The 112,760-nt window shown below is 57.3% G+C and carries 114 protein-coding genes (2 of these 114 cut by a window edge); 41 read left to right on the forward strand and 73 right to left on the reverse strand.

From position 1 onward, the window contains the following. The 17 genes from atpD to rpmH form a co-directional block, all read right to left on the reverse strand. A protein-coding gene (gene atpD, locus ACODS3_RS09365) for a F0F1 ATP synthase subunit beta (RefSeq protein ID WP_201001367.1) crosses the window boundary here: on the reverse strand, positions 1 to 154 show its 5' portion. Its footprint begins 1,223 nt before the window's first position; the window shows 154 of its 1,377 coding nt (coding positions 1-154); the start codon lies at positions 152 to 154; the stop codon falls past the left edge of the window. A gap of 27 nt (positions 155 to 181) precedes the next feature. Then, the gene (gene atpG, locus ACODS3_RS09370) at positions 182 to 1,042 is read right to left on the reverse strand and encodes a F0F1 ATP synthase subunit gamma (protein WP_025262615.1); all 861 of its coding nucleotides are present in this window, start codon (positions 1,040 to 1,042) and stop codon (positions 182 to 184) included. Between the two features lie 50 nt (positions 1,043 to 1,092). Then, positions 1,093 to 2,637 (reverse strand): F0F1 ATP synthase subunit alpha, encoded by a 1,545-nt coding sequence (gene atpA, locus ACODS3_RS09375; protein ID WP_201001368.1) that lies wholly within the window; start codon positions 2,635 to 2,637, stop codon positions 1,093 to 1,095. A gap of 21 nt (positions 2,638 to 2,658) precedes the next feature. After that, entirely contained in the window at positions 2,659 to 3,195 is a 537-nt protein-coding gene (locus ACODS3_RS09380) for a F0F1 ATP synthase subunit delta (protein ID WP_025262617.1), read from the reverse strand. A 12-nt stretch (positions 3,196 to 3,207) separates the two neighbouring features. Continuing rightward, positions 3,208 to 3,678 carry a F0F1 ATP synthase subunit B gene (locus ACODS3_RS09385; RefSeq protein ID WP_025262618.1) on the reverse strand — a complete coding sequence of 157 codons (471 nt, stop codon included), beginning with the start codon at positions 3,676 to 3,678 and terminating at the stop codon, positions 3,208 to 3,210. Between the two features lie 57 nt (positions 3,679 to 3,735). Continuing rightward, complete coding sequence (gene atpE, locus ACODS3_RS09390; protein WP_002555987.1) at positions 3,736 to 3,993, reverse strand: F0F1 ATP synthase subunit C; 258 nt, start codon at positions 3,991 to 3,993, stop codon at positions 3,736 to 3,738. A gap of 153 nt (positions 3,994 to 4,146) precedes the next feature. Continuing rightward, positions 4,147 to 5,016, reverse strand: a complete 870-nt coding sequence (atpB, locus tag ACODS3_RS09395) for a F0F1 ATP synthase subunit A (protein ID WP_201001369.1) — start codon at positions 5,014 to 5,016, stop codon at positions 4,147 to 4,149. A gap of 16 nt (positions 5,017 to 5,032) precedes the next feature. Continuing rightward, positions 5,033 to 5,440 (reverse strand): F0F1 ATP synthase subunit I, encoded by a 408-nt coding sequence (locus tag ACODS3_RS09400; protein WP_201019765.1) that lies wholly within the window; start codon positions 5,438 to 5,440, stop codon positions 5,033 to 5,035. A gap of 146 nt (positions 5,441 to 5,586) precedes the next feature. Next, on the reverse strand, positions 5,587 to 6,459 hold the full coding sequence (locus tag ACODS3_RS09405; protein ID WP_201001371.1) for a ParB/RepB/Spo0J family partition protein: 873 nt from the start codon (positions 6,457 to 6,459) through the stop codon (positions 5,587 to 5,589). Between the two features lie 9 nt (positions 6,460 to 6,468). Continuing rightward, entirely contained in the window at positions 6,469 to 7,260 is a 792-nt protein-coding gene (locus ACODS3_RS09410) for a ParA family protein (RefSeq protein WP_201001373.1), read from the reverse strand. Between the two features lie 18 nt (positions 7,261 to 7,278). Continuing rightward, positions 7,279 to 7,923, reverse strand: coding sequence for a 16S rRNA (guanine(527)-N(7))-methyltransferase RsmG (rsmG, locus tag ACODS3_RS09415; RefSeq protein ID WP_201001374.1), 645 nt, complete (start codon positions 7,921 to 7,923; stop codon positions 7,279 to 7,281). A gap of 5 nt (positions 7,924 to 7,928) precedes the next feature. Next, positions 7,929 to 9,812 carry a tRNA uridine-5-carboxymethylaminomethyl(34) synthesis enzyme MnmG gene (gene mnmG / locus ACODS3_RS09420; protein WP_489034036.1) on the reverse strand — a complete coding sequence of 628 codons (1,884 nt, stop codon included), beginning with the start codon at positions 9,810 to 9,812 and terminating at the stop codon, positions 7,929 to 7,931. Between the two features lie 574 nt (positions 9,813 to 10,386). Beyond that, a complete protein-coding gene (gene mnmE, locus ACODS3_RS09425; RefSeq protein ID WP_304574205.1) occupies positions 10,387 to 11,757 on the reverse strand; it encodes a tRNA uridine-5-carboxymethylaminomethyl(34) synthesis GTPase MnmE in 1,371 nt (456 codons plus the stop codon). Positions 11,758 to 11,835: 78 nt separating this feature from the next. After that, positions 11,836 to 13,521, reverse strand: a complete 1,686-nt coding sequence (gene yidC / locus ACODS3_RS09430) for a membrane protein insertase YidC (RefSeq protein ID WP_201019768.1) — start codon at positions 13,519 to 13,521, stop codon at positions 11,836 to 11,838. Between the two features lie 2 nt (positions 13,522 to 13,523). Beyond that, positions 13,524 to 13,769, reverse strand: a complete 246-nt coding sequence (yidD, locus tag ACODS3_RS09435; RefSeq protein WP_201019769.1) for a membrane protein insertion efficiency factor YidD — start codon at positions 13,767 to 13,769, stop codon at positions 13,524 to 13,526. Next, the gene (rnpA, locus tag ACODS3_RS09440) at positions 13,762 to 14,163 is read right to left on the reverse strand and encodes a ribonuclease P protein component (RefSeq protein WP_201019775.1); all 402 of its coding nucleotides are present in this window, start codon (positions 14,161 to 14,163) and stop codon (positions 13,762 to 13,764) included. Before rnpA ends, yidD begins: the two co-directional genes overlap by 8 nt. A gap of 16 nt (positions 14,164 to 14,179) precedes the next feature. Next, complete coding sequence (gene rpmH, locus ACODS3_RS09445; protein WP_002551315.1) at positions 14,180 to 14,314, reverse strand: 50S ribosomal protein L34; 135 nt, start codon at positions 14,312 to 14,314, stop codon at positions 14,180 to 14,182. Between the two features lie 606 nt (positions 14,315 to 14,920). On the opposite strand from rpmH, the gene dnaA reads away from it, so the two are divergent. From dnaA to gyrB, 4 genes are read left to right on the forward strand one after another with little or no spacing between them, the layout of a single operon-like run. Further along, positions 14,921 to 16,444 carry a chromosomal replication initiator protein DnaA gene (gene dnaA, locus ACODS3_RS09450; RefSeq protein ID WP_201000818.1) on the forward strand — a complete coding sequence of 508 codons (1,524 nt, stop codon included), beginning with the start codon at positions 14,921 to 14,923 and terminating at the stop codon, positions 16,442 to 16,444. Between the two features lie 38 nt (positions 16,445 to 16,482). Next, positions 16,483 to 17,586, forward strand: a complete 1,104-nt coding sequence (gene dnaN / locus ACODS3_RS09455) for a DNA polymerase III subunit beta (protein ID WP_201000820.1) — start codon at positions 16,483 to 16,485, stop codon at positions 17,584 to 17,586. A 22-nt stretch (positions 17,587 to 17,608) separates the two neighbouring features. After that, complete coding sequence (recF, locus tag ACODS3_RS09460) at positions 17,609 to 18,712, forward strand: DNA replication/repair protein RecF (RefSeq protein WP_025257774.1); 1,104 nt, start codon at positions 17,609 to 17,611, stop codon at positions 18,710 to 18,712. Positions 18,713 to 18,716: 4 nt separating this feature from the next. Continuing rightward, positions 18,717 to 21,134: a DNA topoisomerase (ATP-hydrolyzing) subunit B gene (gyrB, locus tag ACODS3_RS09465; protein WP_489034037.1), complete on the forward strand. Its 2,418-nt coding sequence runs from the start codon at positions 18,717 to 18,719 to the stop codon at positions 21,132 to 21,134. A gap of 126 nt (positions 21,135 to 21,260) precedes the next feature. Here the strand turns inward: gyrB and ACODS3_RS09470 are convergent, their stop codons facing one another. Then, entirely contained in the window at positions 21,261 to 21,470 is a 210-nt protein-coding gene (locus ACODS3_RS09470) for a hypothetical protein (protein WP_201000827.1), read from the reverse strand. Positions 21,471 to 21,816: 346 nt separating this feature from the next. Here ACODS3_RS09470 and ACODS3_RS09475 point away from each other — a divergent pair, with 346 nt between their 5' ends. Further along, positions 21,817 to 22,110 (forward strand): GNAT family N-acetyltransferase, encoded by a 294-nt coding sequence (locus ACODS3_RS09475; RefSeq protein ID WP_489034095.1) that lies wholly within the window; start codon positions 21,817 to 21,819, stop codon positions 22,108 to 22,110. A 167-nt stretch (positions 22,111 to 22,277) separates the two neighbouring features. On the opposite strand, the gene ACODS3_RS09480 is transcribed toward ACODS3_RS09475, so the two are convergent. From ACODS3_RS09480 to glyQ, 5 genes are all read right to left on the reverse strand, one after another. Continuing rightward, on the reverse strand, positions 22,278 to 22,949 hold the full coding sequence (locus ACODS3_RS09480) for a hypothetical protein (protein WP_489034038.1): 672 nt from the start codon (positions 22,947 to 22,949) through the stop codon (positions 22,278 to 22,280). Positions 22,950 to 23,155: 206 nt separating this feature from the next. Beyond that, positions 23,156 to 23,926 carry a lysophospholipid acyltransferase family protein gene (locus ACODS3_RS09485; RefSeq protein ID WP_304574203.1) on the reverse strand — a complete coding sequence of 257 codons (771 nt, stop codon included), beginning with the start codon at positions 23,924 to 23,926 and terminating at the stop codon, positions 23,156 to 23,158. Positions 23,927 to 23,986: 60 nt separating this feature from the next. Then, the gene (gmhB, locus tag ACODS3_RS09490; RefSeq protein WP_201019665.1) at positions 23,987 to 24,532 is read right to left on the reverse strand and encodes a D-glycero-beta-D-manno-heptose 1,7-bisphosphate 7-phosphatase; all 546 of its coding nucleotides are present in this window, start codon (positions 24,530 to 24,532) and stop codon (positions 23,987 to 23,989) included. 10 nt (positions 24,533 to 24,542) lie between these two features. Then, positions 24,543 to 26,597, reverse strand: coding sequence for a glycine--tRNA ligase subunit beta (gene glyS / locus ACODS3_RS09495; RefSeq protein WP_489034039.1), 2,055 nt, complete (start codon positions 26,595 to 26,597; stop codon positions 24,543 to 24,545). Next, on the reverse strand, positions 26,594 to 27,541 hold the full coding sequence (glyQ, locus tag ACODS3_RS09500; RefSeq protein ID WP_122315186.1) for a glycine--tRNA ligase subunit alpha: 948 nt from the start codon (positions 27,539 to 27,541) through the stop codon (positions 26,594 to 26,596). The genes glyS and glyQ overlap by 4 nt, the downstream gene beginning before the upstream one ends. A 79-nt stretch (positions 27,542 to 27,620) precedes the next feature. Between glyQ and ACODS3_RS09505 the strand changes: the two genes are divergently transcribed. After that, on the forward strand, positions 27,621 to 28,190 hold the full coding sequence (locus ACODS3_RS09505) for a DNA-3-methyladenine glycosylase I (protein ID WP_201019667.1): 570 nt from the start codon (positions 27,621 to 27,623) through the stop codon (positions 28,188 to 28,190). A gap of 22 nt (positions 28,191 to 28,212) precedes the next feature. Here the strand turns inward: ACODS3_RS09505 and ACODS3_RS09510 are convergent, their stop codons facing one another. Genes ACODS3_RS09510 through ACODS3_RS09525 form a run of 4 tightly spaced genes read right to left on the reverse strand, consistent with a single transcriptional unit; the run spans position 28,213 to position 31,356 of the window. Then, positions 28,213 to 28,884 (reverse strand): DUF2931 family protein, encoded by a 672-nt coding sequence (locus tag ACODS3_RS09510; protein WP_489034040.1) that lies wholly within the window; start codon positions 28,882 to 28,884, stop codon positions 28,213 to 28,215. After that, positions 28,871 to 29,530 carry a DUF2931 family protein gene (locus ACODS3_RS09515; RefSeq protein ID WP_489034041.1) on the reverse strand — a complete coding sequence of 220 codons (660 nt, stop codon included), beginning with the start codon at positions 29,528 to 29,530 and terminating at the stop codon, positions 28,871 to 28,873. Before ACODS3_RS09515 ends, ACODS3_RS09510 begins: the two co-directional genes overlap by 14 nt. Then, on the reverse strand, positions 29,523 to 29,876 hold the full coding sequence (locus tag ACODS3_RS09520; RefSeq protein WP_489034042.1) for a hypothetical protein: 354 nt from the start codon (positions 29,874 to 29,876) through the stop codon (positions 29,523 to 29,525). Before ACODS3_RS09520 ends, ACODS3_RS09515 begins: the two co-directional genes overlap by 8 nt. A 34-nt stretch (positions 29,877 to 29,910) precedes the next feature. Continuing rightward, positions 29,911 to 31,356 carry a type VI secretion system family protein gene (locus ACODS3_RS09525; protein ID WP_489034043.1) on the reverse strand — a complete coding sequence of 482 codons (1,446 nt, stop codon included), beginning with the start codon at positions 31,354 to 31,356 and terminating at the stop codon, positions 29,911 to 29,913. A 285-nt stretch (positions 31,357 to 31,641) separates the two neighbouring features. On the opposite strand from ACODS3_RS09525, the gene ACODS3_RS09530 reads away from it, so the two are divergent. Beyond that, positions 31,642 to 32,529 carry a lysophospholipid acyltransferase gene (locus ACODS3_RS09530; protein WP_201019671.1) on the forward strand — a complete coding sequence of 296 codons (888 nt, stop codon included), beginning with the start codon at positions 31,642 to 31,644 and terminating at the stop codon, positions 32,527 to 32,529. 150 nt (positions 32,530 to 32,679) lie between these two features. Here ACODS3_RS09530 and trkA read toward each other — a convergent pair whose 3' ends face one another. From trkA to def, 4 genes are read right to left on the reverse strand one after another with little or no spacing between them, the layout of a single operon-like run. Further along, the gene (gene trkA, locus ACODS3_RS09535) at positions 32,680 to 34,053 is read right to left on the reverse strand and encodes a Trk system potassium transporter TrkA (RefSeq protein WP_201000847.1); all 1,374 of its coding nucleotides are present in this window, start codon (positions 34,051 to 34,053) and stop codon (positions 32,680 to 32,682) included. A 14-nt stretch (positions 34,054 to 34,067) separates the two neighbouring features. After that, a complete protein-coding gene (gene rsmB, locus ACODS3_RS09540) occupies positions 34,068 to 35,390 on the reverse strand; it encodes a 16S rRNA (cytosine(967)-C(5))-methyltransferase RsmB (RefSeq protein ID WP_304574201.1) in 1,323 nt (440 codons plus the stop codon). Beyond that, positions 35,387 to 36,331 carry a methionyl-tRNA formyltransferase gene (gene fmt / locus ACODS3_RS09545; RefSeq protein WP_201019673.1) on the reverse strand — a complete coding sequence of 315 codons (945 nt, stop codon included), beginning with the start codon at positions 36,329 to 36,331 and terminating at the stop codon, positions 35,387 to 35,389. Before fmt ends, rsmB begins: the two co-directional genes overlap by 4 nt. Before the next feature lie 56 nt (positions 36,332 to 36,387). Beyond that, entirely contained in the window at positions 36,388 to 36,894 is a 507-nt protein-coding gene (gene def, locus ACODS3_RS09550; protein ID WP_201000852.1) for a peptide deformylase, read from the reverse strand. Between the two features lie 127 nt (positions 36,895 to 37,021). On the opposite strand from def, the gene ACODS3_RS09555 reads away from it, so the two are divergent. The 3 genes from ACODS3_RS09555 to tsaC all read left to right on the forward strand — a co-directional run bounded on the left by ACODS3_RS09555 (position 37,022) and on the right by tsaC (position 39,882). Further along, entirely contained in the window at positions 37,022 to 38,047 is a 1,026-nt protein-coding gene (locus tag ACODS3_RS09555; protein WP_201019674.1) for a LysM peptidoglycan-binding domain-containing protein, read from the forward strand. Positions 38,048 to 38,170: 123 nt separating this feature from the next. Continuing rightward, entirely contained in the window at positions 38,171 to 39,286 is a 1,116-nt protein-coding gene (gene dprA / locus ACODS3_RS09560) for a DNA-processing protein DprA (RefSeq protein WP_304574199.1), read from the forward strand. Positions 39,287 to 39,324: 38 nt separating this feature from the next. Further along, on the forward strand, positions 39,325 to 39,882 hold the full coding sequence (gene tsaC / locus ACODS3_RS09565) for an L-threonylcarbamoyladenylate synthase type 1 TsaC (protein WP_117180589.1): 558 nt from the start codon (positions 39,325 to 39,327) through the stop codon (positions 39,880 to 39,882). Here tsaC and ACODS3_RS09570 read toward each other — a convergent pair. Beyond that, positions 39,879 to 40,856 carry an NADPH:quinone reductase gene (locus tag ACODS3_RS09570; RefSeq protein ID WP_201019676.1) on the reverse strand — a complete coding sequence of 326 codons (978 nt, stop codon included), beginning with the start codon at positions 40,854 to 40,856 and terminating at the stop codon, positions 39,879 to 39,881. The genes tsaC and ACODS3_RS09570 overlap by 4 nt on opposite strands. A gap of 172 nt (positions 40,857 to 41,028) precedes the next feature. On the opposite strand from ACODS3_RS09570, the gene hemF reads away from it, so the two are divergent. Together hemF and aroE are read left to right on the forward strand one after the other, a co-directional pair. Continuing rightward, entirely contained in the window at positions 41,029 to 41,940 is a 912-nt protein-coding gene (gene hemF, locus ACODS3_RS09575; protein ID WP_201000859.1) for an oxygen-dependent coproporphyrinogen oxidase, read from the forward strand. Between the two features lie 107 nt (positions 41,941 to 42,047). Then, positions 42,048 to 42,872, forward strand: coding sequence for a shikimate dehydrogenase (gene aroE, locus ACODS3_RS09580; RefSeq protein WP_201019677.1), 825 nt, complete (start codon positions 42,048 to 42,050; stop codon positions 42,870 to 42,872). On the opposite strand, the gene ACODS3_RS09585 is transcribed toward aroE, so the two are convergent. From ACODS3_RS09585 to ACODS3_RS09600, 4 genes are all read right to left on the reverse strand, one after another. Then, a complete protein-coding gene (locus ACODS3_RS09585; RefSeq protein WP_201019678.1) occupies positions 42,869 to 44,437 on the reverse strand; it encodes a SulP family inorganic anion transporter in 1,569 nt (522 codons plus the stop codon). The genes aroE and ACODS3_RS09585 overlap by 4 nt on opposite strands. Positions 44,438 to 44,616: 179 nt before the next feature. Continuing rightward, positions 44,617 to 45,081, reverse strand: coding sequence for an inhibitor of vertebrate lysozyme family protein (locus ACODS3_RS09590; RefSeq protein ID WP_201000865.1), 465 nt, complete (start codon positions 45,079 to 45,081; stop codon positions 44,617 to 44,619). 3 nt (positions 45,082 to 45,084) lie between these two features. Further along, a complete protein-coding gene (locus ACODS3_RS09595) occupies positions 45,085 to 45,249 on the reverse strand; it encodes a DUF1328 domain-containing protein (protein ID WP_025257796.1) in 165 nt (54 codons plus the stop codon). 57 nt (positions 45,250 to 45,306) lie between these two features. Beyond that, positions 45,307 to 45,588 carry a hypothetical protein gene (locus ACODS3_RS09600; RefSeq protein WP_201019679.1) on the reverse strand — a complete coding sequence of 94 codons (282 nt, stop codon included), beginning with the start codon at positions 45,586 to 45,588 and terminating at the stop codon, positions 45,307 to 45,309. A 423-nt stretch (positions 45,589 to 46,011) separates the two neighbouring features. On the opposite strand from ACODS3_RS09600, the gene algB reads away from it, so the two are divergent. Both algB and ACODS3_RS09610 read left to right on the forward strand, forming a co-directional pair. After that, complete coding sequence (gene algB / locus ACODS3_RS09605; RefSeq protein WP_201000867.1) at positions 46,012 to 47,358, forward strand: sigma-54-dependent response regulator transcription factor AlgB; 1,347 nt, start codon at positions 46,012 to 46,014, stop codon at positions 47,356 to 47,358. Positions 47,359 to 47,368: 10 nt separating this feature from the next. Next, a complete protein-coding gene (locus tag ACODS3_RS09610; RefSeq protein WP_201019680.1) occupies positions 47,369 to 49,156 on the forward strand; it encodes a KinB sensor domain-containing domain in 1,788 nt (595 codons plus the stop codon). 217 nt (positions 49,157 to 49,373) lie between these two features. Here ACODS3_RS09610 and ACODS3_RS09615 read toward each other — a convergent pair whose 3' ends face one another. From ACODS3_RS09615 to ACODS3_RS09645, 7 genes are all read right to left on the reverse strand, one after another. Next, positions 49,374 to 49,859, reverse strand: coding sequence for a hypothetical protein (locus tag ACODS3_RS09615; protein WP_304574196.1), 486 nt, complete (start codon positions 49,857 to 49,859; stop codon positions 49,374 to 49,376). A gap of 127 nt (positions 49,860 to 49,986) precedes the next feature. Continuing rightward, a complete protein-coding gene (locus ACODS3_RS09620) occupies positions 49,987 to 51,606 on the reverse strand; it encodes an EAL domain-containing protein (protein ID WP_489034044.1) in 1,620 nt (539 codons plus the stop codon). Positions 51,607 to 51,691: 85 nt separating this feature from the next. After that, positions 51,692 to 52,471: an N-acetylmuramoyl-L-alanine amidase gene (locus ACODS3_RS09625; RefSeq protein WP_201000870.1), complete on the reverse strand. Its 780-nt coding sequence runs from the start codon at positions 52,469 to 52,471 to the stop codon at positions 51,692 to 51,694. Positions 52,472 to 52,567: 96 nt separating this feature from the next. Beyond that, the gene (locus ACODS3_RS09630) at positions 52,568 to 54,649 is read right to left on the reverse strand and encodes a GGDEF domain-containing protein (protein WP_489034045.1); all 2,082 of its coding nucleotides are present in this window, start codon (positions 54,647 to 54,649) and stop codon (positions 52,568 to 52,570) included. After that, positions 54,646 to 55,521: an endonuclease/exonuclease/phosphatase family protein gene (locus ACODS3_RS09635; RefSeq protein ID WP_201000874.1), complete on the reverse strand. Its 876-nt coding sequence runs from the start codon at positions 55,519 to 55,521 to the stop codon at positions 54,646 to 54,648. The genes ACODS3_RS09630 and ACODS3_RS09635 overlap by 4 nt, the downstream gene beginning before the upstream one ends. A gap of 12 nt (positions 55,522 to 55,533) precedes the next feature. Then, entirely contained in the window at positions 55,534 to 56,178 is a 645-nt protein-coding gene (locus tag ACODS3_RS09640) for a thiol:disulfide interchange protein DsbA/DsbL (RefSeq protein ID WP_304574194.1), read from the reverse strand. Between the two features lie 186 nt (positions 56,179 to 56,364). Then, the gene (locus ACODS3_RS09645; protein ID WP_304574193.1) at positions 56,365 to 56,979 is read right to left on the reverse strand and encodes a c-type cytochrome; all 615 of its coding nucleotides are present in this window, start codon (positions 56,977 to 56,979) and stop codon (positions 56,365 to 56,367) included. 348 nt (positions 56,980 to 57,327) lie between these two features. Between ACODS3_RS09645 and yihA the strand changes: the two genes are divergently transcribed. Further along, on the forward strand, positions 57,328 to 57,966 hold the full coding sequence (gene yihA / locus ACODS3_RS09650; protein ID WP_201000880.1) for a ribosome biogenesis GTP-binding protein YihA/YsxC: 639 nt from the start codon (positions 57,328 to 57,330) through the stop codon (positions 57,964 to 57,966). Positions 57,967 to 58,172: 206 nt separating this feature from the next. Here yihA and polA read toward each other — a convergent pair whose 3' ends face one another. Beyond that, on the reverse strand, positions 58,173 to 60,935 hold the full coding sequence (gene polA / locus ACODS3_RS09655; protein ID WP_304574192.1) for a DNA polymerase I: 2,763 nt from the start codon (positions 60,933 to 60,935) through the stop codon (positions 58,173 to 58,175). Positions 60,936 to 61,009: 74 nt separating this feature from the next. Here polA and ACODS3_RS09660 point away from each other — a divergent pair, with 74 nt between their 5' ends. Further along, the gene (locus tag ACODS3_RS09660) at positions 61,010 to 61,294 is read left to right on the forward strand and encodes a DUF2782 domain-containing protein (RefSeq protein ID WP_201000884.1); all 285 of its coding nucleotides are present in this window, start codon (positions 61,010 to 61,012) and stop codon (positions 61,292 to 61,294) included. A gap of 37 nt (positions 61,295 to 61,331) precedes the next feature. Further along, the gene (locus ACODS3_RS09665; protein WP_489034046.1) at positions 61,332 to 62,282 is read left to right on the forward strand and encodes a homoserine kinase; all 951 of its coding nucleotides are present in this window, start codon (positions 61,332 to 61,334) and stop codon (positions 62,280 to 62,282) included. Between the two features lie 187 nt (positions 62,283 to 62,469). On the opposite strand, the gene znuA is transcribed toward ACODS3_RS09665, so the two are convergent. Beyond that, positions 62,470 to 63,411, reverse strand: coding sequence for a zinc ABC transporter substrate-binding protein ZnuA (znuA, locus tag ACODS3_RS09670; RefSeq protein WP_304574190.1), 942 nt, complete (start codon positions 63,409 to 63,411; stop codon positions 62,470 to 62,472). A 67-nt stretch (positions 63,412 to 63,478) separates the two neighbouring features. Between znuA and ACODS3_RS09675 the strand changes: the two genes are divergently transcribed. The 4 genes from ACODS3_RS09675 to ACODS3_RS09690 are packed head-to-tail and all read left to right on the forward strand — an operon-like array spanning position 63,479 to position 66,303. Further along, entirely contained in the window at positions 63,479 to 63,961 is a 483-nt protein-coding gene (locus ACODS3_RS09675; protein ID WP_025257811.1) for a Fur family transcriptional regulator, read from the forward strand. Further along, the gene (gene znuC / locus ACODS3_RS09680) at positions 63,961 to 64,758 is read left to right on the forward strand and encodes a zinc ABC transporter ATP-binding protein ZnuC (RefSeq protein WP_489034047.1); all 798 of its coding nucleotides are present in this window, start codon (positions 63,961 to 63,963) and stop codon (positions 64,756 to 64,758) included. Before ACODS3_RS09675 ends, znuC begins: the two co-directional genes overlap by 1 nt. Continuing rightward, positions 64,751 to 65,539, forward strand: coding sequence for a zinc ABC transporter permease subunit ZnuB (gene znuB, locus ACODS3_RS09685; protein WP_201019688.1), 789 nt, complete (start codon positions 64,751 to 64,753; stop codon positions 65,537 to 65,539). Before znuC ends, znuB begins: the two co-directional genes overlap by 8 nt. Positions 65,540 to 65,577: 38 nt before the next feature. Next, a complete protein-coding gene (locus ACODS3_RS09690; protein ID WP_201019689.1) occupies positions 65,578 to 66,303 on the forward strand; it encodes a PA5502 family lipoprotein in 726 nt (241 codons plus the stop codon). A 53-nt stretch (positions 66,304 to 66,356) separates the two neighbouring features. Here the strand turns inward: ACODS3_RS09690 and katE are convergent, their stop codons facing one another. Next, a complete protein-coding gene (gene katE / locus ACODS3_RS09695; RefSeq protein WP_201019690.1) occupies positions 66,357 to 68,504 on the reverse strand; it encodes a catalase HPII in 2,148 nt (715 codons plus the stop codon). Between the two features lie 312 nt (positions 68,505 to 68,816). Between katE and ACODS3_RS09700 the strand changes: the two genes are divergently transcribed. From ACODS3_RS09700 to ACODS3_RS09710, 3 genes are read left to right on the forward strand one after another with little or no spacing between them, the layout of a single operon-like run. Next, the gene (locus tag ACODS3_RS09700) at positions 68,817 to 69,824 is read left to right on the forward strand and encodes a methionine ABC transporter ATP-binding protein (RefSeq protein WP_201019691.1); all 1,008 of its coding nucleotides are present in this window, start codon (positions 68,817 to 68,819) and stop codon (positions 69,822 to 69,824) included. Continuing rightward, positions 69,824 to 70,498, forward strand: coding sequence for a methionine ABC transporter permease (locus ACODS3_RS09705; RefSeq protein WP_201019692.1), 675 nt, complete (start codon positions 69,824 to 69,826; stop codon positions 70,496 to 70,498). The genes ACODS3_RS09700 and ACODS3_RS09705 overlap by 1 nt, the downstream gene beginning before the upstream one ends. A gap of 55 nt (positions 70,499 to 70,553) precedes the next feature. Next, positions 70,554 to 71,327, forward strand: coding sequence for a MetQ/NlpA family ABC transporter substrate-binding protein (locus tag ACODS3_RS09710; protein WP_201000896.1), 774 nt, complete (start codon positions 70,554 to 70,556; stop codon positions 71,325 to 71,327). A 47-nt stretch (positions 71,328 to 71,374) separates the two neighbouring features. On the opposite strand, the gene ACODS3_RS09715 is transcribed toward ACODS3_RS09710, so the two are convergent. From ACODS3_RS09715 to ACODS3_RS09735, 5 genes are read right to left on the reverse strand one after another with little or no spacing between them, the layout of a single operon-like run. Then, complete coding sequence (locus tag ACODS3_RS09715) at positions 71,375 to 72,010, reverse strand: SCO family protein (protein WP_201019693.1); 636 nt, start codon at positions 72,008 to 72,010, stop codon at positions 71,375 to 71,377. Further along, positions 72,007 to 72,900, reverse strand: a complete 894-nt coding sequence (gene cyoE / locus ACODS3_RS09720) for a heme o synthase (RefSeq protein WP_201019694.1) — start codon at positions 72,898 to 72,900, stop codon at positions 72,007 to 72,009. The genes ACODS3_RS09715 and cyoE overlap by 4 nt, the downstream gene beginning before the upstream one ends. Then, positions 72,897 to 73,943 (reverse strand): COX15/CtaA family protein, encoded by a 1,047-nt coding sequence (locus ACODS3_RS09725; RefSeq protein ID WP_489034048.1) that lies wholly within the window; start codon positions 73,941 to 73,943, stop codon positions 72,897 to 72,899. The genes cyoE and ACODS3_RS09725 overlap by 4 nt, the downstream gene beginning before the upstream one ends. A gap of 12 nt (positions 73,944 to 73,955) precedes the next feature. Further along, positions 73,956 to 74,528, reverse strand: a complete 573-nt coding sequence (locus ACODS3_RS09730; RefSeq protein WP_201019696.1) for a hypothetical protein — start codon at positions 74,526 to 74,528, stop codon at positions 73,956 to 73,958. Next, entirely contained in the window at positions 74,506 to 75,240 is a 735-nt protein-coding gene (locus tag ACODS3_RS09735) for an SURF1 family protein (protein ID WP_489034049.1), read from the reverse strand. The genes ACODS3_RS09730 and ACODS3_RS09735 overlap by 23 nt, the downstream gene beginning before the upstream one ends. 74 nt (positions 75,241 to 75,314) lie before the next feature. On the opposite strand from ACODS3_RS09735, the gene ACODS3_RS09740 reads away from it, so the two are divergent. Next, positions 75,315 to 75,518 (forward strand): twin transmembrane helix small protein, encoded by a 204-nt coding sequence (locus ACODS3_RS09740; protein WP_489034050.1) that lies wholly within the window; start codon positions 75,315 to 75,317, stop codon positions 75,516 to 75,518. Positions 75,519 to 75,523: 5 nt separating this feature from the next. Here the strand turns inward: ACODS3_RS09740 and ACODS3_RS09745 are convergent, their stop codons facing one another. The 4 genes from ACODS3_RS09745 to coxB are packed head-to-tail and all read right to left on the reverse strand — an operon-like array spanning position 75,524 to position 79,730. Continuing rightward, on the reverse strand, positions 75,524 to 76,414 hold the full coding sequence (locus tag ACODS3_RS09745) for a cytochrome c oxidase subunit 3 (RefSeq protein WP_201019699.1): 891 nt from the start codon (positions 76,412 to 76,414) through the stop codon (positions 75,524 to 75,526). Between the two features lie 13 nt (positions 76,415 to 76,427). Next, entirely contained in the window at positions 76,428 to 76,985 is a 558-nt protein-coding gene (locus tag ACODS3_RS09750) for a cytochrome c oxidase assembly protein (protein WP_201019700.1), read from the reverse strand. A gap of 8 nt (positions 76,986 to 76,993) precedes the next feature. Beyond that, positions 76,994 to 78,586, reverse strand: coding sequence for a cytochrome c oxidase subunit I (ctaD, locus tag ACODS3_RS09755; RefSeq protein WP_201019701.1), 1,593 nt, complete (start codon positions 78,584 to 78,586; stop codon positions 76,994 to 76,996). Positions 78,587 to 78,605: 19 nt separating this feature from the next. Continuing rightward, positions 78,606 to 79,730, reverse strand: coding sequence for a cytochrome c oxidase subunit II (gene coxB / locus ACODS3_RS09760; protein ID WP_489034051.1), 1,125 nt, complete (start codon positions 79,728 to 79,730; stop codon positions 78,606 to 78,608). A gap of 358 nt (positions 79,731 to 80,088) precedes the next feature. Here coxB and ACODS3_RS09765 point away from each other — a divergent pair, with 358 nt between their 5' ends. Further along, positions 80,089 to 80,739 carry a hypothetical protein gene (locus ACODS3_RS09765; RefSeq protein WP_201019703.1) on the forward strand — a complete coding sequence of 217 codons (651 nt, stop codon included), beginning with the start codon at positions 80,089 to 80,091 and terminating at the stop codon, positions 80,737 to 80,739. 95 nt (positions 80,740 to 80,834) lie between these two features. Here the strand turns inward: ACODS3_RS09765 and ACODS3_RS09770 are convergent, their stop codons facing one another. From ACODS3_RS09770 to ACODS3_RS09780, 3 genes are all read right to left on the reverse strand, one after another. Beyond that, the gene (locus ACODS3_RS09770) at positions 80,835 to 82,367 is read right to left on the reverse strand and encodes a SulP family inorganic anion transporter (RefSeq protein ID WP_201019704.1); all 1,533 of its coding nucleotides are present in this window, start codon (positions 82,365 to 82,367) and stop codon (positions 80,835 to 80,837) included. A 112-nt stretch (positions 82,368 to 82,479) separates the two neighbouring features. Then, positions 82,480 to 83,211 (reverse strand): carbonic anhydrase, encoded by a 732-nt coding sequence (locus ACODS3_RS09775; RefSeq protein WP_201019705.1) that lies wholly within the window; start codon positions 83,209 to 83,211, stop codon positions 82,480 to 82,482. Between the two features lie 193 nt (positions 83,212 to 83,404). Beyond that, entirely contained in the window at positions 83,405 to 84,463 is a 1,059-nt protein-coding gene (locus tag ACODS3_RS09780; protein WP_201019706.1) for a PA0069 family radical SAM protein, read from the reverse strand. Positions 84,464 to 84,706: 243 nt separating this feature from the next. Between ACODS3_RS09780 and ACODS3_RS09785 the strand changes: the two genes are divergently transcribed. Beyond that, a complete protein-coding gene (locus ACODS3_RS09785) occupies positions 84,707 to 86,344 on the forward strand; it encodes a phosphoinositide-specific phospholipase C-related protein (protein WP_236250244.1) in 1,638 nt (545 codons plus the stop codon). Between the two features lie 65 nt (positions 86,345 to 86,409). Here ACODS3_RS09785 and ACODS3_RS09790 read toward each other — a convergent pair whose 3' ends face one another. Beyond that, a complete protein-coding gene (locus ACODS3_RS09790; protein ID WP_200986376.1) occupies positions 86,410 to 86,697 on the reverse strand; it encodes a YheV family putative zinc ribbon protein in 288 nt (95 codons plus the stop codon). Next, positions 86,694 to 88,745: an oligopeptidase A gene (prlC, locus tag ACODS3_RS09795; protein ID WP_489034052.1), complete on the reverse strand. Its 2,052-nt coding sequence runs from the start codon at positions 88,743 to 88,745 to the stop codon at positions 86,694 to 86,696. Before prlC ends, ACODS3_RS09790 begins: the two co-directional genes overlap by 4 nt. 112 nt (positions 88,746 to 88,857) lie before the next feature. On the opposite strand from prlC, the gene ACODS3_RS09800 reads away from it, so the two are divergent. Together ACODS3_RS09800 and ACODS3_RS09805 are read left to right on the forward strand one after the other, a co-directional pair. Continuing rightward, positions 88,858 to 89,403 (forward strand): gamma carbonic anhydrase family protein, encoded by a 546-nt coding sequence (locus tag ACODS3_RS09800; protein WP_489034053.1) that lies wholly within the window; start codon positions 88,858 to 88,860, stop codon positions 89,401 to 89,403. Between the two features lie 41 nt (positions 89,404 to 89,444). Next, on the forward strand, positions 89,445 to 90,092 hold the full coding sequence (locus tag ACODS3_RS09805) for an HAD family hydrolase (RefSeq protein ID WP_489034054.1): 648 nt from the start codon (positions 89,445 to 89,447) through the stop codon (positions 90,090 to 90,092). A 59-nt stretch (positions 90,093 to 90,151) separates the two neighbouring features. Here ACODS3_RS09805 and ACODS3_RS09810 read toward each other — a convergent pair whose 3' ends face one another. Next, the gene (locus ACODS3_RS09810) at positions 90,152 to 91,216 is read right to left on the reverse strand and encodes an aminopeptidase (protein ID WP_489034055.1); all 1,065 of its coding nucleotides are present in this window, start codon (positions 91,214 to 91,216) and stop codon (positions 90,152 to 90,154) included. A 94-nt stretch (positions 91,217 to 91,310) separates the two neighbouring features. On the opposite strand from ACODS3_RS09810, the gene ACODS3_RS09815 reads away from it, so the two are divergent. Next, entirely contained in the window at positions 91,311 to 91,724 is a 414-nt protein-coding gene (locus ACODS3_RS09815; RefSeq protein WP_489034056.1) for a PA0061/PA0062 family lipoprotein, read from the forward strand. On the opposite strand, the gene ACODS3_RS09820 is transcribed toward ACODS3_RS09815, so the two are convergent. Further along, positions 91,725 to 91,958, reverse strand: coding sequence for a DUF1161 domain-containing protein (locus ACODS3_RS09820; RefSeq protein WP_201019522.1), 234 nt, complete (start codon positions 91,956 to 91,958; stop codon positions 91,725 to 91,727). A gap of 144 nt (positions 91,959 to 92,102) precedes the next feature. After that, positions 92,103 to 92,534, reverse strand: coding sequence for an OsmC family protein (locus ACODS3_RS09825; RefSeq protein ID WP_201019521.1), 432 nt, complete (start codon positions 92,532 to 92,534; stop codon positions 92,103 to 92,105). Between the two features lie 198 nt (positions 92,535 to 92,732). On the opposite strand from ACODS3_RS09825, the gene ACODS3_RS09830 reads away from it, so the two are divergent. Further along, entirely contained in the window at positions 92,733 to 93,734 is a 1,002-nt protein-coding gene (locus ACODS3_RS09830; RefSeq protein ID WP_489034057.1) for an LLM class flavin-dependent oxidoreductase, read from the forward strand. A 109-nt stretch (positions 93,735 to 93,843) separates the two neighbouring features. On the opposite strand, the gene ACODS3_RS09835 is transcribed toward ACODS3_RS09830, so the two are convergent. Together ACODS3_RS09835 and ACODS3_RS09840 are read right to left on the reverse strand one after the other, a co-directional pair. After that, on the reverse strand, positions 93,844 to 94,068 hold the full coding sequence (locus ACODS3_RS09835; RefSeq protein WP_201019519.1) for a DUF1161 domain-containing protein: 225 nt from the start codon (positions 94,066 to 94,068) through the stop codon (positions 93,844 to 93,846). Positions 94,069 to 94,210: 142 nt separating this feature from the next. After that, a complete protein-coding gene (locus tag ACODS3_RS09840; RefSeq protein ID WP_201000936.1) occupies positions 94,211 to 94,426 on the reverse strand; it encodes a dodecin in 216 nt (71 codons plus the stop codon). 166 nt (positions 94,427 to 94,592) lie between these two features. On the opposite strand from ACODS3_RS09840, the gene ACODS3_RS09845 reads away from it, so the two are divergent. After that, a complete protein-coding gene (locus ACODS3_RS09845; RefSeq protein WP_304574180.1) occupies positions 94,593 to 94,919 on the forward strand; it encodes an ElaB/YgaM/YqjD family protein in 327 nt (108 codons plus the stop codon). On the opposite strand, the gene ACODS3_RS09850 is transcribed toward ACODS3_RS09845, so the two are convergent. Continuing rightward, positions 94,920 to 95,828 carry a LysR family transcriptional regulator gene (locus tag ACODS3_RS09850; RefSeq protein WP_489034058.1) on the reverse strand — a complete coding sequence of 303 codons (909 nt, stop codon included), beginning with the start codon at positions 95,826 to 95,828 and terminating at the stop codon, positions 94,920 to 94,922. It lies immediately after the preceding gene. Between the two features lie 128 nt (positions 95,829 to 95,956). On the opposite strand from ACODS3_RS09850, the gene trpB reads away from it, so the two are divergent. The 7 genes from trpB to ACODS3_RS09885 all read left to right on the forward strand — a co-directional run bounded on the left by trpB (position 95,957) and on the right by ACODS3_RS09885 (position 100,946). Next, positions 95,957 to 97,186 carry a tryptophan synthase subunit beta gene (trpB, locus tag ACODS3_RS09855; RefSeq protein WP_489034059.1) on the forward strand — a complete coding sequence of 410 codons (1,230 nt, stop codon included), beginning with the start codon at positions 95,957 to 95,959 and terminating at the stop codon, positions 97,184 to 97,186. Continuing rightward, the gene (gene trpA / locus ACODS3_RS09860; protein WP_201019516.1) at positions 97,183 to 97,995 is read left to right on the forward strand and encodes a tryptophan synthase subunit alpha; all 813 of its coding nucleotides are present in this window, start codon (positions 97,183 to 97,185) and stop codon (positions 97,993 to 97,995) included. The genes trpB and trpA overlap by 4 nt, the downstream gene beginning before the upstream one ends. Positions 97,996 to 98,119: 124 nt before the next feature. Continuing rightward, on the forward strand, positions 98,120 to 98,602 hold the full coding sequence (locus ACODS3_RS09865) for an anti-virulence regulator CigR family protein (protein ID WP_201019515.1): 483 nt from the start codon (positions 98,120 to 98,122) through the stop codon (positions 98,600 to 98,602). A gap of 149 nt (positions 98,603 to 98,751) precedes the next feature. Further along, on the forward strand, positions 98,752 to 99,498 hold the full coding sequence (locus ACODS3_RS09870) for a 2OG-Fe dioxygenase family protein (protein WP_201000946.1): 747 nt from the start codon (positions 98,752 to 98,754) through the stop codon (positions 99,496 to 99,498). 61 nt (positions 99,499 to 99,559) lie between these two features. Next, a complete protein-coding gene (locus ACODS3_RS09875; protein WP_201001381.1) occupies positions 99,560 to 99,937 on the forward strand; it encodes a GNAT family N-acetyltransferase in 378 nt (125 codons plus the stop codon). Continuing rightward, positions 99,934 to 100,650: an AzlC family ABC transporter permease gene (locus ACODS3_RS09880; protein WP_201019514.1), complete on the forward strand. Its 717-nt coding sequence runs from the start codon at positions 99,934 to 99,936 to the stop codon at positions 100,648 to 100,650. Before ACODS3_RS09875 ends, ACODS3_RS09880 begins: the two co-directional genes overlap by 4 nt. Next, positions 100,629 to 100,946: an AzlD domain-containing protein gene (locus ACODS3_RS09885; protein ID WP_201019513.1), complete on the forward strand. Its 318-nt coding sequence runs from the start codon at positions 100,629 to 100,631 to the stop codon at positions 100,944 to 100,946. Before ACODS3_RS09880 ends, ACODS3_RS09885 begins: the two co-directional genes overlap by 22 nt. Here the strand turns inward: ACODS3_RS09885 and ACODS3_RS09890 are convergent. The 3 genes from ACODS3_RS09890 to ACODS3_RS09900 all read right to left on the reverse strand — a co-directional run bounded on the left by ACODS3_RS09890 (position 100,863) and on the right by ACODS3_RS09900 (position 103,288). Further along, positions 100,863 to 101,786 (reverse strand): LysR family transcriptional regulator, encoded by a 924-nt coding sequence (locus ACODS3_RS09890; protein ID WP_201000949.1) that lies wholly within the window; start codon positions 101,784 to 101,786, stop codon positions 100,863 to 100,865. The genes ACODS3_RS09885 and ACODS3_RS09890 overlap by 84 nt on opposite strands. A 167-nt stretch (positions 101,787 to 101,953) precedes the next feature. Beyond that, positions 101,954 to 102,286, reverse strand: coding sequence for a DOPA 4,5-dioxygenase family protein (locus ACODS3_RS09895; protein ID WP_201000950.1), 333 nt, complete (start codon positions 102,284 to 102,286; stop codon positions 101,954 to 101,956). Between the two features lie 51 nt (positions 102,287 to 102,337). Beyond that, on the reverse strand, positions 102,338 to 103,288 hold the full coding sequence (locus tag ACODS3_RS09900) for a choline sulfate utilization transcriptional regulator (RefSeq protein WP_201019512.1): 951 nt from the start codon (positions 103,286 to 103,288) through the stop codon (positions 102,338 to 102,340). A 113-nt stretch (positions 103,289 to 103,401) separates the two neighbouring features. Between ACODS3_RS09900 and betC the strand changes: the two genes are divergently transcribed. Further along, positions 103,402 to 104,907, forward strand: a complete 1,506-nt coding sequence (betC, locus tag ACODS3_RS09905; RefSeq protein WP_489034060.1) for a choline-sulfatase — start codon at positions 103,402 to 103,404, stop codon at positions 104,905 to 104,907. A 38-nt stretch (positions 104,908 to 104,945) separates the two neighbouring features. Next, positions 104,946 to 105,872 carry a choline ABC transporter substrate-binding protein gene (gene choX, locus ACODS3_RS09910; protein WP_489034061.1) on the forward strand — a complete coding sequence of 309 codons (927 nt, stop codon included), beginning with the start codon at positions 104,946 to 104,948 and terminating at the stop codon, positions 105,870 to 105,872. A 127-nt stretch (positions 105,873 to 105,999) separates the two neighbouring features. Here choX and ACODS3_RS09915 read toward each other — a convergent pair whose 3' ends face one another. The 4 genes from ACODS3_RS09915 to ACODS3_RS09930 form a co-directional block, all read right to left on the reverse strand. Continuing rightward, the gene (locus tag ACODS3_RS09915; RefSeq protein WP_489034062.1) at positions 106,000 to 106,263 is read right to left on the reverse strand and encodes a PAAR domain-containing protein; all 264 of its coding nucleotides are present in this window, start codon (positions 106,261 to 106,263) and stop codon (positions 106,000 to 106,002) included. Positions 106,264 to 106,361: 98 nt separating this feature from the next. Further along, positions 106,362 to 106,877, reverse strand: a complete 516-nt coding sequence (locus tag ACODS3_RS09920) for a hypothetical protein (RefSeq protein WP_304574174.1) — start codon at positions 106,875 to 106,877, stop codon at positions 106,362 to 106,364. A gap of 12 nt (positions 106,878 to 106,889) precedes the next feature. After that, the gene (locus ACODS3_RS09925; protein WP_489034063.1) at positions 106,890 to 111,632 is read right to left on the reverse strand and encodes an RHS repeat-associated core domain-containing protein; all 4,743 of its coding nucleotides are present in this window, start codon (positions 111,630 to 111,632) and stop codon (positions 106,890 to 106,892) included. Continuing rightward, positions 111,629 to 112,760, reverse strand: partial view of a type VI secretion system Vgr family protein gene (locus ACODS3_RS09930; RefSeq protein ID WP_489034064.1) — the 3' portion only. The gene runs 1,853 nt beyond the window's last position; only the last 1,132 of its 2,985 coding nucleotides appear in the window; its start codon lies off the right edge, out of view; it ends in the stop codon at positions 111,629 to 111,631. Before ACODS3_RS09930 ends, ACODS3_RS09925 begins: the two co-directional genes overlap by 4 nt.

Consider the following 112,760-nt stretch of genomic DNA (forward strand, 5'->3'; position numbering starts at 1 on the left):
TACGAACCACGCCGTCGCCCAGCTGCTGCTGAACTTCGAGAGTGGTTTGCGCGCCTTCTACACTCAGCGCGTTATAGATACTCGGTACGCTATCGCGTGGGAATTCCACGTCGATCACGGCGCCGATGATTTGAACGATACGTCCGCTACTCATTAGCTGGTTCCTCTAATATTTGAACCGTTAAACCGCGGCAGCGCCGCCGACGATTTCCGAGATCTCTTGGGTGATCGCTGCCTGACGCGCCTTGTTGTAGATCAGCTGCAAATCGCTGATCAAATCACCGGCGTTGTCTGTGGCGTTCTTCATCGCGATCATCCGCGCAGCTTGTTCAGCAGCGTTGTTCTCGACCACCGCCTGGTACACCTGCGACTCAACGTAGCGAACCATCAAGCCGTCAAGCAGCTCTTTGGCATCGGGTTCGTAGAGATAGTCCCAGTGGTGCTTGAGTTTCTGATCCGGGGTTGCCACCAGCGGAATCAATTGCTCCACCGTTGGCTGCTGGGTCATGGTGTTGATGAACTTGTTGGATACCACGGACAGGCGATCAATTCGACCATCCAGGTAGGCATCCAGCATCACCTTGACGCTGCCGATCAGATCATTGATCGACGGCTCTTCGCCCAGGTGGCTGATCGCAGCGACGACGTTACCGCCGAAGTTGCGGAAAAATGCCGCACCTTTGCTGCCGACCACGCACAGATCGATCTCTACGCCGTTTTCACGGTTTACCGCCATGTCCTTGACCAAAGCCTTGAACAGGTTGGTGTTCAAGCCACCGCACAAACCACGGTCACTGCTCACTACGACATAACCGACACGCTTTACTTCGCGCTCGATCATGAACGGGTGGCGATACTCCGGGTTGGCGTTGGCAAGATGACCAATCACCTGACGGATGCGCTCCGCGTAAGGACGGCTAGCAGCCATGCGCGACTGAGCCTTGCGCATTTTGCTGACCGCCACTTTTTCCATGGCGCTGGTGATCTTTTGCGTGCTTTTGATGCTCGCAATCTTGCTGCGAATCTCTTTTGCGCCTGCCATGTAACACCTATCAGGTTAGCAAGCGGGAACCTTTCGGCTCCCGCTGCGGCTTACCAGGTTTGGGTGGCTTTGAACTTCTCGATACCGGCTTTGAGGCCAGCGTCGATTTCGTCATTGAAGTCACCCTTCACGTTGATCTTCGCCATCAAGTCGGCGTGATCGCGGTTGAAGTAAGCAATCAGAGCCTGCTCGAAGCTGCCGATTTTTGGAATCTCGATATCCACCAGGAAGCCACGTTCAGCGGCATACAGGGACAGCGACATATCAGCGATAGACATCGGCGCGTATTGCTTCTGCTTCATCAGCTCGGTAACGCGCTGACCATGCTCAAGCTGCTTGCGAGTGGCTTCATCCAAGTCAGAAGCGAACTGGGCGAATGCTGCCAGTTCACGGTACTGAGCCAGAGCGGTACGGATACCACCGGAAAGCTTCTTGATGATCTTGGTCTGTGCGGCACCACCTACACGGGATACCGAAACACCGGCGTTCACTGCCGGACGGATGCCGGAGTTGAACATGGCCGATTCCAGGAAGATCTGACCGTCAGTGATGGAAATCACGTTGGTCGGAACGAACGCGGAAACGTCGCCAGCCTGGGTTTCGATGATCGGTAGTGCAGTCAGGGAACCGGTTTTGCCGGTCACTGCGCCGTTGGTGAACTTCTCTACGTACTCTTCGGAAACACGCGATGCGCGCTCCAGCAGACGGGAGTGGAGATAGAACACGTCACCCGGGTAGGCTTCACGGCCTGGTGGACGGCGCAGCAGCAGGGAAATCTGGCGGTAAGCCACTGCTTGCTTGGACAGATCGTCATAAACGATCAGCGCGTCTTCACCGCGGTCGCGGAAGTACTCGCCCATGGTGCAACCCGAGTACGGTGCAAGGAATTGCAGCGCAGCGGATTCGGAAGCACTTGCAGCAACGATGATGGTGTTAGCCAGTGCACCGTTTTCTTCGAGCTTGCGAACAACGTTGGCGATGGTCGATTGTTTCTGACCAACTGCAACGTAGACGCAGAAGATGCCGCTGTTTTTCTGGTTGATGATCGCGTCGATCGCCATAGCGGTTTTACCGATCTGGCGGTCACCGATGATCAGCTCACGCTGGCCACGGCCGACTGGAATCATTGCGTCGACGGCCTTGTAACCAGTTTGCACTGGCTGGTCGACCGACTTACGCCAGATCACGCCTGGAGCAACTTTCTCGACCGCATCGGTCTCGGTGTTGTTCAGCGGACCTTTACCGTCAACAGGGTTGCCCAGTGCGTCGACTACGCGACCCAGCAGTTCCTTACCAACCGGAACTTCGAGGATGCGGCCAGTACACTTGGCGCTCATGCCTTCAGCCAGAGTCGTGTAGGCGCCCAGTACAACGGCACCGACAGAGTCTTGCTCAAGGTTCAGCGCCATACCGTAGACGCCGCCCGGAAACTCGATCATTTCGCCGTACATTACGTCGGCCAGACCGTGAATCCGCACGATACCGTCAGACACGCTGACGACGGTGCCTTCGTTACGGGCTTGGGAGGTTACATCGAGCTTCTCGATGCGACCCTTGATGATTTCACTTATTTCGGAAGGATTGAGTTGCTGCATTGCTCTGCTGCCCCTTCAAACTCAAGATTTCAATGCTTCGGCTAGTTGCGCGATCTTGCCGCGAACTGAGCCATCGATAACCAGGTCGCCGGCGCGGATAACGACACCACCGATAAGGGTGGCATCCTCCGCAGCATGCAGGCGCACTTCCCGGCCGAGCCGTGCACTGAGAACCTTGGCGAGTTTGTCTTGCTGTTCTTGGTTCAATGCAAAAGCACTGGTGACATCCACATCGACCGATTTTTCCTGCTCGGCCTTGTACAGGTCGAACAGTTCGGCGATCTCCGGCAGAAGCGGGAGACGGTCGTTTTCAGCAACGACATGGATGAAATTCTGTGCCTTGGCATCGAACTTGTCGCCACACACTTCAATAAAAGTGGTGGCCTTCTGTGCGCTCGTCAGTCGCGGGGCCTTGAGCAGGCTCTGCATGGTGTCGTCTTGCGACACCGCAGCAGCCAGGCCGAGCATGGCTGACCAATTGGCCAGTTGCTGGTGGGCCTGCGCGTGCTCGAAGGCCGCCTTAGCGTAAGGTCGGGCCAACGTGGTCAGTTCTGCCATGATCGCCCTCGCTTAAATTTCAGCAGCCAGTTTGTTAACCAGCTCCGCGTGCGCGTTTTGATCGATTGTGGCACCCAGGATCTTCTCGGCGCCATTGACTGCCAGGCTACCCAACTGGGCGCGCAGAGCGTCTTTGACACTGTTCAGTTCCTGCTCGATCTCGGCCTGAGCCTGAGCCTTCACACGGTCAGCTTCAACGCGAGCCTGTTCACGGGCTTCGTCGACAATCTGAGTACCGCGTTTCTTGGCCTGCTCAATGATTTCAGCTGCTTGAGCTTTAGCTTCGCGCAGTTGTTGACCCACTTTGTCTTGGGCCAGCTCCAGGTCGCGAGCTGCTCGTGTAGCAGCGTCCAGTCCATCCGCGATCTTCTTCTGACGTTCGTGCAAAGCCGCGATGACCGGAGGCCACACGAACTTCATGCAGAACAGCACAAAGATGAAGAACGCAACGGACTGGCCAATCAGGGTTGCATTAATATTCACGCCAACACCTCGCTCGTTCGTTGTCCATCACACCAATCAACTCGAAAAATCGAGCGATTAGCCAGCGAGTTGACCAACGAAGGGGTTCGCGAAGGTGAAGAACAGAGCGATACCAACACCGATCATGGTAACGGCGTCGAGCAGGCCCGCAACGATGAACATTTTAACTTGCAGCATTGGAACCATTTCTGGTTGACGCGCAGCGCCTTCCAGGAACTTACCGCCCAACAGGCCGAAACCGATTGCAGTACCCAGTGCGCCCAGGCCGATCAACAGTGCAACAGCGATAGCGGTTAGACCAACTACAGTTTCCATCTTTCCTCCCGACTTTTACGTCGTATTGGTTAGGTTTTCTTAGATTAAAGCGGTAAAACAAAATCGTTTGTTACATCAGCCCTTGCGGTCTCCCGCTTGCGGCTCCCTCTCACCAATGGCAAGAGGGTCATCAGATGCACCGAATGGCGAATCTTAATGGTTATCTTCGTGAGCCATCGACAGGTAAACGATGGTCAGCATCATGAAGATGAACGCTTGCAGGGTGATGATCAGGATGTGGAATACAGCCCACGCCCATTGCAGCACCACACCCAGGCCACTGAGCCAGAGCAGGCCACTGCCGAACATGACCGCGATCAGGATGAATACCAGCTCGCCAGCGTACATGTTGCCGAACAGACGCAGTGCCAGCGAAATCGGCTTGGCTACCAGGGTCACGAATTCAAGCAGGAAGTTCACCGGAATCAGCAGCGCCTGAACGAAGATGTTCTTGCTGCCGAACGGGTGAAGGGTCAGTTCGCCGATGAAACCACCGATGCCCTTGACCTTGATGCTGTAGAAAATGATCAGTGCGAAGACCGACAGAGCCATGCCCAGAGTGGCATTTGGGTCAGTGGTCGGAACAGCACGGAAAGGAATGTGCTCATCGCCCGAGATCAGCATCGCCAGCTGAGGAATCCAGTCGACAGGAACCAGGTCGACGGCGTTCATCAGGAACACCCAGACGAAAATGGTCAGAGCCAGTGGAGCGATCACGGCGCTACGGCCGTGGAAGCTGTCACGCACGCTGCCATCGACGAACTCGACCAGCACTTCGACGAAGTTCTGCAGAGCGCCAGGCTGACCGGAAGTTACCTTCTTGGCCGCCATGCGGAAAATAAGAACGAAAATAAGGCCCAGTGCGACCGACCAGCCGAGGGTATCGACGTGGAAAGCCCAAAAGCCCATTTCTTTTGCTTCTGCTGCGGTGTGGGCAAAGCCCCAGCTGCCGTTGGGTAGCTGACCGAAAGTCAGGTTCTGCAAGTGGTGCTGGATATAGCCCGAAGCTGTTTGCTCTGCCATTTTTGCCTCAAACGCCCTAAGGTCTCGAAAGTCTTGTTCTCATTAGCAGGGGAGCGAACCAGTTGACCACCTGGATCAACATGAACACGCCGAATACAGCTAGCGGCGCCAATGGCTTCACACCTGCGAACGTCAGTGCAAAAAGCACTGCCGTAAAAATCAGTTTGCCTGCCTCGCCGGCATAAAATGACCGGACGATGGCTTGCGCTGCTCTAGCCCCGGAAAACCGGAAAGCCTTGTGAGCAAAGTACAAATTGGGCAGCCAGGCTATCAGGCCACCGCACAGCCCAGAATATCCCGCTACGACTCCTTTCAACTGCCAAAGCGCAAAAGCGGCCAGCAGCAGGACAATCAATTGAGCCAGCAATACCGGAAAAACCGCTAGTCGATGGAACGGCAAGCGGTCTGGCATGCGTGATTCCATCGCAACTGCTCCTTGAATGTCGGTCGCCATAAGCAATAACTTGGCATAATTTGTGCCGACAAAATGCGCGCAGAGTATAGGGGCGGTTAAGCCCCTATTCAACCGTAAGGTAGTGATTTCCGACTACACGCTACAGAGCAATTGTTTCAGCGAATGTGGGCAAGCACACCTTGCAACTCATCCAGCGAGTTATAACGGATGACTAACTGCCCTTTTCCCTTCTGTCCGTGACGGATCTGGACCGCAGAGCCCAGCCGCTCGGCAAGGCGCTGTTCCAGCCGACTGATGTCCGGATCTGTTTTTACCGCCTCCACTGGAGCCGGTTTGCCACTGAGCCACTGCCTGACAAGCGCTTCGGTCTGACGCACAGTCAGGCCACGTGCGACAACATGTCGCGCACCCTCGATCTGCCTTTCTTCAGGTAAACCGAGCAATGCACGGGCATGGCCCATTTCCAGATCACCATGCGACAGCATGGTCTTGATGACCTCAGGCAATGCAATCAGACGCAGCAGGTTGGCCACACTGACTCGTGACTTGCCGACTGCATCGGCGACCTGCTGCTGAGTCAGTTGAAACTCTTGCTGCAACCGCTGCAGGGCCATCGCTTCTTCGATGGGGTTGAGGTCTTCGCGCTGGATGTTCTCGATCAACGCCATGGCGATGGCGTTTTCATCCGAGACTTCGCGGACCATTGCCGGAATCGTCTCTACGCCTGCCTGCTGGCTGGCACGCCAGCGACGCTCACCTGCAATGATCTCGTAGCGATTGTCACCAATGGGACGAATCACGATCGGCTGCATGACGCCCTGGGACTTGATCGACAGGGCAAGCTCTTCAAGCGCCTGGGGATCCATATCGCGACGCGGCTGGTACTTGCCACGCTGGATCAGATCCAGAGGCACATGCTGCAGCTCGCGCTGATCGATCTTGACGGCCTGTTCTTCCAGAGAACTGACGGTTGGACTGCTCAGAAGTGCGTCCAACCCACGTCCGAGACCTCGTTTCTTGACGGCCATGGGAATTCCTTAGGTTGGCTGCGCGGCTTTCGAGCTGCGACGTTGACGACGTACCAGTTCACCCGCCAGGGCCAGGTAAGCCAGCGCACCGCGGGAAGCCTTGTCATAGGCCAGAACCGGCATGCCAAAACTCGGCGCTTCGGCGAGCCTGATGTTGCGCGGGATCACGGTGTCGTAGAGCTGTTCGCCAAAGTGTTCCTTGAGCTGCGCGGAAACATCGTTGATCAGGCTCAGGCGCGGGTCGTACATCGTGCGCAGCAACCCTTCTATTTTCAGTTGAGGGTTGAGCAGTTCTGCGATGCGCTTGATGTTATCCACAAGGTCGCTGAGACCTTCGAGCGCAAAATACTCGCACTGCATGGGGATAATGACCCCATCGGATGCCACCAGGGCATTGAGGGTCAGCATCGACAGCGACGGTGGGCAGTCAATGAGGATGTAATCGTAGTTTTCCCGGATAGGCGCCAGCGCATTGCGCAAGCGGCTTTCCTTCATCTGCATTTCCAGCAACACCACTTCGGCCGCCGTAAGGTCACGGTTGGCCGGCAGCAGTTGATAACCGCCATGTTCGGAAAACTGTATCGCCTCGGCCAGATCGCATTCACCGATCAGCAAGTCGTATACCGAGTTTTCCAGGGTGTGTTTATCCACACCGCTACCCATGGTCGCGTTGCCCTGAGGGTCGAGATCGATCAACAGCACGCGGCGCTTGGTTGCAACCAGTGACGCTGCGAGGTTGATACAAGTGGTGGTTTTACCCACACCACCTTTCTGGTTCGCTATCGCGAATACCTTAGCCATTCTTGCTTGTGTTCCCAGTCATGCCGTGCGGCGCAGTATCAGCAGATGGCGTTGGCCTTGGCAACCTGGAACGGTCAAGGCTTGTGCGCTATCGAGATGAAAATCTGGCGGCAATGCTACCAGTTCATCGGTCGGATGCAGCCCTTTCATCGCCAGCCAACGTGTATCGGTGTCGCCCATGTGGCGCGTCCACCCAGTAAAGTCTTCCAGACTGCTGAACGCCCGGGAAACAATTCCCGTGAACGGCGCATCTGGCTGATAAGCCTCTGCACGGCTGTGGATAACTTCGAGGTTGTCGAGTTTCAGCTCAAGTTTGACCTGAGTCTGGAACCGGGTTTTCTTGCCATTGCTGTCCAGAAGCGAAACTTTCATCTCCGGGAACATGATAGCCAACGGAATACCGGGCATCCCGCCACCACTACCAACGTCCAGCCAGCGTGGGCCTTCGATGAAAGGAACGACACTCAGGCTGTCGAGCAAATGACGCGAAACCATCTCGTCCGGATTGCGCACAGCCGTCAGGTTGTAGGCTTTGTTCCACTTTATCAACAGCTCAAGGTAAGCCAGTAACTGGCCATGCTGCTTTTCGCTCAGATCCACGCCCAGTTCCCGGGCACCTGTGGATAATTCCTGAGCATGCTGCGGGGTAACCATAGAACTCAAGCGCTTTACTCCAACTGACGGCCCGCGCCGCGTTTTTTCAAATGAATCATCAACAGGGAAATCGCCGCCGGCGTAACGCCAGGAATCCGCGATGCCTGTCCCAGGGTCTCGGGACGAGTTATCCCCAGCTTGCCTTGAATCTCTTTCGACAGACCGGAAATCGTCGTGTAGTCGATGTCTTCCGGCAGTTTTGTATCTTCACTGGCCCGCAGACGGGCAATTTCGTCCTGCTGACGTTCGATGTAACCGGCGTATTTGGTCTTGATCTCGACCTGCTCGGTGACTTGAGGGTCGCTACAGCCCTCGCCGGTAAGGGAAATCAGGCTCGCATAATCGACTTCCGGACGAGTCAGCAGGTTGAGCAGATTGTATTCGTGAGTCAGCGGCGTGCCGAAGTGTGCGGCAATCGCATCGCCCTGCTCTGTACCAGGTCGAACCCAGGTACTTTTCAGACGCTGTTCTTCAAGCGCGATATTTTCACGCTTGGTGCAGAACGCTGCCCAGTGGGCGTCGTCGATTAGCCCCAGCTCACGACCTTTTTCGGTCAGACGCAGGTCGGCGTTGTCTTCACGCAGGATCAGACGATATTCGGCACGGGATGTGAACATCCGGTAAGGCTCTTGTGTGCCGAGTGTAATCAGGTCGTCAACCAGTACGCCGATGTACGCTTCATCACGACGCGGGCACCAGCTTTCCTTGCCCTGGGCGCGAAGCGCAGCGTTGGTCCCGGCCAGCAGACCTTGCGCACCGGCTTCTTCGTAGCCAGTGGTGCCGTTGATCTGGCCAGCGAAAAACAGGCCGCCGATGACTTTGGTTTCCAGGCTGTATTTCAGGTCCCGAGGATCGAAGTAGTCATACTCGATGGCGTAACCAGGACGGACGATGTGCGCATTCTCCATGCCGCGAATCGAACGAACGATCTGCAACTGCACATCGAATGGCAGCGAAGTGGAAATTCCGTTCGGATACAGCTCGTGAGTGGTCAAGCCTTCAGGTTCGATGAAGACCTGATGGCTTTCCTTGTCGGCAAAGCGATGGATCTTGTCTTCGATCGAAGGGCAGTAGCGCGGGCCGATACCTTCGATCACACCGGAATACATGGGTGAACGATCAAGGTTGGAGGCAATGATTTCGTGGGTCCGGGCATTGGTATGCGTGATCCAGCAACTGACTTGCTCTGGATGCTGCTCCTTGGAACCCAGGAACGACATGACCGGTATAGGCGTATCGCCAGGTTGTTCTGTCATCACCGAAAAATCGACCGAACGGCCATCGATACGCGGTGGCGTACCGGTTTTCAGGCGACCAACGCGCAGCGGCAGTTCACGTAACCGTTTTGCAAGGGCAATCGACGGCGGATCTCCTGCACGGCCACCGGAATAGTTCTGCATACCGATGTGGATAAGTCCGCCCAGGAACGTACCAGTGGTCAAGACCACGGAATCGGCCATGAAACGCAGACCCATTTGGGTAACAACGCCACGGACCTGATCCTGCTCGACGATCAGGTCATCGCAGGCCTGTTGAAATATCCACAGGTTCGGCTGGTTTTCCAGGATTTCGCGAATGGCGGCCTTGTACAGGACACGGTCTGCCTGAGCACGAGTGGCTCGTACTGCTGGCCCTTTGCGGCTGTTCAATACACGGAACTGGATGCCGCCTTTATCGGTGGCCGTTGCCATCGCACCACCAAGGGCGTCGATTTCCTTGACCAGATGACTTTTGCCAATGCCGCCAATGGCCGGGTTACAGCTCATCTGACCGAGCGTTTCCACGTTGTGCGTCAGCAATAGGGTTTTGACACCCATGCGTGCCGACGCAAGTGCGGCCTCGGTACCGGCATGACCGCCACCGATGACGATCACTTCAAAACGGGAAGGGAAATCCACCACGCACCTCGTGCCTGTTGTCGATGGGAAATTGGGATAGCTGACAAGTATAGGGAATACACCCACCTGAAAGAAACCCGTTGCACAAAATTTAACCAGCTGTGGAAAACTGATGAATAAAGAAATTAAAAAGGAAAGAAATCTTATAAAACCTTGTTTTTATGTTTATTCTTACTGAGCATCCTTTCTGTGGATAAGGTTCTACAGGCCATATAAATCAATATGTACAGCGATTCAAAAGTCTGTGTTCATGTGCCATTGAGGCCTTTGGATAACCGTCTTGAGCCTGTGGATTAAATGACCACTTGTCCACAGAGGGGTTTATCTTCAGCTTTCGACCCCAGTTATCAACTGAGCTCAGAAGCAGTTATTCACAGGGCTTAATTCTGCTGAAAAGCACTTTGAATGGACAATTCACAGGCCCGTAAGCCCACAGAATTGTGTTTTGGTGCGACCAGTGGCAATGAGCAGGCAGGGCAAAGCCTTTCTCTGTGAATAAGAGAGGCTTGCTGGGGGACTAGAAAGGGAGTTCAGAAAGGCAAGCCCGACATTGCGTCGGGCTGTATTGCCGAGATTACTTGCCGATGCAGAAGCTTGAGAAGATCCTGCCGAGCAGGTCGTCGGAGCTGAAAGCCCCGGTAATTTCACCCAACGCCTGCTGAGCCTGGCGCAGGTCTTCCGCCAATAGCTCGCCTGCGCCGGCCAATGTCAGTTGTGCGCGGCCATGCTCCAGAAAGTCACTGGCATGACGCAGAGCTTCGAGATGGCGTCGACGTGCGCTGAAGCTGCTTTCCGAGGTCTGCTCGTATCCCATGCAGGCTTTGAGGTGCTCGCGCAGCAGTTCCAGACCTTCACCTCCGGCCTTGGCACTGAGACTGATCGTGACATGGCCATCAGCGCTGGTTTCCAGAGCGATGAGGTCGCCACTGAGATCGGCCTTGTTACGGATTAGCGTAACTTTGGATGCATCAGGGCGTTGTTCCAGGAACTCTGGCCATAGTGCGAAAGGATCGGTCGCTTCAGGCGCCGTAGCGTCTACCACCAGCAAGATGCGATCTGCCTCGCCAATGGCCTTGAGGGCACGTTGTACGCCGATGATTTCCACCTGATCGTCGGTATCGCGCAGGCCTGCCGTATCCACAACATGCAGTGGCATGCCGTCTATGTGGATATGTTCGCGCAGCACATCACGTGTCGTGCCGGCTATCTCGGTGACAATCGCAGCCTCTCGACCTGCCAGGGCATTGAGCAGGCTGGATTTGCCGGCATTGGGACGACCAGCAATCACTACAGTCATGCCGTCCCGCAGCAGCGCACCCTGGCCTGCTTCGCGCAGCACTGTGGATAACTCGTTACGCACCTCATCAAGCATGCTCAGTACATGGCCATCAGCAAGAAAGTCGATTTCTTCCTCAGGAAAGTCGATGGCCGCTTCGACATAGATCCGCAGGCTGATCAACTTCTCGGTCAAGTTATCCACACGCTGCGAAAAAACACCCTGCAAGGAGCGTAATGCGTTGCGCGCAGCCTGTGCAGAACTGGCTTCGATCAGATCCGCGATGGCCTCTGCTTGAGCGAGATCGAGCTTATCGTTGAGGAACGCCCGTTCGCTGAATTCACCTGGCCTTGCCAGACGGCTGCCAAGTTGCAGGCAACGTTGCAGCAGCATATCCAGAACGATAGGGCCGCCGTGGCCTTGCAGCTCCAGGACGTCCTCGCCGGTAAAGGAGTTTGGGCCAGGAAAATACAGCGCAATCCCTTCATCGATGACCTGGCCAGTTTCATCCTCGAAAGGCCCGTAGTGAGCAAATCGTGGTTTTGGCGTGCGGCCAATGATCGCTTGAGCAGCCTTGCTCGCCAAAGGCCCGGATATACGCACGATGCCAACACCCCCGCGACCTTGGGCGGTTGCGATGGCTGCGATGGTTTCACGAGGGACGTTCATGGTCCGGCTCCTGGACAACTGACAGATAGCAAAACGCCCCACGAGGGGGCGTCTTGTAAAACTTGTTCACAGGTTAGATCAAGCAGCAGCCTTGTTGGTAGCGGCTTCGATCTTGCGAGTGATGTAGGCCTGCTGTGCGATCGACAGGGTGTTGTTCACAACCCAGTACAGAACCAGACCGGCAGGGAACCACAGGAAGAAGAACGTGAAGATGATTGGCATCATTTTCATGACCTTGGCCTGCATCGGATCCGGCGGAGTCGGGTTCAGACGCTGCTGGATGAACATGGTTGCGCCCATGATGATCGGCAGGATAAAGAACGGGTCTTTGATCGACAGGTCGGTTATCCACAGGATCCACGGAGCCTGACGCATTTCCACGCTTTCCAGGAGTACCCAGTACAGCGAGAGGAAAACCGGCATCTGGACAAGAATCGGCAAGCATCCACCCAGCGGGTTGATCTTTTCTTTCTTGTACAGCTCCATCATTGCCTGGGACATCTTCTGACGATCGTCACCAAACTGCTCTTTCAGGGCGGTCAGCTTTGGACCTACGGCACGCATGCGCGCCATGGATTTGTAGCTGGCAGCAGAGAGAGGGAAGAACAAGCCTTTGATCAGCATGGTCAGGAAGATGATCGACCAGCCCCAGTTACCCACAATGGCGTGGATATGTTGCAGCAACCAGAAAATTGGTTGGGCAATGAACCACAGAATGCCGTAGTCGACAGTCAGTTCCAGACCTGGGGATAACTCTTTGAGTACTGCCTGGCTTTTCGGGCCGGCATACAGCGTCGCGCTGGTTTCGCCTTTGGCACCGGCTGCAACAGCCAGTGTCGGGCCAGTGAAACCGATGATGTAGTTGCCTTGGTTGTCTTTACGAGTCTGAACAGCATTGCTGTCGCTGTGGCTTGGAATCCAGGCCGTCACGAAGTAATGCTGAAGCCACGCAACCCAGCCACCTTGTACTGTTTCTTTCAGCGGAGCCTTGTCGATATCTTTCATCGACACTTTTTTGTACGGCTCTGCAGCTGTCCACAAGGCAGCACCCAGGTAGGTTGCAGTGCCAGTGGCAGTGGTCGAAGACGGATCGGAGCTGGCATCGCGCTTCAATTGTGCAAACAGATTGCCCGCCCAAGGCTGAGCGCTCTGGTTATCCACAACGTAGGTGACCACTACATCGTACAAACCGCGCTTGAATGTGAAGCGCTTGATGTAATTGACGCCGTTATCAGCGAATTTCAGCTCGACGACCAGATCATTCTGGCCATCGTTCAGTTGATAAGTCTTTTGTGCAGACGAATAAACCGGACGGCCGGTAGCACGGGCATCAGGTCCGTTGGTACCGGTCAGGCCGCTTTGTGCCAGAAAGGTACGTTCACTGCCGTTGTCGAACAGCTGGAAAGGAACATCCGGGCGGTCCTGGCGACGTGGATACAGCGGCAAACGAAGTTGGACTACGTCACCACCTACCGGATCGATCGCCAGATCGAGCACGTCAGTCTTGACCTGAATCAGGTCTTTGCTGGGCGCTACCGGAGTTTCCAGAGGCGCTGCGACATTATTCGCGGTCGGGCTTGGAACATCGGCATTTGCAGAACCATTAGTACCAGCAGCCGTATCCGGTATAGCCGGTGCGGTTGTGCTGGCTGCAACATTCTGGGTCGGCATGGCAGCCTGGCCGTAGTCTTGGTTCCATTTCAGAACCCCGACGTAGGTCACGATTGCCAGGGCGACGATCAGGATCGTGCGTTTAATATCCATGATTACTCGGCCATCGAAGAAGAACGGGAGGTGGGGATAGGTGGAACCGGGTCATAACCACCGGGATTCCACGGATGACAGCGGCCCAAACGACGAAGTGTCAGCCAGCCGCCGCGTAAAAGGCCATGATTATCGATGGCTTCATACGCATAGCAGGAACAACTGGGGTAGAAACGACAGTGACTGGCCATCAGCGGGCTAATGGCGTAGCGGTAAAACTGGATCGGAACGAGTGCCAGTTTACGCATCTGGACTGTCTACCCCTGCAGTTTCGGTTTTTGCTTCTGGAGTGGGTCGGCTACGCGCCAGACGTTTCCAGAGCTTGCCGAAATGCTGAATCAGTTCAGGGTTTTCTACATCACCCAAACCTTTACGCGCGACGATCACGATATCCCAACCGACCAGATTATCCTGGTGCTGGCGGAATGATTCGCGCATGAGGCGTTTCAAGCGGTTTCGCTCAACGGAGAGCTTTACGCTCTTTTTACCTATCACCAGCCCCAGACGAGGATGATCAAGGTCGTTGTTGCGTGCAAGGAGCAGGAGATTTTTACCCGGAACCTTGCCGGTAGGGGAGTCAAAGACTGCCTTGAAATGCCGGGGAGTCAGCAAACGCTTTTCCCGACTGAAGTCTCGACTCACCACCAGTGCCGATTTATCAAACTGCCAGACGCTTACGGCCTTTGGCGCGACGACGCGACAGGACTGCACGGCCGTTCTTGGTGGCCATACGGGCACGGAAACCGTGGGTGCGGGCGCGCTTGATAGTGCTGGGTTGGAAAGTACGTTTCATGGCGTGTTACCTGGTTCGTCCACTACGGGCCGGAATGGCCCCCGTTTTAAGAGACCGGGGATTCTAGAGAAAGCAGGCGTGCAGGTCAATTTCCAACCAGCTTTTCCTTTATTTACTTCCTTACGAGTCATTACGCATTCCTTACGAGTCATTACGCATTCCTCATCCGCATCCGGGGTGACCTGAGAGAAATCAGTTATAGAAATAAAAAGAGGGAATATTTAAAGCTTCTTTGTAGAGCTTATAAAGACTAGGGACGCACCTGTCTGTGGATAACCAATCGAAGTCCTTTAAAATCAATGTGTACAGAAGATCATAAGGCTGTCGAGAAACCGTGCTCTCCCTGTGCTGTGACCTCGGAAAAGCTGTGTATGGAATGGCATGTTATCCACAGGTGCGTTATCCACAGAGTTTCGACCCGACTTATGCAATGAGCTGAAGCCGGTTTATCCACAGAGCTTATCCACCTACCGTCTGTCGACTTTTCAAGTAATAAAAGCCGGCTTTCTCCTTGTTTGTGAGCAACCTACATGTGGATAAGTCGGCGTCTGATCGTTACAATGGCGGATGTTTTTGCCTCACCGGCTTTCGACTTAGGGGATATCCGTGTCAGTGGAACTTTGGCAGCAGTGCGTGGAGCTTTTGCGCGATGAGCTGCCTGCCCAGCAATTCAACACTTGGATCCGTCCGCTACAGGTCGAAGCCGAAGGCGACGAGTTGCGTGTGTATGCACCAAACCGTTTCGTTCTCGATTGGGTAAACGAAAAGTACCTGAGTCGTCTGCTTGAGCTGTTGGGCGAGCACGGCCAGGGAATGGCGCCTGCTCTTTCCTTATTAATAGGAAGCAAGCGCAGCTCGGCACCGCGTGCGGCACCCAATGCACCGTTGGCCGCTGCTGCTTCGCAGGCGCTGTCGGCCAACAACGTCAGCAGCGTTTCAACACCTGTTGCTGCGCCTGTGGTGGCTGCTGCTCCAGCTCCGGTCCAGAGCCCCGAGACTCACGACGAACCTTCGCGTGACAGTTTCGATCCGATGGCGGGTGCCAGTTCGCAGCAGGCTCCAGCGCGTGCCGAGCAGCGCACTGTCCAGGTCGAAGGTGCGCTCAAGCACACCAGCTACCTGAACCGCACGTTCACTTTTGAAAACTTTGTCGAAGGTAAGTCCAACCAGTTGGCCCGTGCTGCGGCCTGGCAGGTTGCTGATAACCCCAAGCATGGTTACAACCCGCTGTTCCTTTATGGTGGCGTCGGTCTGGGTAAGACTCACTTGATGCATGCGGTGGGCAACCATCTGCTCAAGAAGAACCCGAACGCGAAGGTTGTCTATCTGCACTCGGAGCGCTTCGTGGCCGATATGGTCAAGGCGCTGCAACTGAACGCGATCAATGAGTTCAAGCGCTTCTACCGCTCGGTCGATGCGTTGCTGATCGATGACATTCAGTTCTTCGCCCGCAAGGAGCGTTCCCAGGAAGAGTTTTTCCACACCTTCAACGCATTGCTCGAAGGTGGGCAGCAGGTCATTCTCACCAGTGACCGTTACCCTAAAGAGATCGAAGGCCTGGAAGAACGACTGAAATCCAGGTTTGGCTGGGGGCTTACGGTGGCCGTCGAGCCGCCAGAGCTGGAAACCCGCGTTGCGATCCTGATGAAGAAAGCTGATCAGGCCAAGGTCGAATTACCCCATGACGCTGCATTCTTCATTGCGCAGCGCATTCGCTCCAACGTCCGTGAACTCGAAGGTGCGCTCAAGCGTGTCATCGCTCACTCGCACTTCATGGGCCGTGATATCACGATCGAACTGATTCGTGAGTCGCTTAAAGATTTGTTGGCGTTGCAGGACAAGCTGGTGAGTGTGGATAACATTCAACGCACTGTCGCCGAGTACTACAAGATCAAGATCTCCGACCTGTTGTCCAAGCGTCGTTCCCGATCTGTCGCACGTCCACGTCAGGTGGCGATGGCGCTTTCCAAGGAACTGACCAACCACAGTCTTCCGGAAATCGGTGATGTATTCGGTGGCCGCGACCACACGACTGTTCTGCATGCATGTCGCAAGATCAACGAACTCAAGGAATCCGACGCGGATATCCGCGAGGACTACAAGAACCTGCTGCGGACTCTGACTACATGATGACGCCAGTGCAGCTTATTAAGGCAAGGGACTAGACCATGCATTTCACCATTCAACGCGAAGCCCTGTTGAAACCCCTGCAATTGGTCGCCGGCGTGGTTGAACGCCGTCAGACCTTGCCGGTGCTATCCAATGTGCTCATGGTCGTCGAAGGCCAGCAACTTTCCCTGACAGGTACTGACCTGGAAGTGGAGCTGGTGGGTCGTGTCCAACTCGAAGAGCCTGCTGAGCCAGGGGAAATCACTGTCCCTGCGCGCAAGCTGATGGATATCTGCAAGAGCCTGCCGAACGACGTGCTGATCGACATCAAGGTCGATGACTCCAAAGTGGTGGTCAAGGCAGGTCGTAGCCGCTTCACCTTGTCCACGCTACCTGCCAACGATTTCCCTACCGTTGAGGAAGGCCCGGGCTCACTGACTTTCGACCTGGTGCAAAGCAAGCTGCGTCGTTTGATCGAGCGCACCAGTTTTGCCATGGCTCAACAGGATGTCCGTTACTACCTCAACGGCATGCTGCTTGAAGTTAGCGCTGGCATCTTGCGTGCTGTCGCCACTGACGGCCACCGCCTGGCCATGTGCTCGATGTCTGCACAGATCGAGCAAGCCGACCGTCATCAAGTGATCGTGCCACGTAAAGGCATTCTGGAAATGGCGCGTCTGCTCACCGAGCAGGACGGCATCGTCAGCATCGTATTGGGTCAGCACCACATTCGTGCCACGACCGGTGAGTTCACCTTTACCTCCAAACTGGTAGACGGCAAATTCCCGGACTACGAGCGTGTTCTGCCTAAAGGTGGTGACAAGCTGGTATTGGGTGATCGTCAGGCATTGCGTGAAGCTTTCAGCCGTACCGCCATTCTGTCGAACGAAAAATACCGTGGTATCCGCCTGCAACTGGCAAGTGGTCAGTTGAAGATTCAGGCGAACAACCCTGAGCAGGAAGAAGCAGAAGAAGAGATCAGCGTAGAGTACAGCGGTGACTCCCTGGAAATCGGTTTCAACGTGAGCTATCTGCTAGACGTGCTGGGTGTGATGACAACAGAACAAGTGCGCTTGATTCTGTCGGACTCCAACAGCAGTGCTCTGGTACAAGAATCGGATAACGATGATTCCGCCTACGTTGTCATGCCGATGCGTCTGTAACCTCATGTTCAGCGCTATCTAGATGTCTCTTAGCCGCATCTCGGTCACTGGGGTGCGCAATCTGCACCCGGTGACCTTTTCCCCCTCCCCGCGTATCAACATTCTTTACGGTGCCAACGGAAGTGGCAAAACCAGCGTGCTGGAAGCCATTCACTTGCTGGGCATTGCACGCTCGTTTCGCAGCAGTCGCCTTCTTCCAGTCATTCAATATGAACAGCCAGCCTGCACTGTCTTTGGTCAGGTTCAACTGGCTGAGAGTGGCCAAAGCAATCTGGGAATTTCCCGGGACAGACAAGGCGAGTTTCAGATTCGCATTGATGGGCAAAATGCACGCAGTGCTGCTCAACTGGCCGAGATACTTCCACTGCAACTGATCAACCCCGACAGTTTTCGCTTGCTGGAAGGCGCACCGAAAATACGCCGACAGTTTCTGGACTGGGGAGTGTTCCACGTGGAACCTCGTTTCATGTCCACCTGGCAGCGGCTCCAGAAGGCCCTGCGGCAGCGGAACTCATGGCTGCGGCATGGTACACTTGACGCCGCTTCGCAAGCGGCATGGGATCGGGAACTGTGCCTGGCCAGTGATGAAATCGATGAGTTTCGTCGCACTTATATCAAGGCCCTGAAACCCGTCTTTGAACAAACTTTGAGCGAACTTGTTGAGCTTGAAGGTTTGACCCTGAGCTACTACCGAGGCTGGGATAAGGAAAAAGAGCTGAGCACTGTGCTCGCTTCATCCTTGCATCGTGATCAGCAAATGGGCCATACACAGGCCGGACCGCAACGCGCTGATTTGCGTCTTAGATTGGGCGCACACAATGCTGCGGATATATTGTCCCGCGGTCAGCAGAAATTAGTGGTCTGTGCATTGCGCATCGCTCAAGGGCATCTGGTTAGCCAGGCTCGCCGCGGCCAATGTATTTACCTGGTGGACGACTTGCCTTCCGAACTGGACGACAACCACCGCCGCGCACTTTGTCGCTTGCTGGAAGAATTACGCTGCCAGGTATTTATTACCTGTGTAGATCAAGAATTTTTGAGGGAAGGCTGGCAGACGGAAACGCCAGTTGCTTTGTTCCACGTGGAACAAGGCCGTATCACCCAGACCCACGACCATCGGGAGTGATTGCATGAGCGAAAATCAAACGTACGACTCGTCCAGCATTAAAGTGCTGAAAGGACTTGATGCCGTACGCAAGCGTCCCGGAATGTACATCGGTGATACAGACGATGGCAGCGGTCTGCACCACATGGTATTCGAGGTGGTTGATAACTCGATTGACGAAGCTTTGGCTGGCCACTGCGACGACATCAGCATCACCATCCATCCAGACGAATCCATTACCGTACGCGACAACGGCCGCGGTATTCCGGTAGACGTCCATAAAGAAGAAGGCGTTTCGGCTGCAGAGGTCATCATGACCGTGCTCCACGCCGGCGGTAAGTTCGATGACAACTCCTACAAGGTTTCCGGCGGTCTGCACGGTGTAGGTGTTTCTGTGGTTAACGCCCTCTCGGAAGTCCTGCAACTGACTGTACGTCGCAGCGGCAAGATCTGGGAGCAAACCTACGTTCACGGTGTTCCACAGGAACCCATGAAAATCGTTGGTGAGAGCGATAGCACCGGTACTCAGATCCACTTCAAACCCTCCGCTGACACCTTCAAGAACATCCACTTCAGCTGGGACATCCTGGCCAAGCGGATTCGTGAACTGTCATTCCTGAACTCCGGCGTTGGTATCTTCCTGAAGGACGAACGCAGCGGTAAGGAAGAGCTATTCAAGTACGAAGGTGGTCTGCGCGCTTTTGTTGAGTACCTCAACACCAACAAGACTGCGGTCAACCAGGTCTTCCACTTCAACGTCCAGCGTGACGATGGCGTGGGTGTCGAGATCGCCTTGCAGTGGAACGACAGCTTCAACGAGAACCTGTTGTGCTTCACCAACAACATTCCGCAGCGTGATGGCGGTACGCACCTTGTTGGTTTCCGTTCTGCGCTGACCCGTAACCTGAACAACTACATCGAACAGGAAGGTCTGGCCAAGAAGCACAAAGTTGCCACGACCGGTGACGATGCGCGTGAAGGTCTGACTGCGATCATTTCGGTCAAGGTGCCGGATCCGAAGTTCAGTTCCCAGACTAAGGACAAGCTGGTTTCGTCCGAAGTCAAAACCGCAGTCGAACAAGAGATGGGTAAATACTTCTCTGACTTCCTGCTGGAAAACCCGAACGAAGCCAAGGCTGTCGTTGGCAAGATGCTCGATGCTGCACGGGCTCGTGAAGCTGCGCGCAAGGCCCGTGAGATGACTCGCCGCAAAGGCGCTCTGGATATTGCTGGCCTGCCGGGCAAACTCGCCGACTGCCAGGAAAAAGACCCTGCCCTTTCCGAACTGTACCTCGTGGAAGGGGACTCTGCTGGCGGTTCAGCCAAGCAGGGGCGTAACCGTAAAACCCAGGCGATCCTGCCTCTGAAGGGTAAGATCCTCAACGTCGAGAAAGCACGTTTCGACAAGATGATCTCTTCCCAGGAAGTGGGCACCTTGATCACCGCCTTGGGCTGTGGCATCGGCCGCGAAGAGTACAACATCGACAAACTGCGTTATCACAACATCATCATCATGACCGATGCTGACGTCGACGGTTCGCACATCCGTACCCTGCTGCTGACCTTCTTCTTCCGTCAGTTGCCAGAGCTGGTCGAGCGTGGCTACATCTACATCGCTCAGCCACCGTTGTACAAGGTCAAGAAAGGCAAGCAAGAGCAGTACATCAAAGACGACGATGCCATGGAAGAGTACATGACCCAGTCGGCTCTGGAAGATGCCAGCCTGCACCTGAACGAATCGGCTCCTGGTATCTCCGGTGAAGCACTGGAGCGCCTGGTAAACGATTTCCGTATGGTCATGAAGACCCTCAAGCGCCTCTCGCGTCTGTATCCTCAGGAACTGACCGAGCACTTCGTTTACCTGCCACCTGTCACGCTCGAGCAACTGTCTGACCATGCCGGCATGCAAGCCTGGCTGGCCAAGTTCGATGAGCGTCTGCGTGCGGGTGAGAAGTCGGGTCTGGTGTACAAGGCCAGCCTGCGTGAAGATCGTGAACGTAACGTATGGCTGCCAGAGGTTGAACTGATCTCTCACGGCCTGTCGAACTACGTCACCTTCAACCGCGACTTCTTCGGCAGCAACGACTACAAGACCGTCACTGCCCTGGGCGCACAAATCAGCTCTCTGCTGGAAGAAGGCGCCTATGTGCAACGTGGCGAGCGCAAGAAGCCAGTCACCGAGTTCAAGGACGCCCTCGCCTGGCTGATGGCCGAAAGCACCAAGCGCCACACTATCCAGCGCTATAAAGGTCTGGGCGAAATGAACCCCGATCAGCTCTGGGAAACCACCATGGACCCAAGCGTGCGCCGCATGCTGAAGGTCACGATCGAAGACGCAATCGCAGCCGACCAGATCTTCAACACCCTCATGGGTGATGCGGTCGAGCCTCGTCGCGACTTCATCGAGAGCAATGCGTTGGCAGTTTCCAACCTGGATTTCTAAGGTTGTTGTAGCTGCAAGTGGGCGTGTTTTTATCGTCCTGTAAAAAACCCAGCCGAGTGCTGGGTTTTTTTATGGATTACATTTGATTGTGCGCTTGCTCAATCGAGCATACCTGCAGTTCGATCTTTATCTTACGGCCTCAAACTGTGCCAATGCCGCCATCATCGCAATTAGCGAAATGGCAATTCCGATACCCATTGTCCAGTCGGATTCCGGGCGTGTGGAAAACCAGGCGTTTTTGGACGGGTACTTTCCTAGCGTGATGAGTTTTACCACAGGCCAGCCGATGGGGTAAAAGATGGCACGGAAAACGAACTCAAACAGCTCTTCTATCATGCCAAGCGATCCTTGAGACTCTAAAAATTAGCGTTGTTATTACGCGATCGGTTTCCTGCAGAATACCGCCAACTCGATGTAACTTCACTTATCCGTAGTGGCTGATGAGCCCTGGTAAGTTGACGAATTAACCGTGACTTTCTGCACAGCGTGAGCCGTTGCTGCTGCCGTATCCGTGAATCCCTACCTTAGAAACCCATTTGCCTCGGTGATTCGATTGACCACTTATTCATGCCTGCTGAAGACGCCCTCTGTTCAGACTTATCAAGCGCTTCGTATTGGCTCTGGCCTCAGTGCAAAGACCGAAGAGGCATCGGTACGGGGCTTACCCAATACTCTCTTTGCTGTGCAGATACTTCATGGGGCACTCCCGGTTGGGATGGGACGAGTCATTGGTGACGGGGGATGTTTCTTTCAAGTGGTGGACATTGCCGTCCTTAGGGAGCACCAAGGCAATGGTCTAGGGAAACGCATCATGACCGAAATTATGAAATACATTGAAGCCACCGTTCCTGAAAGCGGCTACGTCAGTCTCATTGCGGATGGTCAGGCACAAGACCTCTATGCGCAGTTCGGTTTCGTACACACCGCACCCCGTTCTGTGGGGATGGCATATAGAAGACCTCTGGCGGACGTTTAAATCGGGAACACTCAGACAAAGCAGACTTCGAGTGATCGATTTCGGCTTCCCTCACCACTCGAATCTTTGGTTAAAGTGAAATACCGATACCGACTATCAGTATCGCGGCAACAAGCCCTAGTGAACGTAGCCACTCTCCCAGTTCCCGCTCTTCCCCCTTACTGATTTCAAAAGCACCTGCTGCAGCCACCATGAGGAATAGCGCCATGAACCAGAGCAGCAAGCCCCAGCCATAGCTGTAACTCAAAGCATTGTCCCAAAAGAAAGTGATCGTATTGAGCGATAGCATTAGCGCCAGAAAAGCGGGTCCTGTCGTGCTTTGTGAGGATTGCAGCCTTAGAAAAACTGATGAGAAAGAGAGGGTTTGCATACCAGGCAAATTGAAATCGCAATGGCCCGATCCATCCGCTAGTCAGTAGGTTCCATCCCATGGTGATTTTATGACCATGTTTGATTGCTACCGGAAAAAACAGCGAAACTATCCAGAGAAAAAGTGCCGCTTTCGATAACGCCTCACTTGAAAGAGCGCCATCCAATGATTGGTGGCCAGGCTTTCTTGCTCTCCATATGAAGGGAATTAGCAGACCCGTGTAAAAGCACAAGGTTGAAAAGACGCGATCTCCCTGTTCACTGGGGCTGACATATCCTATGGATAAAGCGACCACTGCACCCCCTGCAAGAATCCAGTAGGCATACTCTGCAAACTCCTTGATGACAGGAGAGTTGTGCAGTTGGATCAATTGCTTTATCAGCGTCAGTACAAGGATCAATAAATATCCGAGCACTCCTCCCCAAAACAGAGAATTGCTTCCAGAGCCTAAAAGCATCACTTCTTTCATTTGCCGTCCTTGTCGATTCAGAGGTGAGTCAGAGCTTGCGTTGCGCCCACTAAAAAGCCGACCCTCAAGGTCGGCTTTCTATCTACTCGCAAAACTTATGCACGTTTTTAGCTCATTAATCAGCTTCAGAAATAAGCAGCTAAATTAATGACTTAGCCGATTTTTTTGAAGGTTTCGCAAAAATGGTGCACAGGTTATCCACAAAATCAGACTTCAGCTTTCTCGGTGCTCGAGACAGGTGCAACGTCTGACCCAAGGGACTTCTGCGTGGCTTCGTTCCAGGCCTGGACGCGGTCGTTGAGCGCTGCAATGGCGCGAGGGCCGGTGCCTTCGGCGTACATGGGTTCACCGATGACGACCTGGATAGTACCCGGCTTCTTCGCCCAGCCTTCTTTCGGCCAGTACTTGCCGGCGTTGTGAGCTACAGGCAGCACGGGCAGTTCGGCATTGACGGCCAGTGCGGTGCCGCCACGGGAGAACTTGCCAACCTGACCGAACGGGACTCGGGTGCCTTCCGGGAAGATCAGTACCCAGATGCCGTCCTTGAGCAATTCGTCACCCTTCTTGGCGATTTGCTTGAGTGCGGCCTTGGGGTTTTCGCGATCAATCGCGATAGGACGCAGCATGGCCATGGCCCAGCCGAAGAACGGCACGTACAGCAACTCGCGCTTGAGCACCTGGCTCAGGGGCTCGAAGTAGGCCGAAAGGAAGAAGGTTTCCCAAGTGCTCTGGTGGTTGGAGATGATCACGCAAGGTGTCTTTGGAACGTTGTGCGCGCCGGTCACTTCCACGTGAATATTCAGAAACACGCGGGTCAGCCAGATAGCGCAGCGGCACCAGTAGACATTGATGAACCGGTAGCGAGCCTTGAATGGCAGAAAAGGCGCAATGAAGAAACTCAGTGTGCACCACAGCAGAGAGCTGGTGCCTAGCAACAGGTAAAAGAAAAAGGTCCTGATTGCCTGCATGATCGACATAGTTGCTTTTACCGTACGGGCAGGTGCCCGCTCATTCAGCGTACCGTTGAACCTGAGGGATTACAGCGAAACGCTATTGTGGATAAGTTCTGCGGCAACTGCCGCCAGATCGTCAAAAATCAAAGTGCCGGCCGGCACCGTACCGTCCATTGTCCTGCGGCCTTTACCGGTCATTACCAGAACTGGTTGAGCATCGACGGCCAAAGCGGCCTGCAGGTCACCCTTGCTGTCGCCCACGAACCATAAACCTTTCAGGTCTGCTGCGTAATGATTGGCGATGGTCTGCAGCATGCCCGGTTTGGGCTTGCGGCAGTCACAACCTTGATCCGGCCCATGCGGGCAATAAACGATCAAGCCAACCTCGCCACCCTGCCCTGCCACCAGCTCGCGCAAGCGCGCATGCATGGCATCCAGAGTCGCCAGATCGTAATAACCTCGGGCAATGCCGGACTGGTTGGTGGCAATTGCCACCGTCCAGCCGGCCTTGCTCAATGCTGCGATGGCCTCGATCGAGCCTGGAATGGGAATCCACTCCTCCACCGACTTTATGTAAGCGTCGGAGTCATGGTTGATGACTCCGTCCCGATCGAGAATCAGCAGCTTCACTCTCTATTCCTCAACCCAGCAGCGAGATATCGGCAACGCCGAGGAACAGGCCGCGCAGACGTGCCAGCAATGCATAACGGTTGGCGCGCACGTTGGCGTCGTCAGCGTTGACCATCACTGCCTCGAAGAACGCATCTACAGGCTCGCGCAGGGTTGCCAGGCGTGCCAGGGATTCGCTGTACTGACGCTCGGCAGCCATCGGCTGTACCGCGTGGTCGGCCTGTTGAATGGCCGAGTACAGGGAGAACTCGTTGGCGTTGTCGAAATACTTGGGCTCGACGGTCTGGGCGATGTTGCCCTCGGCCTTGCTCAAGAGGTTCGATACGCGCTTGTTCACCGCTGCCAGCGCCGCCGCCTGTGGCAACTTGCGGAATGCCTGTACGGCCTGGACCCGTTGATCGAAGTCCAGAGCAGAACCTGGCTGCAAGGCACGAACCGACAGATAAACCGCAACTTCGACGCCTTCGTCTTCATAACGCGCACGCAGGCGGTCGAAGATGAATTCCAGCACTTGATCGGACAGACCGGCGGCCTTGACCTTGGCACCGAACTGGTTGACCGCGAACTTGACGGTCTCGATCAGATCCAGATCCAGCTTCTTGTCGATCAGGATGCGCAGGATACCCAGCGCTGCACGGCGCAATGCGTACGGGTCTTTACTGCCGGTTGGCAGCATGCCGATACCGAAGATACCGACCAGTGTGTCGAGCTTGTCGGCAATGGCCACGGCAGCGCCGGTCAAGGTGGTAGGCAGCTCTGCGCCTGCACCGCGAGGCATGTATTGCTCGTTGAGTGCCAGTGCGACGTCTTCTGCTTCACCGTCAGCCTTGGCGTAGTAGTAACCGGCAATGCCTTGCATTTCCGGGAACTCGCCGACCATCTCGGTCGCCAGGTCGCACTTGGAAAGAATACCGGCACGTGCTGCACGCTGAGCGTCGCCACCAATGCGTGGCGCGATGAATGCCGCCAGCTTGGAAACACGTTCGGCCTTGTCGAAGACGCTGCCCAACTGAGCCTGGAATACAACATTCTTCAGGCGATCGTTGAAGGTTTCCAGCTTCTGCTTCTTGTCCTGCTTGAAGAAGAACTCGGCATCGGTCAGACGTGGACGAACCACTTTCTCGTTACCGGCGATGATCTGTGCCGGGTCCTTGCTCTCGATGTTGGCAACCGTGATGAAGCGCGGCAGCAACTTGCCTTCGCTGTCCAGCAGGCAGAAATACTTCTGGTTGTCCTGCATGGTGGTGATCAGAGCTTCCTGAGGAACCTCAAGGAAACGCTCTTCAAACGAACAGACCAGCGGAACCGGCCACTCGACCAGACCTGCCACTTCGTCCAGCAGGCTTGGAGGCACGATAGCGGTGCCTTCCTGTTGGGCGGCCAGCTCGTCGACGCGCTTGCTGATGATCTGGCGACGCTCGTTGAAGTCGGCCAGTACATGAGCTGCCCGCAGGTCGCTGAGGTAGCTGGCAGGCGAGGAAATACGCACGTCTTCCGGGTGATGGAAGCGGTGACCGCGAGAATGACGGCCTGCGCTCTGAGCCAGGATCGTGCAGTCGATCACTTGCTCACCCAGCAGCATGACCAGCCATTGGGTCGGACGCACGAACTCTTCCTTGCGGGCACCCCAACGCATGCGTTTGGCGATTGGCAGGTCGTTCAGCGAGTCTTCGACGATGGTCGGCAGCAGCGTGGCTGTCGGCTTGCCGATGATGTTCTGGCTGTAGCGCAGCTTGGGGCCGCTCTGATCTATTTCACTCAGATCGACGCCGCACTTCTTGGCGAAGCCCAGTGCTGCCTGAGTCGGGTTGCCTTCGGCGTCGAAAGCGGCCTGACGAGGTGGACCATCCAGATTGACGCTACGATCTGGTTGTTGCGTGGCCAGACCGGTGATCAACACAGCCAGACGACGCGGCGCAGCGTAAACCTGCTTGGCACTGTAGGTCAGGCCAGCGGTTTGCAGGCCTTTCTCTATACCTGCCAGAAATGCATCGCCCAGGGAGCTGAGGGTCTTGGGTGGCAGTTCTTCGGTGCCCAGTTCGACCAGAAAATCTTGAGCACTCATTGTGCAGCCTCCAGCTTAGCCAACACTTCATCGCGTAGATCGGGCGGTGCCATCGGGAAGCCAAGTTTGGCCCGGGCTTGCAGGTAGCTCTGGGCAACAGAGCGGGCAAGCGTGCGCACACGCAGGATGTACTGCTGACGCGCAGTCACGGAAATAGCCCGGCGCGCATCCAGAAGGTTGAAGGTGTGCGAGGCCTTGAGGACCATTTCATAGCTTGGCAGTGGCAGCTCAAGCTCGATCAGGCGTGCGGCTTCGCTTTCATAGAAGTCGAACAGCTCGAACAGTTTTTCAACGTTGGCGTGCTCGAAGTTATAGGTCGATTGCTCCACTTCGTTCTGATGGAACACATCGCCGTAAGTCACTTTGCCGAACGGACCGTCAGCCCAGACCAGATCGTAGACCGAGTCCACGCCCTGCTGGTACATGGCCAGACGTTCCAGGCCGTAGGTGATTTCGCCGGTCACCGGGTAGCACTCAAGACCACCGACTTGCTGGAAGTAGGTGAACTGCGAGACTTCCATGCCGTTGAGCCAGATTTCCCAGCCCAGGCCCCAGGCGCCCAGAGTTGGCGATTCCCAGTTGTCTTCGACGAAACGGACGTCATGCACCAGCGGGTCGAGGCCGATGTGCTTGAGCGAGCCCAGGTACAGTTCCTGGAAGTTGTCCGGGTTCGGTTTCAGGATGACCTGGAACTGATAGTAATGCTGCAGGCGGTTCGGGTTTTCGCCGTAACGGCCGTCAGTCGGGCGACGGCTTGGTTGTACGTAAGCGGCGTTCCAGGTTTCCGGGCCTACGGCGCGCAGAAACGTGGCGGTGTGGAAAGTGCCGGCGCCTACTTCCATATCGTAGGGCTGAAGTACCACGCAACCTTGTTCTGCCCAGTATTGCTGGAGGGCGAGGATCAAGTCTTGGAAGGTACGCACGGCTGGCGTAGGCTGGCTCACAAAATTCACCTGTGCTGGGCTGCGATTTAAAGAGCGGGAGTATACCCGATTCGGCTGCACGTCCACCCTTGGAAGGCCTATGACTCGCTGCTTTTGGTGCAATGAAGACCCTATTTACATCGCTTATCACGATCAGGAATGGGGAGTGCCGCTGCGCGATGCGCAGAAGCTCTTCGAGTTACTTTTACTCGAAGGGTTCCAGGCCGGTCTGTCATGGATCACGGTTTTGAAAAAACGCGCGCGATATCGCGAAGTCATGTTCGGCTTTGACGTCCATCGCATCGCCGCGATGACCGACGCCGAGATTGAAGTGTTGATGCAGGAACCGGGCATCATCCGCAACCGCCTCAAACTCAACGCGGCCCGCCGCAATGCCCAGGCCTGGTTGAAACTGGACGACCCGGTCGGGTTTCTCTGGTCGTTTGTCGGAGGGCAGCAGAAGGTCAACCACTTCAAGGATCGCAGCCAGGTCCCGGCCATCACGCCAGAAGCCGAAGCCATGAGCAAGGCCTTGAAGAAAGCCGGCTTCACCTTCGTCGGCCCGACCATTTGCTACGCCTATATGCAATCGAGCGGCATGGTCATGGACCATACCGTGGATTGTGACCGATACGCCGTGCTCGCTCCCGCGTCAGGGCAAGGTGCTTAGGGCTTTTAGCAGACAGCCCCTTTCACCACGATTCATAGGGGATACCGAACTTGTCGATGTAGGCTTGGGATTCTGGCTCCAGCTCAAATGCATAACGCCCGTTGGTTCGTCCCTGATCCGGGCCTTGTTTGACTATCGTGCCTTGTAGACGGCTGACTTCAATGGGGTCAAGGCAGCCGCCATGAACCCATGTCTTGGCTATACCGCCGGGTGCCAGGCCAATGGTGATTGCCTTCCTGTATCCGGTAATCCATTTACCGGTCACGCTGCAAAAGGCTCGTTCACCTTTAAGCATGACTTCGCGAGTTGCTTCGGGTATTTCAATGTAGGCCTGATAAGTCTTAGGTTCTGCCAGGGACTGCCAGCGCACGTAAATCAAGCGCGGCAATTCGGCACCATATACGTATTTTCCGGCACCATCGCCGGGTCGCTTGGGCCAGCCCTTTGGTTTGCCCCTGAGGTTGGGTGGTGTTTGGATGGATGAAACCCCACTCATTGCCCGCTTGAACACGCGATTGTTGATATCCACGGCGTCGGCAGTTTCAATCCAGACCTCCATATAGTTAGGCGCGAAGAAACCTATTCGCCAGGCGTCATACGGCAACCTTGCCCCATAACTATTGGTGCCGCTGCATCCCAAAAGCAGCATTGCCAGAGCCAGGACGGCTAGAGTATTCCTTTCACCACGATTCATAGGGGATGCCAAACTTGTCGATGTAGGCTTGGGATTCTGGCTCCAGCTCAAATGCATAACGCCCGTTGGTTCGTCCCAGATCCGGGCCTTTTTTAAATATCGTGCCCTGTACGCGGCTGACTTCAATGGGGCCAAGGCAACCGCCATGAACCCATGTCTTGGCTATACCTCCGGGTGCCAGGCCAATGGTGATTGCCTCCCTGTATCCGGTAATCCATTTACCGTCCGCTCTGCAAAAGGCTCGCTCACCTTTAAGCATGACTTCGCGAATTGCTTCGGGTATTTCAATGTAAGCCTGATAAGTCTGAGGTTCTGCCAAGGACTGCCATCGGACATATATAAAGCGAGGCAAGTCGGCCCCCGTGACTTGCTTTCCCGACCCGGCCCCGGGGCGTTTGGGCCAGCCGTTCGGTTTTCCTTTCAGGTTGGGAGGCGTCTGGATTGCTGCCACCCCGCTCATGGCCCGTTTGAACCAGCGGTCTTGCATATCCACTACGTCAGCGGTTTCGATCCAGACTTCCATGTAATTGGGAGCAAAAAAGCCCAGTCGCCAAGAGTCATACGGCAGTTTGGCCCCATAGTTGCCGCTGCAACTGCTGATCAGCAAAGCAGTAATCAATACTACCGATACCTGAAGCTTATTCATTGGCATGCACCACACGCTTGTAGTCGTCCGTGGGCCGGTTGATGAACATCACGTCCAGATCACTGTTATTCCAGTTTTTCATGGCATTCCAGTTGGCGGAAAAATGGATGTAGCGATGCAGCAGCATGGCTTCCTCTGATCGGGTTAAATTCAGAGCAGAACTGTTTCCCAGGACAAACGCCTGGATTTTTTTCAGGACAGGAAGCAGCTCGGCAGGCAGCGCCACTGAAGATGTTTCTGCCAGCTTTTGGAAGGGGACTTGGTGACGCAACCCCAACTCACGCATCACACGCAGATAAACCTTCGATAAATCACCGTCCACTTCCCGGTCGCTTTTGACGGCCACATAGACTCGCTTTTCCGGGTATAGCGCATCGCGGCTATGGGGTTGCCTTACTGACCAGACCACCGGCTTGAGTTTGATGCCTTGTTCTATCAGGCGATTGAGCAATGGGTCGGTGGTGCGCAATGTCTGGCGGTAGGCCGATGAGTGTTCGTCGGGTGTCTCCAGGCTCAAGGCTGCTCACCGGTTTACTGAGCAGCAGCCTTTCACGGGTGCGAGGCAGGTAACCTCCGCCGATATCCGAGTGGGAGCCAGGCAGGACGATGTCGTTGTCAGTGCGGGTCAGGGCAAAGTTCAGGCGGTATTCATCCCTTGCCACAAACTGCACGATCTTGTGTGCGGCGCGGGCCGGTAAACCCAGATCCAGGCCAGGGTTATGGGCGTTGCCCGGGCTGAAATCGCCTGCCAGCGGTGAGACGATCCCGGCCACGGTGTCGAACAGGCCGATGAAGTTGAGCTTCACATCGCGTTGAACTTGCCAGGCGAAATCCTTGGCAAGAATTTGCGAGCCTGCTGGCAGTTCAGCAGCTAGCAAACTACCTGTGCCCTTGAGTAAATCATTTGTGAAATGTCGTGCAGCGGCTGCTCCACGGCTGAAACCGAATATATCGACTTCAAAGCGTCTGATCTTCACTTCAGGGTTGCTTATTTCAAATAATCGTAAATTGTTAAGAATCAGTCTCGGAGTCTGTTCAACCCGCGCCAAAACCCCCGTCTCCCCACGCCCACTCCCCTGGCTATACAGCGAATCAGTGCCACCACTGATTGTGCCGATGCCTTCGATGTAAACCTTCAAGGCCGCCTCTTCGGCGTCCGAGTCAATGGTGATATCCGCCTGATCCCGATACAAATCATAAAGCCGGGCAATATTGCTGGTGTCATTGCCGTAACTGTTGTCAGGCGAGCTGCCGTTACCGTCATAACCATGCTCTGCGCAGAATCGACGAACCTCTTCGGCCATGTCCTGCAAGTTGACGTCGCGTGCCATGCATCCGGCAACGCTTTCGCTGTTTGACTGGTTATTGCCGGTACCATCGAAAAACACGCCAAGTCGCAGGGTAATCAACTGTTCCTGCTCGACCTCCTCCTCTTCTTCCTCTATTTCCAGAGGTTTGTCCTTGCTAGAACGGTCTTGCGTAGCCGATGCGTCAAAGCCGTAGAGGGGGGTGATTACAGATCGGAAAGCCTGCCGGGCATGAGCGTCCGGCCATCCATAGGTGGCGGTAAGAACCGAGGGAATCAGCCTGGCGCTGCAGGGGCAAGGGCTTGAGCTATGAAGTGTGCCGGCCAGCAACAGCCCCTGGCTGTGCATCCACGGGATACCGCCGGTGATGCGATAGGTCTTGCCGCTCGCTCCGCAGGTCACCCGATCACCTGTACGGGAGCGGGCGAGACCGCACATGCTCAAACGATGGTCGCCCTCCAGAACCCTGCCGCCACAGGTGGTCTGGTCACCCAGGCCAATGAAATGCCCTTTCTCCATTGCGTTGCCTGTCCCTGCTCGATATTCGCCTCCATGCGGTTATTCGGATGTCTGGGAGAGGATGGATAAAAAAGAGGGACGCCATCGGGTAGCGGCCCGAAGTACGTTGTCAGTCGATTAGGTGAAATGAGTAGGCCGATAACTACAGCCATCGGCTACATGCAGCACTGCTGATGCGTGCTCAGAGCTTGCAAGCATTGGCATTCGGGGTGGTTTACTGCGATCAATACGCAGCCAATGGCGCTGGCGGTTACAATGCCTGCCTCAAGAGTTTGGGAGTGATCTGTGGATAAGTTCAAAGGTGCCATGATTGTCGGGGCGTTGCGGTTGTTTGCTCTGTTGCCCTGGCGTGCCGTGCAATGGGTCGGCACTTCGATTGGCTGGTTGATGTGGAAGCTTCCTAACCGTTCCCGTGAAGTGGCGCGGATCAACCTGTCCAAGTGCTTTCCTGAGTTGAACAAGGCCGAGCTTGACCGATTGGTAGGCCGCAGCCTGATGGATATCGGCAAGACCCTGACGGAAAGCGCCTGCGCCTGGATCTGGCCTGCCCAGAAGTCCATCGATCTGGTGCGTGAAGTCGAAGGCCTCGATGTGCTCAAGGATGCCCTCGCTTCCGGCAAGGGCGTGGTCGGCATCACCAGCCACCTGGGTAACTGGGAAGTGCTCAACCACTTCTATTGCAGCCAGTGCAAACCGATCATTTTCTATCGCCCGCCCAAGCTGAAAGCGGTGGACGAACTGCTGCGCAAGCAGCGGGTGCAGTTGGGCAACCGTGTGGCGGCCTCGACCAAGGAAGGCATCCTCAGCGTCATCAAGGAAGTGCGCAAAGGGGGCTCGGTAGGGATTCCTGCTGATCCGGAGCCGGCAGAGTCGGCCGGTATCTTCGTGCCTTTCTGCGGTACCCAGGCTCTGACCAGTAAGTTCGTGCCCAACATGCTGGCGGGCGGCAAGGCTGTTGGCGTATTTCTGCACGCCATGCGCCTGCCGGATGGCTCGGGTTACAAAGTGGTCCTGGAAGCTGCGCCCGAAGAGATGTACAGCACTGACACCGAAACCTCGGCGGCAGCCATGAGCAAAGTGGTCGAGAAATATGTGCGGGCTTACCCGAGCCAGTACATGTGGACCATGAAGCGCTTCAAGAAGCGGCCAGCGGGCGAAGCGCGCTGGTATTGAACAACGTGTGGGAGTAGCCGATCAGTTAAGGTCACTTTGTGGGAGGCAGCTTGCTGGCGACTTCAGCGTACAGACGCAGAATATCTGCCGGTTTTCAGGCCTTTTCGCCAGCAAGCTGCCTCCCACAGGTTTTGTTTGTGCATTAATTGATCAGAAGAAGCTCAACCCCACCTGAAACAGCCGCTCCACATCGCGGATGTATTTTTTATCCACAAGGAACAGGATCACGTGGTCGCCTGATTCGATCACGGTGATATCGTGGGCGATCAGGACTTCTTCGTCGCGGATAATGGCTCCGATGGTGGTGCCGTGCGGAAGGATGATGTCCTTGATGGCCTTGCCGATGACCTTGCTGGATTTGGCATCGCCGTGGGCTACGGCCTCGATGGCTTCGGCCGCTCCCCTGCGCAACGAATGCACACTGACGATATCGCCGCGTCGCACGTGGGTCAGCAAGGTGCCGATGGTTGCCAGTTGAGGGCTGACGGCGATATCGATTTCCCCGCCTTGCACCAGGTCTACATACGCGGGGTTGTTGATCAGAGTCACCACCTTGCGTGCCCCCATCCGCTTGGCCAGCAGCGATGACATGATGTTGGCTTCGTCGTCATTGGTCAGTGCCAGGAACAGGTCGGTATTGCCGATGTTTTCTTCCATCAACAGGTCGCGATCCGAAGAGCTGCCTTGCAGCACCACGGTACTGTTGAGGGTTTCCGACAGATGACGGCAACGGGCCGGGTTCATCTCGATGATTTTGACCTGATAGCGGCTTTCGATGGCTTCGGCCAGGCGCTCGCCAATATTGCCACCGCCCGCGATGACGATGCGTTTGTAGCTTTCGTCCAGACGTCGCATCTCGCCCATCACGGCACGAATGTGGGCCTTTGCCGCGATGAAGAACACTTCGTCATCGGCTTCGATAACGGTGTCGCCATGGGGAGTAATGGGGCGGTCGCGACGGAAGATCGCGGCCACGCGGGTATCGACATTGGGCATGTGCGCCCGCAACTGGCGTAGTTTTTGGCCCACCAGCGGCCCGCCGTAATAAGCTCTGACGGCCACCAGTTGTGCCTTGCCTTCGGCAAAGTCGATCACCTGGAGGGCGCCGGGGTATTCGACCAGACGCTTGATGTAGTTGGTTACCACCTGTTCCGGGCTGATCAGTACATCCACGGGAATCGCATCGTTATCGAACAGCTCGACGCGGGTCAGATAAGCCGCATCGCGGACACGGGCAATCTTGGTCGGCGTGTGGAACAGCGTGTAGGCAACCTGGCAGGCGACCATATTGGTTTCGTCGCTGTTGGTGACGGCCACCAGCATGTCGGCATCATCGGCCCCGGCCTGGCGCAGCACTGTTGGAAACGAGCCTTTGCCTTGAACCGTGCGGATATCCAGGCGGTCGCCCAGATCACGCAGACGGTCGCCATCGGTGTCGACGACCGTGATGTCGTTGGCTTCACTGGCCAGATGTTCGGCCAACGTGCCGCCAACCTGCCCTGCACCCAGGATGATGATTTTCAACTGCTATCTCCCTGTCAGACCGACGCCGCGATCTTGATCAGTTTTGCGTAATAGAAGCCGTCATGCCCGCCTTCCTGTGCAAGTAACTGGCGACCGTGCGGTTGCTTGATGCCTGCGGGTTGCTGGCCGAGCTGCCCGGCGATATCCAGTTCACGAGCACCGCTGGTGCGTGCCAGGAAGGCTTCGATCACTTCCGTGTTTTCCGTTGGCAGCGTCGAGCAGGTGGCATACAACAGAATGCCTCCGACTTGCAGGGTCGGCCAGAGCGCGTCCAGCAGTTCGCCTTGCAGCGTGGCCAGGGCGGCAATGTCATCCGCCTGACGGGTCAGTTTGATGTCCGGGTGACGGCGGATTACGCCTGTTGCCGAGCACGGTGCATCGAGCAGAATGCGCTGGAATGGCTTGCCGTCCCACCATTGCGTGGTTTCGCGGGCGTCGGCGGCGATCAGTTCGGCATCCAGGCCAAGGCGGTCAAGGTTTTCCCGAACGCGAACCAGTCGCTTGGCTTCCAGATCCACAGCCACCACGCCACTGAGCTGTGGCTGTACTTCCAGCAGGTGGCAAGTCTTGCCGCCCGGCGCGCAGCAGGCATCGAGTACACGTTGACCGGGAGCCAGTTCCAGCAGATCGGCAGCCAGTTGGGCTGCTTCATCCTGCACGCTGATCCAGCCTTCGGCAAAACCTGGCAGTGAGCGCACATCACCCGGCTCGGCGAGCAGGATTCCGTCCTGGCTGAAGGTGCAGGCAATGGCTTCGATGCCTGCCGCTTTCAACAGCTCAAGGTATTGAGCACGGCTGTTATGCCGACGATTGACCCGCAAGATCATGGGCGGATGAGCGTTGTTGGCGGCGCAGATGGCTTCCCACTGCTCGGGCCACGAGGCCTTCAGGGCTTTTTGCAGCCAGCGCGGGTGAGCGGTGCGCACCACCGGGTCGTGTTCCAGTTCAGCCAGCAGCGCTTCGCTTTCACGTTGCGCACGGCGCAGAACGGCGTTGAGCAATGCCTTGGCCCAAGGCTTTTTGAGCTTGTCGGCGCAACCCACCGTTTCACCGATGGCGGCGTGGGCGGGGATGCGGCTGTAGAGCAATTGGTAAAGCCCGACCAGCAAAAGCGCCTCGACATCGGCGTCAGCCGCCTTGAAGGGTTTTTGCAGCAACCTGGCCGCCAGCGCCGACAAGCGCGGCTGCCAGCGTGCGGTGCCGAAGGCCAGATCCTGAGTCAGCCCGCGATCACGGACTTCGACTTTATCCAGTTGTGTCGGTAATGAGCTGTTCAGTGAGGCCTTGCCGCTCAGCACGGCGGCCAATGCCCTGGCTGCGGCCAGACGCGGGTTCATTGGCCCAATACCGTGCCGGTGGCGAATTTCTCGCGACGGCTGTTGAACAGATCAGTGAAGTTCAGCGGCTTGCCGCCCGGCAGTTGCAGACGGGTGAGGCGTAGCGCACCTTGTCCACAGGCTACGATCAGGCCGTCCTTGCTGGCGCCGAGAATCGTGCCCGGCGCTCCCTGCCCTTCGGCAAGGCTGGCGGCCAGAACCTTGAGGGCTTCTTCGTTCAGTGTGCTGTGGCAGATCGGCCATGGATTGAAGGCGCGGATCAGGCGCTCCAGCTCGTCTGCCGGGCGGCTCCAGTCGATGCGCGCCTCGTCCTTGTTCAGTTTGTGAGCATAAGTGGCGAGGCTGTCATCCTGTACTTCGCCAATCAGCGAGCCATCAGCCAGACCGGCAACGGCTTGCAACACAGCGGGCGGGCCAAGTTCGGCAAGACGGTCGTGCAAGGTGCCGCCGGTATCTTCTGCCGTGATCGGCGTGACGACCTTGAGCAGCATCGGACCGGTATCAAGCCCTGCTTCCATGCGCATGACGGTTACACCGCTTTCGGCATCGCCAGCTTGCACGGCCCGCTGGATTGGTGCCGCACCGCGCCAGCGTGGCAGTAGGGAGGCATGGCTGTTGATGCAGCCCAGGCGTGGAATATCCAGCACCACTTGCGGCAGGATCAGGCCATAAGCGACCACCACCATCAGATCGGGCTTGAGCTCTGCCAGCTCCTGTTGAGCCGTTGCATCGCGCAGTGTTGGCGGTTGCAGTACTTGCAGGCCATGCTGTAACGCCAGTTGCTTGACCGGGCTTGGCATCAGTTTTTGTCCACGACCGGCCGGGCGATCAGGCTGGGTGTAGACCGCGATGATCTGATGAGGGCTGTCGAGCAGGGCCTTCAAATGTTCGGCGGCGAATTCCGGAGTACCGGCGAAGACGATGCGCAGTGGCTCAGTCATGGACTTCTCGTTCTGTAAAAAAGAAAAGGCCTTCACAGGCCTTTTTGGATGAGGGATCAGGCGTTTTGCTTATGCTGTTTTTCCAGCTTTTTCTTGATCCGGTCACGCTTGAGATTGGAGAGGTAGTCGACGAACAGCTTACCGTTCAGGTGATCGCATTCATGCTGGATGCAGACCGCGAGCAAACCTTCGGCAATCAGTTCGTAAGGCTGGCCGTCACGGTCCAGAGCCTTGATGCGAACTTTCTGGGGACGATCGACATTTTCATAAAAACCGGGCACCGAGAGGCAGCCTTCCTGATACTGATCCATTTCATCGGTCAGCATTTCGATTTCAGGGTTGATGAATACGCGAGGCTCGGTGCGATCCTCACTCAGGTCCATCACGACCACACGCTTGTGGACGTTGACCTGGGTCGCTGCCAGACCGATGCCAGGAGCCTCGTACATGGTTTCAAACATGTCGTCGACCAACTGGCGTATGCCGTCGTCTACTATCGCCACGGGTTTAGCGATGGTGCGCAGGCGCGAATCGGGAAATTCGAGAATGTTTAGAATGGCCATATACGTAAGGGCTGCACTGTAGGGTAAAGTCAAAATTGGCTGCCAGGCTTGGAATGTCGAAGCGAGCAGCCCCATGACTGATGGGACTTATGTTCACGCGAGACAACATGATAAAGGGATTCACCGCATGAGGAAATCACTACTCGCCCTGCTGCTTTTGACCGCCAGCGGTCTTGTTCAGGCGCAAGTGCAACTCAAGGAAGGCCACCCGCAAACGTACACCGTCGTTGCCGGTGACACACTTTGGGACATTTCCGGCAAATTCTTGCGCGAACCATGGAAATGGCGCGAGTTATGGCGGGCCAATCCACAAGTACGCGATCCGGACCTCATCTATCCCGGCGATTCGCTGTCGCTGGTCTACATCGATGGTCAGCCACGTGTTGTCCTCAACCGTGCCGAGTCCCGCGGAACGATCAAATTGTCGCCTCGTGTGCGCAGTACGCCGACGATCGAAGCGATCCCGAGCATCCCGCTGGGGGCGATCAATGCGTTTCTGATCAGCAACCGGATCGTCGACAGCGCCGACCAGTTCGAGGACGCCCCGTACATCGTCGCAGGCAATGCCGAGCGTGTACTCAGTGGCCGGGGCGACCGCATCTACGCACGCGGCAATCTGGACCAGGACCAGCAGGGCTATGGCATTTTCCGTCAGGGCAAGGTCTATACCGATCCGGGCACCAAGGAAGTGCTGGGCATCAATGCCGACGATATTGGCAGCGGTGAAGTCGTTGCCACAGAAGGCGATATCTCCACCTTGGTGTTGCAGCGCTCTACCCAGGAAGTTCGCCTGGGTGACCGTCTGTTCAGCAGTGAAGAGCGGGCAATCAACTCGACGTTCCTGCCCAGTTCTCCACAGAGCGCCATTGAGGGCCTGATTCTCGATGTGCCCAGAGGCGTGACCCAGGTTGGCGTCTACGATGTGGTGACGCTCAACAAAGGCAGGCGTGACGGGCTGGTCGAAGGCAATGTGCTGGCGATCTTCAAGACGGGCGAAATGGTCCGCGACCGGGTGACCGGCGAGCAGGTGAAAATTCCCGACGAACGTTCCGGGCTGCTGATGGTTTTCCGCACTTATGAAAAGCTCAGTTACGCCTTGGTCCTGCACGCGAACAGATCTTTGGCCATTATGGACAAGGTCCGCAATCCCTGACGCTATGTTTCAGGTTTGATACAGGTTTTTCCACCGGGCCTTTCACTTATCAAATTGTTGTCAACAGAGTTATCCACAGGTTTGCCCACTCCTTGAAGTGGGCTATGGATCAAGGACGATCTTATGCCGCTGTTTGAAAAAGCTGTTCCTTCGCCTGCCGAACTGGAAGCGCGCCTGCGCTTGCATCGCTTGCCGGAGGTAGGACCCAAACGCTTTTCCAGACTCATTGATGCATTCGGTTCAGCCTCGGCAGCACTCTCTGCGCCCGCCAGTGCATGGCGAGCCTTGGGGTTGCCGACGGCCTGTGCCGAGGCCCGTCGCGACCCGCTGGTGCGTGATGGAGCCAGCGCCGCACTGGCCTGGCTTGAGTGTCCGGGCCAGCATTTATTGATGTGGGACGACCCTGGCTACCCGGCGTTGCTCGCTGAAATTGCCGACCCGCCTCCTCTGTTATTCATTGCTGGAAACCCTTCGATTCTTGAGCGGCCCCAACTGGGAATGGTCGGCAGTCGTCGTGCGTCGAAGCCGGGGATGGACACGGCCAGCGCTTTTGCCCGAAGCCTGGCAGGTGCCGGTTTTGTCATTACCAGTGGCCTGGCTTTGGGGATCGATGGCGCAGCGCATCAAGGTGCTCTGGACGTTGGCGGGGCAACAATCGGCGTGTTGGGGACGGGCCTCGAAAAACTTTATCCACAGCGCCATCGACACTTGGCGTCGCAGATGATTGCGCAAGGTAGCGCAGTGATTTCAGAGTTCCCGCTGGATACCGGCCCACAGGCCAACAACTTCCCGCGCCGCAATCGAATCATCAGTGGTTTGTCTCTGGGGGTACTGGTGGTGGAAGCCAGTGTGGGCAGTGGGTCGTTGATTACGGCGCGACTTGCGGCCGAGCATGGTCGAGAGGTGTATGCCATTCCCGGTTCCATTCATCACCCGGGTGCTCGCGGTTGTCATCAGTTGATCCGCGATGGCGCTGTGCTGGTCGAAACCGTCGATCACATTCTTGAAGCCCTGCAGCACTGGCACCGTCTGACACCCGCCGCTTCCGGGCCTGAGCAGCCTGCCTCCTCTTCCAGGCATCCCTTGCTGACGATCCTGCATGCTGCACCGCATACCAGCGAGGCGTTGGCGGTTGCCAGTGAATGGCCACTTCCCAAGGTACTGGCCGCCCTGACCGAGCTGGAACTGGATGGAATGATCAGCAATGAAGCTGGACGATGGTTCGCACGGGCGCCCTGAGGTTAAACTGCCCGGCAGGATTTATCGGAGAAACATCAATGGTCAGCAGTTGGCGCGTGCAGCAAGCCGCTCGAGATATTCGGGCCGGAGCGGTGATTGCCTATCCAACCGAGGCAGTCTGGGGGCTTGGGTGTGACCCATGGGATGAGGAAGCGGTGTATCGCCTGCTGGCGATCAAGTCGCGGCCTGTGGATAAAGGGCTGATTCTGATCGCCGACAACATTCGCCAGTTCGATTTTCTGTTCGAGGACTTTCCCGAGCAGTGGATCGACCGCATGGCCAGCACCTGGCCTGGCCCTAACACCTGGCTGGTGCCGCATCAGAACCTGCTGCCTGAATGGATCACGGGTGTGCATGAAACCGTGGCCCTGCGCGTGACCGATCATCCGACCGTACGTGAACTGTGCGCACTGGTCGGCCCTTTGATCTCGACCTCCGCCAACCCTGCCGGTCGCCCGGCTGCCCGCACACGGCTGCGCGTGGAGCAATATTTCCGTGGGCAAATCGACCTGGTGCTTGGCGGCAGCCTGGGCGGTCGCCGAAACCCCAGTGTCATCCGAGATGTCGCGACCGGCCAGGTTGTACGTCCAGGTTAAGGAATCAGAATCGTCGATCCCGTGGTGCGGCGAGCCGACAGCTCGATCTGCGCCTGGGCGGCGTCTTTCAGGGCGTATTGCTGGATGTCGTTGACCTTGATCTTGCCGCTGGCGAGCATGTCGAACAGATCGTCTGCCATCGATTGCAGGTTCTGCGCATTGTTGGCGTAGCTGGCCAGGGTTGGGCGGGTCACGTAAAGCGAGCCTTTCTGCGCCAGAATCCCCAGGTTCACGCCTGAAACCGGCCCGGACGCATTGCCAAAGCTGACCAGCAGGCCACGAGGCGCCACGCAATCGAGAGACGTCAGCCATGTGTCCTGGCCGACGCCGTCGTAGACCACCGGGCATTTCTTGCCTTCGGTCAGCTCCAGTACCCGCTTGGCCACGTCTTCATGGCTGTAATCGATGGTTTCCCATGCACCGAGCGCCTTGGCGTGCTCTGCCTTCTCCGGCGAACTGACCGTGCCGATCAGATTCGCTCCCAAGGCCTTTGCCCACTGGCAGGCCAGCGAACCGACGCCACCGGCAGCAGCGTGGAACAGAAAGGTTTCGCCGGGTTTGACCAGATACGTCTGGCGCAGCAAATACTGTACCGTCAGGCCCTTGAGGATGACGGCGGCCGCCTGCTCGAAGCTGATCGAGTCGGGCAGCTTCACCAGATTGGCCTCGGGTAATACATGCAGCTCGCTGTAGCCACCCAGCGGGCCGGTGCCATAAGCCACGCGGTCGCCCACCTGAAAGCGTGTCACTTCATTGCCGATGGCCTCGACTATGCCCGCGCCTTCCGTGCCAAGCCCCGAAGGAAATGAAGGTGCCGGGTAAAGGCCGCTGCGGTAATAGGTATCGATAAAGTTCAGGCCGATGGCCTTGTTGCGAACCACAACCTGCTGCGGGCCGGGTTGGGCTGGCTCAAAGTCGACATATTCAAGAACCTCGGGTCCTCCGATGGTGCTGAACTGGATACGCTTTGCCATTTGCTTTCTCCATGCTGGTCTAAACGGATCATTGGATGGGCTATCGGACTCCTTCAGGTGATCTTCGTCAACTGCGAAGGCAGGTCGGCCAGTGGTATGCTACGCGCCACTTTGCCTGCGCCCCTTTGCATCCGGGGTGCTCAGCCGTTTGACGTCAGCCTTAGGGATCTCTATGAATACCCGCACCGAGGCCGTAAAAGCCTACCTGCTCGATCTGCAAGACCGAATCTGCACTGCCCTGGAACTCGAAGATGGCAGCGCACACTTTGTCGAAGATGCCTGGACACGTCCTGCAGGTGGCGGTGGTCGCACGCGGGTCGTTGAAAATGGTGCTGTCATCGAAAAGGGCGGCGTCAACTTTTCTCATGTCTTTGGCAGCAACCTGCCGCCGTCGGCCAGTGCTCACCGGCCTGAGCTGGCGGGGCGTGGCTTCGAGGCTCTTGGGGTTTCGCTGGTAATCCACCCGCACAATCCGCATGTGCCGACTTCCCACGCCAACGTACGGTTCTTCATCGCTGAAAAAGAAGGCGAAGAGCCGGTCTGGTGGTTCGGTGGCGGTTTCGACCTGACGCCTTACTACGGCGTTGAAGAGGACTGCGTACACTGGCACCGTGTTGCCGAGCGTGCCTGTGCGCCGTTTGGCGATGACGTCTATCCCCGTTACAAAGCCTGGTGCGACAGCTACTTCCACCTCAAGCATCGCAATGAGCCGCGCGGGATTGGCGGTCTGTTCTTCGACGATGTGAATCACTGGGACTTCGACACCAGCTTCGCTTTCATTCGCGCTATTGGCGATGCCTACATCAATGCCTACCTGCCGATCGTGCGTCGCCGCAAGGCCACGGCTTATACCGTGCAACAGCGTGAGTTCCAGGAATTCCGACGTGGCCGTTACGTCGAGTTCAACCTGGTGTACGACCGTGGGACGCTGTTTGGCCTGCAATCGGGTGGCCGCACGGAATCGATCCTGATGTCCCTGCCTCCACAAGTGCGCTGGGGTTATGACTGGAAGGCCGCGCCGGGCAGCGAAGAAGCGCGCCTGACCGAGTACTTCCTGCAAGACCGGGATTGGCTGGCCGAATGACAGAGCCCTGGTTTCTGTAGGAGCGGATTTATCCGCGAATACTTTTTCGCGAATGAATTCGCTCCACAGTGCTGTACCGGGCGATAAATACATCAACAGGAACACAAATGGACCAGTACGTCGTATTCGGTAATCCCATCGGCCACAGCAAGTCCCCATTGATCCACAGCCTGTTCGCCAGCCAGACAGAACAGCAACTGGATTACCAGACCGCGCTGGCTCCGCTGGACGATTTCACGGCTTTCGCCCGACGCTTTTTCCAGACCGGGCGCGGGGCCAACGTGACCGTGCCGTTCAAGGAAGAGGCCTATCGTCTGGCCGACAGCCTGACCCTGCGTGCCGAGCGCGCAGGTGCGGTGAATACCCTGAGCAGACAGGCCGATGGCACCTTGCTGGGCGATAACACCGATGGCGCCGGGCTGGTGCGTGATCTGACAGTCAATTACGGTTTCAGTCTGCGCGGTCAACGTATCCTGTTGCTCGGTGCCGGCGGTGCTGTACGTGGTGCTCTGGAGCCGTTGCTCGCGCAGAACCCCGCCGCACTGGTGATCGCCAACCGTACGGTGGAAAAAGCCGAAAACCTGGCCCAGCTCTTTACCGACCTCGGCCCGGTGTTCGCCAGCGGTTACGACTGGCTGGAAGAGCCGGTGGACCTGATTATCAACGCCACCTCCGCCAGCCTGTCGGGTGAGTTGCCGCCGATTGCCTCCAGCCTGATCGAGGCGGGTCATACCTTCTGTTACGACATGATGTATGGCAAGGAGCCGACGGCATTCTGTCGCTGGGCGACCGAGCACGGTGCGGCACAGGCGGTGGACGGTCTGGGCATGCTTGTCGAACAGGCTGCCGAAGCCTTCTTGCTATGGCGCGGCGTGCGACCGGATTCAGCGCAGGTACTGGCTGAGATGCGGCGGCAGTTGGCGAGCGCCTAATCCTCGAACAGGATCGGGCATTTATCCGCGCCCTCCAGCTTTTGCAGCTCTTCGACGACCTGTTGCCGGGCGCGACGCAGGGTCAGGGTCCGGTCCTGCTTGAGCAGGCGTCGGGCTTCCTGATGAAGCATTTCAACGCCTGAATAGTCGATGAAGTTGATCTGTTGGGCATCGATCACCACGCGCTTGCCTTCGGTGCGCTGCAAGCGGGTTTGCAGGTAATGGCTGGCGCCGAAGAAAATCGACCCGCCGACGCGCATGATCTCTTCGTCACCTTCGCGCCATTGCTGCACCTTGGGTTGAGACGTGCGCTTGAGATAGAAGAACAGCGAAGCCAGCACACCTGCATAGATTGCGGTCTGCAACTCCAGCAGCAGGGTCGCGACACAGGTCAGGGCCATCACGAAAAACTCGGAACGACTGACCCGAAACAACGCCGCGATACCGCGATGATCCACTAACCCCCAGCAGATCAACAGAATCGAGGCCGCCATGCCCGGAATCGGGATGTGGGCAATCAATGATGCCCCCGCGACCGCGAACAACATGACCCATAACGCCGAGAAAACGCCCGCCAATGGCGAGCGTGCCCCTGCTTCATAACTCAAGGCGGCACGGGTAAAGGAGCCGGCAGACAGATAGCCGGAGAACAGTGAGCCGACCATATTCGACAGGCCCTGAGCGCGCACTTCCTGGTTGGCGTTGATCAGTTGCTGGGAGCGTGCCGACAGCGAGCGGGCAATCGACAGACTGTTCACCAGGCCGAGCATACCCACTGCAACTGCAGTCGGCAGCAGCTTGAGGATCAGGTCCAGATCCAGTGGCAGCGGGCTGAACGGTGGCAGTTGCCCCGCGAAAGCCTTCACCACCTTCACCTGGCCAAACATTGCAGGCCACAGCCAGACAAGCAGGCTGCTCGATACCAAGGCGATCAACAGTGTTGGCCAGCGCGGTACCAGATATTTCAGGGTAATGCCCAGCGCCAGAGTCAGCAGGCCCAGAATCAGCGAGGGCTTGTCGATCTCAGGGCTGTGTTCGAGGACTGCTGTCAGGCTGTTGAGAGCAGTGCTCTGACTGGGTAAATCGATTCCCGCCAGGTTCGGTATCTGTCCCAATGCAATCACGATGGCTGCGCCCAAAGTGAAACCCAGTACGACAGAGTGCGAGACAAAGTTCACCAGTGCGCCGAAGCGCATCATGCCCAGCAGCAACTGGAATGCCCCGGCTATGAACGTCAGCAACAGGATAAGCGTGATGTAGTCCTGGCTGGCAGGAACGGCCAAAGGACTGATGCTGGCATACAGCACGATGGAAATGGCGGCTGTCGGTCCGCATATCAAATGCCACGAAGAGCCCCACAGACAAGCGATCAGTACCGGAACGATGGCGGCGTAAAGACCATATTCGGGAGGCAGTCCTGCGATCAGCGCGTAAGCGATGGATTGTGGCAAGGCGAGGATGGCACCGCTCAGTCCTACCAGCGCATCACGGCCGACGCTGACGCGAGTCTGTTTGGGAAGCCAGGCGAGAAAAGGCAGGAATTTGTGGCGGTTGAGCCAACCCATGAAACCCTCGTCGATTGGTTAGCGGCAATTAAGGGTACACGGCCAGACCGCGCTTATGCACTCGCGAGCACATCCTGCGCCATTTGCACAAATGAATAAATAGAGCGAGGGAATGGGAGACCAGGCATGCGGGAGCGTGCCCGGATGCCTGGTCCTTGAGATAGGTGTGGAGTGCTGAATCAGTACCAGTTCGGATCTTTGCGCAACTGCTCTTTCAGCAGCTCTTGCATGCCTTCATCCGGTTTACCCAGAAAACGGTAGGTCGCATGGTTAGTAGGCGATTTGTCGGCCGGGAGTCCGGCAGGCACTTCGACCAGCATTGCATAGGCATCTTCCTTATCGAGGCTGAACGACACGATCAGACGTTTGCTGCGACAGGTTTCAGCGGTTTCGCACAGTGTTCCGACGATATAGGGATCATGGTCCTCGGTGACGGCGGTCATCTGTTCGGAAGTACCGGAAAGATTGATGATCCAGTCGGGCAACCGTTCCTCTTTCTGTATGACCTTGGTCCATGTCTGACGGTACTCGGGCGCAGAACTCAACAGCTCATTGACCCGGGCCTGACCATCGTTGGCGGCTATTGCCATGGCACTGCCGCCCATCAACAGGGCGGCTGCCAGTGAGTGAAAAGATTTGCCCATTTCTCAGCCTCGACCGCGGCGCCCGAAGAAGAAAGACACGACGAACATGACCAGGAACACGATGAACAGAATCTTGGCGATGCCCGTTGCCGTGCCTGCGATACCGCCGAAGCCCAGTACGGCAGCGACAATGGCGATGATCAAGAACGTGATAGCCCAACTCAGCATGGTGATACTCCTTTTACAGCTATTTGAATTTGGAACGTTTCGTTCGGTTTGTCTGGATCAGAAGACCCATTTTTGCGGCGTTGCTACTTCATCGACAGACACCACGCCGTCAACAGGCTGGGGTCCGAGTCCAGTGATCTGGGCCGTCCGCGTCAGGTTTTGATAGGACGCGCTGACCTTGATGATTTGCTGCTGGGTCTGGGTCGCTTCGCGAGACTGATCCCAGCGCTGGAACTGTTGAACGGCAATCAGGGTAATGAGCAGGGCCAGCAGCAAGAACAGGCCTTGCTGTATGTGCAGGGATGAAATACGCAAATGGGCGATATGCTGGCTGTTCATCCCTAAACTCCGTTTACCTGAATGGTCTTGATGAATTTGGCTGGCCGTAAGATCCAACCTTGGGTGCAAGAGATAGTGCAGACTGCATGCCATTTTTTGCGTTTGAAATAAACTCAATTAAATCAATGGTTTGCTATGTTTTTAAAAAAACGGCAGCCAGCAAGCTGCACGATCCCCCCTTCACAGTCGTGCGTTCTGCACGAACCACCGCAGGCTTGTTCAGGGAGAGGAATCCGCGCCAATGCAGCTCGGTGGCTTCAGGTCGCCTCAGGCTGGAGACAGATAGCCAGAAAAATCAGCCGGTTAGCTAATGCACGAACAGATAGCTAACATGCATGTCACAGAATCAATCAGAATCAACCATGCAACTTGCCCGATGATTCCGAGACTAACCAAGATCATTTACTTAGGAGCGTAGGAAAAATGGAGACAGCCACTGAGAATCAGGGCCGTATTCTGCTAGTGGACGACGAGTCCGCAATCCTTCGCACGTTCCGGTACTGTCTGGAAGATGAGGGCTACAGTGTCGCCACTGCCAACAGTGCAGCGCAGGCCGACACATTGATGCAGCGTCAGGTGTTTGACCTGTGTTTTCTGGACCTGCGTCTGGGCGAAGACAACGGGCTGGAGGTCCTGGCGCAAATGCGTATCCAGGCACCATGGATGCGCGTAGTGATCGTTACCGCCCATTCGGCGGTCGACACGGCGGTCGATGCGATCCAGGCTGGCGCCGCCGATTACCTGGTCAAACCCTGCAGCCCGGATCAACTGCGCCTTGCCACTGCCAAGCAACTGGAAGTACGGCAGTTGTCTGCCCGTCTGGAAGCTTTGGAAGGCGAGATACGCCAGCCCAAGGACGGCCTTGATTCTCACAGCCCGTCGATGATGGCCATTCTGGAAACGGCGCGGCAGGTGGCCGTGACCGACGCCAACATTCTGATTCTGGGAGAGTCCGGCACTGGTAAAGGTGAATTGGCGCGCGCCATTCACGGCTGGAGCAAACGAGCCAAGAAATCCTGCGTCACCATCAACTGCCCTTCCCTGACGGCCGAGTTGATGGAAAGCGAGCTGTTCGGTCACAGCCGCGGTGCGTTTACCGGTGCCAGCGAAAGCACACTGGGCCGCGTCAATCAGGCCGATGGCGGAACATTGTTTCTCGACGAGATCGGCGATTTTCCACTGACTTTGCAGCCAAAGTTGCTGCGTTTCATCCAGGACAAGGAATACGAGCGTGTGGGTGACCCGGTCACCCGGCGTGCCGACGTGCGGATTCTGGCGGCCACCAACCTGAATCTGGAAGACATGGTGCGCGGCGGGCGCTTCCGTGAAGACCTTCTGTATCGTCTGAACGTGATTACCCTGCACCTTCCGGCATTGCGTGAGCGAAGCGAAGACATCATGACCCTGGCCGATCGGTTCCTGGCGCGCTTCGTCAAGGATTATGCCCGGCCGGCTCGCGGGTTCAGCGACGAAGCCCGTGCTGCGCTGCTCAACTACCGCTGGCCCGGCAATATCCGTGAGTTGCGTAACGTCATCGAGCGCGCGAGCATCATCTGCCCGCAGGAGCGAGTCGAAGTCAGTCACTTGGGCATGGCCGAAGTACCGACCAACAACGCCCCTCGCGTGGGCGCAGCCTTGAGCCTGGACGAACTGGAAAAGGCCCATATCGGCGCAGTCCTGGCGACCAGCGATACACTCGATCAGGCTGCGAAAACCCTGGGCATCGACTCTTCGACCCTTTATCGCAAACGCAAGCAGTACAACTTATGAGTTGTTCTGTATGAAACTGGCAATGAAGTTACGTACCCGTCTGTTTCTAAGCATCTCGGCCCTGATAACCGTTGCGCTACTTGGGTTGCTGCTTGGGCTGGTCAGCGTCATGCAAATGGCCAAGAGTCAGGAGTCCCTGATCCAGAGTAACTTCAGCAACCTCGAACTGGGCCTGAAGCTGCGTCAGAACCTCGGCGATCAATTGGTGATAATGATCAGCCCGTCACCTGACAAGCTCGCGCTGCAGAAGTATCAGGATCAGTTTCATGAACTGCTGGTCGAGGGCATGGAACGTGATTCGCAAAACAAGGTGCAGGGTCGCTTCGAGAAGACGAGTCAGTACTACCAGCGCTTCATTGATGCCTACCAGCGCTTTGAGGGCGACACGCGGGCAATGCATGACAACCCCGAGCTGCGAGGCAGCTTCGATGTCTTGCGCAACGACTTGCTGGATACCCACCGCCGGGCGCTGGAGAACATCAGTACTGCCGAAGCCTATTCCCGCGAGCGGGCGCTGTGGATCGCCGGGTTGCTTGGGCTGGTAGGCATTGCCGTGTTGTGTATCGGCTTCATCACTGCCCATGGTATCGCCCAGCGCTTTGGCGCCCCCATCGAGGCTCTGGCCAAGGCGGCGGACCATATCGGCCAGGGCAACTATGAAGTAACGCTGCCCATCTCCTCGGCAGCCGAAATGAACCTTCTGACCCGGCGCTTCGGCATCATGGCCGAGGCTTTGCGTCAGCATCAGGCCACCAATGTCGATGAGTTACTGGCCGGCCAGCAACGTCTGCAAGCGGTGCTCGACAGTATCGACGATGGCCTGCTGATGATCGACCGGCAAGGTCGCCTGGAGCACTTGAATCCCGTGGCTCAGCGCCAGCTTGGCTGGGACGAGAGCCGCCTTGGTCGCGGGCTTGGCGAAGCGCTTGAGCATCCAGAGCTGGATGAGCAGTTATTCCTGATCTTGCGTGGCGGGACTCTGGAGCATGCACCGGAAGACTTGAGCATCGATATCGAGGGCGAGTCCCGATTGCTGACCTACAGCCTGACCCCCGTCAGTCATACCAAAGGCCACATTCTCGGTGCCGTGATGGTGCTGCGCGATGTGACCGAGCAACGGGCTTTCGAGCGCGTGCGCAGCGAGTTCGTCCTGCGTGCTTCTCATGAGCTGCGCACGCCAGTGACCGGCATTCATATGGCATTCGGGCTTTTGCAGGAGCGTCTGCATTTTGCGGCAGAGTCCCGCGAAGCGGACCTGCTCAATACCATCACCGAAGAAATGCAGCGCCTGATGCAACTGATCAACGACCTGCTGAATTTCTCGCGTTATCAGAACGGTCTGCAAAAACTCAAGCTTGCCCCCTGTCCTATCAAGCACTTGCTTGAAGAAGCCAGAGGCCGTTTCGAGGAGCAAGCCCGGGAACACAACATCACCTTGATGCTGGACATTCAGGAACCAGTCCCACATCTGCATGCCGACCAGACGCAACTGGAACGGGTGCTGGACAACCTGCTGGACAACGCATTGCGCCATACCCCTGAAAACGGCCTGATCCGCTTACAGGCCCGCCGTCATGGCGAGCGTGCAATCATCAGCATCGAAGACAATGGCGAAGGCATTCCTTACGGGCAACAAGGCCGAATCTTCGAGCCCTTCGTACAGGTTGGCCGCAAGAAAGGCGGCGCTGGCCTTGGGTTGGCGCTGTGCAAGGAAATCGTGCAACTGCACGGTGGGCGCATGGGCGTCTATTCACGGCCTGGACAGGGGACGCAGTTTTATATGGCGTTGCCGCTCTAGAGGGTTGTGGAGGGGCATTCAACCAATCGTTGAATGGAGAGCAACTGTTTGCTAAGCTTTTGATCGTCAGCACAGACCGGAACCTTCTTCGGAAGGGGTGTTGATTTCGGGGTGAAAACCCTCCTAGCCAGTGAGCGGGATAGGCGAAAGCCGAAAGAACAGGCCGATATAGAGATTCACAAAAAGCCCTGATACGAAAGTATTGGGGCTTTTTGCTTTACACAGATTCCCCTTTATTCCTTTTCTCCAGAATGAAGCGCACGTTGAATGGTTTGCCTCTGGGCAGAGAGTGTCGGCCCCATTGGTCGACCTCGTATGCAGAGATCACATGCAGCTTCAATCGGTTGACTGAGCCCTGTGGCTTTGTGATTGAAAAGAATATTGCGTAGTCATGCAGATCAAGGCAGAAGTAGCGCTGTCCACTTTTCTTGCTGTTATGCGGCACAGCAAGCCCCTCAAAAAAACGGCGATCAATGTAGTCACGCAATTGGCTGCTGTAGTGATAGCGCGCAAGGCAAAAATAGCGATGCTCACGCTTGTAATAAAGCTGCTTGCCGTTGCCCTTGTCATCTGTGAAGCAATGAAATCCAAATTCAAAATGAATGGTGACCTGCTCTCCAGCAATGTCATATACCCGCTCGAATGGCTGCAAATGCGCCAGACTGTAAGTTGTTCCATTGATTATCAGATCATTCCATTGCATTGCGAGAGAGCCAGACACCTCAAAGATCGAGATTGTACCAGTCAGCCCACTTACAAGATTCTGCTGGCAATTTGATTAAGAACTGTAAGCACAGCAGCGTAGCGTGTCGTTGAAATGGTCGCTGTCTTCACGCCACATCATCCTTGCGTCGCCCAGTCCCTCTTCGACCACCCGTGACCAGTTCGCAGAATTTGGTGGAAGTCAAAGGGCGGGCGAAGAGCCAGCCCTGGCCGTAGACCACGCCTTCGCTCTTGAGCAGATGGGCCTGGGACTCGAACTCGATCCCTTCAGCGATTACGCGCAATTGCAGTGCGTGAGCCATGCGGATGATATGGGGGGCGACGCCGCTGCTGGCGGCGTCGTGCCCTAATGCATCGATGAAGGCCTTGTCGATTTTCAGGCAGTCCACCGGCAAGGTCTGCAGGTAGGCCAGGCTGCAATAGCCGGTGCCGAAGTCATCGATCAGGATCTGGTGGCCACGGTCGCGCAGCAGTTGCAGGTGGTTGCGCGCCACGACCACGTCGATCAGGCCGCGCTCGGTCACTTCAAACGCGATCTGGCGGGCGGCAACCTTGTGCAGGGCCAGCAATCTGGCGGCTACGCGGCCAATGCGCGGGGCGATGACATCGCAGGCGGCCAGGTTTATCGAGACGTATAGATGCGGGTTGGCGCGCAATAGCGGCCCGAGTTTTTCCAGTGACTGCTGTAAGACAAAATCGGTGATCTGCCGAATCTGCCCGGTATTTTCAGCCAACGGGATGAACAGGTCCGGGCTGGTCAGCGTGCCGTCCGGCCTGCGCCAGCGCACCAAGGCTTCGGCGCCGACGCACAAGCGGGTTTCGAGGTTGAAAATGGGCTGGTAGAGGACTTTCAATTCCCCGCGCCGCAACGCCCCCGAGAGTTCGGCCCCCAGGGATTTGCGCTGTTGCATCAATTGCAGGACCAGCGCTGCAATGCACAAGGACATCAACAGGCTGGCCGGTACCAGTAACCACCAGGCTCCCGTGATTTTTTCCTGCAAGTCGATACGCGGTGTTATCAGCACCAACTGGTATTCCGGGCTTTGGGTGGGCATGCGGTAAATCAGTTGGGTCTGTGCCGTAATGAGCGTTGTATCGCTGTTCGGCAACCAGTCCGGCACGGGAGGCCAGGCTTGTGCAGGCCCCAGCACCGGTATCGCTCGGGTGCCGTTATCGAGCACCACCAGCAGGCTGCCTCCAGCCGGAAGATCGACCACATCCGTCAAATGGCCGCGTGAAGTCGAAACCCGAAAATCCCCACGCCCAAGCACCAGTGCGGCCAGGTTGTCGTCCGGCTGAGCCGAGGTATTGAGCCAATAATCGTAGGTCGGGCCACGAATGTCAGGTGGCCGAGGTTCGTCGAGCACCTTGGGGCGTGGCCAGCTGGAGCAACTGCGCGCGCCCCCGACATAAGCGGCTTCATAAATGAAGCGGTTGCTGGAAATGACCTCACGCAAGCGCCCGACCATTTCCGGGCTGCAACGCCTTAGTGGCTGGTGTTCCAGCTGATCCAGCCCCGCACGCAGTTGACCGAAAAGCTGCTCCAGTCGAATCAGGAAGCGCTCGCCCTGAGCGTTCATTTGCAGGCTTTCGTTCTGCCGTGCCTGATGCATCGCCAGCCCGAAGCTGCCGAACAAAAATACAGCCGCGCTTAGCAAGGCTGCCAGCAACGCCAGCAACCAAGGGTGGGAAAGGTGAATGCGAAAGCGCGTTTGCGCGATGAGCATCAGTGGATATCCGAGTGGAATATCCCTCAGGTATAGCAACAAGCGCGCAAATAGCTTGGTAAAGAACGCAGCCCTGAAGGCTGATCTAGTCGGCCCGGTTGAGCACCTGCAAGATGGCCGCGCTCTGAATGTCCGGTTGGCCGTCGAAGCGCTCTGGACGGTAATGCATCTGGAAGGCAGCGAGAACGTGGCGTGTAGCGGTGTCCAGCTCGCCGGTCTGAGGAGTGGTGTAACCCAGGCGTGCCAATTGTTGCTGGAACCAGGTGATGCTTGGCAGGTTATTCATCATCTGCGCCTGACGCTGGGCGACCAGCCGTTCGTCCGGCCAGATGCCTATGCCTTCATGTGCCAGTCGTTTCCAGGGAAACAGCGGGCCTGGGTCCAGTTTGCGCATCGGTGCGATATCGCTGTGCCCAATGATGTGCCTGGGGTCGATATTGTTGCGTTTGATGATGTCCTTGAGCAGCACGGTGATCGCCTGAATCTGGCTTTCGGTGTACGGGTACCAGAGGCGTCCCGTGGGTGTATCCGTGTAGCCGGGATTGACGATTTCAATGCCGATGGAGCTTGAGTTGAGCCAGGTACGGCCTTCCCATTCACTTTCTCCGGCATGCCAGGCGCGTGCGCTTTCATCGACCAGTTTGTAGATCGTTGCCGGATTGTCGTCGCCGATCAGGTAGTGGCTGCTGACCTCGCCATGGGTCAGCAACTCCAGCGAGCGCTCAAGCGAGGCGGAGGTGTAATGCATGATGACGTACTGGACCCGGCCGTCATGGTTGACCGAGGGATGGCTGGTGTCGAGCTTTGGCCCGCTGGAGCAGGCAGTCAGGACCAGAAGGAGAAATGCAGTGAAAATCAGCTTCATGGAAATCGGATTACGTCGGCAGCAAATGCAACATCATAACAAAGCGCGGCAAAATTGCTTCATCCGTGAAGCGCCGATGGATTCCAGATGTTTCATTCATCCCTGCTCGACACGATTTCTGCCGTTTTCCTTGGCGCGATACAACGCCTGATCGGCCCGTTTGAGGGCGACATCGCTACGTTCGCCGGTCCGGAAGGCGGTCACGCCCATGGATACCGTGATCGTCACCCGCTCACCCTTGAAGTGAAACGGACAAAGCTCGACGGCAGCCCGCAGTTCATCAAGCAGTGTCAAAGCCGTCGTGACATGGGTGGCCGGCATGAGCATGACGAACTCTTCGCCACCGAAGCGCGCCAGGAAGTCTGTGGGGCGCATGCGTTTTCTCAGCACACTGGCAACGATCTTCAGCACCTTGTCACCGGCCAGGTGACCATAGCCATCGTTGATTCGCTTGAAGTGATCCAGATCCAGTATGCAGACCAGCAGGCTGGTCTTGTCCTGTTGCCACTGCGCCATTTCCCGTTCAAGCCGTTCTCCCCAGGCCGCACGGTTGGGCAGGGTTGTAAGCGGGTCGATCAGTGCTTTTTGCCGTTGCTCTTCCAGGTGCGTCCTGAAGCCCAGAGCTTCCTGTTCCATGCTGGCGACACGGGCGGCCAGGCCTTGCAGTCGCGAGGCAACTTCCTGTTCGCGATCATCCCGTTTGCGCTGGTAGTGATCCATTGTGCTGAGCAGGCCTTCCAGCCGGTTGTCGAGCACTTGCTTGAGGCTGTTCAGGTCGGAGGCGTCCTGGACACTGCTCTGCAAGCCGCCGACCTGTTCACGCAATTGCTCGTTCAGGTCACGTGCGGTGGACTGGTTCTCGGCATGGTCTTCACTGGCAGCCTGCAAATGGCTCTGAAACGACTCCAGTCGTTCGTTGAGCTGCTTGAGATAGGTCCCGAATTCCTGTTGGCCACCGTTATTGATCGCCAGCATCAGAATGGCAAGATCGTCGAGGATCGGCAGCAGCTCGTACCAGTTAAGCCCGTGTTTGAGGCGTGACTGCATGTCTTCGACTTGCGGGCGATGATGCTCGGACAAGGTCAGGTCCTTGAGCAACCCCAGCAAGGTCTCTTCGATATGAGCGGCCACCGAGCTGTAGCTCGGCTCCGGAGAGTAAGGCAGGGAATAGTTCGGGTCCCCTTCACCGGCCTCTTGCTCATCGGTCGGCTCATCATCCGGTGACTCATCGGCTTCTGCGCTGTCGCTCTCGGCGAGTGCCTGCACAACCGGCACATGCTCGTAGGGAACAGAGGGCGTAGGCGTAAGCAGCTCTTGCGGGGGAACCGGAACCGGTGCGGGTGCCGCTTTCTCGGCGGGCGCGGGCGGGACGGTTGCCACTTCAACGGGGTGCGGCGTTTCAACTACTGGCTCAACCACAGGAGTGGGAGCGGGAGTCTCTACGTGCTGTTGCTCGACTTTGGGAGCTTCAGCCTCAACCTTTGGTGCTGGTGCTGGTGCTGGTGCTGGCTGCGCAGGTTGGGCCGGTGTCGGTACGGTCGCTGCGTTTGGCTCGTTAACGCTTTCAGGCTCAGGCTCAGGTTCGGCAGCGGCAGGTGTAGCCGCATTGGCTGGCTGAGCGTTTTCCGGGCCATGAGCCGCATCGCTCGATTCTTCACGGGTGCCGAACAGACGTTGCAGGATTCCGGGACGAGGTCCCTCTTCGTGTTTTTCAAGCAGGGTCAGCGCCTTGCCCTGCAAGCCGCTTAGCTCACTCAGCAGCAAGGGTAATTCCCGGGCCTGGGAGGCGCGGTCTTCGAGGTCCTTGGCAAACCGTTTGAGCGGCTTGCGCACTTCCCGAGGCAGCGGCAAGGCTTGCAGTTGGGTCACCAGCGCACCCAGAGCGCTGCTGATCTGCCCTACCCTGACTTCACGACGCTGCTCGGAATCCAGCACGGCCTTTTCAAGGCGTGGTATCAGGGCTGCCAGACCCGCATCCATGTCGTCCTTGCGCACGATTTCGCGCATTTCCTTCATGCATTCGTCGACAGAGCGGTCCGTACCTTCCGCCGCGAGACTACTGCGTACAAGGCCTCGGCGCAGCAAGTCGAGCCTGGCGTTCCAGCGCTCTGCGAGCCTGTCCTGCTGCTCGATACCCTTGAGATACTTCTCTTTCCAGCGCTCGGCTTCTTCGCTCATTCAAGGGGTCTACCAGAGAGCACGGGTAGCGAATCACCACACAGCGAAGCCGGCAGGCGAATCTCTACAGCAACGGGCAGGTGATCGGAAATGGGTTGCGCCAGTACCTGAACACGTTCAAGCGTCAGTGTCGGGCTGAGTAAAATATGATCAAGGCAGCGTTGCGGCCGCCAACTGGGAAAGGTTGCCTCGACCTGCGGTGCCAGAAGGCCGAGATCGCGCAGTGGCGAATGCTCCAGCAAGTCGTTGGCATGGGTATTCATGTCGCCCATCAGTACCTGATGGCGATAACCGCCAATCAGTTCACGGATATAGGCCAGTTGCCGTGTTCGAGTACGCGGACCCAAGGCCAGATGCATCATGACCACCACCAGCGCGTCCTCGCCTTCCCCGAAACGGACAAGAATAGCACCGCGTCCGGCAGGCCCAGGCAACGGATGGTCTTCGATCTTGCCGGGACGCAGACGGCTGAGAACGCCGTTGCTGTGTTGTCCCAGACGCCCCAGGTTGCGATTGAGCTGTTGATACCAGTAGGGGAAGGAACCGAGATGAGCCAGATGTTCGACCTGGTTGATGAAACCTGAGCGCAGGCTTCCGCCATCGGCTTCCTGCAATGCCACCAGATCGAAATCGTTGAGCAGGTCGCCAATCTTTTGCAGATTGCCTGCCCGTCCGCCGTGTGGCAGCAGATGCTGCCAGCCGCGCGTCAGGTAATGCCGGTAACGCTCTGTGCTGATACCGACCTGAATATTGAAGCTGAGCAACCGAAGCCTGCCATCGGCTGGCAATCCGCTTTGCAGCAGATGATGTTCGTTGACCTGCGGATCATGCAGGCCAACGACTCGCTCCGTGCCCTTGCCCCAGCGGCGCATGGCGGGCTGCTCTTACTTGCTTGCCTTGCCGGCCGCTCGCTCCTGGGCGATCAGCTGGTCAGCAACCTGCAAGGTCGCTTCCGGGCCACCGGAGCTGCCCAGGTCGAAACGGTATTTACCGTTAACGATCATGGTCGGTACGCCGGTCACTTCGTACTTCTTGGCCAGTTCCTTGTACTGGGCGATCTTGCCCTTCACCGCGAAGGAGTTGAAGGTTTCGAGGAACTTGGCTTTGTCGATGCCCTGGGTGGCAACGAAATCAGCCATTTCTTCGGGTTTGAGCAGAGGCTTGCGGTCTTTCTGGATGGCGTTGAATACAGCCGCGTGAACCTTGTGCTCTACGCCCATGGTGTCCAGGGTGATGAAGAGTTGGCCGTGGGCATCCCAGGCACCGCCGAACATGGCAGGGATACGGACGAAATTGACGTCTTCAGGCAGTTTTTCAGCCCATGGGTTGATGGTCGGCTCGAATGCATAGCAATGCGGGCAGCCATACCAGAACAGTTCAACCACTTCGATCTTGCCTGGCTCGGAAACAGGCACAGCACTGGCCAATACAACATATTGCTTACCAGCTTCGATCGGGGTGGCAGCCTGGGCGGACATACCGAACAGGCTGGCAGCAACCAGAGCGGCGCTGATGATCAGATTACGCATGCTTTACTCCTGGGCAGATTGAGTCGCCTTCAAACGACGGGTTTTTCGACCGGTCACCAAGGCTTGAGTTCTTAGTGTAACGCTGACGATCAAAAAAAAGGGCAGCGCGGGCCACCCTTTTTACATGTGCCATGAAGCACGTCACGCGAGCGCCCCGGATTGCCTGCCCGAATGCTAGCGCATCGATCAGTGCAGGCCTTGGATATATTGCGCCAGAGCCTCGATATCCTTGTTGCTCAGCTTGGCAGCGATGGAGCGCATGACCATGGTGTCGCCATCATTGACCCGATCGCCTTCGCGGAATGCGGTCAATTGTTTCTTGATGTAATCGGCATGCTGGCCACCCAGGTGCGGGAAGCCGGCCGAGACGTTGCCTGTACCGTCAGGAGAGTGGCAACCGGTGCAGGCAGGCATGCCCTGATCCAGCTTGCCGCCACGGAACAAGGCTTCGCCGCGGGCGACCAGGTTGGGATCAGCCGCGCCGATGCTGCCTTTCTGGCTGGCGTAATAGGCGGAGATATCTGCAAGATCCTGATCGTTGAGCGGTGTCAGCAGCCCGGTCATTTCAAGAACCGTGCGCTTGCCATCCTTGATTTCGTGCAATTGCTTGAGCAGGTAACGCTCGCCCTGGCCTGCCAGTTTCGGGAAGTTGGGAGCCAGACTGTTGCCATCAGGTCCATGGCAAGCGCCACATACGGCCGTCTTTGCCTGACCGGCGGCCGCATCACCGGTGACGTCGGCGGCCTGGGTTGTTCCACAGATGCCAAGCGTCAACAGCAGACTCACGAATAATTTGTTCATCAGGTAATCCAGATCGGCTAATGGTGAAAAGTTAGGTAGCAGGTGATTTGCTCATCTCCAGGATGACGGTTCGCAAATGCTGACTACTGCGGTCCTTGCACATTTCACGCGCGGCATTGTCACGATTCTGGCAAAAGGGGCTCCAAAGTCCTCTTGCGCAGTAAAAACCTTTCAGGTTGAAAGCGGACTGCGTTCTAATGCGCATATTAGTTCTCGCTTCAGTGTTCTTCCCTTGTTGCACCCGGGAATTCACACACAAAATTTGCGGCATTATATACTCGCGCTACCCAAACGGAAACGACACCTCTTGCCGCACCCCTTGCAGGCAAGGCCTTCACCGGAAATCACATGCAACTCAAGAACCCCATCCTCGGCCTGTGCCAACAGTCCACGTTCATGCTCAGTGCCGCCAAGGTCGATCAGTGCCCTGATGACGAAGGCTATGAAGTCGCGTTTGCCGGGCGTTCCAACGCGGGCAAATCGAGCGCACTCAATACGCTGACCCACGCCAGCCTGGCACGCACCTCCAAAACGCCGGGGCGCACGCAACTGCTGAACTTCTTCAAACTGGATGAAGACCGTCGTCTGGTGGACCTGCCTGGTTACGGCTATGCAAAAGTGCCGATCCCGCTCAAGCAGCACTGGCAGCGCCACCTGGAAGCCTATCTGGGCAGCCGCGAAAGCCTGAAAGGCCTGATCCTGATGATGGACATCCGTCATCCAATGACCGACTTCGACATCTTGATGCTGGATTGGGCAATCGCCAGCCAGATGCCGATGCATGTCCTGCTGACCAAGGCCGACAAGCTGACCTACGGCGCAGCAAAGAACACGCTGCTCAAGGTTCAGTCACAGATCCGCAAGGGCTGGGGTGAAGCTGTCACGATCCAGTTGTTCTCGGCCCCAAAGCGTATGGGCCTGGAAGAAGCCTATACCGTTCTGGCCGACTGGATGGAACTGGAAGACAAAGCGCCTGCCGAGGGGTAAATCGCAGGCAAAAAAAACCCCGGACTTCATATGGGGAGGGGGGAAGTTCGGGGTTCAAGGTCCAGACCCTTAGGGCGGGATCCGGATATCTGCCAACACTTAACACAACTAGGAGCATGACGGGTTTTTCAACCAATCGAGTTCTCTGACTGATGGTTGGCCGGTTAAGTTCCCGGCCAGCCGAAAAGTTCATGTTGGCGCGACGATCAGTGCGCCTCGTCCCAGTTGTTGCCCACGCCCACTTCAACCAGCAATGGCACGGCCAGTTGTGCCGCGCCGCTCATGTGCGGACGAATCTGCTCGCTGATCTGCTCGACCAGATCCTCGCGCACTTCCAGTACCAGTTCGTCGTGAACCTGCAGAATGACGCGAGCATCAAGGCCCGACTCTTCCAGCCAGCTGTTCACTGCAACCATGGCTTTCTTGATGATATCGGCGGCTGTGCCTTGCATCGGTGCGTTGATCGCCGTGCGTTCGGCTCCGGCGCGTTTCATGCCGTTGTCGGAGTTGATGTCCGGCAGGTAGAGGCGACGTCCGAAGAATGTTTCGACGTAGCCCTGCTCCTTGGCTTTCTCGCGAGTGCGCTCCATGTATTCCCGCACGCCTGGGTAGCGAGCGAAGTAACGCTCGATATACGCCTTGGCCTGCTTGCCATCGACGCCGATCTGCCGGGCCAGGCCTGATGCGCCCATACCGTAGATCAGCCCGAAATTGATCGCCTTGGCGCTGCGACGCTGATCGTTGGTCACCTGATCCAGTTCGACCCCGAAAACCTCGGCCGCCGTCGCACGGTGTACGTCCAGACCATTGCGGAAGGCATCCAGCAGACCTTCATCGCTGGCTAGATGCGCCATGATCCGAAGTTCGATCTGCGAGTAGTCCGCTGCCAGCAGTTTGTAGCCCGGCTGGGCAATGAACGCCTGACGAATCCGGCGCCCTTCTGCGGTACGCACCGGGATGTTCTGCAGGTTGGGCTCGCTGGATGAGAATCGTCCCGTTGCAGCGCCCGCCTGGTTATAGGACGTGTGAACGCGCCCGGTTCTTGGGTTGATCTGCCCTGGCAAGCTGTCGGTGTAGGTGCTTTTCAGCTTGCTGATCGAGCGGTACTGCAAGAGCACGGTAGGTAGTTCGTGGCCTTGCTCGGACAGTTTGACCAGCACATCTTCGGAGGTTGAAGGCTTGCCCGTGGGCGTTTTTCCCAGAATCGGCAGGTTCAGTTTTTCATAGAGGATTTTCCCGAGTTGAGTCGGTGAACCCAGGTTGAACTCCTCACCCGCAACTGCGAAAGCCTGACGCTCCAGGTCGACCATGGTGTTGCCCAGCTCGACGCTTTGAATGCCGAGCAGGTTGGCATCCACTTTTGCACCTTCGCGTTCGATCTTCGCCAGTACCGGCACCAGTGGCATTTCGATTTCGCTCAGGACACGGCGCAGCTCCGGCGCAGCGTCCAGCTTTTCAATCAGGGTCTGATGCAGGCGCAGGGTCACGTCAGCATCTTCAGCGGCATACGGGCCGGCCTGCTCCAGAGCTATCTGGTCGAACGTCAGCTGCTTTTTGCCCTTGCCGGCAATGTCTTCAAAGCTGGTGGTCTGGTGGCCGAGATATTTCTTGGCCAGGCTGTCCATGTCATGGGCGGTCGCTACGGAATTCAGCACATAGGACTCAAGCATGGTGTCGAAGGCAACGCCCTGGACGGTAATGCCATTTTCCTGATCGCCACCAATGGCACAGTTGGCCAGAATGTTCATGTCGAACTTGGCGTTTTGCCCGACCTTCAGGATGGCCGGGTCTTCCAGCAGCGGCTTGAGCGCCAGCAGCACGGTGTCGCGGTCCAGTTGGTCCGGCACGCCCATGTAGGAATGGGTCAGCGGAATGTAGGCGGCTTCACCGGCCTTGACCGCAAAGGAAAGGCCCACCAGTTGCGCCTTCTGCGCATCCAGCCCGGTGGTTTCGGTATCGAAGGCGATCAGTTTGGCGGTGCGCAGTTTTTCCAGCCAGACGTCGAAGAGTTCCTGAGTGAGGACCGTGACATAGTCCAGCTTGATCTCGGAAACCACTTCTTCCTTGACGATTTCCACGCCTGCGCGCTTGGCTTGCCGTTGCAGATCCTCAAGCCAGCTCTTGAATTCCAGCTCGGTGTAAAGCTCCGTGAGCTTTTCCAGATCTGGCTCACCCACCTGCAAGTCGTCGAGAGTGATGTCCAGTGGCACATCGACCTTGATGGTCGCCAGTTCATAGGACAGAAACGCCATGGCACGGTGCTCTTCAAGCTTGGGTGCCAGGGTCTTGGCTCCCCGGAACGCCATGCCCGCCACCGAGTCGAGGTTTTCATACAGCTCTTTCAAGCCACCGCCCACACCGACCAGCAGACCTACGGCTGTCTTTTCACCAACGCCGGGAACACCGGGGATATTGTCGACTTTATCGCCCATCAACGCCAGATAATCGATGATGTGCTCAGGGCCGACACCGAACTTCTCTTTAACGCCAGGGACATCCAGCACGCTACCGGTCATCGTATTGACCAGCGTAATGTGCCCATCGACCAGTTGTGCCATGTCCTTGTCGCCGGTGGAGATGATGACCGGTCGATCCGCCGCCGCGCTGCTGCGCGCCAGGGTGCCGATCACGTCGTCGGCTTCTACGCCTTCCACGCACAGCAGCGGGTAACCCATGCCTTTGACACAGGCATGCAGCAGATCGACCTGTACGCGCAGATCATCCGGCATGCTCGGGCGATTGGCTTTGTACTCGGCGAACAGTTCGTCCCGGAAAGTCCCGCCTTTGGCATCGAAAACCACCGCGAACGGGCTTTTCGGGTATTGCCGGCGCAGGCTCTTGAGCATGTTCAGCACGCCCTTGACCGCACCCGTCGGCAAACCTTTGGACGTGGTGAGAGGTGGCAGCGCATGAAAGGCGCGGTACAGGTAAGAAGAACCGTCCACCAGGACGAGGGGCGCTTGGCTCATGAGCAGAATCAACCTTTTCGGCGGGGTCGGCGCTAGAATGCGAGGACCATTGACGACAAAGGGACAAGGTTATCATGCGCACGGCAAATCGACTGTTGTTGGCTGGGCTGTTGGTGTTTTGTCCCCTGGTGGTTGCAGCTGAGGATTCTCCTGCGGACGCTCCAGACGTTACCATTCGCACCGACGGCGACAAGACCATTCAGGAGTACCGCCAGAACGGCTTTCTTTATGCGGTGAAAATCACGCCCAAGAACGGGAAACCTTATTTTCTGGTGCGCGCCGATGGTACGAGTCCCAATTTCATCCGTTCGGACCAACCGGACATGCTGATTCCTCAATGGGAAATATTCAGCTGGTAACACCCTAAATTCACTTAATTTTGCTGGCAGTCCTGATATGTCCGTTTTTACCCCACTGGCTCGGCCCGAGCTGGAAACATTTCTTGCCCCGTACGGGCTCGGCCGTTTGCTCGACTTTCAAGGCATTGCCGCAGGTAGTGAAAACACCAATTACTTCATCAGCCTGGAACAGGGCGAATTCGTCCTGACCCTCGTTGAGCGTGGCCCGATTCAGGATTTGCCGTTCTTCATCGAACTGCTGGACGTACTGCACGACGCCGACTTGCCGGTGCCTTACGCCCTGCGCACTACTGACGGTCAGGCGTTGCGTGAGCTGGCGGAAAAGCCGGCGCTGCTGCAACCGCGTTTACCGGGCAAGCACATCAGCGAGCCCAACACTCAGCATTGCGTGCAGATCGGCGAGTTGCTGGGCAACCTGCATCTGGCGACACGTGCCAATGTTCTGGAGCGCAAGACCGATCGTGGCCTGGACTGGATGCTCAGCGAGGGCAGGAATTTCCTTTCTCACCTGGACGAGCCACAAAGAACACTGCTGGAAAACGTCCTGCAGGAAATCGAAGAGCTCAAGCCGCAGATCATGGCGCTGCCTCGCGCCAACCTGCACGCTGACCTGTTCCGTGACAATGCCCTGTTTGAAGGTACGCACCTGACCGGGTTGATCGACTTCTACAACGCCTGCTCCGGCCCGATGCTCTACGACCTGGCCATTGCGCTGAATGACTGGTGTTCGCTGGAGGACGGCCAGATAGATCCGGTACGCGCCAGAGCTTTGCTGGGTGCCTACGCTGCCTTGCGACCGTTCACCGCCAGTGAGACAAAACTCTGGGCAACCATGTTGCGCGTGGGTTGCGTGCGTTTCTGGCTGTCACGCCTGATCGCGGCTGAGTCCTTTGCCGGACAGGACGTGCTGATCCATGATCCGGCAGAGTTCGAGAAGCGTCTGGCACAGCGCCAGGATGTTCATCTGCCGTTGCCGTTTGCCTTGTAAACGGGCTTTTCGCGAATGAATTCGCTCCCACCAAAAAACACAACATCATGAATTAAATGAAATTTCCGTAGGAGCGAATTTATTCGCGAGAGGCCGGTACATCCCCAGCAAATGCATCGTCTGGAATGACGTCTCGCGAATGAATTCGCTCCCACCGGCGTAGGAGCGAATTCATTCGCGAAGCAAGCTACAAACCTTCCAGGCACCCCGCCAGATCATCACCCAGCTTCTGCAATACCTGCTCGTATCCCTGAGCAGTGGCTGGCGTGTAGCCGCCCAGCGCATCCAGTTCAGCCAGTTTCACCGGCAAGCCCGCTGTCAGGGTTTCGGCCAGGCGCGGACGCAATGGCGGCTCGCTGAACACACAGGTCTTGCCCACTTCCTTCAAACGCTCGCGCATGGCTGCGACATGCTGGGCACCCGGCTGGATCTCTGCTGCGACGCTGAACACGCCGGTGTGCTTGAGCCCATAAGCCTCTTCAAAGTAATCAAAGGCTTCATGGAAGACGAAATACGGCTTGCCTGCCACAGCGCTGACGCGGCTTTTGATCCGGGTATCCAGCGCATCGAGACGCTTGGCGAAGGCTTCGGCATTGCTCTTGTAGCGAGCAGCGTTGTCCGGATCGGCGGTACCGAGGTCGGTAGCCATCTTCGCGGCAATCACCCTGGCGTTGAACGAGGACAGCCACAAATGCGAGTCCAGGCTGCCCGGCCGGTGATCGTGGTCGTGCTCGTCTGCACCATGACTATGGTCATGATCGTGATCGTCATGTGACGCATTGTCTGCCTCGAAATGACGCAAATGCATGCCGGGCAAGGACTGCACGGCAACGGCAGGCAGTTTGCGACCCTGAATGACACGCGGCAGGAAACTCTCCATGTCCGGGCCGATCCAGTAGAACAGTTCGACCTCGTTCAGACGCCGTACGTCGGATGGACGCAAGGCATAGTGATGCGGTGATGCTCCGGGCGGCAACAGCACCTCTGGTGTACCCACGCCATCCTGTACAGCCGCTGCAATCAACTGCAGGGGCTTGATGCTGGTCAGGACCCGAACCTCTGCCTGGACGGGGGCAACAGCCAGCCAACTGGCCGACAAAACGACAAAAAGGTTAAAAAGACGGCGCACTTGGACCACTCATATAAGACAGGAACGGGTAACATAATAACGTCTCTAGCAAATATCGTCGCCGCTCATGCCTATTACACCGCTGGCCAGCCGTCCTCATGATCACTCTCATTGCGTGCATTCTGCGCTCACAGAAGCCGATGCGCTGTGCGCCAGCAAAGGTCTGCGCCTGACGACTTTGCGTCGTCGCGTGTTGGAACTGGTCTGGCAAAGCCACAAGCCGCTGGGTGCCTACGACATTCTTGCCGTGTTGAGCGACGAAGACGGCCGTCGCGCCGCGCCGCCAACCGTCTACCGGGCGCTGGATTTCCTGCTGGAAAACGGCCTGGTCCACCGGATCGCATCCCTCAACGCCTTTACCGGCTGCAATCACCCGACTCACGCGCATCAGGGCCAGTTCCTGATCTGCCGCGAGTGCCACGCCGCCATTGAACTGCAGCATGCTTCCATCAGCGATGCCGTGATCAATGCTGCCAAAGAAGTCGGTTTTCAGGTTGAAGGCCAGACCGTCGAAATCGTCGGCATCTGTTCCGGCTGCAAGGCCGCCTGATGAGTAATGCGTTGATTCGCCTGGAGCAGGTTGGCGTCACGCTTGCCGGGCAAAACGTTCTGCACAACATTCAGTTGAATGTTCGCCCCGGCGAAATCGTCACCCTGATCGGCCCCAACGGCGCAGGCAAGACGACGCTGGTGCGTGCCGTGCTGGGGCTGCTCAAGCCCGATGCCGGGACGGTCTGGCGCAAGCCCGGCTTGCGAGTGGGCTACATGCCGCAAAAGCTGCATGTGGACCAGACTCTGCCGCTCTCGGTGCTGCGCTTTCTGCGTCTGGTGCCGGGTGTGGATCGGGCGGCCGCGCTGGCAGCACTACAGGAAGTCGGTGCCGAAAAAGTCATCGACAGCCCGCTTCAGGGTATTTCCGGCGGTGAGATGCAGCGCGTCCTGCTGGCCCGTGCCTTGTTGCGCGAGCCTGAGCTACTGGTTCTCGATGAACCGGTGCAGGGCGTCGATGTGGCAGGTCAGGCCGAGCTGTACAGCCTGATAACCCGTTTGCGTGATCGTCACGGTTGCGGCGTGCTGATGGTTTCCCATGACCTGCATCTGGTGATGAGCACCACCGATCAGGTGGTGTGCCTGAATCGCCACGTCTGTTGCTCCGGCCATCCTGAACAGGTCAGCAACGATCCGGCGTTCGTCGAACTGTTCGGCAAGAACGCACAAAGCCTGGCGATCTATCACCACCATCACGACCATGCCCATGACCTGCATGGCGAAGTCGTGAGTGGCGATGCAGCGCCTGCATCCCCTAGTCACACCCATGTCCACGGAGACAACTGCAAGCATGGCTGATTTTCTACTCTACGCCTTGCTCGCAGGTCTGGCCCTGGCAGTGGTCGCGGGGCCTCTCGGGTCGTTCGTGGTCTGGCGGCGCATGGCGTATTTTGGCGACACCCTTTCCCATGCCGCCCTGCTTGGCGTGGCGCTGGGTTTTCTGCTGGACGTCAGCCCGACGATTGCCGTGACCGTCGGTTGCCTGCTGCTGGCGATTCTGCTGGTCACCCTGCAACAGCGCCAGCCGCTGGCCTCGGACACGCTGCTGGGGATTCTTGCTCCGAGCACCTTGTCACTCGGGCTGGTGGTCCTGAGCTTCATGCATGAAGTGCGTATCGACCTGATGGCTTACCTGTTCGGTGACCTGTTGGCGATCAGCCCGACGGATCTGGCCTGGATTCTGGGTGGTAGCGCACTGGTTCTGGTGCTGATCGTCTGCCTGTGGCGACCGCTGCTGGCGGTAACCGTGCATGAGGAACTGGCCAGGGTCGAAGGCCTGCCGGTGGCCTCGTTGCGCATGACGCTGATGCTGCTGATTGCCGTGGTGATTGCCGTCGCAATGAAAATCGTCGGGGTTCTGCTGATCACTTCGTTGTTGATCATTCCCGCCGCTGCGGCACAGCGTCACGCCCGTTCGCCAGAACAAATGGCACTGGGCGCAAGCGTGCTGGGCGTGACGGCTGTGTGTATTGGGCTATCGTTGTCATGGTTCAAGGACACCCCGGCAGGACCGTCTATTGTGGTATCCGCTGCGGCACTGTTCTTGCTCAGCTTTGTTCTCCCCAAGCGAGCGGTGTAGACTTGCTCGTTTTTTGCGCAACTTAGAGAATCGCAGGAATGAAGCCGCTCGCCTCCCGTTATCTGCTGCTTGTCGCATTTTCCATCCTGTTGGGTGCCTGCCAGAGTGCCCCAACCGTTGAAACACCTGTGGCCGAAGCAAAGCCAGACGGGTTTGCACAGCTTGAGCAAAGCATTACCAGCAATGAATTGGCGACTGCTGAAGACCAGTTGACGGCTCTGCAAGCTGCGGCGCCTACCGATATCCGGCTGGAGCCCTTTCAGCGTCGGCTGGCGGAAGCCTATTTGAGTCGTAGCCAGATCGGTTTGCAGAAGGGCGACATGAATGCTGCCGCCGCTGCATTGAGTCGTGCCCGTGCGCTGATGCCCAAGGCTCCGGCGCTCACCAGCGGCGTCAATGGCGCCATCGCTCATGCCCGCAAGGCCGAGCTGGACAAGGCCGAAGCCGAACTGCGCGCTGCCGAAGCCAGACGCATTGCGAAACTGATCGACCCGGCAGCCGACAGCACCACCATCGATCTCAAGATCGGCGATATGCCGCAATTGCGTCGCCAACTGGATGCGATTGCCTCGGATACCGTGGCATTCAATTGCGAAGTGCTGTTGCAGGTTCCTCGCACCGATGACTACCCATGGCTGGCAACATTGCTGACCAAGCGCGTGGTCAAGATCAATCCTGATTTCGAGCTGGAACTGCGCCGTCAGATCGAGCGTAATGAGTCAGCGCAGATTGTCTTGACGCCGGCCAGGCCTATTCGCGAATGAATTGGCCCCTACAGATGTAGGAGCCAATTCATTTGCGAAAAAAACCTGCGCAATCAGGCAGGTACAGCCTTGGCTTTCGGTTCTCTATCCCACACTCGATGCTGTGCGATGGCCTTGAAGAACGCATCGTATGAGCCGTCTTGTACGACCAGCAATCCAGCGTCTTGATCCAGATGCAGCAAATCCGGTAATGCCTTGGCATCGCTGGATACCGCGATGGCCTTGAGGTGCTTGTAAGCCTCCAGCACGTAATGCAAGGCAACCCCATCGGTGCTCAAGGCTTTTATCGAGTCCTTGCCGCCGGGGATGAACACTGCATCGAACGCCACCGATGGCAGCCCTTCCATCGACGCATCCACCGGCAGACTCTTGCCGTCGGCTGTCACCACGGGGGCAGAAGTCGGCCCCAATACCTTGCCGTGAGCACCTTCGGCTTGCAGTGCGGCTTTCATGGCCTCGACAGCTTTTCCGTCCACGCCATTGGCCACCAGGATTGCGACCTTGCGCGATGCGATGTCGCCGGATAGCAGATTGGCCTGGCTCAATGCAGGCGACTGTTTGACAGACGAGGATCTGGCGGCCACAGTCCCGGCCTTTGGCGCTGGCAGCCCCAGATTCTGTGCCACGCGGCTGGCCAGCTCCAGGTCGATATTGGCCAGAATCTCGTTCACCGTCCGGGCGCGGATATGCTCACGCTCAACCTTGCCCAACTCGAAGCTGTAAGCCGAGATGATGTGTTCTTTCTCGTGTGTGCTCATGCTCTGAAAGAACAGCGTGGCCTGTGAAAAATGATCCCCGAAGGACTCGCTGCGCTCGCGTATCTTGTGGGCGTCGATGCGCTCCGGATACGACTCGAAACCGCCGTCCACCGCAGCGGCAGGCGTTTCTTTCGGCCAGCCGCCATCAATGGAGTTCGGTTCGTAGGATGTCCGCCCCTTGTTGATCGTCATGCGATGCTGCGCATCACGCTGCCCGTTATGGTTGGGCGAAACCGGGCGGTTGATCGGAATTTCGTGGAAGTTCGGACCGCCCAGGCGACTGATCTGGGTATCGGTATAGGAAAACAGTCGACCCTGCAGCAGCGGGTCATTGGAGAAATCGATGCCGGGCACGATATGCCCAGGGCAGAACGCAACCTGTTCGGTCTCGGCAAAGAAGTTGTCCGGGTTGCGGTTGAGCACCATCTTGCCCAGTGGCGTCACCGGTACCAGCTCTTCGGGAATGATCTTGGTGGGGTCCAGCAGATCGAAGTCGAAGGCATGTTCATCCTCTTCGGCCACGATCTGTACGCCTAACTCCCACTCGGGGTAATCGCCCGTTTCAATGGATTCCCACAGGTCTCGGCGATGATAGTCGGTGTCCTTGCCCGCCAGTTTCTGGGCCTCGTCCCACACCAGGGAGCAGACGCCGTACTTGGGTTTCCAGTGAAACTTCACGAAGGTCGACTTGCCCTCGGTATTGATCAGGCGAAAGGTGTGGACACCGAAGCCTTGCATGGTGCGCAGGCTTTTCGGGATGGCGCGATCGGACATGGTCCACAGCACCATATGCGCCGACTCAGGAACCAGCGACACAAAATCCCAGAAGGTGTCATGAGCCGAGCCCCCGGTCGGGATTTCGTTGTGAGGCTCGGGTTTTACCGCATGCACGAAGTCAGGAAACTTGATCGCATCCTGAATGAAAAACACCGGCATGTTATTGCCGACCAGATCGAAGTTGCCTTCGTCGGTGTAGAACTTGACCGCAAAGCCGCGAACATCCCGTACCGTATCGCCCGACCCCCTTGGCCCCTGCACGGTGGAGAAGCGCACGAATACCGGGGTTTTCTTGCCTGGGTCGCGAAGGAAGCCGGCCTTGCTCAAGGTGGCGTGATCGTCATAGCTCTGGAAGTAGCCATGCGCGGCCGTACCTCGCGCATGAACGATCCGCTCCGGGATGCGTTCATGGTCAAAGTGGGTGATTTTTTCGCGCATGATGAAGTCTTCCAGCAACGAAGGACCTCTGCTGCCTGCCTTGAGCGTGTTCTGATTGTCGGCGATCTTGACGCCCTGATTGGTGCGCAGCGCCTGCTCCGTGGCATCGGAGCGAAACGGCTCAAGGTTTTCCAGTTTTTCGTTGGTATTGCTTCGGTCAAGAGTGTCTGTTCCTGCCAGTTCGCTTTTCGGCGTAGAGGTAAGGGGTGGTTTTCTCGGGGTAGACATCAGACATGCTCCTCATTCTCTGGCCCGGCTTTCATGTCAGGCTCTATGATTCAACTCCCTTGGCAAGCCAAGGGAATCACGGCGTTAAAGGAGTGACCCGTCTGGAAAAGTGCCGTTCATTAAATTTTCCGGCCATTGGCACCACCGGTCGCGTTATGCCAATTGAGCATGTGTGCTGGCAAATAAATGCTAAGCAGTGCTGTGCGGACAGGCTAAAATGCGCGCCCGGCTTACCCCGCCGAGGTAACGAAGCAAGTGGCTGCCCCAGGTCACTGCGCTGATTTTTTAACGCGCCCCCACAAGGTTCGCTCCGTGATCGAGTTTCATAACGTCCACAAAACCTATCGGGTTGCAGGCAAGGATATTCCGGCTCTGCATCCCACCAGCCTGCGTGTCGAAGACGGCCAGGTATTCGGCCTGATCGGCCATTCCGGCGCGGGCAAAAGTACCTTGCTGCGCCTGATCAACCGCCTTGAAACCCCGAGTGGCGGGCAGATCGTGGTTGACGACGAAGATGTCACGGCACTCGACGCCAACGGCCTTCGGCGTTTCCGTCAGCAGGTCGGGATGATTTTTCAGCACTTCAATCTGCTGGCTTCCAAGACCGTGGCCGACAACGTGGCCATGCCGCTGACACTTGCGGGCGACCTGTCCCGTGAGCTGATCGACAAGCGTGTCGCCGAGCTGCTGGAGCGGGTCGGACTGTCTGCCCATGCCAGGAAATACCCGGCGCAATTGTCCGGCGGACAAAAGCAGCGTGTCGGCATTGCCCGCGCCCTGGCGACCAAGCCAAAGATTTTGCTGTGCGATGAAGCCACCAGCGCTCTGGACCCACAGACCACTGCGTCGGTCTTGCAGCTGTTGGCCGAGATCAATCGAGAGCTGAAACTGACCATCGTGCTCATCACCCATGAAATGGACGTGATTCGCCGTGTCTGCGATCAGGTGGCCGTGATGGACGCCGGTGTGATTGTCGAACAGGGCAATGTGGCCGATGTGTTCCTGCATCCGCAGCACCCGACCACCAAGCGTTTCGTGCAGGAGCATGAGCAGATCGACGAAAACGAGCAGCGTGACGATTTTGCTCATGTTCAGGGTCGTATCGTGCGCCTGACCTTCCAGGGCGAATCGACTTACGCGCCATTGCTGGGCACGGTCGCTCGGGAAACCGGCGTGGATTACAGCATCCTGGCGGGCCGTATCGACCGCATCAAGGACACACCTTATGGTCAACTGACGCTGGCCATTACCGGCGGCGACATTGACGCCGCTTTCGCTCGCTTCACCGCCGCTGACGTTCACATGGAGGTGCTGCGCTGATGGACGCTTTCCTGAATCTGTTTTCCAACGTCGACTGGTATGAAATCTGGGTCGCCACGGGCGATACCCTGATCATGCTCAGTGTTTCGCTGGGCTTCACCATCTTGCTGGGCCTGCCTCTGGGCGTGCTGATGTTCCTGACCTCGCCGCGTCAGTTGCTGGAACACAAGCAGCTGTATGCGACGGTCGGGCTGATCGTCAACATGCTGCGCGCCCTGCCCTTCATCATCCTGTTGATCGTGATGATGCCGCTGACCGAAGTCATCACCGGCACATCGCTGGGTATCCTCGGTACGCTGCCGCCGCTGATTGCCGGTGCCACGCCGTTCTTCGCCCGTCTGGTGGAAACCGCCCTGCGTGAAGTGGACAAAGGCATCATCGAAGCGACCCAGGCCATGGGTGCCACGACCCGGCAGATCATCGTCAAGGCATTGTTGCCCGAAGCGCGCCCCGGCATTCTGGCGGCCATTACCGTGACCGCCATTGCGCTGGTGTCCTTCACTGCCATGGCCGGCGCCGTGGGTGCTGGCGGACTGGGTGACCTTGCGATCCGCTATGGTTATCAGCGTTTCCAGAACGACGTGATGTTCGTGACGGTCGTACTGCTGCTGGTGCTGGTGCAGATACTGCAAACCGTCGGCGACAAGCTGGTTGCCCATTTCACCCATCGTTAACCGAATTTGTTGGTAAGGGCCTGCTTGGTGCGGGCCTCATAAAAGGAGCTGTTGCATGAAAAAACTTTTGGCCGTATTTGCCGCCGTTACAGCATTGTCTGCGCAGGCCAACGAAACACTGAGTATCGCCGCGACTGCTGTACCGCAGGCCGAGATTCTGGAGTTCATCAAGCCAACACTGGCCAAGGAAGGCGTAGACCTGAAAATCAAGGTTTTCACCGACTACATCCAGCCGAACGTACAGGTTGCCGAAAAGCGCCTGGACGCCAACTTCTTCCAGCACCAGCCGTACCTGGATGAGTTCAACAAGGGTAAAGGCACCGATCTGGTTACCGTTGCCAAGGTTCACGTAGAACCGTTCGGCGCTTACTCGGACAAGTTCAAGAAACTGGAAGACCTGCCAAACGGCGCAACCGTCGCGCTGCCAAACGATGCCACCAACGAAGGCCGTGCTTTCCTGTTGCTGGCCAAGGCCGGTCTGATCACCCTCAAGGACCCGACCAGCATCCTGGCTACGCCTAAAGACGTTGCGAACAACCCGAAAAACCTGAAGTTCCGCGAGCTGGAAGCTGCAACCCTGCCGCGCGTGCTGACCCAGGTCGATCTGGCGCTGATCAACACCAACTACGCGCTGGGCGCCAAGCTTGATCCAACCAAGGATGCACTGGTGATCGAAGGTGCTGAATCGCCTTACGCCAACATTCTGGTTGCCCGTCCGGACAACAAGGATTCGGACGCCATCAAGAAACTGGCTGCTGCGCTGAACACTCCTGAAGTGAAAGCGTTCCTGGTCGAGAAGTACAAAGGCGCTGTGGTTCCGGCGTTCTGATAAAACCGCGTAGGAGCGAATCGGGCGGAGCGCCGCCCGATTCGCTCCTACTGGTTTCTCTGCAACAACCCTGGCAATTGCACCACCAGCTTCTGGCTGCTCAACGGTGCACGAATGAAGCCCCGCTGAGTGCCGTCCGGCCCCAGCAGTGCCAGGTTCCCGCTGTGGTCAACGGTGTAGTTCGGCTTGCTGGTATCGGCAGGAATGAACGGAATGCTCACCGCATTGGCCAGCCTCTGAAGATCCGCCACCGAAGTGGTGAGCCCGATGAATTCCTTGTCGAAATAACCCAGGTATTGCTTGAGCTGTTGCGGCGTGTCGCGATTCGGGTCGACGCTGATCAGCACCACGCGCAAGTTACCGACGACGTCCTTGGGCAGTTCGCTCTTGATCTGGCGGATCTGCGCCAGCGTGGTCGGGCAGATGTCCGGGCAGAAGGTGTAACCGAAGAACAGCAGCGTCCACTTGTCCTTCAACTGATTGATGGCTACCGAGCCGCCGTTCTGGTCGATCATCCTCAGGTCAGGCAGGTTGCGGCTTTGCGGCAGCAGGATAATGCCCGCATCGATCAGGGCAGTCTGATCGGCTGCGCCTTTGCCGGACAGCACGCGATTGAAGGTCAGGCCCAGGATCAAGGCCACGATGGCGACGAGGATGAATACGGTTTTCTGGGTTCGAGTCATGGTTTCAACAGTAGGTAGTGATCTGCGAGCAGGGCAATGAACAGCAGGAACAAGTAATGGATAGAGTACTTGAAGGTGTCGATTGCCACGTGCGGTCGAGTGCCACGGTACAGCACCCGGCTCCAGTGCAGGAAGCGCAAACCCAGTATCAATGCACAAAACAGGTACGTCAGGCCGCTCATGTGAATCACGTAGGGCAGCAGACTGACCGCGAACAGGATGCAGGTATACAGCACGATATGCACCTTGGTGTACTGCTCGCCATGGGTGATCGGCAGCATCGGGATATCGGCCTTGGCATATTCGGCCTTGCGATGAATGGCCAGAGCCCAGAAGTGCGGCGGGGTCCAGGCGAAGATGATCAGCACCAGCAACAGGGGTTCGGCGGTAACCTGCCCGGTAACCGCCACCCAGCCCAGCAAGGGTGGCGCAGCCCCGGCCAGCCCGCCGATGACAATGTTCTGTGGTGTGGCGCGTTTCAGAAAGCCGGTGTAGATCACGGCATAGCCGATCAACGACGCCAGGGTCAGCCAGGCGGTCAGCGGATTAGTGAATGCCAGCAGCAGAAACTGCCCGAGAAGCGTCAGCAGCAAGGCAAGGATCAAAGCGTTTTCCGGTGCGATCCGCCCTTGGGCAACCGGTCGTTTATGCGTGCGGGCCATCAGCGCATCGATATGGCGGTCCAGCACATGATTGATGACTGCCGCACTGCCTGCACACAGCCCTATCCCCAGATTGCCGAACAGCAGAATCGTCCATGGCACATGGGTGTGGCTGGATAGCAGCATGCCGACCAGCGAAGTGATCAACATCAACGCCACCACCTTGGGCTTGGTCAGTTCCAGGTAATCACGCCACAACGCCTGACGCTCCTGGCTCAGTACACTCATTGCATCGTGTCCTTCTTCACAGGTAGCACGTTTGCCCACGGGACAGGCAGGCGGATTCGGTCAGGCGTGCGGCGTGTACAAAAATTGATCAATGTCAGCGTCAACATCAAACCCGCGCCTCCTGCGTTGTGGGCTAGTGCAACGGGCAAGTGCAAACTTAGCAGCACATTGCCGAACCCCAGGCTGATCTGTATTCCAAGCGCCAGCACCAGCAGTGTCGCCAGCCCCTTGAGCCTGGCGCGTTTGAGTTGCCAGGCCAGAGTCAGTAATGAGCACGCAACCAGCATGGCGCCGACGCGATGGGCCAGATGAATCGCTGTGCGCGCTTCGTTGTCGAGCTTGCCGCCCAGATAATCGGGACCGATATGCTGGTTCAGGTGAAAACCATTGGCGAAGTCCGCATCCGGCCACCATTGGCCCTGGCAGGTTGGCCAGTCGGTGCAGGCCAGCGCTGCATAATTGGCACTGACCCAGCCACCCAGGGCGATCTGTAGCGTGACCAGCATCAGCCCGAGCGCCGCCCAGCGTCTTAAATGGGTGGGCAGTTGGGGCGAGGGCGCGAAAGCGCCACTCAGGCGCAGGGTCAGCAGGAACAGCAGGCTCAAGGTGGCCACACCTCCCAGCAAATGCGCCGTGACCACTTGCGGCCAGAGTTTGAGCGTTACGGTCCACATGCCGAATGCCGCCTGGACGAAAACCACGCCCAGAAGCAGCAAGGGCAGCTTCAACGGTTGCCCGGCCAGGTGCCGACGCTGCCAGGCCTTTACTGCCAACAGAATAATGGTCAGGGTCAGCCCGCCTGCGAAATAGCGATGGGTCATCTCGCTCCAGCCTTTCCCCCGGTGCACGGGTGAGTCTGGAAAATGCAGCTGCGCATGAGCCAGTTGTCGGTCGTTGGCGGGTACGCTGATAAATCCGTAGCAGCCAGGCCAGTCAGGACAACCCAGACCGGCATGGGTCAGTCGTGTGTAAGCACCGAGTAGCACCACGAACAACGCCAGCAGCGTGGCAAGCAAGGCGATACGAAATCCGGGTCGGGTCATGACGACCTCCCTTTATCCGATGTTCGACAGTTTCAGCAGTTGGCGCAGATCGATCAGCAGATCCTTGCCTTTGACCCTGGCGTCATAGCGCAGCACAAGGTTGCCGTGGGGATCGATGATCCACAGTTGCGGCGCATTCAGCCCGGGGGCAAGTTTCTGATAGCGGGCAAGATCCAGTGGATATCGCTGTAATTGTGGATAGTCCTGCCGAAGTTTCTCGGCATAGTCGTCACTGAGCGGCGTCGTCGTGGCCAGGGCATGACTGGCGCGGGTTGCATCGCGGCCCAGGCCGATCTGGACCTGCCGCGCCAGATAGACCAGTTGCTGGCAATCGGCATCGCATTGCCCAGGCGCGCTGACCAGCAATTGCCAGCGCTGTTCATCGGCCTGTACACCCAGGTCGGCGCGGCTTTGGCCGTTGCCGATCAGCTGGCCGTGATAACTGCGGCTGTCCGGTACCCAGAAGTTGAAACGGTACATGCAGGTGGCCAGGATCATTGGCCCGATAGCCACCAGCACCAAGACCAACAGTTGCAGGCGTCCTCGTCGTTGCTTGCGAAATTCAGATACGCCGACGGTGTTCATTATTCTTCTCCCGGTGTTTTCTGCTGCGCCAACCCCGGTACAGACCAAAACCGAGCAGGGCCGTGGCCAGGGCAAACCATTGCACGGCGTAACCCATATGTTTTTGCGGCTCCATTGCCACCACCGGCCAGTCAGCGCGATAGGCTGCCTCGCCCGGTTCAAGACGCAGTTCGTGGGGATAACCTTGGCGATCCAGCTCAGCCCAGAGCTTGCCTGGCGTGAAGGCGGTCACCAGCCTGGGCCATGAGTCGCTCAGTGCATCGGCTTGCAGGTGAAAGCTCTCGCCGTGGGGGACATAGACCCAGGCATTCAGATGCAGCGGCTGGTTTGAGGTGCGGAATACCGGCGGCGTGCGTCGATCCGGCCAGGGCAGCCAGCCACGATTTATCCACAGCCATAATCCGCTGGGCTGGTCCTTAAATGGCTGGAGCAACTCGACGCCAGCCTTGCCGTCGCGAGTGCTGTTATCGAGCAGCAGGCTGTGGGCCGCATCGAATTGCCCATGCAGTTGCACGCGCCTGTAGGCAGGTTCTTCGATATCCAGCAAGCGGGCGATATCGACGGGCGCAGCCGCACGGTGCCCGGCGTAATGGTCGAGAATCACGCGCTTTTCTTCGGCCCGGTTCAATTGCCAGAAACCGAGCATGACCAGCAGTGGCAGCACTGCCAGCATCAGCAGTGCAGGCCCCGAACGCAGGATGAAGCGTTTCATCCTGCCGTCCGTTCTGGCCGTAGGGCCATGCCTATACTCCATTGCATCATGGCGATTGCTCCTGGAGTTTTCTCATGCTCAAAGCAGCGATTGTTTTTATGTTGGCGGCCACCGTGACCTGCCTGTTCAGCGGCCTGTTCTTTCTTATCAAGGACGACAACCAGTCGACCCGCCTGCTCAAGGTCCTGGCCCTGCGGGTCATTCTCGCCGCCCTCACCCTGGCGCTGATTACCTGGGGCTTCTACAGCGGCCAACTGGTTTCACATGTGAACGGGTGACGGGCTCACAAGACATACACAAAGGTGAACAGGCCGATCCACACCACATCCACGAAATGCCAGTACCAGCTTGCGGCCTCGAAGCCAAACTGATGCTCGGCATCGAAATGCCCGCGCAGAATCCGCACCAGCATTACAAACAGAATGATCGTGCCGATGGTGACGTGGGCGCCGTGAAAACCTGTAAGCATGAAAAAGGTCGCGCCATAGATGCCCGAGCCCAGAGTCAGGCCAAGCTCCTTATAGGCATGTACATACTCTTCAGCCTGCAGCACCAGAAAACTGCAGCCCAGCAGCACGGTGACGGCCAGCCAGCCTTTCAATGCGCCGCGATGGGCCTTTTTCAAGGCGTGGTGGGCAAAGGTGATGGTGACGCTGGAGCTGACCAGCAAAATGGTATTGATCAGCGGTAAATGCCACGGATCAATGATGCCCTTTGGGGCGGGGAACAGTTTCGGGTCCGGGTTTTCCAGCAGCGGCCACTGGAATTGAAAGTTCGGCCACAGCATGTTCGATATACCGTTGGCGCCCTCGCCGCCCAGCCACGGACCTGTCCAGACCCGCACGTAAAGCAGCACCCCGAAGAAGGCCATGAAAAACATCACTTCCGAAAAGATGAACCAGGCCATGCCCCAGCGGAACGAACGATCCATCTGCGCGCTGTACAGTCCGGCCCGTCCTTCTTTGACGACCGTACTGAACCAGCCAGACATCATGTAGGCCACCAGCAGGCCGCCAATGAAAAAGATCAGAGGCCCGTTGGATTCGGGCCGCGCCGCCTTCAGGTCATTGAACCAGGTACCCAGGCCGAACATCGTGACCAGCAAGGCCAGCGTGGCAATGATGGGCCATTTGCTTTGCGCCGGAACGTAGTAGTGCTCATGGGGCGTAGCCATTTGAGCGTCTCCTTCAGCCACCGTTTTTCACGACAGGCAGAACGGGGGGCTGGCGTGCAGTGATATCGAACAGCGTGTAGGCCAAGGTCAGGTGTTTCACGTCTTTGGGCAGGTCGCGATCAACAATGAAACGCACCGGCATTTCGATCCGCTCTCCCGGTTGCAGCATTTGCTGGGTAAAACAGAAGCATTCGGTCTTGTGGAAATAAGCCGCCGCTTGACCTGGGGAAATACTCGGCACGGCCTGCGCCGTCATCGCTTTGTCGGTGGGGTTCTGCGCCACGAAAATCATCTCGTTGACTGCGCCTGGGTGAACCTCGATCTCTTCGGTCCGGGGATGAAACGCCCAGACCATGTCCACCGCATTGGTCGAGATGAACTGCACACGCACCAGCCGCTGCTGATCGATCACCTGCGAGCCTTGATACTGGCCACCGGTCTTGCCATTGATGCCAAATGCCCTGCACATCACGTCATACAGAGGCACCAGAGCGAAACCAAAGGCGAACATCACGGCCACTATCAGCAGCAGGCGAGTGACAAGGCCTTTGATCGAATGCACGTTGCTCATGGCGGTACTCACTTCACTTCGGGCGGTGTGCTGAAGGTGTGATAAGGCGCGGGCGAAGGCAGTGTCCACTCCAGCCCGTCAGCCCCATCCCAGGGTTTTGCAGGCGCAGGCGGCCCGCCGCGAATGGTCTTGATCACAATGAACAGGAAGAACACTTGTGTCGCGCCAAAGGTGAAAGCCCCGATGGACGACACCATGTTGAAGTCCGCGAATTGCAGGTTGTAGTCCGGGATACGACGCGGCATGCCTGCCAGGCCAAGAAAGTGCATCGGAAAGAACGCCATGTTCATCCCCACGAATGACAGCCAGAAATGCAGCTTGCCCAGGGTTTCGTCATACATGTGTCCGGTCCACTTGGGCAGCCAGTAATAAGCCGAGGCGAAAATGCCGAAGATCGCGCCGGGCACCAATACATAGTGGAAGTGCGCGACCACGAAGTAAGTGTCCTGGTACTGGAAATCTGCCGGGGCTATCGCCAGCATCAACCCCGAAAACCCGCCAATGGAAAACAGGATCACGAACGCCACGGCGAACAGCATGGGCGTCTCGAACGTCAGCGAGCCTTGCCACATGGTACTGACCCAGTTGAACACCTTGACCCCCGTCGGCACGGCAATGAGCATCGTCGCGTACATGAAGAACAATTCGCCCACCAAAGGGATTCCCACCACGAACATGTGGTGTGCCCACACGATGAACGACAGGAAGGCGATGCTCGCCACGGCGTAGACCATTGAGGTATAGCCGAACAGCGGCTTGCGCGAGAAAGCAGGGATGATCGAGCTGACCGCGCCGAAGGCCGGCAGGATCATGATGTACACCTCGGGGTGGCCGAAAAACCAGAATACGTGCTGAAACAGCACCGGATCGCCGCCCCCGGCAGCATTGAAGAAGCTGGTGCCGAAATGGATATCCATCAGCATCATGGTCACGCAGCCTGCCAGCACCGGCATGACCGCGATCAACAGGAACGCCGTGATCAGCCAGGTCCAGACGAACAGCGGCATTTTCATCAGCGTCATGCCCGGTGCCCGTAGGTTGAGGATGGTCGCGACGACATTGATAGCGCCCATGATTGAGCTTATTCCCATCATATGGATAGCCAATATGAAGAATGTCACGCTTTCGGGTGCATAAGTCGTCGAGAGCGGTGCGTAGAAGGTCCAGCCAAAGTTGGGGCCGCCGCCAGGATGAAAGAGCGTGGAAACCAATAACAGGAACGCGGCAGGCAATAGCCAGAAGCTGAAGTTGTTGAGGCGTGGCAAGGCCATGTCCGGCGCGCCGATCATCAGCGGAATCATCCAGTTGGCCAGGCCGACGAAGGCTGGCATCACCGCGCCGAAAACCATGATCAGGCCATGCATGGTGGTCATCTGATTGAAAAAGGCAGGCTCGACGATTTGCAGGCCCGGCTGGAACAGTTCCGCGCGAATCACCATGGCGAATGAACCGCCCAGCAGGAACATCGTGAAACTGAACCACAGGTACATCGTGCCGATGTCCTTGTGATTGGTGGTCAGTACCCAGCGCATCAGGCCTTTGGCGGGTCCATGCGCATGCTCATGGTCTGTCTTGCCATGGTCATCGATCACTGCACTCATGTTCCGGTCTCCTGCGCGCTCATTGCTGTGACTGCTTGAGGGTCAGTACATCCCTGGGGCTCAGCATGTCGCCCTTGTCGTTACCCCACGCATTGCGCTCGTAGGTCACAACTGCGGCGATATCGACTTCCGAGAGTTGTTTGCCGAAGGCAGCCATGGCTGTCCCCGGCTTGCCGTTGAACACAATCTTCAAATGATCTTCGATGGGGCCGGTGGCGATTTTCGAGCCCTTGAGCGCCGGGAACAGTGGCGGCATGCCCTGTCCTTCAGGCTGATGGCAGGCGGCGCAAACGGTGTGATAGACCTTGTCGCCGTGGGCGACCAGTTCTTCCCGGGTCCAGTTCTTGTCGGTGAGTTCCTTGAGCCTGGCGCCTTCTTCCTTGCGTTCGGCCAGCCATGCCTGGTAATCCGCTGGGGCCTTGGCTTCCACCACAATGGGCATGAAGGCGTGGTCCTTGCCGCACAACTCGGTGCATTGGCCTCGGTAAATGCCGGGTTTTTCGATACGGGTCCAGGCTTCATTGACGAACCCCGGAATGGCATCGCGTTTGACGGCGAAAGCGGGTACCCACCAGGAGTGGATCACGTCGGCGCCGGTCACCAGAAAGCGGATCTTCTCGCCAACCGGCAGCACCAGCGGTTGGTCGACCTCCAGCAAATAATGTTCGCCCTTGGCTTCACGGTTTTGGATCTGGTCGGCGGGGGTCGCCAGGTTGCTGAAGAACTCGACATCCTGTCCCAGGTATTTGTAGTGCCATTTCCACTGATAGCCCGTGATCTGGATATCGACATCCGACTCACTGGCGTCATACATGCTGATCAGGGTGCGGGTCGCCGGGATCGCCATGGCGACCAGAATCAGAAAGGGGACGATGGTCCACAGAATCTCGACGGTGGTGTTTTCGTGAAAGTGGGCGGCTTTCTGCCCGAGGGAGCGTCGATGCATGATCATCGACCAGAACATGGCAGCGAACACCACAAGGCCGATCACGACACATATCCAGAAGATGGTCATGTGCAGATCGAACACCGCGTTGCTGACGACAGAGGCGCCAGGCGCCATATTCGTTGTCCAGGCTGCTTGCGCCTGAGCAAATATTTGCCACAACACGAGCCCCATCCAAACGTATGGACGTCGCTTCATCGCGGGGTCCCCCAGCTTGTTATCCGGCAGACGTTGTCTGCGGCCAAGGAGCGGCTTGCGAATTCACTGACATCATGCCCGGATGACCCAGGTCTACAGCGTTGCGGCCTTCAGCCAACTTCTCTCACAGCCGAGTATAGACATAGCCAGAGAGTGCGCAACGCGATGGGAGAACCATCCATATAGATGTATGGGGTTTTATTAAGATCGTAAGATAAAGGTCTTGAAAGAGTCTTTTAATAACTAATACACATAAATGTTACTTAGTTATGAAAAATGCGTCTTAGGGAGTCAGCCAATCAGGCTAACGTATGACTTCCCCTAATAACTACCTGGTTTTAAGCCCTCAGGAGCCTTCATGAACACCGCCGCATTGCGCGAGCAGATTCAGCGTGCACATCAACACGAAGCCGAAACAGGCCAATTGCTACAACAACTGGAAATCCAGCTACCCCATCTGCATCCCGCGATTGATCTTCCGGATGTCGACGCAAAAGGTGTGCTGACGCGCTTTGTTTCTGCCTATATCGAGTTGGTACCGGACCTGCTAGACGCTGCTCACGAAGTTGCAGTTCAGGCGGGTATAGAAGGACAGATAAAGCCTGTCCTGAAAATTGCCGAGCAGTTTTTCGTTAGTCCGCCAGCCATCATGGCCGGTCATGAAGGGCTCGACAGTCTGTTGGATGAAGCGTATCTGGCACATCGCCTTGTAGAAGAGGTGAATGACCTCTACATCAAGCATTTCGGCCGGCCGTTGATCCCTTCGAACACTGTCGTCGCCAGTGTGATTGCCCACCAGTTGATCGGCGAAGAGTTCGCCAACCAGCTCGATGAAGCCGTACATCATGCAGTTGACCAGTTACTCGATGATGAGAGCTTTGCACTGGAATCGGTCGAAACCTACCGTGAGCGCCTTGATAGCCCCGACACCGAAGAAGCATGGAAACGCTGGCCGTGTCTGTCACGTCAACTGGGCATCGGCCTGGAGCTGGATCGCCCCGAGGCCTGATGCTGTCGGTCGTTGTAATAATGTCTTTGCGAGCAAAGGAAGGAGAGTCGGCAGGCGCTCCGCTGCTTCGCGAAGACGCCCACCGCTGACGCGAGCTACCTGGCAGCAGCTCCGATACCGGTTGTCGTATAGATCCGACCTTCCAGACGACGCTTCAAGCCCCGCGACTCGATAAGCAGTTTCGTCCCCTGAGCGGCATTGGTCCGCCCCCACTCTTCCAGCAATTCCAGGCAAGAGTGATCGATATAGGTCAGGTTGTTCAACGGCACGTGCACGGTGCTGCCTTGAGGGATGCTGCCCAGCACTTTGGTCAGCGCCGGAACCTTGAGGAAGGTAGCCGCACCCACCAGACGCAACTCCATTTCACCGTCACCCTCCAGTTGAACCAGGCTGATCTTCAGGCGCGAAGCCTTGAGTGCCAGCTTGGCCAGAGTCAGACCGAAACCAACCAGTACGCCAGTCAGCAGGTCAGTGAGGATGATTGACGAAGCCGTGGCGGCATAGATGAACATCGGCGTGCGTCCATAACGGCCCAGACCGCGAAATGCCTTGAGATCTACCAGCTTGAGGCCCGTGTATACCAGCACACCCGCCAGGCTCGCCACCGGAATGCTTTGCAGTACGCTCGACAGAATCAGCACGAAAGCCAGCAGCCAGAGGCCATGGAAAATCGTCGAGAATCGGGTTGTGGCACCTGCCTGAACGTTTGCCGAGCTACGCACGATAACGCCGGTCATTGGCAGCGCACCCACCAGGCCGCACAGCATGTTACCTATGCCTTGTGCGCTTAACTCCTTGTCGAAGTCAGAGCGCGTGCCGTTGTGCATGCGGTCGACGGCAGCGGCCGAAAGCAGCGTTTCGGCACTGGCGATGAAGGCCAGGGCGATGGCAGCAATCAGGATCGCAGGATCGGCGAGGTTCATGAGGTCCGCAGGGCGTAGCCAGTCGATGGCGTCGGCCAGATTGTCAGGGACCTCCACGCGCTTGACCTCCAGCGCCATGATGAGGCTTATGCCTGTTGCAAGACCGACACCCAGCAGTGCTCCCGGAACGAAACGCAGTGATTGTGGACGGATTTTTTCCCAGGACCACATCACCAGCATGGTTCCCAGACCCAGCAGGCCTGCCTGCATGGCCGGTCCAGGCCCGATGGCCTGTACCAGAGTTTCAGGGAATGCCAACAGGTTATCCAGCCCGGACGGTTTCGGGCCGCTATCAAACATCACATGCACTTGTGAAAGGACGATCAGCACGCCGATGCCGGCCAGCATGCCATACACCACAGCCGGTGCCGTCACCCGGAACCAGCAGCCGAGCTTGAAGCGTCCGGCCAGTAGTTGAAGCAGGCCGGCCAGCAGAAGAATCGGGCCAAGCATGGCCATTCCATGCTCACGTACCAGCTCGAATACCAATACGGCCAGACCTGCGGCAGGGCCACTGACCTGCAAGGGCGACCCCGCGATCCAGCCGACGATCAGGCCACCGATGATGCCAGTAATCAATCCCTTGGCCGGAGGCATGCCAGAAGCAATTGCAATCCCCATGCACAGCGGCAGGGCAACCAGGAACACCACCACGGAAGCGAGCAGCTCCCGTGGTAAAACGGATTTCAGTTCTGTAGTACCCATGATGCTTCTCCGGGATCTCTTCAGATGTAACAAAGCCTGGCGGCGCGCATCCTGCGCAACCGCCATAGGCTCAAAGAGGGGTTTACCGTCAGTCGTGAATTAAGTCAGGCGACTAGAAACGCGGTTTCGGGGTAGCCATGGGTGTCGGACCCTCGCCATCGAGTGGCAGGAACGCATCCCGGTCCGAGTCGTAAGCCAGGATTTCACTGGTTTCGATGTTGTAGACCCAGCCGTGGATGAACAACTGACCGTTGGCCAGTTTTGATGCAACCGAAGGGTGGGTACGCAGGTGCTGGAGCTGAGCGATCACGTTTTCCTGAGTCAGGACGTGCATGGTTTCCTTTTCGCTGCCGCAACTGCAATTGTTCTCTACCACCGTACGGGCAACCTCTGCATGACGCAGCCAGGCTTTGACCGTCGGCATTTTATCGAGGCTTTGAGGGTTGAGTACGGCACGCATTGCGCCGCAATCGGAGTGACCGCAGATGATGATGTGTTGCACGCCCAGAGCCGAAACCGCGTACTCGAGGGCTGTTGAAACCCCGCCATTCATCTGGCCGTAAGGTGGAACGACGTTACCGACGTTACGGGTGACGAAAAGATCGCCCGGAGAGCTCTGGGTAATGAGTTCAGGCACGATGCGCGAGTCTGCGCAGGTGATGAACATGGCGCGAGGCGATTGCGCCGTGGCCAGTTTCTTGAACAGTTCTTCCTGCTGTGGGAAGACCTCATGACGGAAATGCACGAAGCCACTCACGATTTGCTGCAGCGCTACCTCAGCACTATTCAATGCAGGCTGCTCACTGGCTGAGGTAGCCGACTGCTGTTTATCCATGTCTCTCATGTCTTCATCCTCTCTGACGGATTGATGTGGATTTTTCATGCGTTATCTAAACGGAAACGGACCTGAGCCCTCTTTGTGTGGCATAGCGAACAAGTCCATTGAACGCTATCGCGGGCATCACTCCGATTTACAGATTAGCCACCCAAGCTTAAGTGAAACTGAATGCGACAGCTCTAGGACGCAGTTCCTGTATTTAAAGGAGCGACATCTGCCCTCCCGGCGGGCAAAAAGCGCTGCAGTCCAGATGAAAACTCTCACGACGATTGAGGCCTAAACGTTTAGTCGCTATGGCGTAACGCCTGGCCAACAGATCGGCAAAAGGCCCTTCACCCCGCATGCGCGACCCGAACTCGCTGTTGTAGACCTCACCGCCTCGGCTTTGACGTATCAGACTCATCACATGTTCCGCACGTTGCGGATAATGTGTCTTGAGCCATTCATCGAACAGTGGCGCCACCTCCAGCGGCAGGCGCAGCATCACATAGCTCGCACTTTGTGCCCCGGCCGCCTTGGCCTCACTGAGCAGCGCTTCAAGCTCGCTGTCGTTGATCATTGGAATCATCGGCGCGCATAACACGCCCACTGGCACGCCGGCCTGCCGCAGTACCCGAATCGCCCTCAAGCGAGCCTTGGGGGCCGCCGCCCTGGGCTCAAGAATGCATTTGAGTTCGTCATCCAGCGTGGTCAGGCTGATGAACACTGAAACCAGATTCAACTTCGCCATTTCGGCCAGCAGATCGAGGTCGCGCAGGATCAGCGAGCCTTTGGTGATGATGGATACCGGATGGCGATAACGCAGCAGGACTTCGAGGGTGGCGCGAGTGATCCGGTGCTCGCGTTCGATAGGTTGATACGGATCGGTATTGGCGCCCAGCGTGATTGGCGCGCAACGGTAGCCAGGTTTGGAAAGCTGCTGCTCCAGCAAGGCTGCTGCATTGGTCTTGGCGATCAGTTTGGTCTCGAAATCCAGCCCTGGCGACATGTCCCAATAGGCATGGCTGGGTCTTGCGAAGCAATAGATGCAGCCGTGTTCACACCCGCGATAAGGGTTGATGGAACGATCGAAGGGAATGTCCGGTGACGTGTTGCGGGTAATGATGGTCTTGGCCGTTTCGTTGATGACCTGAGTGCCCTGGGTCAGCGGAACCTCCTGATACCAGCCATCGTCCTCGGCGACGGACCTGCTGGGAGCAAAGCGATTGTGCGGATTGGTGGCGGTACCGCGGCCGCGAATCGGGGGTGTGCTGACCATGAGGAACGACTCGAATACTGTTTATGCATACAGTACATCAAAATTCACATCGCCCAGGAAAAAATGCTTCCCACCTGACCGGTGGTTCTGCCTGCCGAGAAACGCTTCTTAAAGCGTTGTAACAATAAGCCGGTTCCACTGAACATCTTATTAATTTATTAATTGTCGCCAGCAACACTCATGGATGAGCACTTGGGCAGTTCCTGTTATAGAAACTGACAACTATTGAAAAGGATTTCAATCGTGAACACGAAATATGTATTTAATACCCTGGTTGGGGCATCGCTCCTGTCTCTTGCACTGACAACTGCGCAAGCGTCCGGCTTCGCGGATAAGAATAAACCCTTTGACCAGTATCACTGGGTCACAACCCATAATTCCTACGAGAAGATCAATCAGAATCTGGCAGAACTGCCCAGGCAACTGAAAGACGGTGTTCGGGGTTTCATGCTGGATCTCTATACCGACAAGAAGTCAGGCTTCAACCGTATCAAGGTCTGCCATAAAACCATTGCTTGCTACGGCCCGCTGGGCAATCAGCTAAAGAATGAGTTCATTCCTTTTCTGAAAAACAACACGTCGGAAGTTGTGACTATATTTTTCGAGACTTATGTCAGCCGTGACGATTTGCAGGAAGTCTTCAATGCGATACCCGAGCTTGCAGACTACTCGTTCAACCCGGCGAATTTCGATACCTCGGGTTGGCCAACCCTGGCCGCCATGACCCAGAAAAATAACCGTCTTATCATGATGACCGATAAGCGTGAAGTCAGTGGGCAGTACCGGGTCGGATCAAAGACCATTACCGTCCTGTTCGATAAGGACTGGTTGACGCAGAACAAGTGGGACACCTTGGGTGGGGCGGCCTCCAATATTTATGCCGCCCACAATTTTTCCTGCTCCACACGCTGGTCAGATGTACCTCTGAATACCAGAAAAGTCGCCAGTTCTACAGGCAAGCAATGGAATCGCCTGTTCCTGATGAACCAGTTTCATACCGCCACTTCTACCATTCCTGATTCTGCCAAGTACGACAATAACCTGACCTACCTGATGCGGCGTACGGCCAACTGCGGGAATGAGCCGAATTTCATCGGTATCAATAATTACCAGAACGGCGATGCCTTTTCCTATGCACGCACCTTGAGCCAGGGTGGCATTTATTTATGGGAAGGCTCTGATGCCGACAGGAAAAGAGACACCGTCTGCGCCATTCCCAGCGGTTCCCGGACTCTTCTTCTGCCGACCCAAGGCTGTGAAAACGATGAGGCTCAATCCATGTCGTTATCCGGCGTTACCAAAGGCACCCGAATCACGGTATTCGACAATGGCGGTGGTAGCCGCGAAGATGATTACGCCATTATCGACGTGAAGCGAGACATCGGGATCAAAGAGCATGTTGTGGTTTCAGGTTTTGAACAGAATCGCAATAACGCAGACTATCAGATCATCCATGTTCGCAATAATGGTTTGAACGGGAAGATTTCCCGTATTGAAGTAGGTCGGACGCCGGGTAACTTCTCTGATGCGGCCATTGCCTTCTATGAGGGAAACAACCTCGAAAAAAATCTCGACTGTACGGTTCCTTTCAATCGTGTGCATAACGTCAAGATGAAAAACAACAGTTTTGGCTGCTCAAACGACGAGATTCGTTCTGCCCGAATTCTCAAGGCCGGAGCGGGTACGTCTTTTACGCTGGTCGGCCATCCTTATGGTGATTTTTCACAGGGCCGGACAATCGTCACTATCAAACGTGATATTAGATGGCCGGTCACGATTCCAGGGTTCAATTCCTCTTATGAAAACAGTGATGTAAAAGTCGAGGCCAGCAAATCGATTGATGGCAAGATCTCGTTTGGTTATTTCAATGGCAAACAATAAGGCGATTTTTTCTTGATCGTATAAAAAAGGGCGCTCAGTAGAGCGCCCTTTTCATCATCAGCCATTCAACTCGGATCAACCGGCTTTTTCAGCTTTGGATTCGGGAAGAACTGCACGCCCTGAACCTTTGGATCTGCCGGTTTTGGCGTGGCCTTGTTGACTCGTGTTCCCAGTTCCTTGGGAATCGACAGGCCCTGTTCATTGAGCGTATCGCTGTAGCCGCAACCCACGCATTCGCGATGGGGCACGTCGTCTTCGCTCCACATCTTCAGCTTGTCGGGCTCGCTGCACGCCGGGCAGACAGCCCCGGCGATAAAGCGTTTCTTGGTAATGACTACCGGTGTATCGGTCATGCTGCCGCTTCCTCACTCAGGCCACTGTGGCGCAAGAGTGCGTCAATCGAAGGCTCGCGTCCGCGGAAGTCGACGAACAACACCATCGGCGCCTGGGAACCGCCACGCGCCAGAATGGCTTCGCGGAAGGCACGACCCGTTTCGGCGTTGAGTACACCGTCTTCCTCGAATTTGGAGAAAGCGTCGGCAGACAACACTTCAGCCCACTTGTAGCTGTAGTAACCGGCTGCATAACCACCCGCGAAGATATGCGCGAAGCTGTTCGGGAAGCGGTTATAGGCTGGCGGTCGCATGACCGAGACTTCATCGCGAATGCCTTCGAGCACTTCCAGCACACTACGGCCGTCGCCATGGGTGGCGTGCAGCTCGAAGTCGAACAGCGAGAACTCCAGTTGACGAACCATCATCAGCCCTGACTGGAAGTTCTTGGCTGCGAGCATTTTTTCCAGCAGGTCCTGAGGCAGTGCTTCGCCGCTTTCGTAGTGACCGGAAATCAGGGCCAGGCCTTCAGGCTCCCAGCACCAGTTTTCCATGAACTGGCTTGGCAGTTCGACTGCATCCCACGCCACGCCGTTGATCCCGGAAACACCAGCATGCTCGACGCGGGTCAGCAGGTGATGCAGGCCATGGCCGAATTCGTGGAACAGGGTGGTGACTTCATCGTGAGTCAGCAAGGCAGGCTTGCCGCCGACTGCTGGCGTGAAGTTGCACACCAGATTCGCCACCGGGTTCTGCATACGGCCTTCGGCGGTACGGCGACGGTCGCGTGCGCCATCCATCCAGGCACCGCCACGCTTGTTGGCGCGGGCATACAGGTCGAAGAAGAAGCGCCCGACGTGCTGGCCGTTTTCCTTGATCTCGAAGAGACGAACATCCGGGTGCCAGGTGTCGAAACCTTTCTGTTCGGCGATTTCAATTCCGTACAGGCGCTGAACAATGGCAAACAGGCCGCTCAGCACTTTATCGATAGGGAAATAGGCGCGCAGGATTTCCTGGGAAACGCTGTAGCGCTGTTCGCGCAGTTTTTCGCCATAGAAACCGCTGTCCCAGCTTTGCAGATCCGGGCAACCCTGTTCGGCGGCATACGCCTTGAGCTGCTTGAGGTCCTGCTCGGCAAAAGGCTTGCTGCGCTTGGCCAGATCGCGCAGGAAGCTGAGCACTTGATCGCTGGACTCGGCCATCTTGGTCGCCAGGCTCAGTTCGGAGAAGCTGGCGAAGCCCAACAGTTGTGCCAGTTCCTGACGCAGGTCGAGGATCTGCGCCATGACCGGGCCGTTGTCGTTCTTGCCCGCATTCGGGCCTTGATCCGAGGCGCGTGTGCAGTACGCCGCATAGACTTCCTCGCGCAGGGCGCGGTCTTCGGCGTAGGTCATTACCGCGTAGTAGCTCGGGAACTCCAGGGTAATCAGGAAACCTTCCAGATCCTTGGCCTTGGCGGCGGCAGCCATTTGCTGTTTGGCCGATTCGGTCAGACCCGCCAGGGCAGATTCGTCAGTGACCAGTTTGGTCCAGGCCTGGGTTGCATCGAGCAACTGGTTGGAGAACTGGCTGCCCAGCTCCGACAGCTTGCTTTGCACTTCGGCGTAACGCTTCTGCTGCTCGGGTGGCAGGTCGATACCCGAAAGGCGGAAGTCGCGCAGCGATTGTTCCAGAATAGTCTTCTGGCCAACATCGAAGTTTGCCGCTTCCGGGCTGTTGGCCAGGGCTTCATAGGCCTGGAACAGCTCACGGTTCTGGCCCATTTCGGTGGAGTAAGCGCTCAATGCAGGCAGGCACGACTCGTAGGCTTCGCGCAGTTCTGCGCTGTTGCAGACGGCATTCAGGTGACTGACCGGGCTCCAGGCGGCTCCCAGGCGGTCATTCAATTCATCCATCGTCAGGACCAGTCCGGCCCAGGTGGGTGTCGAACCCTGCCTGGCAAGAATGTCGGCAATCGCGGCGCGGTTATCGGCCAGGATCTGTTCGATGGCAGGTTTTACGTGCTCGGCACGGATCGCCGAGAAAGGAGGCAGGTCGTACGATTGCAAAAGAGGGTTGTTCGCGCTCACGGTTTTGCACCTTGGCTGGAAGAAACACTCACGCATCTTAATTACAATCGACGCCGACCGCAGCACTCAAACCGGTATCGCGCATCTATCACCACCAAAGAAGGAGCCTATCGTGGCCATTCGCAAGTTCCAGGACCACATCCCAGCCCTTGGCGAGCGAGCGTTCGTCGACTATTCCGCTGTGGTGATCGGCGATGTCGAGATCGGTGCCGACAGCTCCGTCTGGCCACTGACCGTCATCCGTGGCGACATGCATCGCATCCGTATCGGTGCCCGTACCAGCGTGCAGGACGGCAGCGTGTTGCACATCACCCACGCAGGGCCGTTCAACCCTGACGGCTTTGCGCTACTGATCGGTGACGAAGTGACTATCGGCCACAAGGCGATGCTGCATGGCTGCACCATCGGCAACCGGATCCTGATCGGCATGGGCACCACCATCATGGATGGCGCGGTGGTCGAGGATGAAGTCATCATTGGCGCTGGCAGCCTGGTGCCGCCGGGTAAAGTGCTGGAAAGCGGGTTTCTGTACGTGGGGCGTCCGGTCAAACAGGCACGGCCACTGACTGAAAAGGAGATCGCCTTTTTCCCCTATAGCGCGACCAATTACGTGAAGCTCAAGGATCAGCACCTGGCCGAAGGTTACGACCAGCCCTGAGTTATCCACAGACCTTTTTACGCATTCACTGGCGAGAACCCATGCATTACAAAAACATTCTGTTCGACCTCGACGGCACACTGACTGACCCGCGCCTGGGGATAACTCGCTCGATCCAGTTTGCCTTGGGGCGTCTGGGCATCGACGAGCCGGATATCACCAAACTGGAACACTTCATCGGCCCACCGCTACTGCAAGCCTTCATGCAGTTTTATGAGATGGACGAAGCCCGTGCCTGGGAGGCTGTGGGTTTCTATCGCGAGCGCTTCAAAGTCACCGGGCTTTATGAAAATCTGGTTTTCGATGGCGTGCCCGAGCTGCTTGAAACCTTGGGTGGTCAAGGTCGAACGCTGTATATCGCGACTTCAAAGCCTTGGGTTTTCGCCCATGAAATCGCCCAGCACTTCGACTTCGCCAGGCATTTCAAGGTGATCTACGGCAGTGAGCTGGACGGCACCCGCACCGACAAAGTGGAACTGATCGCCCATCTGCTGGAGCAGGAGCGTCTGGACCCAAGCCAGACCTTGATGATCGGCGACCGCAAGCATGACCTGATCGGCGGGTCGCGTAACGGGCTGGATGTGGCAGCAGTAGGTTATGGTTTTGGCAGCCATGAGGAACTGACAGCGCAATCGCCGACCTATCATTTTGTGACGATGGCCCAGATGCATGAGGCTTTTCGCGCATGAATTCAGGGGGGGGTTGGCCTGTTCGCGAATGAATTCGCTCCTACGGTGTGGGAGCGAATTCATTCGCGAAAGCCGCTGAGCTCCTGCAACTTGGCCTTGCGCTGCACCACAGGCAAATCCCCCAGCTTTTCCACGGCATCGAAGAACGCCACCCAGTCACCATTCACATGCTTGAACAACGCCTCAAACGCTGGCACCCACTGGCCATAAAGCCCGAAGGGCAGCAGCTTGGCGTTGTTCATCGGTGAGTTGATCCACCCGTCGAAGCGTTTGTCGCCGCTCCATTGCTCATCACGCAATTGCCGGTACTCACGGCGCAAGCGCTCGAATTCGGCGGCTTTGCGCTCACGCATCAGCTCGGCTGTCAGCGGCTGGCGATACAAGGTCTTGAGCCGCTCCCGGGTATCGAGCACCAATCGAATGAACTGATCCCGGCGTGTGGATTGTGAGACGTTTTCCGGTGCCAGGCCTCGTGCAGCACGCCATTGGCGAGTGCCTTCCTGCTCCACGAAGCTGGCGTAGGATTCGTTGAACTCGGTGTCGTCCTTCACATAGAAACGTTGATGGGCCAGTTCGTGGAAGATCAGCGTTGCCAGTCGCTCGTCACCCCAACCCAGCATGGAACTGAGAATCGGATCGTTGAACCAGCCCAGCGTTGAATACGCTTCGACGCCGCTCATGAACACGTCCTTGCCGGCCTGACGCTGCAAAGCGGCTTCACCTCGCGCACCGCCCTGGCTGTAATAGCCGCGATAGGCCACGCAACCGGCAATCGGAAAGCAATGAGTGACAGGGTCCAGAGAGAACTCATCGGTCGCGAATACGTTCCAGACGACATAAGGACGGCCCAGATCGGCGTACAGGCGATAACTCTTGTTGTCCGGCAGATGCAGATGGTCGCTGGCGAAGGTACGAGCTTCCTGGGCATATGCCAGACGCTGACGCAATTTCGGGTCGCGCGCAGGGTCAGAGATGATGTCCTGGATCGGCTCCCGAGCCTGTAGCAGTCGCAGTTGACCACTGGCCAACTGGCCGTAATACGAAAGGCTGGAGCATCCACAAAGCAAAACCATCGTCGCTATCGGCAAACTGTGCCAGAGACGTAAAACATTGAGTCGTGGCATACACGGCCTTCAAGACAGGGATAGAACGGGTTATGCAGGACAGCCAGGGTATTACGCAACTATCATCGTCATCCGCCCATCTTCGGAGCCTGACATGCGCCTGACAGCATTGACTCTCGCCCTTGGCACCCTTCTGGGGTGTACTACGCCTTTACCTGCCGTGGACCCGGACATGGCCTGGATCGACATGCGCACCATGACCGGCAGGCTGGTGATGGCAGACAAGCTTGATGGCAAGAATACCTATGATGGACGCTACTTTCAGGTCACTCCCGGTCGCCACGAGCTACAGATACGCTTCGATTATGAATATCGCTCGGGCGGGCTGGGCCTGATAAGTGATGACTACACCGACATCACCTGTTTCATCGATATCGAGTACGACCATTTTGTCGCCGGGCAGCGTTACATGATCGAAGCCCGCACGCTTGCCAATGACATTACCGCCAAACTTTATGACGCCGAGCGCAAGGTGCTGGCCCATGAAGGGGATGTCCGCTGTATCTGATCAGCTATCGTTTTTTTGATAGATGATTTTTTTGGTGCCGTTTTCGCAGCTGCCCACCACCATGTTCTGGTCGTGGACCTCGGCGTTGGGGACGATTTCCAGCGTATAGGACGTGACGTTGTTGGCCTGGATCTTGGCCTCGATCTCGTCCTTGAGTTCTTCGCAGGATTTCGGCGCAGCCAGGGCGCCGGTCGTCAGCAGGATACAGCTCATAGCCAAAACAAAACGTTTCATGCCCGATTCCTTCGATAAGACGCACAGAACCTTGTCTGTGCTGTAGTCCTTCATACGACCGTCCGGCCCCGCATCTGGTTCTGACGGGCAAAAAAATGACCCGTACAACCGGGTTGTACGGGTCATCAGGTGTCACGCTATCGATCAACCGAGCAGCGTGGCGTCCAGGGTAATCTTGGCGTTCAGCACCTTGGAAACCGGGCAGCCTTCTTTGGCTTGCCTGGTCAAATCATCGAACTGCTGCTGGCTTGCACCCGGGACCTTGGCCTTGAGCACGAGATGAACGGCTGTGATGGAAAATCCGCCGCTGTCCTGATCCAGGGTCACTTCAGCCTGAGTATCGATGCTTTCAGCCGTGAAGCCCGCGTTCCCGAGGATCATCGACAAGGCCATGGAGAAGCAGCCAGCATGTGCTGCGCCGATCAGTTCTTCCGGGTTGGTGCCCTTGCCGCCCTCGAAGCGGGCCTTGAAACCGTAAGGCGCTTCGCGCAGTACGCCCGTTTCAGTGGAGATACTGCCAATGCCACTCTTCAGATCACCTTCCCAATGGGCTGATGCTTTCTTGACGATGCTCATGGTGCCTCCTGATTAAATCGGTAATGTTCCGGCCGTAACCAAGTTTCTGAGGATAGACGGTCTTGGAAAGTTCAACGTATAAGTCCTAGTGTTTTGGTAGGTCTTTTTCGGGGTTGCCATTGAAAAGCAGCGCTTGCGCCCGCACTGCTGTTTCATCATGGGCTCAGCCCAACACATTTCGAGGAGAAGCAGCGGCCTATGAAACGTTTGACGGATGTAAAGATTTCCACCCTTGATCTGGTGCCTGTGCGCCAGGACAAAGGTCCCGCAGAATCACTGCGTAATTCCCTGAACCTGGCTCAGCACGTCGAGAAGCTGGGTTACAACCGTTTCTGGGTTGCAGAGCACCACAACATGGATGGCATCGCGAGTTCGGCGACTTCTGTGCTGCTGGCCTATCTGGCTGGCGGTACTTCGACGATTCGCGTAGGCGCTGGTGGCGTCATGCTGCCCAACCATGCGCCATTGGTCATTGCCGAGCAGTTCGGCACCCTTGCCAGTCTCTATCCCGGTCGTATCGATCTGGGCCTGGGACGTGCGCCGGGTTCGGACCAGATGACGGCCCGGGCATTGCGGCGCGAGCGCTCCGGTAGCGCGGATGACTTCCCTGATGATGTCACCGAGCTGATGGGCTACCTCGGGCCACGCACGCCTGATCAAAAAGTGATCGCTGTGCCGGGTTCCGGCACCGATGTGCCGATCTGGTTGCTGGGTTCGAGCCTGTTCAGTGCCCAGCTCGCCGGGATGCGTGGGCTGCCTTATGCCTTTGCCTCCCATTTCGCGCCGCGCTACATGCATGAAGCGATTCGCGTCTATCGCAATCATTTCCAGCCTTCAGACGTGCTCGACAAGCCTTACGTGATGTTGGGTGTGCCGCTGGCGGCGGCCGACACTGACGAGCATGCCGAGTACCTGGCGACGTCGGTCTATCAGCGCATTCTGGCGCTGATGCGTGGGCACAGCCTGGTGCAGCGTCCGCCCGTCGAATCCATGGACAAGCTGTGGCTGCCTCACGAACGAGAGGCCGTGGCGAGTTTTCTGGGGCTGGCGATGGTGGGCGGTCCGCAAAAGATCCGCGCCAAGCTGGATGTGCTGCTGGAGCAGACCGATGCCGATGAATTGATCTTCACCTGCGACATGTACGAACACGAGGATCGTCTACGTTCGTATGAAATTCTGGCGCAGGTTGCGCAGGGATAACACCGCACAGTGCAGGACCGGATTTATCCGGGAAGGCGGCATACCTGACGGTAAAGATCGGCCTTTCGCGAATGAATCCGCTCCTGCACGGCGGTGGCGCGTACCCGGATCAGTTGCGGGTGTAGATGATCTTGTGTCTGCCCACATCGCAGGAGCCTACGACTTTCTGATCCTTCAGATCGTCGGTCGGGATAATTTCCAGCGTGTAGGACGAAACTTTGAGCGACTTGAGTTTTGCGTCAATCTCCGCTTTCAGCTCTTCGCAATTCTTGCCCGCCGCCATGGTGGTTCCAGCAAAACTCAGCAAGCCTACTACCAATAGAAGCTTCTTCATCAATGACACTCCCTCGTGTTGACAAATACAGGCACTCCAAAATGAAGCGCTCAATGGCAACCGCCACGCATTGATGCGTGGCAGCGGTTTCTATCTGTAGCGGAATTTATGGCAAACGGCCAGTTAAAAGCGTCAGAACCTGTCAGCTATCGGCGATGCGAAAGCCCACCTTGAGGGTTACCTGATAGTGCGCAACCTTGCCGTTCTCGATGTGTCCGCGGGTTTCGGTCACTTCAAACCATTCCAGTAACTGAAGGCTCTTGCTGGCCTCTGCAATCGCATTGTTGATGGCGTCTTCGATACTGGTGGTAGACGAGCCAACCAGCTCGATCTTCTTGTAGGTGTGGTGATCACTCATGGCAGTTCTCCTTGGTAGCCTTCAGGAGCGTAGCAGTGGCGACGCTCATTGGTTCTGTCAGGAAAATGCGGACAAAAGTTCAGCACTTTGCATAAATCCCATCGCACTTTCCAAAACCTGCGCAGTCGGAAACAACACACGTACTCATCACAGCAGGAGAAATACCATGGCTAGCAATTCACTTCGTAAAGCCTCGTTGCAAAGCATGGAAGCAGAGATCGAAAGCCTCCTCAAGTCATTGGAAAGCCTCAAAGGCGATGCTTCCGAGGAGTCTCGCAAGACGCTGAAAAGTCTCAAGGTCAATGCTGAAAATGCGCTGAGCCATTCGCGCCATCTGCTCAGCGATCTGTACGAGGACGTGAAGGTCAAGACCCGTGAAAACGCACTCGCTACCCGCGATTACGCTCAGGAGCATCCCTGGACGACTGCGGGCGTTGCAGTCGGCGCGATTGGCCTGCTTGCTGCCTACCTGTTGATCAAACGCGGCGAATGATCATTTTCTGATCGGCTCGATGGAGCGCTCCAGCTCGTTTTTCAACCATTGAGCCAACTGCTGCGCCCGACCGTCAGCGGCGCGGCGGGGGACCCAAAGTGCAAGTCGTGCCGGGGTTTCGCTGAAACCCCATGGCGCAGCCAGGCGTCCGGCCCGCAGGTCGTCCGTGACCAGCGGCTCGGGTGCAATGGCAATGCCAAGGCCCGCGACTGCTGCCTCCAGCAAATAGTACAAATGCTCGAACCCCTGCCCGTAACGCAAAGCCTGCGGATCGATCCCGTGGTGTTGCGCCCAGCTTGGCCAGGCTTGTGGGCGCGAGGTGGTTTGCAACAGTGATTCGTTCAATAACGCTTGGGCAGGTGCCTGCCGCAATGCCTCGAAATGTGTGAAGCGTGGGCTCAGCACTGGCCCGATACGTTCGCTGGCCAACTCGAAAACCTGCATGTCCGCCGGCCATGGGGGCTCCGCGAATACCAGCAGTGCATCCAGCCCCGGTCGGCGCGGGTCCAGATCGCCCTCGCCCGCCGAGAGATGCAGACGCAGGTCCGGCAGCTCGGCATTCAGGCGCCCAAGGCGCGGAATGAACCAGCGCGCCAGCAGGCTACCGGAGCAACCCAGTACGAATGGCGCATCCGCGCTGCCCTGGCTCAGTTCGGCACACACATCGCGCAATCGGTCGAAAGCTTCACCGCTGACGTCGCGCAATCGAATACCTGAATCTGTGAGTTTCAGGCCGCGACCATCCTTGCTGAACAGGCTGACGCCCAAGTGTTCTTCCAAAGCTTTCAACTGACGGCTGACCGCGCCATGGGTCACGTGCAGCTGTTCCGCAGCCTGACTGACGCTGCCCAGGCGGGCAGTGGCTTCAAAAGCGCGCAAGGCATTGAGGGGAGGAAGGTCGCGGCTCATGATATGTGTGAGTTTTCCTGACAGGTTGTGGCGATCTTATCGGTTTTCATCCTGGCGTGCGCTGGTTAAAGTGAGCCCATTGCCGATACGGCTCAACCCATTCGCCCAAGACTGCAACTGGAGCCCCCATGACCCAGACCAACTTTCGCAGCGGTCCCGACGCCAACGGCCTGTTTGGCTCATTTGGCGGCCGCTACGTAGCTGAAACCCTCATGCCGCTGGTGCTTGACCTCAATCACGAGTACGAAGCCGCCAAGGCAGATCCTGAGTTCGCCGAGCAACTGGCGTACTTCCAGCGTGATTATGTAGGCCGCCCCAACCCTCTGTATTTCGCCGAGCGCCTGACCGAGTTCTGCGGTGGCGCCAAGATCTACTTCAAGCGCGAAGAGCTGAACCACACCGGCGCACACAAGATCAACAACTGCATCGGCCAGATCCTGCTGGCCAAGCGCATGGGCAAGAAGCGCCTGATCGCGGAAACCGGCGCAGGCATGCACGGCGTTGCTACTGCCACGGTCGCTGCCCGTTTCGGTCTGCCTTGCGTGATCTATATGGGCGCAACCGACATCGAGCGTCAGCAGGCCAACGTATTTCGCATGAAGCTGCTGGGCGCCGAGATCGTGCCGGTCACTTCCGGCACCGGCACCCTGAAAGACGCCATGAACGAAGCCCTGCGTGACTGGGTGACCAACGTTGAAGACACCTTCTACCTGATCGGCACTGTGGCAGGCCCACACCCGTATCCGGCGATGGTCCGTGATTTCCAGTCGATCATCGGCAAGGAAACCAAGGCCCAGATGCAGGAAAAGGAAGGACGTCTGCCAGACAGTCTGGTGGCTTGCGTGGGCGGTGGCTCCAACGCAATGGGCCTGTTCCATCCATTCCTCGATGATGCCAGCGTGCAGATCGTTGGCGTCGAGGCTGGTGGTCACGGTATCGACACCGACAAGCACGCAGCCAGCCTCAACGGCGGCGTACCCGGCGTATTGCATGGCAACCGCACTTACCTGCTGCAGGACGACGACGGCCAGATCACCGACGCCCATTCGATTTCCGCGGGCCTGGACTACCCAGGCATCGGCCCTGAGCACGCTTACCTGCATGAAGTGAAGCGCGCCGAATACGTGAGTATTACCGACGAAGAGGCCCTGCAGGCTTTCCATCAGTGCTGCCGACTCGAAGGCATCATCCCCGCGCTGGAAACTGCCCACGCACTGGCCGAAGCCATCAAACGTGCCGCCACTCTGAGCAAGGACCATTTGATGGTTGTGTGCTTCTCCGGTCGCGGAGACAAAGACATGCAAACCGTAATGAACCACATGGCCGCCGCCGAAAAGAATCAGGAGAAGTCGGTATGAGCCGTCTTGAGCAACGTTTTGCCCAACTGAAAACCGAAGGCCGTGCCGCGCTGGTAACGTTCATTACCGCTGGCGATCCTGGTTACGACACTTCGCTGAAAGTCCTCAAGGGGCTGCCAGCGGCCGGTGCCGACGTGATCGAGCTGGGCATGCCCTTCACCGATCCGATGGCCGATGGTGTCGCGATTCAACTGGCGACCCTGCGTGCCCTGGACGCCGGGCAGACTCTGCTGAAAACCCTGCAAATGGTCAGCGAGTTCCGCGCAGAAGATCAGACCACGCCTATCGTGCTGATGGGTTACTACAACCCGATTCATCGTTTTGGTGTGGATGCATTCGTGGCAGCCGCCAAGGATGCGGGCGTCGACGGCCTGATCATCGTCGACCTGCCACCTGAGCATGACGCCGAGCTGGCCACGCCTGCCCAGGCTTCTGGCATCGACTTCATTCGCCTGACCACGCCGACCACCGATGACGCACGTCTGCCACGTGTTCTGGAGCGCAGTTCCGGTTTCGTCTACTACGTGTCCGTCGCCGGTGTGACCGGTGCCGGATCGGCTACCACCGAGCACGTCACCGAAGCCATTGCACGTCTGCGTCGCCATACGTCTCTGCCGATCAGTGTCGGTTTCGGCATTCGTACGCCTGAGCAGGCAGCCGCTATCGCCCGTCTGGCCGATGGCGTGGTGGTCGGTTCTGCGCTGGTGGACAAGATCGCCACAGCCAAGTCGCCCGGCGAGGCCGTCGATGGCGTGTTGAGCCTTTGCGCGGCGTTGGCTGATGGTGTGCGTCAAGCTCGCAAGAGCTGAAGGTAAAGTTCCTGATACAGAGGAATCAATTCGCCATTAGCTGTCCTATGCAGCAAGACACAAGGGGTTCACGGCCAAGGTCCTGAGCCCCTTTTTTTGCTTCATTGAATGCTGAGGTATCCCCATGAAACTGCCAAATCGTTTTATAGCCGGGCTGGGCATCCTGCTGATCAGCGCCAGTCCGCTGCTCCAGGCCGCGCCGGATCAGCGTGACGGGCGTGATGACAATCGTGGCGGTCAGCAGCACGGCCCGCAAAACAATGGCGGCCCCGATGGTCGTGGCAATGGTGGCAACAAAGGCCATGGCAATCAGGGGCATCAGGACAACCGTGGCGGTAATCGTCCACCTCAGGACTTCGGCCAGGTCCGTCAGACCTTTCAGCAGCATCGCGATGTCATCGGCCGTGGCCAGCCTCTGCCGCCGGGCGTACACATTGTCAAAGGCAAGCCACTGCCCCGTGGTTATGGCAAGCGGCTGGATAGTCGTTCGCTGCAATACCTGCCGCGTTATGACGGTTACGAGTGGCGTCGTCTGGGTACCGACGTAGTCTTGATCGCGGTGGGCACAGGAATTGTCTACGCTATCCTCGATGGCGTACTGAATTGATTCACTAGCCCGTGAAACGGGCTGTCTGCTTGCGGCAGGCAGCCCTTCAGGCGCATCAATCAGGGCTTGATATGCCTCAAATTCTTTTTCATGGAACTATCTGCCATGACGTCTAAATTAGGCGCTCACCGTAGAAAAGGACCCTGAAAATGCTTGTCTTGAACAAGGAAGTTGGCCACTCGCTACAACGTGACAAGTTTGCAAATGTTCTAGGCAGCGATTTTAGTTTGTACGGTCATTTCGCCGATTTCATCCGGCTCACCAAGAGCTGGGAGAACATGGAAGAAGACAAGTACTACGGGCAGGCCGATGCAGGCATGCGGTTTCGCCGCTATAGCGACTTTGAATACAACCCCGTCACTCGCGACCTGCGTCAACTCGAACACCGTGCTTATGTCCAGTCCACCGCCCATAACCGCTACGTTGGCGGCATGGAACGGCATTTTCAGGACTTTTCCGAAGAAGTCATCGCCTCTCCGGTTGTACGCAGCCTCATAGACCTGGACTTTGAGGTCTACAAAAACGTGCTGCCCCTGGAGCTGCATGACAAGGTCTGGCAATGCCAGATCCACCAGATTCGTATCGAAATCAAACCGGGCAAGACGCTTGAAATCACTCCTGAAGGCATCCATTGCGATGGCTATCCTTTCAGCGGCGTGCATTTCTGGGGCAAGCAGAACGTCGAGGGCGCGCAAAGCCGGCTGTACAACGCCCAGGAAGAACAACTGGCAGCACTCACCTACGATGAAGTGCTGGACACCACCTTCTTCCTCGACCGTGAAATGCGCCACTACGTAACGCCTGCGAGCAATCGCGACCCGCATAAAACGGCCTATCGGCAGATTATGGCTATTTCATTTTCCTTGCCGGGGACGCCTTTTGACATCGTTCGCTGAAAACCTCGAACCTGCTGAAATTGCGCTTCTCAAGCGAGCGACCTATCAGGATGCTGCGCTGCTGGAGAGCTTTTTCCGCTCTTTCAAAGAGGTCGCGTTCTGCCAGTGGCAGGACACCAAATGCTTGCAGCGTATCCTGACCCGCGAGACTACCATTGCTTATCTGGCCGAAGATGCCAAAGGCGATGTCGTTGGCGCGGTGCTGGGCGGTGTTCTGGGAACTCGCGGGACCATCAATCATCTGGCGGTCAGCCCTGAATATCGCGGCCAGGGTGTCGGGCAGTGTCTGGTGGATGCTGCAACCACGGACATGAAGCGCCTCAATGTGCGGCGCATGTTCCTGTTCGTCGATGGCGATAATCTGGTGGGGCGTAATTTCTGGAATAGCCTGGGCTTTCATGAGCCCAAGGGCGAAATTACTTGCGAGAAAGACCTTTGAGCAAGCTATCGATCGATCAAACCTTGCCTGTCCAGAATCAGAAATCCCGTGCTTTTGCTGAAGCGAGCCCTGTCGTGGCCGGCTACTTTGCCGTTGCCTTCGTGTTCGGGCTCATGGCGATCAACGCGGGCTTTCCGCTCTGGTTGCCGGTTGCGATGTGTCTGTTCGTCTATGCCGGTGCCTCGCAGTTCGCGGCTCTGGCGCTGCTGAGCGCAGGCGCTTCGCTGCCCACGATCATCCTTACGACGTTCCTGATCAATGCCCGGCACATGCTGATGTCGGTCTATATGGCCAAGGCCTTGCGTACCCTGAAACTGAGCCGTCTGGAGCGTTTTTGCTATGGCGCGGAGCTGACCGATGAGTCGTTCGCCTTCCACAGCATCCGTCTCGGCAAAGACCAGCCTGTCACGGCCCGTTATCTGATAGGTTTCAATCTCTACTGCCACACCTCATGGGTCGCCGGTGGTCTGCTCGGTGCCTTGTGCGCCCAATATGCGGCGCATCTGGTGAGCTACAAGCTCGATTACGCACTGAGTGCCATGATGCTGTACGTGCTGGTTTCGCTGTGTGATACCCGCAAGAAGCTGATTGCAGCACTGGTGGCTGTCGTGACCATGGGCGGGCTCAGCCTGCTGGGCGACTCCGCCTTCAATGTATTTATCGCCACACTTCTGGGTTGCGGGGCAGGTCTATGTCTGAACAAGCGTTCCTGATTCTGGTTGTGGCGTCGATGGTCGCCGTCACACTGCTGCCGCGCACCTTGCCGTTGCAGGTCAATACCGAGCACTGGCCGGACTTTATCGCCAAGGCACTGGAATACCTGCCTGTGGCGATCGTGGCTGCCATTACCGTGACCCCGCTGCTGATCAGGAATCAGCAACTGCAACTTGATCGCCCCGAGTTTCTTGCCGCCTTGCCGACGCTGTTATGCGCATACCTGAGCAGGAATCTGTTTCTCAGTGTGGCGCTGGGTGTGGCGGCCTACATTATTATCAGTGCTGTCCTGTAATGCAGTGTGGACCACGTAATTCAAGGCCTGGCACGACAGGCTTGAATTGTTCACGACCAGATGCACCTCCAGCGAATCCTCGAAGCCCGGCACGATGGTCAGGCCACTGTGCTCGGCGACACTTCTGGACACCAGGCCAATGCCGTCGAACTGCCTGATCAAGGAAAGCGTCAGCGTTTCGCTGCCCGAGTACACAATGCTCGGCGGTTTGCCTTTCTTGGGCGTGCCGCCAGCAATGAAGCGCTGGAAACTGTCGGAGTACGGGCAACTGCTGCTGGGGCGAACCTGGAGTTTTTCATTGAGCGAAGACAGCGGCGTATCTTTCGGCCCGCAATGCACGCCCACGACCTGGACCTGTACAAAGGGCAGAAGAACGCTGGGGCGTATCGACTGCGGCCCGATCAGCACCGCCATATCGAAGCTTTCGTGATTCAGCTTGCTCAGGTTTTCCACCGACTCGGCGTAGCTGAACTCCAGTTGGCAGTCGTCGAACGCTTCGATCATGCGCGCCACGATGCAGCGATTGACCTCGCTCGACAGCGTACTGTTGAGCGCCACCCGCAGGATCCTTGAGGACGAGACACTGAGCGCTGCAACCTTGTTGTCCAGTTGCCGGGAAGCTTCCAGCACCTGTTCCATGTAGGGCTCAAGCTCCTGGCCCGCACTGGTCAGGGTCAGCCCTTTGTTGGAGCGCTTGAAAAGCTTGAAGCCAAATTGCGCTTCGACCTTGTTCAACTGCGCGGCCAGTGCCTGGACACTGAGGCAGCAGATTTCGGAAGCTGCGGTCAGAGAACCGCACTGCGCGACTTGCATGAGATTTTTCAGAGTGCGAATGTCCATGTGATGACATCTCCACGGGATAGCGCTATTGGATTCAAACATTACCGACAAACCACTGCTGAAGCCATTTGCCTGAAGTGGAAGTCACCATTCCATGACCTGGAACATCTTCACTGCTTATAGCGGAGCAGGTTATACACAGCTCTGTGCCTTCATGAACCTGCGTCTCAGGCCCTGAATATGGAGATATCCAGAGGCCGAATTTCTCCCATCCAGATGGCATGTTCGGTGTGATCCTTGAGCTCATCGCCCGTCAAGGGGTGCAAAAACACCACCAGATCTTTTCGATTGCGCGCCAGCCACAACACTACATCGGCAAACTGCGAGTGCCCGAACGCCAATTGGCAACTCCAATCCGGATGCGGCCCCACCAGTCGCTCGTGGACCCTCCCCATCTGTATGTCAAACTTTTCAGTGGCGGCTTCGCACAAGGCCCGCGCCTGCCCGATGGTCTGTGCATCGAAATAAATATGAGCGTGATAGCCCTGAACATCCTGCATTACCAAGTCCTCCCTAACTCAAGATTGCTCCCAGTTATCCACAGATAAGGATCAAACCGCAATCGACGGTAGTGGTTTACCGGTCAATGAGTCGCCACTGAGGGCCTGTTCACTGGCCAGCCAGTCGACAAACTGCTGCACGACCTGAAGTCGTCGCTTGCGCTGCGGCAGGACCACGTAATAGCCACAGGCGGAAATCGCCGTGGCTGCAACAGGGCGGCACAACAGGCCCTGATCGAGCAGATCATCGACCAGATGCCGCCAGCCAATGGCAATACCCTGCCCGGCAATGGCGGCCTGGATCAATAGCGTGTAATTGTCGAAACGCAACTGGCCGGGGGCCGGGGCCTGGGGAATATTGAATTCCCGAAACACGCCGGCCCAGTCGAACCAGTTGTTACTGCCCTCGCCGCGTAAATGCAGCAGCGCGAATTCGCGCAAGACTTCGTTGGGCAAGGGGGTTGCCCGGCCGGCAAGCAACTGTGGGCTGCACACCGGAAAAACCTCTTCGCTGAACAACCAGCGGCTTTCACCCTGTTTGAAACGCCCGTCTCCGAACAGCACCGCTACATCGATATCGGCGCTGAGCATGCTGTGGCTGCGCTCGCTGGTCACAAGGCTGACGTCCACATCCGGGTGGTGTTTGTGAAAGCGATGCAGACGAGGCATCAGCCAGTAGGCGGCGAATGCAAAGTCAGTTGCGACCTGCAACACCTCGTTCTGATGCTGCTCGGTAATGGCAACCAGGCCGCTGTCCATGGACTGCAACCCGCTCTGTACATGGCCGAACAGGATTTCTCCGGCCTCGGTCAGCTCGATCCCGCGATAGACACGGTCGAACAGGCGGGTCGCCAATTGTTCTTCCAGGCGCTTTATCTGCTGGCTGATCGCAGGCTGGGTCGTGCCCAGCTCCATGGCCGCTGCCGTGAAACTGCGCAGGCGGGCTGCGGCTTCAAAGGCGCGCAGCAGATCCAGAGACATGTCACCGAGGGTTTCAAACATAAGCTGTGCTTATCCTAGGCATTGTTTTGTGTGGGCTTTACCGTAAAACCGGAGATCTTCATCCTCGATACAACACTTTCGCATAACTGCTGACAATGGGATGCCGAGATTACATGAAGCGCAAAAATATTCTGTTCATCATGGCCGATCAAATGGCCGCGCCCATGTTGCCGTTCTACGCAACGTCTCCCGTCAAAGTGCCAAACCTGAGCCGTCTGGCTGCAGAAGGCGTGGTGTTCGACTCCGCTTACTGCAACAGCCCGCTGTGTGCGCCCTCGCGTTTTACCCTGGTCAGCGGCCAGCTTCCGAGCCGGATCGGCGCCTATGACAACGCCGCGGATTTTCCCGCAGACATCCCGACTTATGCCCACTACCTACGCGGCCTGGGCTACAAGACCGCGCTCTCGGGCAAGATGCATTTCTGCGGCCCGGACCAGTTGCACGGCTACGAGGAGCGGCTGACCAGCGATATCTATCCGGCCGATTATGGCTGGGCCGTGAACTGGGACGAGCCGAATGTGCGGCCCAGTTGGTATCACAACATGTCGTCGGTGCTTCAGGCCGGGCCGTGTGTGCGCACCAACCAACTGGATTTCGACGAGGAAGTGGTATTCAAGGCCCGCCAGTACCTGTTCGATCATGTTCGCCAGGACGGCGACGCGCCGTTTTGCCTGACGGTTTCCATGACCCATCCTCACGACCCGTACACCATCCCCAAACCGTTCTGGGATCTTTATCGCGACGAAGACATTCCTCTGCCTGTGGCCCACGCCGATCAGGATGCGCTGGACCCGCACTCGCAACGTTTGCTCAAGGTTTATGACCTGTGGGACAAGCCGCTGCCTGTGGACAAGATCCGTGATGCCCGCCGTGCCTACTTCGGCGCTTGCAGCTATATCGACGACAACGTCGGCAAACTGCTGCAAACACTCGAAGAAACGGGCCTGGCCGAAGACACGATCATCGTGTTCTCGGGCGACCATGGCGACATGCTGGGCGAGCGTGGCCTCTGGTACAAAATGCACTGGTTCGAGATGTCGGCGCGGGTGCCGTTGCTGGTCTACGCGCCGGGCCACTTCAAGGCGGGTCGCGTGAGTGCTTCGGTGTCCACCGCCGACCTGTTGCCGACCTTCGTTGATCTGGCTGAAGGCCAACTGGACAGCGGCCTGCCGCTTGACGGCCGCTCGTTGCTACCGCATCTGCAAGGCGAAGGCGGGCATGACGAGGTTTTCGGCGAATACATGGCTGAAGGCACCACCAGCCCCTTGATGATGATTCGTCGGGGCGCCTACAAATTCATCTACTCGGAACAGGACCCGTGCCTATTGTTCGATGTAGACAACGATCCAAAGGAACAGGAAGAACTGAGCCAGTCGCCCGTTCATCAACAGTTGTTCACTGATTTTCTGGCCGAAGCTCGCGCCAAATGGGACATACCGGCGATACACCATCAGGTGCTCGCCAGCCAGCGTCGGCGACGTTTTGTCGCCAGCACACTGGCCATCGGCAAGCTGAAGAGTTGGGATCACCAGCCACTGGTCGACGCCAGTCAGCAGTACATGCGCAACCATATTGATCTGGACGATCTGGAGCGCAAGGCCCGTTATCCGCAACCTTGAACCCTGCCATCACCGAGAAAACCAAAAGGGTCACACGCATGAAAAAGTTATCCACAGCACTTGCGGTCGGTGTCATGACGCTCAGCAGCCTGGCTGCGCATGCCGCTGATCAGAGTTGCAGCACGGTAAAAATGGCCGACCCCGGCTGGAGCGACATTGCCGCCACCAACGCCATTACCGGATTGCTGCTCGATGGCCTGGGTTACAAGGCCAAGGTCGATACGCTGGCGGTGCCAATTGCCTTCGGCGGCCTCAAGGACGGTCAACTGGATGTGTTCCTGGGTAACTGGATGCCTGCGCAACAAGGCTTCTACGACAAGTTCGTGGCCACCGGTGATGTCACCCAGCTTGCCAAGAACCTGGAAGGCACCGAATTCACCCTGGCCGTGCCCGATTATGTCTGGGAGGCCGGCGTGCATGACTTCGCCGACCTGAACAAATTTGCCGACAAGTTCAGCAAGAAAATCTACGGCATCGGCTCCGGCGCGCCGGCCAACCTGTCGCTGCAGGAGATCATCAAGAAAAACGAATTCGAGCTGGGTGACTGGAAGCTGGTGGAGTCCAGCGAACAGGCCATGCTGGCCGAAGTGAACCGCAACGTGAAGAGAAAGACCTTCGTCGCCTTCCTGGGCTGGACGCCGCACCCCATGAACGTGCAGATCAAAGGCATGCGCTACCTCAAGGGCGGCGAGAAGTACTTTGGTGAAACCGGTTCGGTCTACACCCTGACCCGCAAAGGCTACGCCGAAGCCTGCCCGAATGTGGGCAAGCTGCTGACCAACCTGAGCTTCACCCTGGACATGGAAAACATCATCATGGCCGAGGTGGCGAACAAGAAAGTCAGCAACGCCGAAGCCGCCAAAGCCTGGCTCAAGGCCAACCCGGCCGTCCTCGATAAATGGCTCGACGGCGTGAAGACCATCGATGACAAAGATGGATTGGCGGCAGTCAAGGCCAAGTTGTAAAAGCCAAAACAGGAGCGAATTCATTCGCGAAAAGGTTCCAGACGGCGAATGTTTATGCGCTGTACTGGCCCTTCGCGAATGAATTCGCTCCTACGGAAAATTCATTTCTGTGTTTGATGGGCGCTGCCTAACTGATTACAGCCCCTTTCGGCCCACTGGCAATCAAGCTGGCGCCACAAGCGGTTTTCATGCCGTTCAGGGCCACGGGCGTTCCATCCACTGCATAAGTACTGCTGCCCTCGGCGATGGGGAAAATCCCTTTGCACAGAGGACAACTGACTTTATGGCCTACACCGGCAATGGGCTTGCCGTTGAGGTTGGTTTGGGAGAAGGCTTCAAGGACTACTCCGCCGTGAGTGGTGGCGTCGCCCAGGCGGATGATGTCTTTCACTAAGTACTCCTTTTAATACCTACTTGACGGCATCAATGCGCATCGTATTTATCCTGAACATAAAAACACCTCCACTTATGCCAACCGTGTCAGGGAATTCATCGAAACTCTAATACTCTCTCCCACTCGCCAATTTTTTCAGCAAACTCCCTATCTACTCGTAAAGCATCAAGCTCTTTCATATAAAGAGGGTCGTTTTTGATTTTCCTTTCGTCATCTTCACTCAACGCCATAGCCTTTCCACCCTTTTCATTGAGTAAGAAATTTTGAGCCGCGATATAATCATAAGCATCTACAATAGAGCTTTCCGCTGCACTTAAGCTTTCCTCTCCCTCCGAGAAAAATATAAGTAAATCAGAAAGTGCGTACATGTAGAGATTTTTAAATACCTCTTCAGTACTTGCGTCCTGCTCATCTACAACAGCAGAATCTATAATTTTAACAGTGGGTTTGATATTTATTTTATTGGAGTCTGAAGCAAGGCATGCCCAAAGCTTATCCAGAAACAAGATGATATCTTTCGGAATATCGACCTTCATCTCCTTAAGCAAGCCACCAAATCGATCAAATGATCTCAGCAGTACAAAAAAAGAAACCTTCTCTGAGTTATTCATTTAAAAACCCCACTATCTTTTACGTTTAACAGGTGAAACTGGGTTTGCACCATGATTAAGGATTGCTCCCTCACAAGAGCAACATATAGGGCGACTTGCAGCAATATCAACGACCTTCATGTCATTCTGCGCTGCATATCGGTTGATGATATTAACTTCAGCATGCCCCTCTGGGCCTGAGACATTAGGCACTGAAATAGGTGTGACCCCCAACAGACCGGCCTTTGCCCTCTGAGCCCCTGTCATTCTTCCACGACTGGATGCAGCCACAGTCTGAGTCTCCCCATTGGGGCTAGCCAGAACAGCTACAGCAATTGTTTCACTGTTGAACGCCCTCGGCGATCCACCGGGTTTTATAGATTCGCCATGTATACTGTGAGCCATTTTCTCTAATGGATTCATATTTGAGTCATATCGGCAGCGTGGGCTGAGACCTAACCTGTCAACCCACTCCACCGGATTCGGCGCATACGCATACAGGTTTATCCCACCCGCATACCCAATCGGATCCTTGCTAACAAACCGCCCCACCCTCGGATCATAGTACCGATACCGGTTGTAGTGCAGTCCTGTCTCATGATCGTGGTACTGGCCCTGGAAGCGGATCGGGTTGGTCAGGCCGAGCTGTTGGGCGCTGGCCGAGCGTTGTTCCTTGATTTCTCCCCATGCCTTGTACTGCGCGCTCCAGGCGATGTTGCCGTCCTGGTCGGTCAGTTCCTGTGGCGTGCCCAGGTGGTCGCACTGGTACCAGGCCAGAGCGTCGAAGGGTTGGACTTTCGCGGTGTGATGCCAGAGCGGGTCTTCGTCGAAGTTGTAGGGGCCGCTGTAGTCCGGCAGGTCGAGCAGGTTGATCGGGCTTTGGCGCAGGGCCTGGGCGACGGGCACGAAGCTGCCAGGTTCGTACAGGTAATGCACGGTGCGGCCGGTGTCGCTTTCGTGTTGTGCCGGGCTGCTTTCCCAGGCGAGGGTGTCGCCGTCCCAGCCGTAGAGGATGAAGCCGCAGCCCAGTTCGCGTTGTTTGCGGGCGTGTTCGTTGCGGTTCCATTGCGAGCCCGCTTCGGGGCGGTGTTGGGTGTGGGCGGTCGAGTGCTTGTACAGACGGCGCCCCAGGGCGTCGTAGGCGTAGTCCACTGCCAGGCGCGCATCGTCGAAATGCACCAGCCGGTCGAACAGGTCCCAGGTCAGGCGGCTGTAGGCACCGTTGTGCCAGCGCAGTACCTGATTGCCGCGCTCGTCGTATTCGTAATGAGTACCGGCGTATTCGCGCAGCAGGTTATCCAGCAACTGGCTGCGTTTGGGGTCCTGGTCCAGCGGGCGGCGGATTTCGTTGACGGTGTCGTCCAGCAGGTTACCTGCCGGGTCGAAGGCAAAGGTTTCCACGCCCAACCGGCTGGTGGCGCTGAGCAGACGGCCTACCGGGTCGTAACGATAGGCCAGCGGGCCACGGCGGCTGTCGTTGATGTCGGTCAACTGGCCGGCGGCGTCGTATTTATATTCACGTTTGAGCAGGGTGGATTTGTCGTCGGAGCGGCCCAGCAGTTGCTCCTGCAAGCGTCCGGCCGGGTCCCAGCTCTGGGTTTGCAGCAGGCGGTTGCCTTGGTGACGGGCGATCTCGCGGTGCAGGTCGTCGCGTTCGTAGCCGATCAGGTCATGGTCATCCAGACGCATTCCCAGCAAGTGACCGCTGCCATAGGTCAGCCAACTGACGCGATGCCCGTCCGGGCGGGTGGTCGCGATGCGCTGGTTGAGCACGTCGTATTCATGTTGCCAGACCGCGACCTGAGGTTTTTCCAGCCCCAGATAGTGTTGATGCTCGCGCAGCAGGTTGCCCGCCGGGTCGTGGAACCATTGCAGGCGGCTGTCGGGGTTATCGGCGAGGATCAGGTTGCCGTTGCCATCGTAGGCAAAGGTTTCGGTCTGGGTCTTTTCGCCCAGGCGCGCCGTTCGTTCGATCAGGCGGCCCATGGGGTCGAAGCTCAGGTCGATGGCCCGTTCGCCATTGACGGTTCGGGCCAGACGGCCGGTGTCCGGGTCGTACTGATAGCGGGTGACCCTGCCATCGAAACCGGACTCGTCCAGCAGACGGCCTACCGGGTCGTAGTGGAAGTGAGCGCGGCGCTCGTTTTCGTTTTCCAGGGTGGTCAGGCGACCCAGCAGGTCCCAGCGGTAGCGCAGGGTCTGCTCGGCAGCATCGATGCGTTCGGCAATCAGGCCCGCTGCGCTGTAACTCCAGGTGGTGCAGCGTTCCAGGGCATCGACGTGGGCCAGCAGTCTGCCTTCGGCATCGCGCTCGAAACGCTCTTCGGTCTTGTCCGGGTGAATGATCAGCGCCAGGTGCCCGGCCTTGTACTGGTACTCGGTGGTGTTGCCCGCCGCATCAGTGAAGCTGACCATCTGCCCCAGGTCGTTGTATTCCCAGGCGCTGCTCTTGCCGGAACAGTCGGTGTATTCGACGAGTTGCCCGGCGTCGTTGTAGGCCAGAACCTTTTCATTGCCGTGGGCGTCCTTGATGGCCGTGGGCAGACCTGCGTCGTTGTAGGCGTATTCGGTCTTGTTGCCCAGCGGGTCGACGGCTTCCACCAGATTGCCGTGATCATCGTAACCGCGCTGCCATTGCCCGCCTTCGGCGTCGCTGATCTTGATCAACTGGTCCTGATCGTCGTAGGCGTAATGCACCACGGTGTCGTCGGCGCGGATATGTTGCAGCAGGTTGCTGCGCTCGTCGTAGCGATAGCGGTCGGTGCTGCCGTCGGCATGCACGTGGCGCACGACGTTCTTGGCCTCGTCACGGAACAGCCATTCCGAGCGCCCGTCGGCGTGGCGGATGCGGTAGGTGTAGCCCTTGATGTCGTAGTAGTGCCAGGTTTCATGGCCCAGGGCATCGGTGACGTAGGTCAGGCGGATGTTTTCGTCCCACTCCAGGCGAGTGTCGAAACTGCCGTCGTCGGCCCATTCGCGCACGGCTCGGGCGTCGGCACCGTTGCCGTCCCATTGCAGGTTCATGCCGCGTCCGGTGCGGTCGGTGTAGCGGATGATCAGGTGCGACTGGTAGTGATACTGCCAGGCGGCACCGTTTTCATCCTGCGCCTGGACCAGATCGCCATAAGCGTCGTACTGGTAGCGGCACAGTTGGCGCAGCGGCGTGCCGTCCTTGATTTCCCACAGACCGATCAGGCGGCCATGTTCGTCGAGCATCGTGCCGACGTGCAGGTGTACCTTGCTGATGTCGCCACCCTGATAGGTCAGGATGTCGGACAGCACGCTGGAGTCGCCATGGCGATGCTCGTAATGCAGCATCACCCCGGCACCGTTGCGCAGTTCGACGCCGGTGAGTCGGTAGTGGCTGCCGTGGCGCAGGTAGGTTTCCTTGCGCTCGAAGCCACGACACAGCACCAGTTGCTCTTCGCTGGCGCGCACCAGGGTGAAGTTTTCGATGGCGTCGTAATGGAACAGGCCGACCGCAGGCAGCGGGCAGGCATGGCTGCGGCCGTCGGCGTCGTGGAACATCAGCCCGTCGTCGACCCGGTCGAAACGGGTGGTGAGTTCGCTGATCCAGCGCGCGCCCATGATGCCCTGATCGTAGGCCGACAAACGCGAGTTATAGAGGCGCGCCCAGTGAATCGGGAAGGGGCCGGGCAGGCTGAAGTCGGTGTGGCTGAAGGTTTCGGAACCGAGGGCGAAGCTGATGCTTTTGTCTGTAACGGCACAGACCCCGTTTTTCTGGCATTGGGGATTGCCAGTGGCGGGTGCCTGTTTTTCCTGCGCGCCCATTTCTCCTTCGCCCGCTTGCTTTGTTGCCTGGCTGGTGGTGCCCGATTTGACGCTGGCGCTCTGGCCACGCAACTGACGCTTGCGCCAGGAAGCAACCGAGGTCGCCAGCATTTGCAGCAGCCAGCCAATGGAGTGCAAGGCTCGGGGATCGCTCAGGCGGCTTAGCTGGGCGCTCAGTTCCGGGCCCATGGCCTTGAGGCCAGCGGTTTCGGTCAGTACCCGTTTCCTGGCTTCGTCGGGCAGCAGGTTTTTTGCCGCGCTGTTGGCGACACCTTTGCCTGCCGCCTTGTAGGCACTGAACAGCCCGCCAAAGATATTGCCGATGGCGGCCTTGGGGTCATTGAGCAGTTGATCGCCCGCCATGCTGAGCTGGGCGTTGGCAGCCTTGAGGTCGCCCTTGGCGTCGAGGGTGCCGTTGGCCACGGCTTCCAGGCCCTTGGCGATTTCGCCGATCACGTCTTCGCCCAGCTTGCCTGCGTCCTTGAGGATCGCTGCCAGCTTGGGTTCGGCCTGTTTGACGAAGTCATCGATGGTGCCGACGATGGTGGCGTTCAGGTGCCCGATCAGAATCTCGATCAGGGCATCGCCCATCACCAGCTTGGCGCTGTGACGCAGTTCCTGGCGCACCAGAAACAGTGTCGGGCGCAGGCTCATGCGCGCCGCAGCCATGGTGGGTGGCGCTGGCAACACGCCGATCAGGTTGATGCCCAGGCTTACCCAGTCGAGCATTTCGCGTTTCTGGCTCTTGGTCAGAGTGACGATATCGCTCAGCGCATCGACCAGCGCCATGATGTTGCCCACCACCGGCAAGGCCCCGGCGGTGTTCTTGATCCGCTCCAGGGTCACGATGCCGCCGCTGACTTCCTGCAACCAGGCATCGAAGACCGCCGCACCGCGTCCCACGTCTTGCAGGTCGAGGGTATTGAGCGGCGCGACTGCCACCTGCGCTTCACGTTTTGCTACCGCTGTAGTTTCAGTCGTCATGACAGCATCTCACCCGCCAGAATATCGGGGGTTTTCAGGGGAATCGAGGGAGGCGTGAGGCTCGGCAAGCTCGGCAGCTTGGGCATTGCCGGTAGCGTGGGCAATTGCGCCAACTTGCTCGCGTTGCCCAATACCGACGCCGCACTCGGCACGGCGGTGCCAGCCAGGTTGGCCAGTTGCGGAAGGCCTGATGCGCCAGCCTGCAATGCGCTCTTGGCTTGCTGGGCGGTCTGCAGGGCTCCTTGTGCGGATTGCACCACGCCCATGCCTTTCTGGACGGCGGCCATTCCACTGCTGGCCATGTCCATCCCGCCCTTGGCCAGCGCCTTGCCGCTGTCCAGCAGCTCTGCAGCCTTGCCTTCGCTCGGCAGCACACTGGCTACCATTGCCTGAATGGACGACGGCGCGCTGTCGCTTTCCGGCTGCTCGGCTGGCCACTCAGGTTTGCCGATGTAGCTGCCGTCACTCCAGGTGTCCGCCGGGTCCGGCCCGAACTTCACCTGCGCTGGCCCCGGTGCTGCGCCCGAAACCGTGGCAAAGCCCTTGGCGTCGAGGCTGCCCTTGAGGCTTTTGCCCAACGCATCGATAACCTCGAAGTCTCCCCCTTTGATGCCCTGCAATCCCGCGTACTGGTTGAACAACTCCAGCGTGCCCTGGCCCGGTTTTGGTGGTTCGGGGAAGACGCCCGCCAGACTCTTGGCCCCGGTGTAGGCAAAGTTCGCCGCGTGCGCGGTGTAGGGGCCGGGTGTGGCGTGGGTGATGCCGCCCGCGTTGTAGGTGGTGGCGCTGCCGCCGCCCTGAATCACCAGCTCGGTCTTGGCAGTGATGGTGATGCGGTCGGCATTGGCGGTGATATTGAGCTTGGCCAGCAGGTTGATGCTGTCCTTGAGGGCCTTGACGTCGATGTCGCCGGAGACGGCCACCAGTCGCCAGCCCAGGTTCTGCACGAACAGCCGCATGCCCTGGCTGGCGCTGGCCAGCAGGCGTTTGCCGATGGACAGGCTGGTGTGTCCGGTGCTGCTCAGGGCCAGGTGTTCGCCAGTGGCGATATGGCTGGAGCGCGGCGTGGACAAGGCGATGCCGGCCGGGCTTGCCAGCACCAGATGCGGTTCTGTGAATTCCGGAAAC

It is taken from the genome of Pseudomonas sp. FG43 (genome assembly GCF_057809175.1).

Bases quoted from the DNA above. Each gene is read 5' to 3' on its own strand.
- mnmE (WP_304574205.1), bottom strand. From the start codon at position 11,757: ATGAACGTCCCTCGTGAAACCATCGCAGCCATCGCAACCGCCCAAGGT.
- ACODS3_RS09410 (WP_201001373.1), bottom strand. From the start codon at position 7,260: ATGGCTAAGGTATTCGCGATAGCGAACCAGAAAGGTGGTGTGGGTAAA.
- ACODS3_RS09870 (WP_201000946.1), top strand. From the start codon at position 98,752: ATGCTTGTCTTGAACAAGGAAGTTGGCCACTCGCTACAACGTGACAAG.
- katE (WP_201019690.1), bottom strand. From the start codon at position 68,504: ATGTCTACCCCGAGAAAACCACCCCTTACCTCTACGCCGAAAAGCGAA.
- ACODS3_RS09765 (WP_201019703.1), top strand. From the start codon at position 80,089: ATGAACACCGCCGCATTGCGCGAGCAGATTCAGCGTGCACATCAACAC.
- def (WP_201000852.1), bottom strand. From the start codon at position 36,894: ATGGCCATTCTAAACATTCTCGAATTTCCCGATTCGCGCCTGCGCACC.
- ACODS3_RS09645 (WP_304574193.1), bottom strand. From the start codon at position 56,979: ATGAACAAATTATTCGTGAGTCTGCTGTTGACGCTTGGCATCTGTGGA.
- cyoE (WP_201019694.1), bottom strand. From the start codon at position 72,900: ATGAGTGTACTGAGCCAGGAGCGTCAGGCGTTGTGGCGTGATTACCTG.
- ACODS3_RS09400 (WP_201019765.1), bottom strand. From the start codon at position 5,440: ATGGAATCACGCATGCCAGACCGCTTGCCGTTCCATCGACTAGCGGTT.
- ACODS3_RS09635 (WP_201000874.1), bottom strand. From the start codon at position 55,521: ATGCGCCGCTGGGGCAAGGGCACGGAGCGAGTCGTTGGCCTGCATGAT.
- ACODS3_RS09895 (WP_201000950.1), bottom strand. From the start codon at position 102,286: ATGCAGGATGTTCAGGGCTATCACGCTCATATTTATTTCGATGCACAG.
- ACODS3_RS09630 (WP_489034045.1), bottom strand. From the start codon at position 54,649: ATGAGCGAAGAAGCCGAGCGCTGGAAAGAGAAGTATCTCAAGGGTATC.
- ACODS3_RS09640 (WP_304574194.1), bottom strand. From the start codon at position 56,178: ATGCGTAATCTGATCATCAGCGCCGCTCTGGTTGCTGCCAGCCTGTTC.
- ACODS3_RS09730 (WP_201019696.1), bottom strand. From the start codon at position 74,528: ATGAACACCGTCGGCGTATCTGAATTTCGCAAGCAACGACGAGGACGC.
- ACODS3_RS09840 (WP_201000936.1), bottom strand. From the start codon at position 94,426: ATGAGTGATCACCACACCTACAAGAAGATCGAGCTGGTTGGCTCGTCT.
- ACODS3_RS09480 (WP_489034038.1), bottom strand. From the start codon at position 22,949: ATGAAAGAAGTGATGCTTTTAGGCTCTGGAAGCAATTCTCTGTTTTGG.
- ACODS3_RS09615 (WP_304574196.1), bottom strand. From the start codon at position 49,859: ATGCAATGGAATGATCTGATAATCAATGGAACAACTTACAGTCTGGCG.
- ACODS3_RS09620 (WP_489034044.1), bottom strand. From the start codon at position 51,606: ATGCTCATCGCGCAAACGCGCTTTCGCATTCACCTTTCCCACCCTTGG.
- atpB (WP_201001369.1), bottom strand. From the start codon at position 5,016: ATGGCAGAGCAAACAGCTTCGGGCTATATCCAGCACCACTTGCAGAAC.
- dprA (WP_304574199.1), top strand. From the start codon at position 38,171: ATGCCGCTGTTTGAAAAAGCTGTTCCTTCGCCTGCCGAACTGGAAGCG.
- ACODS3_RS09805 (WP_489034054.1), top strand. From the start codon at position 89,445: ATGCATTACAAAAACATTCTGTTCGACCTCGACGGCACACTGACTGAC.
- yidD (WP_201019769.1), bottom strand. From the start codon at position 13,769: ATGCGTAAACTGGCACTCGTTCCGATCCAGTTTTACCGCTACGCCATT.
- ACODS3_RS09740 (WP_489034050.1), top strand. From the start codon at position 75,315: ATGCTCAAAGCAGCGATTGTTTTTATGTTGGCGGCCACCGTGACCTGC.
- ACODS3_RS09600 (WP_201019679.1), bottom strand. From the start codon at position 45,588: ATGAACAGCCAGCATATCGCCCATTTGCGTATTTCATCCCTGCACATA.
- ACODS3_RS09665 (WP_489034046.1), top strand. From the start codon at position 61,332: ATGTCCGTTTTTACCCCACTGGCTCGGCCCGAGCTGGAAACATTTCTT.
- aroE (WP_201019677.1), top strand. From the start codon at position 42,048: ATGGACCAGTACGTCGTATTCGGTAATCCCATCGGCCACAGCAAGTCC.
- gyrB (WP_489034037.1), top strand. From the start codon at position 18,717: ATGAGCGAAAATCAAACGTACGACTCGTCCAGCATTAAAGTGCTGAAA.
- ACODS3_RS09675 (WP_025257811.1), top strand. From the start codon at position 63,479: ATGCCTATTACACCGCTGGCCAGCCGTCCTCATGATCACTCTCATTGC.
- tsaC (WP_117180589.1), top strand. From the start codon at position 39,325: ATGGTCAGCAGTTGGCGCGTGCAGCAAGCCGCTCGAGATATTCGGGCC.
- ACODS3_RS09775 (WP_201019705.1), bottom strand. From the start codon at position 83,211: ATGAGAGACATGGATAAACAGCAGTCGGCTACCTCAGCCAGTGAGCAG.
- trpA (WP_201019516.1), top strand. From the start codon at position 97,183: ATGAGCCGTCTTGAGCAACGTTTTGCCCAACTGAAAACCGAAGGCCGT.
- ACODS3_RS09625 (WP_201000870.1), bottom strand. From the start codon at position 52,471: ATGAAGCTGATTTTCACTGCATTTCTCCTTCTGGTCCTGACTGCCTGC.
- ACODS3_RS09715 (WP_201019693.1), bottom strand. From the start codon at position 72,010: ATGACTCGAACCCAGAAAACCGTATTCATCCTCGTCGCCATCGTGGCC.
- algB (WP_201000867.1), top strand. From the start codon at position 46,012: ATGGAGACAGCCACTGAGAATCAGGGCCGTATTCTGCTAGTGGACGAC.
- choX (WP_489034061.1), top strand. From the start codon at position 104,946: ATGAAAAAGTTATCCACAGCACTTGCGGTCGGTGTCATGACGCTCAGC.
- ctaD (WP_201019701.1), bottom strand. From the start codon at position 78,586: ATGAGTGCAGTGATCGATGACCATGGCAAGACAGACCATGAGCATGCG.
- ACODS3_RS09845 (WP_304574180.1), top strand. From the start codon at position 94,593: ATGGCTAGCAATTCACTTCGTAAAGCCTCGTTGCAAAGCATGGAAGCA.
- trpB (WP_489034059.1), top strand. From the start codon at position 95,957: ATGACCCAGACCAACTTTCGCAGCGGTCCCGACGCCAACGGCCTGTTT.
- hemF (WP_201000859.1), top strand. From the start codon at position 41,029: ATGAATACCCGCACCGAGGCCGTAAAAGCCTACCTGCTCGATCTGCAA.
- ACODS3_RS09725 (WP_489034048.1), bottom strand. From the start codon at position 73,943: ATGACCCGACCCGGATTTCGTATCGCCTTGCTTGCCACGCTGCTGGCG.
- ACODS3_RS09825 (WP_201019521.1), bottom strand. From the start codon at position 92,534: ATGAGCATCGTCAAGAAAGCATCAGCCCATTGGGAAGGTGATCTGAAG.
- ACODS3_RS09770 (WP_201019704.1), bottom strand. From the start codon at position 82,367: ATGGGTACTACAGAACTGAAATCCGTTTTACCACGGGAGCTGCTCGCT.
- ACODS3_RS09485 (WP_304574203.1), bottom strand. From the start codon at position 23,926: ATGTCGATCATGCAGGCAATCAGGACCTTTTTCTTTTACCTGTTGCTA.
- atpG (WP_025262615.1), bottom strand. From the start codon at position 1,042: ATGGCAGGCGCAAAAGAGATTCGCAGCAAGATTGCGAGCATCAAAAGC.
- polA (WP_304574192.1), bottom strand. From the start codon at position 60,935: ATGAGCCAAGCGCCCCTCGTCCTGGTGGACGGTTCTTCTTACCTGTAC.
- rpmH (WP_002551315.1), bottom strand. From the start codon at position 14,314: ATGAAACGTACTTTCCAACCCAGCACTATCAAGCGCGCCCGCACCCAC.
- ACODS3_RS09885 (WP_201019513.1), top strand. From the start codon at position 100,629: ATGTCTGAACAAGCGTTCCTGATTCTGGTTGTGGCGTCGATGGTCGCC.
- ACODS3_RS09610 (WP_201019680.1), top strand. From the start codon at position 47,369: ATGAAACTGGCAATGAAGTTACGTACCCGTCTGTTTCTAAGCATCTCG.
- ACODS3_RS09890 (WP_201000949.1), bottom strand. From the start codon at position 101,786: ATGGACATTCGCACTCTGAAAAATCTCATGCAAGTCGCGCAGTGCGGT.
- atpE (WP_002555987.1), bottom strand. From the start codon at position 3,993: ATGGAAACTGTAGTTGGTCTAACCGCTATCGCTGTTGCACTGTTGATC.
- rsmB (WP_304574201.1), bottom strand. From the start codon at position 35,390: ATGAACCCGCGTCTGGCCGCAGCCAGGGCATTGGCCGCCGTGCTGAGC.
- ACODS3_RS09515 (WP_489034041.1), bottom strand. From the start codon at position 29,530: ATGAATAAGCTTCAGGTATCGGTAGTATTGATTACTGCTTTGCTGATC.
- znuC (WP_489034047.1), top strand. From the start codon at position 63,961: ATGAGTAATGCGTTGATTCGCCTGGAGCAGGTTGGCGTCACGCTTGCC.
- coxB (WP_489034051.1), bottom strand. From the start codon at position 79,730: ATGAAGCGACGTCCATACGTTTGGATGGGGCTCGTGTTGTGGCAAATA.
- znuB (WP_201019688.1), top strand. From the start codon at position 64,751: ATGGCTGATTTTCTACTCTACGCCTTGCTCGCAGGTCTGGCCCTGGCA.
- ACODS3_RS09745 (WP_201019699.1), bottom strand. From the start codon at position 76,414: ATGGCTACGCCCCATGAGCACTACTACGTTCCGGCGCAAAGCAAATGG.
- ACODS3_RS09815 (WP_489034056.1), top strand. From the start codon at position 91,311: ATGCGCCTGACAGCATTGACTCTCGCCCTTGGCACCCTTCTGGGGTGT.
- ACODS3_RS09920 (WP_304574174.1), bottom strand. From the start codon at position 106,877: ATGAATAACTCAGAGAAGGTTTCTTTTTTTGTACTGCTGAGATCATTT.
- betC (WP_489034060.1), top strand. From the start codon at position 103,402: ATGAAGCGCAAAAATATTCTGTTCATCATGGCCGATCAAATGGCCGCG.
- ACODS3_RS09750 (WP_201019700.1), bottom strand. From the start codon at position 76,985: ATGAGCAACGTGCATTCGATCAAAGGCCTTGTCACTCGCCTGCTGCTG.
- ACODS3_RS09555 (WP_201019674.1), top strand. From the start codon at position 37,022: ATGAGGAAATCACTACTCGCCCTGCTGCTTTTGACCGCCAGCGGTCTT.
- ACODS3_RS09850 (WP_489034058.1), bottom strand. From the start codon at position 95,828: ATGAGCCGCGACCTTCCTCCCCTCAATGCCTTGCGCGCTTTTGAAGCC.
- ACODS3_RS09830 (WP_489034057.1), top strand. From the start codon at position 92,733: ATGAAACGTTTGACGGATGTAAAGATTTCCACCCTTGATCTGGTGCCT.
- glyS (WP_489034039.1), bottom strand. From the start codon at position 26,597: ATGAGTGCTCAAGATTTTCTGGTCGAACTGGGCACCGAAGAACTGCCA.
- yidC (WP_201019768.1), bottom strand. From the start codon at position 13,521: ATGGATATTAAACGCACGATCCTGATCGTCGCCCTGGCAATCGTGACC.
- fmt (WP_201019673.1), bottom strand. From the start codon at position 36,331: ATGACTGAGCCACTGCGCATCGTCTTCGCCGGTACTCCGGAATTCGCC.
- ACODS3_RS09585 (WP_201019678.1), bottom strand. From the start codon at position 44,437: ATGGGTTGGCTCAACCGCCACAAATTCCTGCCTTTTCTCGCCTGGCTT.
- ACODS3_RS09820 (WP_201019522.1), bottom strand. From the start codon at position 91,958: ATGAAACGTTTTGTTTTGGCTATGAGCTGTATCCTGCTGACGACCGGC.
- ACODS3_RS09405 (WP_201001371.1), bottom strand. From the start codon at position 6,459: ATGGCCGTCAAGAAACGAGGTCTCGGACGTGGGTTGGACGCACTTCTG.
- recF (WP_025257774.1), top strand. From the start codon at position 17,609: ATGTCTCTTAGCCGCATCTCGGTCACTGGGGTGCGCAATCTGCACCCG.
- ACODS3_RS09590 (WP_201000865.1), bottom strand. From the start codon at position 45,081: ATGGGCAAATCTTTTCACTCACTGGCAGCCGCCCTGTTGATGGGCGGC.
- ACODS3_RS09595 (WP_025257796.1), bottom strand. From the start codon at position 45,249: ATGCTGAGTTGGGCTATCACGTTCTTGATCATCGCCATTGTCGCTGCC.
- ACODS3_RS09810 (WP_489034055.1), bottom strand. From the start codon at position 91,216: ATGCCACGACTCAATGTTTTACGTCTCTGGCACAGTTTGCCGATAGCG.
- ACODS3_RS09690 (WP_201019689.1), top strand. From the start codon at position 65,578: ATGAAGCCGCTCGCCTCCCGTTATCTGCTGCTTGTCGCATTTTCCATC.
- ACODS3_RS09705 (WP_201019692.1), top strand. From the start codon at position 69,824: ATGGACGCTTTCCTGAATCTGTTTTCCAACGTCGACTGGTATGAAATC.
- ACODS3_RS09525 (WP_489034043.1), bottom strand. From the start codon at position 31,356: ATGGAGAAAGGGCATTTCATTGGCCTGGGTGACCAGACCACCTGTGGC.
- ACODS3_RS09470 (WP_201000827.1), bottom strand. From the start codon at position 21,470: ATGATAGAAGAGCTGTTTGAGTTCGTTTTCCGTGCCATCTTTTACCCC.
- ACODS3_RS09900 (WP_201019512.1), bottom strand. From the start codon at position 103,288: ATGTTTGAAACCCTCGGTGACATGTCTCTGGATCTGCTGCGCGCCTTT.
- ACODS3_RS09835 (WP_201019519.1), bottom strand. From the start codon at position 94,068: ATGAAGAAGCTTCTATTGGTAGTAGGCTTGCTGAGTTTTGCTGGAACC.
- ACODS3_RS09505 (WP_201019667.1), top strand. From the start codon at position 27,621: ATGACTCGCTGCTTTTGGTGCAATGAAGACCCTATTTACATCGCTTAT.
- yihA (WP_201000880.1), top strand. From the start codon at position 57,328: ATGCAACTCAAGAACCCCATCCTCGGCCTGTGCCAACAGTCCACGTTC.
- ACODS3_RS09780 (WP_201019706.1), bottom strand. From the start codon at position 84,463: ATGGTCAGCACACCCCCGATTCGCGGCCGCGGTACCGCCACCAATCCG.
- ACODS3_RS09660 (WP_201000884.1), top strand. From the start codon at position 61,010: ATGCGCACGGCAAATCGACTGTTGTTGGCTGGGCTGTTGGTGTTTTGT.
- ACODS3_RS09710 (WP_201000896.1), top strand. From the start codon at position 70,554: ATGAAAAAACTTTTGGCCGTATTTGCCGCCGTTACAGCATTGTCTGCG.
- ACODS3_RS09510 (WP_489034040.1), bottom strand. From the start codon at position 28,884: ATGAATCGTGGTGAAAGGAATACTCTAGCCGTCCTGGCTCTGGCAATG.
- atpA (WP_201001368.1), bottom strand. From the start codon at position 2,637: ATGCAGCAACTCAATCCTTCCGAAATAAGTGAAATCATCAAGGGTCGC.
- ACODS3_RS09925 (WP_489034063.1), bottom strand. From the start codon at position 111,632: ATGACGACTGAAACTACAGCGGTAGCAAAACGTGAAGCGCAGGTGGCA.
- dnaN (WP_201000820.1), top strand. From the start codon at position 16,483: ATGCATTTCACCATTCAACGCGAAGCCCTGTTGAAACCCCTGCAATTG.
- ACODS3_RS09735 (WP_489034049.1), bottom strand. From the start codon at position 75,240: ATGAAACGCTTCATCCTGCGTTCGGGGCCTGCACTGCTGATGCTGGCA.
- ACODS3_RS09865 (WP_201019515.1), top strand. From the start codon at position 98,120: ATGAAACTGCCAAATCGTTTTATAGCCGGGCTGGGCATCCTGCTGATC.
- ACODS3_RS09570 (WP_201019676.1), bottom strand. From the start codon at position 40,856: ATGGCAAAGCGTATCCAGTTCAGCACCATCGGAGGACCCGAGGTTCTT.
- ACODS3_RS09790 (WP_200986376.1), bottom strand. From the start codon at position 86,697: ATGACCGATACACCGGTAGTCATTACCAAGAAACGCTTTATCGCCGGG.
- ACODS3_RS09380 (WP_025262617.1), bottom strand. From the start codon at position 3,195: ATGGCAGAACTGACCACGTTGGCCCGACCTTACGCTAAGGCGGCCTTC.